The 91,011-nt window shown below is 32.7% G+C and carries 82 protein-coding genes and 2 tRNA genes (1 of these 84 only partly in view); 35 read left to right on the plus strand and 49 right to left on the minus strand.

Going from position 1 to position 91,011, the window contains the following annotated elements; genetic code table 11:
• From KHA90_RS03545 to KHA90_RS03570, 6 genes are all read right to left on the minus strand, one after another.
• A protein-coding gene (locus tag KHA90_RS03545) for a LytR/AlgR family response regulator transcription factor (RefSeq protein WP_213295444.1) crosses the window boundary here: on the minus strand, positions 1–509 show its 5' portion. 208 nt of this gene lie to the left of the window's left edge; the window shows 509 of its 717 coding nt (coding positions 1–509); its start codon is at positions 507–509; the stop codon falls past the left edge of the window.
• A 286-nt stretch (positions 510–795) separates the two neighbouring features.
• On the minus strand, positions 796–1,506 hold the full coding sequence (locus tag KHA90_RS03550) for a dioxygenase family protein (RefSeq protein WP_213295446.1): 711 nt from the start codon (positions 1,504–1,506) through the stop codon (positions 796–798).
• A gap of 17 nt (positions 1,507–1,523) precedes the next feature.
• Positions 1,524–2,630 (minus strand): sensor histidine kinase, encoded by a 1,107-nt coding sequence (locus KHA90_RS03555; protein ID WP_213295450.1) that lies wholly within the window; start codon positions 2,628–2,630, stop codon positions 1,524–1,526.
• Complete coding sequence (locus tag KHA90_RS03560) at positions 2,631–2,900, minus strand: DUF4907 domain-containing protein (RefSeq protein ID WP_244860238.1); 270 nt, start codon at positions 2,898–2,900, stop codon at positions 2,631–2,633.
• 55 nt (positions 2,901–2,955) lie between these two features.
• Positions 2,956–3,963 carry a Kelch repeat-containing protein gene (locus KHA90_RS03565; RefSeq protein WP_213295455.1) on the minus strand — a complete coding sequence of 336 codons (1,008 nt, stop codon included), beginning with the start codon at positions 3,961–3,963 and terminating at the stop codon, positions 2,956–2,958.
• 16 nt (positions 3,964–3,979) lie between these two features.
• Positions 3,980–4,819, minus strand: a complete 840-nt coding sequence (locus tag KHA90_RS03570; protein WP_213295457.1) for a DUF6268 family outer membrane beta-barrel protein — start codon at positions 4,817–4,819, stop codon at positions 3,980–3,982.
• Positions 4,820–5,049: 230 nt separating this feature from the next.
• On the opposite strand from KHA90_RS03570, the gene KHA90_RS03575 reads away from it, so the two are divergent.
• Together KHA90_RS03575 and KHA90_RS03580 are read left to right on the plus strand one after the other, a co-directional pair.
• Positions 5,050–6,378, plus strand: coding sequence for a DUF4270 family protein (locus tag KHA90_RS03575; RefSeq protein ID WP_244860239.1), 1,329 nt, complete (start codon positions 5,050–5,052; stop codon positions 6,376–6,378).
• Positions 6,379–7,614, plus strand: a complete 1,236-nt coding sequence (locus tag KHA90_RS03580; protein WP_213295459.1) for a PorV/PorQ family protein — start codon at positions 6,379–6,381, stop codon at positions 7,612–7,614.
• A 4-nt stretch (positions 7,615–7,618) separates the two neighbouring features.
• On the opposite strand, the gene murI is transcribed toward KHA90_RS03580, so the two are convergent.
• From murI to KHA90_RS03620, 8 genes are all read right to left on the minus strand, one after another.
• The gene (gene murI, locus KHA90_RS03585; protein ID WP_213295462.1) at positions 7,619–8,395 is read right to left on the minus strand and encodes a glutamate racemase; all 777 of its coding nucleotides are present in this window, start codon (positions 8,393–8,395) and stop codon (positions 7,619–7,621) included.
• A gap of 151 nt (positions 8,396–8,546) precedes the next feature.
• The gene (locus tag KHA90_RS03590; protein WP_198529562.1) at positions 8,547–9,050 is read right to left on the minus strand and encodes an OmpH family outer membrane protein; all 504 of its coding nucleotides are present in this window, start codon (positions 9,048–9,050) and stop codon (positions 8,547–8,549) included.
• A 15-nt stretch (positions 9,051–9,065) separates the two neighbouring features.
• Positions 9,066–10,082: an OmpH family outer membrane protein gene (locus KHA90_RS03595; RefSeq protein WP_213295465.1), complete on the minus strand. Its 1,017-nt coding sequence runs from the start codon at positions 10,080–10,082 to the stop codon at positions 9,066–9,068.
• 48 nt (positions 10,083–10,130) lie between these two features.
• The gene (locus tag KHA90_RS03600; protein WP_213295466.1) at positions 10,131–12,878 is read right to left on the minus strand and encodes a BamA/OMP85 family outer membrane protein; all 2,748 of its coding nucleotides are present in this window, start codon (positions 12,876–12,878) and stop codon (positions 10,131–10,133) included.
• A complete protein-coding gene (locus KHA90_RS03605) occupies positions 12,811–13,551 on the minus strand; it encodes an isoprenyl transferase (RefSeq protein ID WP_213295469.1) in 741 nt (246 codons plus the stop codon). Before KHA90_RS03605 ends, KHA90_RS03600 begins: the two co-directional genes overlap by 68 nt.
• 5 nt (positions 13,552–13,556) lie before the next feature.
• A complete protein-coding gene (gene porG / locus KHA90_RS03610) occupies positions 13,557–14,240 on the minus strand; it encodes a type IX secretion system protein PorG (RefSeq protein ID WP_213295474.1) in 684 nt (227 codons plus the stop codon).
• 173 nt (positions 14,241–14,413) lie between these two features.
• The gene (locus KHA90_RS03615) at positions 14,414–15,301 is read right to left on the minus strand and encodes an NAD kinase (RefSeq protein WP_213295476.1); all 888 of its coding nucleotides are present in this window, start codon (positions 15,299–15,301) and stop codon (positions 14,414–14,416) included.
• Between the two features lie 89 nt (positions 15,302–15,390).
• Positions 15,391–16,050 (minus strand): CBS domain-containing protein, encoded by a 660-nt coding sequence (locus tag KHA90_RS03620; RefSeq protein ID WP_213295478.1) that lies wholly within the window; start codon positions 16,048–16,050, stop codon positions 15,391–15,393.
• A gap of 116 nt (positions 16,051–16,166) precedes the next feature.
• Between KHA90_RS03620 and KHA90_RS03625 the strand changes: the two genes are divergently transcribed.
• Positions 16,167–16,880 (plus strand): pyridoxine 5'-phosphate synthase, encoded by a 714-nt coding sequence (locus tag KHA90_RS03625; RefSeq protein ID WP_213295483.1) that lies wholly within the window; start codon positions 16,167–16,169, stop codon positions 16,878–16,880.
• 74 nt (positions 16,881–16,954) lie between these two features.
• Positions 16,955–17,242: a DUF1016 N-terminal domain-containing protein gene (locus tag KHA90_RS03630; protein ID WP_317197375.1), complete on the plus strand. Its 288-nt coding sequence runs from the start codon at positions 16,955–16,957 to the stop codon at positions 17,240–17,242.
• 221 nt (positions 17,243–17,463) lie between these two features.
• On the opposite strand, the gene KHA90_RS03635 is transcribed toward KHA90_RS03630, so the two are convergent.
• A complete protein-coding gene (locus KHA90_RS03635) occupies positions 17,464–17,706 on the minus strand; it encodes a helix-turn-helix domain-containing protein (protein ID WP_213295485.1) in 243 nt (80 codons plus the stop codon).
• 91 nt (positions 17,707–17,797) lie between these two features.
• Here KHA90_RS03635 and KHA90_RS03640 point away from each other — a divergent pair, with 91 nt between their 5' ends.
• From KHA90_RS03640 to KHA90_RS03650, 3 genes are all read left to right on the plus strand, one after another.
• Positions 17,798–18,139 (plus strand): hypothetical protein, encoded by a 342-nt coding sequence (locus tag KHA90_RS03640; RefSeq protein ID WP_213295486.1) that lies wholly within the window; start codon positions 17,798–17,800, stop codon positions 18,137–18,139.
• A 142-nt stretch (positions 18,140–18,281) separates the two neighbouring features.
• Complete coding sequence (locus tag KHA90_RS03645) at positions 18,282–20,558, plus strand: TonB-dependent receptor plug domain-containing protein (protein WP_213295489.1); 2,277 nt, start codon at positions 18,282–18,284, stop codon at positions 20,556–20,558.
• A gap of 3 nt (positions 20,559–20,561) precedes the next feature.
• On the plus strand, positions 20,562–21,422 hold the full coding sequence (locus KHA90_RS03650; RefSeq protein WP_213295493.1) for a DUF4249 domain-containing protein: 861 nt from the start codon (positions 20,562–20,564) through the stop codon (positions 21,420–21,422).
• Positions 21,423–21,462: 40 nt separating this feature from the next.
• Here KHA90_RS03650 and KHA90_RS03655 read toward each other — a convergent pair whose 3' ends face one another.
• Entirely contained in the window at positions 21,463–22,755 is a 1,293-nt protein-coding gene (locus KHA90_RS03655; protein ID WP_213295495.1) for a hypothetical protein, read from the minus strand.
• 215 nt (positions 22,756–22,970) lie between these two features.
• Between KHA90_RS03655 and KHA90_RS03660 the strand changes: the two genes are divergently transcribed.
• From KHA90_RS03660 to KHA90_RS03685, 6 genes are all read left to right on the plus strand, one after another.
• Positions 22,971–23,735, plus strand: a complete 765-nt coding sequence (locus KHA90_RS03660; RefSeq protein WP_213295500.1) for an alpha/beta fold hydrolase — start codon at positions 22,971–22,973, stop codon at positions 23,733–23,735.
• 149 nt (positions 23,736–23,884) lie between these two features.
• A complete protein-coding gene (locus KHA90_RS03665) occupies positions 23,885–24,229 on the plus strand; it encodes a phage holin family protein (RefSeq protein ID WP_213295503.1) in 345 nt (114 codons plus the stop codon).
• 118 nt (positions 24,230–24,347) lie between these two features.
• A complete protein-coding gene (locus KHA90_RS03670) occupies positions 24,348–25,670 on the plus strand; it encodes a trigger factor (RefSeq protein ID WP_213295505.1) in 1,323 nt (440 codons plus the stop codon).
• Positions 25,671–25,986: 316 nt separating this feature from the next.
• A complete protein-coding gene (clpP, locus tag KHA90_RS03675; RefSeq protein ID WP_213295507.1) occupies positions 25,987–26,661 on the plus strand; it encodes an ATP-dependent Clp endopeptidase proteolytic subunit ClpP in 675 nt (224 codons plus the stop codon).
• 165 nt (positions 26,662–26,826) lie between these two features.
• Positions 26,827–28,059, plus strand: coding sequence for an ATP-dependent Clp protease ATP-binding subunit ClpX (gene clpX / locus KHA90_RS03680; RefSeq protein ID WP_213295508.1), 1,233 nt, complete (start codon positions 26,827–26,829; stop codon positions 28,057–28,059).
• Between the two features lie 127 nt (positions 28,060–28,186).
• Positions 28,187–28,849 (plus strand): murein L,D-transpeptidase catalytic domain-containing protein, encoded by a 663-nt coding sequence (locus KHA90_RS03685; protein WP_213295510.1) that lies wholly within the window; start codon positions 28,187–28,189, stop codon positions 28,847–28,849.
• A gap of 231 nt (positions 28,850–29,080) precedes the next feature.
• Here the strand turns inward: KHA90_RS03685 and KHA90_RS03690 are convergent, their stop codons facing one another.
• Positions 29,081–30,046, minus strand: coding sequence for a GlxA family transcriptional regulator (locus KHA90_RS03690; RefSeq protein WP_213295511.1), 966 nt, complete (start codon positions 30,044–30,046; stop codon positions 29,081–29,083).
• Positions 30,047–30,213: 167 nt separating this feature from the next.
• Here KHA90_RS03690 and KHA90_RS03695 point away from each other — a divergent pair, with 167 nt between their 5' ends.
• From KHA90_RS03695 to serB, 6 genes are all read left to right on the plus strand, one after another.
• Entirely contained in the window at positions 30,214–30,618 is a 405-nt protein-coding gene (locus tag KHA90_RS03695; RefSeq protein WP_213295512.1) for an SRPBCC domain-containing protein, read from the plus strand.
• A 47-nt stretch (positions 30,619–30,665) separates the two neighbouring features.
• On the plus strand, positions 30,666–31,070 hold the full coding sequence (locus KHA90_RS03700; protein ID WP_213295514.1) for an SRPBCC family protein: 405 nt from the start codon (positions 30,666–30,668) through the stop codon (positions 31,068–31,070).
• 157 nt (positions 31,071–31,227) lie between these two features.
• Positions 31,228–31,635: a VOC family protein gene (locus KHA90_RS03705; protein ID WP_213295526.1), complete on the plus strand. Its 408-nt coding sequence runs from the start codon at positions 31,228–31,230 to the stop codon at positions 31,633–31,635.
• Positions 31,636–31,637: 2 nt separating this feature from the next.
• Entirely contained in the window at positions 31,638–32,075 is a 438-nt protein-coding gene (locus KHA90_RS03710; RefSeq protein WP_213295530.1) for an SRPBCC domain-containing protein, read from the plus strand.
• A 137-nt stretch (positions 32,076–32,212) separates the two neighbouring features.
• Complete coding sequence (locus KHA90_RS03715) at positions 32,213–32,659, plus strand: VOC family protein (RefSeq protein WP_213295534.1); 447 nt, start codon at positions 32,213–32,215, stop codon at positions 32,657–32,659.
• Positions 32,660–32,850: 191 nt separating this feature from the next.
• Positions 32,851–34,080 carry a phosphoserine phosphatase SerB gene (gene serB / locus KHA90_RS03720; protein WP_213295536.1) on the plus strand — a complete coding sequence of 410 codons (1,230 nt, stop codon included), beginning with the start codon at positions 32,851–32,853 and terminating at the stop codon, positions 34,078–34,080.
• 266 nt (positions 34,081–34,346) lie between these two features.
• On the opposite strand, the gene KHA90_RS03725 is transcribed toward serB, so the two are convergent.
• Both KHA90_RS03725 and KHA90_RS03730 read right to left on the minus strand, forming a co-directional pair.
• A complete protein-coding gene (locus KHA90_RS03725) occupies positions 34,347–34,802 on the minus strand; it encodes a hypothetical protein (RefSeq protein WP_213295538.1) in 456 nt (151 codons plus the stop codon).
• Between the two features lie 10 nt (positions 34,803–34,812).
• The gene (locus tag KHA90_RS03730; protein WP_213295542.1) at positions 34,813–36,321 is read right to left on the minus strand and encodes a GH3 auxin-responsive promoter family protein; all 1,509 of its coding nucleotides are present in this window, start codon (positions 36,319–36,321) and stop codon (positions 34,813–34,815) included.
• Positions 36,322–36,547: 226 nt separating this feature from the next.
• On the opposite strand from KHA90_RS03730, the gene KHA90_RS03735 reads away from it, so the two are divergent.
• On the plus strand, positions 36,548–37,342 hold the full coding sequence (locus KHA90_RS03735) for a DUF2797 domain-containing protein (protein ID WP_213295544.1): 795 nt from the start codon (positions 36,548–36,550) through the stop codon (positions 37,340–37,342).
• 257 nt (positions 37,343–37,599) lie between these two features.
• On the plus strand, positions 37,600–38,679 hold the full coding sequence (locus tag KHA90_RS03740) for a glycosyltransferase family 9 protein (RefSeq protein WP_213295546.1): 1,080 nt from the start codon (positions 37,600–37,602) through the stop codon (positions 38,677–38,679).
• Positions 38,680–38,740: 61 nt separating this feature from the next.
• Here KHA90_RS03740 and KHA90_RS03745 read toward each other — a convergent pair whose 3' ends face one another.
• The 3 genes from KHA90_RS03745 to sppA form a co-directional block, all read right to left on the minus strand.
• Positions 38,741–41,368: an AsmA family protein gene (locus KHA90_RS03745; protein WP_213295547.1), complete on the minus strand. Its 2,628-nt coding sequence runs from the start codon at positions 41,366–41,368 to the stop codon at positions 38,741–38,743.
• 173 nt (positions 41,369–41,541) lie between these two features.
• Entirely contained in the window at positions 41,542–42,489 is a 948-nt protein-coding gene (locus KHA90_RS03750) for an alpha/beta hydrolase (protein WP_213295548.1), read from the minus strand.
• Between the two features lie 11 nt (positions 42,490–42,500).
• Positions 42,501–44,258, minus strand: coding sequence for a signal peptide peptidase SppA (sppA, locus tag KHA90_RS03755; RefSeq protein ID WP_213295549.1), 1,758 nt, complete (start codon positions 44,256–44,258; stop codon positions 42,501–42,503).
• 270 nt (positions 44,259–44,528) lie between these two features.
• Between sppA and folK the strand changes: the two genes are divergently transcribed.
• Complete coding sequence (folK, locus tag KHA90_RS03760) at positions 44,529–45,662, plus strand: 2-amino-4-hydroxy-6-hydroxymethyldihydropteridine diphosphokinase (RefSeq protein ID WP_213295550.1); 1,134 nt, start codon at positions 44,529–44,531, stop codon at positions 45,660–45,662.
• A 113-nt stretch (positions 45,663–45,775) separates the two neighbouring features.
• On the opposite strand, the gene KHA90_RS03765 is transcribed toward folK, so the two are convergent.
• The 3 genes from KHA90_RS03765 to KHA90_RS03775 all read right to left on the minus strand — a co-directional run bounded on the left by KHA90_RS03765 (position 45,776) and on the right by KHA90_RS03775 (position 49,128).
• A complete protein-coding gene (locus tag KHA90_RS03765) occupies positions 45,776–47,962 on the minus strand; it encodes a T9SS type B sorting domain-containing protein (protein WP_213295553.1) in 2,187 nt (728 codons plus the stop codon).
• A gap of 103 nt (positions 47,963–48,065) precedes the next feature.
• Complete coding sequence (locus KHA90_RS03770) at positions 48,066–48,611, minus strand: RNA methyltransferase (RefSeq protein ID WP_213295557.1); 546 nt, start codon at positions 48,609–48,611, stop codon at positions 48,066–48,068.
• A gap of 79 nt (positions 48,612–48,690) precedes the next feature.
• The gene (locus tag KHA90_RS03775; RefSeq protein WP_213295560.1) at positions 48,691–49,128 is read right to left on the minus strand and encodes a DUF1573 domain-containing protein; all 438 of its coding nucleotides are present in this window, start codon (positions 49,126–49,128) and stop codon (positions 48,691–48,693) included.
• A 158-nt stretch (positions 49,129–49,286) separates the two neighbouring features.
• Between KHA90_RS03775 and mutS the strand changes: the two genes are divergently transcribed.
• The 4 genes from mutS to KHA90_RS03795 all read left to right on the plus strand — a co-directional run bounded on the left by mutS (position 49,287) and on the right by KHA90_RS03795 (position 53,001).
• Positions 49,287–51,893, plus strand: a complete 2,607-nt coding sequence (mutS, locus tag KHA90_RS03780) for a DNA mismatch repair protein MutS (RefSeq protein WP_213295563.1) — start codon at positions 49,287–49,289, stop codon at positions 51,891–51,893.
• Positions 51,894–52,042: 149 nt separating this feature from the next.
• Positions 52,043–52,115 (plus strand) — tRNA-Gly (locus tag KHA90_RS03785).
• A 14-nt stretch (positions 52,116–52,129) separates the two neighbouring features.
• A tRNA-Leu gene (locus KHA90_RS03790) sits at positions 52,130–52,215 on the plus strand.
• A gap of 396 nt (positions 52,216–52,611) precedes the next feature.
• The gene (locus KHA90_RS03795; protein ID WP_213295566.1) at positions 52,612–53,001 is read left to right on the plus strand and encodes a DUF1508 domain-containing protein; all 390 of its coding nucleotides are present in this window, start codon (positions 52,612–52,614) and stop codon (positions 52,999–53,001) included.
• Positions 53,002–53,177: 176 nt separating this feature from the next.
• On the opposite strand, the gene KHA90_RS03800 is transcribed toward KHA90_RS03795, so the two are convergent.
• Both KHA90_RS03800 and KHA90_RS03805 read right to left on the minus strand, forming a co-directional pair.
• Positions 53,178–53,390 carry a PG1828 family lipoprotein gene (locus KHA90_RS03800; RefSeq protein WP_213295569.1) on the minus strand — a complete coding sequence of 71 codons (213 nt, stop codon included), beginning with the start codon at positions 53,388–53,390 and terminating at the stop codon, positions 53,178–53,180.
• A 348-nt stretch (positions 53,391–53,738) separates the two neighbouring features.
• Positions 53,739–54,968 carry a 3-deoxy-D-manno-octulosonic acid transferase gene (locus tag KHA90_RS03805; RefSeq protein ID WP_213295571.1) on the minus strand — a complete coding sequence of 410 codons (1,230 nt, stop codon included), beginning with the start codon at positions 54,966–54,968 and terminating at the stop codon, positions 53,739–53,741.
• Between the two features lie 136 nt (positions 54,969–55,104).
• Here KHA90_RS03805 and KHA90_RS03810 point away from each other — a divergent pair, with 136 nt between their 5' ends.
• From KHA90_RS03810 to KHA90_RS03825, 4 genes are all read left to right on the plus strand, one after another.
• Positions 55,105–56,238: a DegT/DnrJ/EryC1/StrS family aminotransferase gene (locus KHA90_RS03810; protein ID WP_213295575.1), complete on the plus strand. Its 1,134-nt coding sequence runs from the start codon at positions 55,105–55,107 to the stop codon at positions 56,236–56,238.
• 2 nt (positions 56,239–56,240) lie between these two features.
• Entirely contained in the window at positions 56,241–56,681 is a 441-nt protein-coding gene (locus tag KHA90_RS03815; protein ID WP_213295578.1) for a nuclear transport factor 2 family protein, read from the plus strand.
• A gap of 12 nt (positions 56,682–56,693) precedes the next feature.
• Positions 56,694–57,707, plus strand: a complete 1,014-nt coding sequence (galE, locus tag KHA90_RS03820) for a UDP-glucose 4-epimerase GalE (protein WP_213295581.1) — start codon at positions 56,694–56,696, stop codon at positions 57,705–57,707.
• 161 nt (positions 57,708–57,868) lie between these two features.
• Positions 57,869–58,063 carry a hypothetical protein gene (locus tag KHA90_RS03825; protein WP_213295583.1) on the plus strand — a complete coding sequence of 65 codons (195 nt, stop codon included), beginning with the start codon at positions 57,869–57,871 and terminating at the stop codon, positions 58,061–58,063.
• 84 nt (positions 58,064–58,147) lie between these two features.
• On the opposite strand, the gene fabD is transcribed toward KHA90_RS03825, so the two are convergent.
• Positions 58,148–59,023 carry an ACP S-malonyltransferase gene (fabD, locus tag KHA90_RS03830; RefSeq protein WP_213295585.1) on the minus strand — a complete coding sequence of 292 codons (876 nt, stop codon included), beginning with the start codon at positions 59,021–59,023 and terminating at the stop codon, positions 58,148–58,150.
• Between the two features lie 71 nt (positions 59,024–59,094).
• Positions 59,095–59,457 carry a DUF983 domain-containing protein gene (locus KHA90_RS03835; RefSeq protein ID WP_213295587.1) on the minus strand — a complete coding sequence of 121 codons (363 nt, stop codon included), beginning with the start codon at positions 59,455–59,457 and terminating at the stop codon, positions 59,095–59,097.
• A 170-nt stretch (positions 59,458–59,627) separates the two neighbouring features.
• Here KHA90_RS03835 and KHA90_RS03840 point away from each other — a divergent pair, with 170 nt between their 5' ends.
• The gene (locus KHA90_RS03840; protein ID WP_213295589.1) at positions 59,628–60,491 is read left to right on the plus strand and encodes a helix-turn-helix domain-containing protein; all 864 of its coding nucleotides are present in this window, start codon (positions 59,628–59,630) and stop codon (positions 60,489–60,491) included.
• Positions 60,492–60,667: 176 nt separating this feature from the next.
• On the opposite strand, the gene KHA90_RS03845 is transcribed toward KHA90_RS03840, so the two are convergent.
• The 3 genes from KHA90_RS03845 to KHA90_RS03855 all read right to left on the minus strand — a co-directional run bounded on the left by KHA90_RS03845 (position 60,668) and on the right by KHA90_RS03855 (position 64,248).
• The gene (locus tag KHA90_RS03845; RefSeq protein ID WP_213295591.1) at positions 60,668–61,201 is read right to left on the minus strand and encodes a YceI family protein; all 534 of its coding nucleotides are present in this window, start codon (positions 61,199–61,201) and stop codon (positions 60,668–60,670) included.
• Positions 61,202–61,591: 390 nt separating this feature from the next.
• Entirely contained in the window at positions 61,592–62,308 is a 717-nt protein-coding gene (locus KHA90_RS03850; RefSeq protein WP_213295594.1) for a pirin family protein, read from the minus strand.
• A gap of 458 nt (positions 62,309–62,766) precedes the next feature.
• Complete coding sequence (locus KHA90_RS03855; protein ID WP_213295596.1) at positions 62,767–64,248, minus strand: helix-turn-helix domain-containing protein; 1,482 nt, start codon at positions 64,246–64,248, stop codon at positions 62,767–62,769.
• Positions 64,249–64,411: 163 nt separating this feature from the next.
• On the opposite strand from KHA90_RS03855, the gene aceB reads away from it, so the two are divergent.
• Together aceB and aceA are read left to right on the plus strand one after the other, a co-directional pair.
• Entirely contained in the window at positions 64,412–66,013 is a 1,602-nt protein-coding gene (aceB, locus tag KHA90_RS03860; RefSeq protein WP_213295598.1) for a malate synthase A, read from the plus strand.
• Between the two features lie 330 nt (positions 66,014–66,343).
• Positions 66,344–67,624: an isocitrate lyase gene (aceA, locus tag KHA90_RS03865; protein ID WP_213295600.1), complete on the plus strand. Its 1,281-nt coding sequence runs from the start codon at positions 66,344–66,346 to the stop codon at positions 67,622–67,624.
• A 188-nt stretch (positions 67,625–67,812) separates the two neighbouring features.
• Here the strand turns inward: aceA and KHA90_RS03870 are convergent, their stop codons facing one another.
• The 8 genes from KHA90_RS03870 to KHA90_RS03905 all read right to left on the minus strand — a co-directional run bounded on the left by KHA90_RS03870 (position 67,813) and on the right by KHA90_RS03905 (position 76,614).
• Positions 67,813–68,388, minus strand: coding sequence for a Crp/Fnr family transcriptional regulator (locus KHA90_RS03870; RefSeq protein ID WP_213295602.1), 576 nt, complete (start codon positions 68,386–68,388; stop codon positions 67,813–67,815).
• A complete protein-coding gene (locus KHA90_RS03875) occupies positions 68,388–68,705 on the minus strand; it encodes a DUF6370 family protein (RefSeq protein WP_213295604.1) in 318 nt (105 codons plus the stop codon). Before KHA90_RS03875 ends, KHA90_RS03870 begins: the two co-directional genes overlap by 1 nt.
• A gap of 2 nt (positions 68,706–68,707) precedes the next feature.
• Positions 68,708–69,868: a formate-dependent phosphoribosylglycinamide formyltransferase gene (gene purT / locus KHA90_RS03880; RefSeq protein WP_213295607.1), complete on the minus strand. Its 1,161-nt coding sequence runs from the start codon at positions 69,866–69,868 to the stop codon at positions 68,708–68,710.
• A 487-nt stretch (positions 69,869–70,355) separates the two neighbouring features.
• Positions 70,356–72,230, minus strand: coding sequence for a peptidase U32 family protein (locus KHA90_RS03885; protein ID WP_213295610.1), 1,875 nt, complete (start codon positions 72,228–72,230; stop codon positions 70,356–70,358).
• Between the two features lie 240 nt (positions 72,231–72,470).
• Positions 72,471–72,929 (minus strand): ferritin-like domain-containing protein, encoded by a 459-nt coding sequence (locus tag KHA90_RS03890; RefSeq protein WP_213295612.1) that lies wholly within the window; start codon positions 72,927–72,929, stop codon positions 72,471–72,473.
• 169 nt (positions 72,930–73,098) lie between these two features.
• Positions 73,099–74,112, minus strand: a complete 1,014-nt coding sequence (locus KHA90_RS03895) for a hypothetical protein (RefSeq protein ID WP_213295613.1) — start codon at positions 74,110–74,112, stop codon at positions 73,099–73,101.
• A gap of 150 nt (positions 74,113–74,262) precedes the next feature.
• Positions 74,263–75,453 (minus strand): pyridoxal phosphate-dependent aminotransferase, encoded by a 1,191-nt coding sequence (locus tag KHA90_RS03900; protein ID WP_213295614.1) that lies wholly within the window; start codon positions 75,451–75,453, stop codon positions 74,263–74,265.
• Positions 75,454–75,519: 66 nt separating this feature from the next.
• The gene (locus tag KHA90_RS03905) at positions 75,520–76,614 is read right to left on the minus strand and encodes a fatty acid desaturase family protein (protein WP_213295615.1); all 1,095 of its coding nucleotides are present in this window, start codon (positions 76,612–76,614) and stop codon (positions 75,520–75,522) included.
• Between the two features lie 107 nt (positions 76,615–76,721).
• Between KHA90_RS03905 and rsmG the strand changes: the two genes are divergently transcribed.
• Complete coding sequence (gene rsmG, locus KHA90_RS03910) at positions 76,722–77,351, plus strand: 16S rRNA (guanine(527)-N(7))-methyltransferase RsmG (protein WP_213295617.1); 630 nt, start codon at positions 76,722–76,724, stop codon at positions 77,349–77,351.
• 69 nt (positions 77,352–77,420) lie between these two features.
• On the opposite strand, the gene KHA90_RS03915 is transcribed toward rsmG, so the two are convergent.
• The 8 genes from KHA90_RS03915 to map form a co-directional block, all read right to left on the minus strand.
• The gene (locus KHA90_RS03915; protein WP_213295618.1) at positions 77,421–78,152 is read right to left on the minus strand and encodes a hypothetical protein; all 732 of its coding nucleotides are present in this window, start codon (positions 78,150–78,152) and stop codon (positions 77,421–77,423) included.
• 412 nt (positions 78,153–78,564) lie between these two features.
• A complete protein-coding gene (gene pruA / locus KHA90_RS03920; protein WP_213295619.1) occupies positions 78,565–80,190 on the minus strand; it encodes an L-glutamate gamma-semialdehyde dehydrogenase in 1,626 nt (541 codons plus the stop codon).
• 156 nt (positions 80,191–80,346) lie between these two features.
• Positions 80,347–80,733, minus strand: coding sequence for a Co2+/Mg2+ efflux protein ApaG (gene apaG, locus KHA90_RS03925; protein WP_008467225.1), 387 nt, complete (start codon positions 80,731–80,733; stop codon positions 80,347–80,349).
• 79 nt (positions 80,734–80,812) lie between these two features.
• Positions 80,813–82,075: a type IX secretion system plug protein gene (locus KHA90_RS03930; protein ID WP_213295657.1), complete on the minus strand. Its 1,263-nt coding sequence runs from the start codon at positions 82,073–82,075 to the stop codon at positions 80,813–80,815.
• Between the two features lie 271 nt (positions 82,076–82,346).
• Complete coding sequence (locus KHA90_RS03935; protein ID WP_213295620.1) at positions 82,347–85,256, minus strand: DEAD/DEAH box helicase; 2,910 nt, start codon at positions 85,254–85,256, stop codon at positions 82,347–82,349.
• 280 nt (positions 85,257–85,536) lie between these two features.
• Positions 85,537–86,310, minus strand: a complete 774-nt coding sequence (locus tag KHA90_RS03940; protein WP_213295621.1) for a class I SAM-dependent methyltransferase — start codon at positions 86,308–86,310, stop codon at positions 85,537–85,539.
• Positions 86,311–86,350: 40 nt separating this feature from the next.
• Positions 86,351–86,755 carry a GxxExxY protein gene (locus KHA90_RS03945; protein WP_213295622.1) on the minus strand — a complete coding sequence of 135 codons (405 nt, stop codon included), beginning with the start codon at positions 86,753–86,755 and terminating at the stop codon, positions 86,351–86,353.
• A 67-nt stretch (positions 86,756–86,822) separates the two neighbouring features.
• Positions 86,823–87,641: a type I methionyl aminopeptidase gene (map, locus tag KHA90_RS03950; RefSeq protein WP_213295625.1), complete on the minus strand. Its 819-nt coding sequence runs from the start codon at positions 87,639–87,641 to the stop codon at positions 86,823–86,825.
• A gap of 297 nt (positions 87,642–87,938) precedes the next feature.
• Between map and KHA90_RS03955 the strand changes: the two genes are divergently transcribed.
• Complete coding sequence (locus tag KHA90_RS03955; protein WP_213295627.1) at positions 87,939–89,192, plus strand: DUF445 domain-containing protein; 1,254 nt, start codon at positions 87,939–87,941, stop codon at positions 89,190–89,192.
• 103 nt (positions 89,193–89,295) lie between these two features.
• Here the strand turns inward: KHA90_RS03955 and gpmI are convergent, their stop codons facing one another.
• The gene (gene gpmI / locus KHA90_RS03960) at positions 89,296–90,813 is read right to left on the minus strand and encodes a 2,3-bisphosphoglycerate-independent phosphoglycerate mutase (protein WP_213295660.1); all 1,518 of its coding nucleotides are present in this window, start codon (positions 90,811–90,813) and stop codon (positions 89,296–89,298) included.
• Positions 90,814–91,011 lie beyond the last annotated feature (198 nt).

The following is a 91,011-nucleotide window of genomic DNA, read 5'->3' on the forward strand; positions in this document are numbered from 1 at the left end:
GTAGTGTAAATTTTGACATAATCTTTTAAACCTTCAATAAAAAGAATATCTGCAAAATTCATTTTTACGTTTTCATATTCTGCTCTTACAAACATAAAATCCTGTTCTAATTCCGGTACTGTAGTGTTCTCAGAAATTGCCTGAACATTTGCAGCAGGATTTAAAATTTGCTGTGCTCTCACAACTGATTTTAAAAAACGATGAAACGGAATTGGTTTAACCAAATAATCTACCGCGCCAAGATTAAAACCTTCAACTGCATAATCAGAATAAGCTGTTGTAAAAATCACCAAAGGCTTTTTTTCGATTGTATTTAAAAAATCAATTCCTGAAAAATGCGGCATTTGAATGTCCAGAAAAATCAAATCTACATTGTTTTGATTGATAAATGAAACGGCATCAATAGCATTATTAAAAGTGCTGATGAGTTCAAGAGAATCAACCTTTCCAACAAAATCTTCTAATAATTCGACCGCTAAAGGTTCATCGTCTATAATTACGCATTTCATTTGTTGAAGTTTAAATTAGTAAATCTGTTTTGGCAGGCAAAAGTAGTTTTAAACCAGTGATTTAAGTTTTAAAATTATCATAAAATACGGGTTTAATTTTATGTATAATTAATTCTAACACATAGATACATAGATTTTGGGATTATAATAGGCGTTTCACTTATTTTAAATACACAAGGCTCACTATGTGGAATAAATGTATTTCTTTTTTGAGTTCTGTTTACTCTATTAAATCTATGTTTCTATGTGTTAATATTTTTCAACACACATACATTAATTTTTAAAATTATCCCTTCACGTTAATCGTTTTGCTTAAAGTGTAACCATCTGTAAGATTACCGGTTAAGGTTGCTAATTCATCTGATAAACTATCCGAGAACACGTTGTCTTTTGTATTTGAAGTATCGGCCTGACCGTGAGCAGCATAATTTGTACTGGAATAAACAGTACTTGTAACAGTTTCAGGAAGAGCAATTTGTGTTACCAGTAATGATGAACCGCTACTGCTTAAAACTTCAACATGAATATGTGGTGCTCTGCCCTGATACCAACCAGGGAAAATCGAAATAAACGAAACTTCGCCTTTTGAATTTGTCGTTTGTCTTCCTCTTAAAAAATGAACTGACGTATAATTAGTTTGTTGCATAGATGTTCCGCCGTATTCAGAGTAGTTTCCATCTTTATCGCAATGCCAGACGTCAACTAAAACATCAGCCAATGGGGAACAATTATTGTTTGTGTTTTCGATGACTAAATTAATAAGCAACGCAACTCCAACGCGGTCAGATTTTATGTTTTCTAAAACCAACTGACTCGGCGTTTTAATAGGAAACGGACCTTTGGTTTCAGCGGGAGAAACGGTACAGCTTCCGTCTCCCGAAGAATTTGTGCCGGAATCATCATTGTCACTTTTAGAACAGGATTCTAATAATTTAGAAGCTGTTGCTAGCGAAGCAATTCCTAAAATGCCATTTCGAATGAATTTTTTTCTATCCATAATCAGTTACTATTTAATTAAATTGCAGTTTGAATTTTATCTAATTCTAAGTTCAAATGCACACGATAATATTGATTGTCTTCTGTTATTGTAAGTTTGTGCGCGTTTGGATAAAGCAAATCCAGTCGGCTTTGAATGTTTACAAGTCCAATTCCTGAATTTTCAGGATCTTTTACATAGTTTTCAATTGTGTTTTCTATCCAGAAATCAAGACTGTTTTCCAGAATAAAAATCTTAATTTTTACATGCGCGGCACCTTTGTAATCGGTTCCATATTTAAAGCCATTTTCAACAAACGAAATCAAAAGTAAAGGTTCAATAAACTTGTTTCTGGTATCACCGTGAACATTGATAACAATATCCTCGATGTTATTCAGCCTTAGTTTTTGTAATTCAATATAATTTTGAATGTAATTGATTTCTTTTTCTAAAGCCACCGTTTTATTATCAGTTTCATACAGCATATAGCGCATCAATTCTGACAATGTTACGATGGCATCAGGGACCAAATCAGATTTTTTGTGTGCCAACGAATAAATACTGTTTAAGGAATTGAATAAAAAATGCGGATTAGTTTGTTTGCGCAAATAAATTAATTCAGTATTTGTTCTGTGCGTTTCGGCAATTAACTTGTTTTGTTGATTGTTGTAAAATTCAGTAAGTGTCCTGATAATGGCACTTATTGTAATAATTAAAATATAGAAAAACGAAGGTCCAATTTTAAAAAATAAAGGTTGTCTCGTTGCCATTATGGTCGGTCTTCTTCCTTTGTACATTAATTTAAAATCTTCAGGCGGTGGCATATTTCGAATTTTGAGATGTCTTACTTCTGAGAAATCAGGAATAAAATAATTGATCCTGATAATCATAAAAAGTAAAATCAACGAAAACACAAACACAAAATAAAGCCAGTATTTTTTTTCTAAAAGCAAAGCGGGAACCAAATAAAAATAGTTCAGATAAAACAAAATAATTCCTGTAGTCCATTGTACATAAAAATCATTGTTGATCCTAAACGGACTTTCATAAAACTGAATTAATGAAGTCAGGATAAAGAAAACCCATATGATGCAATGGAACAAAATTTTATTTGAACTGGTATTTCTGATGGTATCTATTTTCATTTATAATTTTATTTTTAATAAAATTAAATCATTTTTGGTTACCGTTGGCGATATGTTTTGATTCAGTTTTTTTACTACTAAATCAGCTACTTTTAGAGCATCGCCTTCTGTCGTAAAACTTTTAGTGTCGCCTATTACCGGAATAATAGACTGCCTGATAATGATTTTATTTTTTAAAATGATCGAATATCCATAACCTGACGTAGTTCTAAAGGATTCGGTTTTAAAAGTTTTTTCATTTTTGACACAGGCAGTAAATTGTAAAGCCAATAAAAGAAACACTAAATTTTTCCGGATTTTACTCCGGAAGAATAGTCTTTTTGTATTAATTGTCGTCGTCACTTTGTTCATCTAAAGGTTTAAATTCCCAGGCATCATCAAAGTAAGTTGAACCCACTCTTCCTAACATATAAAAACCGCGATTATTGATTGCAAATCCCACAGCATCTGTTCTGCTTGCACCTTCCATTGGTGTTCTTTCTGTCCATAAATCATTGGTAGGATTATATTCCCAAATTGTTTTTATGCTTTCTCCACCTACAATATAGCCTAATCCGTTCATAGTAAAAGCAGAAGCGTTTGAACGAACAATTGCATAATCATCGTTGTATGAATAATCATCATCAGTATCTTTGTCGATATCACGTTTTCTTGTCCATACATCTGTGGCAGGATCAAATTCCCAGAAATCTTCCTGATAAACGCCATTGTTGATTCCGGTTCCAAGATATACTTTATCAGCAATTACAAAAGCCGTAGCATTACGTCTTTTATTTCCGCTAAATCCGTTTACAAGCGTCCACGCATTTGTGACGTCGTCATATTGATAGAAATCTTTAAGATAATTTCCATCGTATCCAGTTCCGAAAAAAGCTTTTCCGCCAGCCTGAAAACCAACGGCAGCATAACGTCCGGTTCCGGCAAAATCAGTTTTTTGCGTCCAGCTATTGCTCGTAGGATCATATTGATAAAAGTCTTTTAATTTATTAGTTCCATCATATCCCAGACCAACATATCCTTTATCGTTAAGCGTAAAACTAGAAGCAGAACTGCGCCCAACTCCTGAAAAATCTGCTTTTTGTTCCCAATAATCTCCCGTAGAATTGTATGCCCATAAATCTTTTAAATATACATCGCCAGTATAACCGGTTGCTACATAAGCAAAATCACCAATAACAAAACTGGTTGCACTAGATCTTGCAGGACCGTCAAATGCAGATTTTTTAATCCAGTTTCCTACTAAATCATCATCGTCATCATCGTTGCTGCAGCCTATAAAAACGAGGCTTGAAAGTAATGCCGCGAATAATATTCCTTTTTTCAAATTATTCATAGTGTATTAAATTTATTTATTGTTTGTATTTGATGCCAATTCCTAAAACGTATCCATTGCCGGTATTAAAATCATATACTTTATGATTCTTATTATCAATCAGATCGTATTTTTTGTCAAAATCATATCCGGCTTTAAAATTTAAAAACCAGTTTTTATCCACGTTTCTTTCATATTCAAATGCCGAAGTCATTTGCGATAAGCTAACTTTTGAAGCATTATTTAAATTGTTTTGTGTGTCTAAATGATAAAAATTACCGTTAAAACTATTACTTAAGCTAAATTGATTTCGGCTATTATTAGCATATGAAATTTTAGAATCCGGAAATCCAATCAGTAAGGAACTTTCGTTGTTAACTTTATAGTTCAATGATAAAACGGGCATGAATTTAGGAGAACCAAAAACTGTTGTTCGGGCTACACCAATGTTAATATTCATATTTGAATTCAATTGCTGTTTAATTTCAAAACTTCCTAAAACCGAGAAATCATCACCGTTTAAATCACTTTGAAAATTTACTGTTGGAGTAATTGAAAAATTTAGATTTGTTGTGTTTGAGATTGCATGAGAAATTTCAAACTTGTTCTTAATCTGATTAAATCCATCTAAATTCTCGTAGGCATTAAAACTGCCTAAATCATAATTCACTTTCAAATTCGAATATTCTAATGTGTTTGTTATAAAGTTTTTATCGCTTATTTTTTTATTAAATGAAATGCCTATGTTGGTTTCAGTAAAATCAACTTTAGCTGTAGGTGCTGTTTTTACATTCATATTTACAGAAAAGTTATCCTGAGCTTTCATGCTGAAAATTGAAATCAGAAAAAATGAACAAATTATAAACCTTGTTTTCATTACTTATTTATTGGTTCAAAAGTAAGTGGCTAATGGTTTTAAAAAAAAGAAGATATATGTATGGCACTTTTTGATAGACTAAATCCCCTTTTTTCCGGCTGAATGAACTATTGACTGGTATTAATGTATTGTAGATGATTTTTTGCTTTTTATAGTACAAAAACGCGTGACTGTATATGTTATAGTGCAGTGCAGAAGAGTGCATTTTATATTTGTTCAAAAAATTGATTATGCACAAATTTATATTGATGTTATTTTTGGCAATAACCGCAATTTCATGCGGAACAGATGCAGATGCGGGCGAATTTGTTGTTGGATCTGATTATTTGGCTCTGGGCAATAAAGTCATTTTGATTGATACTGTAACAGTCGATATGTCTACCATAAATTTTGACTCACTTGTTACTTCTAATCAAAGCCGAATTTTAATTGGCAATTATGAAGATCCACTTTATGGAAAGGTGAAATCAAACAGTTATTTTGAATTAGCTTCAGACTCCTATACATTAAAAAATAGTGGATCTGATACTGAAACAACTAATTATGTTTTTGATTCTATTTCTATGATTTTAAAATATGACAAATACTATTATGGAGATACAACAAAAGTACAAACGTTTGATATTCATCGATTAACGCAAAGGGTTAAGCCAAATACCGATGATAATAGTTTTTATAATAATTCGGTTTTAAGTTATAGTGATGAAAGTCTCGGAACGATTTCATACAAACCAAGGCCACTTGAAAAAGATTCTGTTAATATTAAAATGAGTGATGCATTTGGTGCGGCACTTTTTCAGAAATTTAAGAAAAGAGAAATTACAGATTTTGACACCTTCAACGAATATTTAAAAGGACTTGTTCTTGTGCCATCTACTTCTAATTCAGCAAGTGTAATCGGTTTTCATGTAGCAACAAGTAAAGTCAGATTGTATTATTCAAAATATCAGGCAGATACTGAAGAAGTTCCTTTTATAATGGATTTTACAATTTTAGATGCAGCGAAACAATTCAATGGTATTTCTTCAGATAAAACTGGAACATTATTAGAGAATTTGCCTGTTTCAACCAGTAAATTATCCAGCACATTAACCAATAGGCAGGGATTTATTCAGTCTGGTACCGGAGTTGCCTGTAGGATTGATTTCCCCAATATCAAGCAGCTCAAATATATTGCTGCAAATGGCGCAATTGTAGATGCGCAAATGCTTCTAAAGCCAGTTAATAACACATATTCTGAACAATATCCTTTAGCCGATTCATTAAAAATTTATGTGGCTGATAACTTAAACAGGGTTAGTGGTTCATTAGTAAATTCCGCAGGAACTGCTGTTTATGGTATTTTGAATAAAAAGACGGATGAGTTTAACGAAAACATTGGTTACACAGTTCCAATTGGCGCTTTTTTACAAAAAGAAATGCTGAAAGAATCTGATTCCAGATCATCTCTTATTCTAACATTGCCAGCGATTTCTAAAGCAGTAAACAGAGTTGTTTTGGGAGATCAAAAACATGTGAATAATAAAATTCAAATTAAAATTTATTACATCTCCTACTAAATGAAACGTAAAATAATATACTTAAGTTGCTTCATTTTAATGTCGTTAACTTCATTTTCTCAAAGTATTTCAAGTTCTCCATATTCATTATACGGAGTAGGTAGTTTGTATGATGCTGATTTTGGGATATTGCCCGCAATTGGTTCATCAGGAATTGCTTTGCCATCAGATACCTTTATAAACAATCTGAATCCTGCATCATTAGGATATTTACCTCAAAACCATTTCATGTTTGATATTGGAGGAAAAGCAATTTCTACCACTTATCAAAGCAGTTCAAGAAGCGAGAGCCGTAATAATTTTCAATTTTCTCATCTTGCTTTTGCTTTTCCAATAACTAAAAATTCAGGATTTAGTGTGGCTTTACGGCCCTATTCAAGTTCAGCTTTTAAAATTTCTAATTTAAAATTACCAATAGACAATAGTCAGGATTATTACTATTTAACCGCTACAGGTTCGGGCGGATTGAATAATTTTGATTTTTCATATGGATATCGATTCGGGAAAAAATTATCTCTTGGAGTTTCAGCAGCTGTGTTGTTTGGAAATACTACTGATGATAGAAATTTCCTGATTATGAATTCAATTACAAGTATTCAGAAAAAAACAAATTACAGCGGTGTAAGAGCAACAATAGGGGCGCAATACAAAATTGATTCCACTTTTACAGTTGCAACGACTTTTAAATTGCCATCGCAAATTGGTGCTTCTAAAGTGCAGACTGTTCAAACGGTTACGGATGATGTTATTACAACTGTAGAATCGAATGTAGCATCAAAAACAGACGATTATTATATGCCTTTAGAAATAGGGATAGGAATTAGTAAGCGTTTTAAAAACAACCTGAATATGACGCTTGATTATGAAAAGAGTTTATGGAGTGACAGCGATCAATCTGAGTTATATGGAAATTTTGTAAACCAGGATCGTTTTGCAATGGGATTTACCTATAGCACTAAAAAGAATATTCGTAAATATTGGGACAGGATTCAATATGCCACAGGTGTAAACTTTGATACGGGCTATCTTGAAGTTGATGGAAAAAGAGTGAATAATGCAGCTATTTCCATAGGACTTACATTGCCTATAGAAAACACATATTCTGCTTTGCATATCTCGTATTCTTACGGACAAAGAGGTAGTATTTCAGACAATTTAATAAAAGAAAATTACCATAAAATTTCCCTTAATTTATCTTTAGACGGAATTTGGTTTATAAAACGAAAAATAGAGTAGGGATTTAAAAATCTTTTTCTATAACCGTATATTTATAATCTAAAATTGATTTTAAAACTTCAGGATTTGAATTTACGTAAAATATCGGATCTGTGTTTTGAATGTCTGTAAAACCAACTTTCTCGCGTAAAACATTTTGGGTTTGGCGGGCAACTGCTTCGCCTGAATCAATAATCTGAATGTGTTCCGGAAGTATCTTTTTAATCTGCGGAATTAAATAGGGGTAATGACTGCAGCCTAAAACCAGATAATCAATATTAGCATCGATCATAGGCTGTAAATACGATTCTAGTAATTGAGTCATTTCCGGTGAATTTAAATTCCCGTCTTCAATAAGCTGAACAAGTCCATGACCCACTTGTTCAATTATTGTAGTGTTTTGAAACATCTCAGCCGTTTTATTAAACAACTCACTATTTAGGGTTCCTTTTGTGGCTAAAATGCCTATTACTTGTGTTTTTGAATTATTAGCTGCAGGTTTTATTGCAGGCTCAATTCCTATAAACGGAATATCATAATCACCACGAAGTTCCAGAATTGCATTTGTCGTCGCAGTATTACACGCTACAACAATAAGTTTGCAATTCATTTCAAGTAAAAAGTCAACATTCTTTTTGCTCAGGGCAACAATCTCTTCTTTGGTTCTCTGACCATAAGGAGCATTTTTACTATCGGCTAAATAGATGGTTTTTTCGTTGGGAAGTAATTCGTGGATGGCGCTCCAGATGGAAGTTCCTCCAATACCGGAATCAAAAACGCCTATAGGATTGTTATTCGTCATGATACAAATTTAGTCTTTTTTGCAATAAATTGATATTTCAATTTACATGAAATAGGAGAATATTTTTTGTTTTTTAATTTTAAATAATGCAAAAAAAAACTGCTTAAAACTTTTAAAGTTTAAGCAGTTTTGATTTTAAGAAATTCGTTTATTAGAATCCTAAATCTTTTTTTACATCAGCAGTAATGTTTGGACCATCAGCTAATAAAAGAGTAGAACCATCTAATACATATTGGAAACCTTTAGCTTTTCCAACTTTTTGGATAGAAGCTCTTACTTTTTCCATTAATGGTTTAACGATGTCAGTTTCTTTTTGTTGCAATTCTTTTTGAGCGTTGTCTCTGTAGTCAACGATTCTTTTTTGCATGTCCTGAACCTCTTTAGAACGTTCTCCGTTTACAGCATCAGTTACAGTTGCAGCTTCACCTTCGTATTTTTTGATTTTTACTTGGTATTCGTCAACCATTTTTTTGTATTCTGCATCGTATGTCCCACTTAATTTTTGTAGTTGATTTTGTGCATCTAGCATTGCAGGCATTTTCGACATAATCTCGCTAACATCAACATGAGCTACCTTAGCTTGTGCGTTCATTGTGTTACTTGCTCCTAAAATAAGTATGGCAGCAATTAGTAAAGTTTTGATTTGTTTCATCATTTTTAAAAATATTAATTAATTATTGGTCGTATTTGATTTTTGTGGTTCGGCTTCTTTTGCTTTTTTAGCCGCTTCTCGTTCTTCTAAAATTTTCTTTCTTCTGTCTTCTAATTCTTTTTTACGCTGTTCGTAAAGTTTTTGTCTTTCTGCTGCTTTATCTACTGAAGGATCTGTCGTTGTTGCTTCAGTTCCGGTAGTTGCAGGTTTTGCTGTTCCATCAGTTGCTGTGGCTGGTTTTGCTGTTGCATCTGTTTTAGCTGGTTCAGAAACCGTGCCATTTTTTTTCGCTTCTCTTTCTGCTGCAATGGCCTTTCTTCTGTCGTCGTATTCTTTTTTCTTAGCTTCCTGCTCTAATCTTCTGTCTTCAATTAATTTCTCTCTCGCAGTTCTTTTTTCATCTAAAGCTTTTTGTCGGTCTTGCATTGCTGGATTCTCATCAATAGCATTTTCAACTTTTTCTTTTGCTTCCTGATCTTTTAATTGTTTTTTAGTCAGTTGTTCACGTTTATCAGTTCTGTTTAAAACACGAATAACCTGATCGCTGATGTCAAACTTTTTGTTGCTGAAAAGCATTGTCAGATCTGATGATTTATCAAATACAAAATCATAGCTTTTAGCTTCGGCAATATCCTGAACGGCTGTAAAAACCTGATCTTGAATTGGTTTTGCCAGTGCTGCTTTTTGATGAATTAAATTTCCTTCAGCTCCAAATTGTTTCTGCTGATAATCCAGCATTTCGTTTTCAAGAAATTTAATTTCAGTTTCTCTTTCATCAATAAGCTCTTTAGTAAGTAAAGCTCTTTCGGCTTTAAGACCTTCTTTAAGAATATTAATATCCAGTTTTTTGGCTTCTATATCTTGTTTCCACTTTTGGGCTTTTAACTCCAGCTGAGCTTTTGCTTCTTTATAATCAGAGACATTTTCCAAAATATATTCCATGTCAATGTAACCAATCCTTGTCGTTCTTGTTTGAGCCTGACTTGTATATGCTACAATAAAAGCTGAAAATATAAATAAAAATTGTTTTCTCATAACATTAGTCTATTTTGAAATTTTTACACAAATGTAATAAATTTTCTATTAAAACTGTTGTCCAATAATAAAGTGAATTTCTTTACCATGCGCTTTAGTTTCTCCCGGCTGAGGATCAAATCCATAACCCCAGTCAATACCTAATAATCCAAATGCTGGCATGAATACACGTAAACCAACACCTGCAGAACGGTTAAGGTCAAATGGATTGTAATCTTTAAAAGTTGGGTATGATGAACCAGCTTCTAAAAACGCCAATGCATAAATAGATGCAGACGATTTCAATGTAATTGGATAACGTAATTCAGCAGAGAATTTGTTGTAAATTGTCGCTCCAATTTGTTCACCACTTGCATTTACAGGAGTCAATGAGTTATTTTCATAACCTCTTAACTGGATTGTTTCTCTACCATCCATAGAGTAATTTGCCATACCATCTCCACCTAAATAGAAACGTTCAAACGGCACAACACCTCTTGATTGGTCATAAGCACCTAAGAAACCAAACTCTGTTAATGTTCTTAAAACTAATTTACCATATAGTTTAGTATACCAATCTCCTTTAAATTTGATTTTATAGTATTCTAACCAATTGTATTTCTTTTGATCGACTTTCCCCTGATCAGTATCTGCATTTGCATAATCAGATCCAACACTTACAACTCCTGGTTGTCCATTTATAGTTTCGGTTTTTACATAATCTCCAGGATTAAGTGGTTGTCCGTCTAAACCTGAAGTTGGTGCTCCTGTATATTGTGATTTGTATTCTTTTTGATTTTGTAAATCTCCGTAATTGATACCATTAAATAATGAGTAAGGAGGTGTCACTTTTGCCGAAATACTAAAGTCTGAACCATACGTTGGGAATATCGGGTTAACCCCTTTATTACTTCTTGAAAGTCCAATTGTATACGCTAAGTTTCTAGACGCTCCATTACCAAAAGTAAATAAACCCGTGTTGTAATTATTTAAATCATAATGTTGGTAACTCACAGATTGTGAAAGAACGAAATAATCATCCGGCACAGTAAGACGTTTTGCTAAACCAACTTGTAATGTAAGGATGTTAAAGCTTTTATCTTTATCTACAGTTCTTGTGGCATAATTGTTAAGGAATTGTTTGCTATAAGATATAGATGAACTAAATTGTACTGGTTTTTTTCCTCCAAACCATGGTTCTGAGAATGATAAACTATACGTCTGGAAATAAGTACTTCCTTGTAAACGAAGCGCTACTTTTTGACCATCTCCCATAGGTAATGGTTTGTAAGATTCCTTATTGAATAAGTTTTTAGCTGAGAAGTTATTGAACGATAATCCTAAAGTTCCAATAAAACCTCCACCACCGTAACCTCCTTGAAGTTCAACCTGGCTGGATCCTTTTTCTACAACATGATATTCAATATCAACAGTTCCTGCAGCGGCATCAACATTCTTGAATTTTGGATCAATTGCTTCAGGATCAAAGAATCCTAATTGTCCAATTTCACGAATAGTTCTTACCAATTGTTCTTTACTGTATTTTTCACCTGGCTTAGTTCTAAGCTCACGGTAAATAACGTGATCATTAGTTTTATCGTTTCCTACCACAGATATTTTATTGAAATAAGCAATAGGACCTTCTGTAACTCTAATTTCAAAATCAATAGTATCGTTAACGGTTTTTACCTCTACAGCATTGATATTAGAAAACAAATAACCATTGTTTTGGTATAAGTTTGTAATATCTTCAGCATCAGGTTTTGTTTTATCCGCAATACGTTTTTCAAGTAAAACACCATTATAGGTTTCTCCCTTTTTGATTCCTAAATAACGATTTAATAATTGATCTGAGTAAACGGTATTTCCAAGAAACTTAATATTACCAAAGTAATATTTGTTTCCTTCTTCCATTTTAATTTTAATGGCAAGCATATTTTTCTGTTTGTTATAACTAACAGAATCATAAATAATACGTGCATCACGATAACCTTTTTCCTTATACGCAGCAACAACTTTTTCTAAGTCGGTTTTGTATTTTTCAGGAATAAATTTTGAAGATTTAAGAACGCGAAAGAAATTCTTTTGCTTTGTATCTTTCATTGCAGATCTCAATTGATTACTGGTAAGTTGTTTGTTACCAACGAAATCAATACTGCTAATTTTTACTTTATCACCTTTATCTATCCTGACAAGCATATTCACCTGATTTCCGTTTATGGTATCAGGAGTGTTTGTAATGGTTACTTTAGTGTTGTAAAAACCTTCTTTTTTATATTTGTTTTCTATATAATTTTTGGTTGTAGTAATTAAGTTTTCATTTACAATTTTGTTTTTAGTTAAATTGTTATCCTTAATTAATCCTTCGACTTTACTTTTCTTAATACCAACAAATTTTACTTCATTTAATTTAGGAAGTTCAACAATGTTTAAGTCTAAATAGATACTATCATTGTCAATTTTATTTACATAGAAAGAGATTTCATCAAAAAGGCCAAGTTTGCCTAATTTTTTAATTGCACCACTAATTTCTTCACCTGGTACAGTTATTTCCTGTCCTTTTTGAAGACCGGAAAAGGTAACTACAGTTTGTTCATTGAAGCTTATTTTACCAACAACAGATACTTTAGCAAGAATATATTTTTTTCCCTGATCAAAAGGGACTCTTTCTTGTGCTTTTATTTGTGAAAAACTACCCAAAAGAAGTAGGGTAAGGACTATTTGTACTCTTTTTTGTAACACTAAAAAATTATTTAATTTGTTCACTGGTTTTTCCAAATCTACGTTCTCTTTTTTGATAACTAATAATAGCCTCATATAAATCTTGATCTTTAAAGTCTGGCCACAAGACATTAGTAAAATATAATTCTGCATAGGCAATCTGCCACAGCAAAAAATTACTTATTCTATGTTCTCCACTTGTTCGTATTAATAAATCTACGTCAGGTAAATTTTGCGTGTAAAGATGCTCATTTATAATTGAATCGTCAATAGCGTCTATTGAAATTATATTATTTTTAACTTTATCACTGATGATTCTCACAGCATTTACCAATTCTTCTCGTGATCCGTAACTTAAAGCGAGAGTTAGCGTAAGACGTGTATTGTTTTTTGTTTTATCAATTACATCCAAAAGTTCTTTTTGAGCAGATTTCGGTAATTTATCAAGATTTCCAATTGCATTAAGTTTGATATTGTTTTCCTGTAATGTACCAAGTTCTTTTTTTAATGAATTGATTAATATTTTCATTAAAGCTTCGACTTCTAATTTTGGGCGATTCCAGTTTTCTGTAGAAAAAGCGTATAGCGTTAAATACTCTATGCCAAGTTTAGCACAAGTTGTAATTGTTTTTTTGACAGATTTTGTTCCGTTTTCGTGACCAAACGCCCTTAAAAAACCTTGTTGTTTTGCCCAACGTCCATTTCCGTCCATAATAATGGCCAAATGTTTGGGTAAGTTGTTGTGATCTATAGAGTCTAGTAAATTCATTTTTATTAATATGCGCAATAGCAAGGTTTCTGTCCAAAGGTATACGTTAGAGTAATACCTGAAAACACATACCAGTCATTATTATTTAAATTTCCAAAATGCAAAGGCTCATACGCCTTATTGCTTGGGTTGCTTCCGTCAATATTATCCGTAAAAGTATAACGTGCCCCAACTTCTGCACCCAGAACCCAATGAGGAGCAATATTTGATTTAATTCCCAATGTAATAGGTATGGCAATTGAACCTGAACTTTTATCCTTTTTTGTTTGTCCTCCTGTTACGTATAATTGATCGTACATAAAGTAACTTAATCCTGAATATATATAAGGAGTAATTTTTGGATGATAATCATGAAGATTAAAGTCGAAAAAATTAAACTCTAAACCTGCCGAAAGCTCTTTTACAGTATTTTCAAAACTATAACCTCTTTGGCTTCTTCCTGTTTCTTCTGAGTTACGATCATTTCCTGCAATAGTTGATTGTGTGTAGGAGAAGCGATAAGAATGACGTGGGCTTTTATTCCATTTGTATAAAACACCAAAGGCCAGCTTTTCAGGGGCTATATAAGTTGTTTTTCCTACGTCACCTACAAAGTTACTTCCACCAAGGAAAACACCAATCTCATGGATTTGAGCATTCAGTGTAATAAAGGGGAATAAACATAACAATAAATTAAAAATTTTCTTCATTTAATTCAAAATTGCGTGCAAATATAATAATTATCGATACGAATCAACGTTCCTTTGATTAAATGTGCTTTTTTTTCAATTTACAATATGTATTTGAGACATTTAATGATGATTCACTACATGCAGAACGGCAAAAAGTACTATTATCGTATAGAGTGGAATCAGAAAAGAACTTAATTTCTCTTGTCTTCTCCCCAAAGCAATTTGTTTCTCAGTGTTTTTAAGAATGTTTCGCCAGGAATCTCAACCATTTTAATTTTAAAATCAGTTTTTTTAATCGTTAAAACAGATTCATTTTTTACCGAAGCAATTCTGGAATCTAACGAAACCAGATATTGATCTTCTCTTCCGGAAACACGAAGTTTAATTTCAGTATCATCGGGAATAACAAGCGGTCTTGCAGTTAAATTATGAGGTGCAATAGGTGTAATCACTAAACTTTTAACATCCGGAGTTAATAAAGGTCCGCCGCAACTTAACGAATATCCTGTGGAACCTGTTGGAGTAGAGATGATTAATCCATCTGCCCAATACGAGTTTAGATATTCATTATTTAAATGCGTTTCAACCGTAATCATCGAAGTTGTGTCTTTGCGGCTCACCGTAATCTCATTCATAGCGAAATTTAAACCTTCTTCAATAGCATCATTTTTAGGATCGCAGGTTACACTTAATAAGGTCCTTTCAGAAGTGGTGTAATTTTTGTCAATTACAAACTGTAAAAAGCTATCAATGTTTTCTTTTTGAACAGTAGCTAAAAAACCAAGTCTTCCGGCATTAATTCCTAAAATAGGAACACCTGAATTACGAACTAATGTCGCCGCTCTCAAAATTGTTCCGTCACCGCCAATACTAATCAACATTTCAAAGCTATTATCTAAAGAAGTACTTGCCGAAAAAGTTTTGTATCCTTTTTGTACAAGATCCTTTTCGTGAAGCATTTCCAAAAAGTTTTCTTCTATAACCATTTCGACATTATTAGTTTTGAAAAACAAAAAGATGTCCTTGATAATAGGTTCTGTACTGTTCTGATAATACTGTCCGTAAATGGCTACTTTCATCTGATGTTGAATCGTTTTTTTGTTTATTGTTAAACCGTTAATTTTCTTTGTCAAAACGATTAAACAATTAACCGATCCAACAAACAATATTATATATTAAGGTATTTGTCTAAATAATCTGAACGCTCTTTCAAGCTGTTGATATAAGCATCTTCCTGATGTTCTGATATAATTTCATAACCATATCTTCTATAGGTCTGAATAATTTCATTCATTGGTCCAACGCCAATTTTTACCGTGATCTGAACATTTTCAAGATCAGCTTCAGATACAAAACAACCCAGAATTTTACCGTTATTGCTTTCAACAATCTGCGTTACTTGTCCCATCGAATAATCTAAAAGTCCTTTTTGAACGATTATTATTCCGCCTTGTTCTTTTAAAAATGGAGTTTCCTGAAAAAATTTCATGATATCTTCCATTTCATAATATCCTATATAGGCATTATTTTCGTCAAGAACCGAAACAATATTCGTATGGTTTTTAGCAAAAATTTCCAGAACATCAAGCCACAACATTGATTTGCGGGCAAAAAAACGTTCCAGCGTATATTTGTAATCAATAACTTTTTTATCTGTATCAAAAGTTTCAACATCATCAGCAGCGATACTTCCAATGAAAATTCCGTTTTCCAAAACCGGAAAATGCGAAAAATTCAATTCAGCAAAAAAGTCCTGAGCCGATGCTATCGTTTCCTGACTATCTATCGCTCTTAAATCATTGTTGATATAGTTTATAATTTCTGTCATAAATCTGTTAAGGATATTTGATGCAAAATAATCAAAAAATAGCAAAAACTGCTACGTTTTACTTTGTATTTTTGTCGTAACAAATATAGTGTTACTAGAATTAATTATCTATTTATATGACAAAGTTAAGTGTAAATATCAATAAAATTGCAACCCTTCGAAATGCGCGTGGAGGAAATGTTCCTGATTTATTAAAAGTTGCTGCTGATATCCAGAAATTTGGAGGGCAGGGAATCACCATTCACCCACGTCCGGATGAGCGCCATATTCGTTATCAGGATGCGCGTGATTTAAAAGCAATCGTTTATACGGAATATAATATCGAAGGAAATCCGCAGCATAATTTTATCGATTTAGTTTTAGAATGCAAACCAACACAGGTAACATTAGTTCCCGATGCAATTGGTGCAATTACCTCGTCTGCGGGTTGGGACACTATAAAAAACCAATCTTATTTAACCGAAGTAATTCAGGAATTTCAGCGTAACGGAATCAGAACATCGATTTTTGTTGATCCGGTTCTTGAAATTATCGAAGGTGCAAAAAAAACAGGAACAGATCGTATCGAATTATATACCGAAGCTTTTGCACATCAATACGACCTTGGAAACAAAAACGGAATCGATCCTTATATCAAAGCATCAGAATTAGCTAATGAATTAGAGCTGGGAATTAATGCCGGTCACGATTTGAGTTTAGATAATATCGAGTTTTTCAAACAAAATATCCCGGGATTATTAGAGGTTTCTATTGGTCACGCTTTAATTTCAGAAGCACTTTATCTTGGATTAGATAATGTGGTTAATATGTATTTGAATAAATTGAAGTAGTTTTTATAATTTACATAATCTAATACGCCATAATGTTTATAGATTAATCTTCTTAATTTTTTGAGATTAGAGAAATTATTTTTCAATCCCGTCAACGTGTTTTCAGAGTGGCAAATTCTGCATTACTTGAAACTTATTGGCATATTGGAAAATTAATAATTGAAGATGAACAAAAGGGCAAAGAGCGTGCGGATTACGGAAAGTCTATTTTAAAGAATCTTGCAAATTATCTTACGCTGGAATTTGGAAAAGGTTTTGATGAGCGTAATCTAAATAATATGCGAGCTTTTTACACAGCATTTCCAATTTGGAACGCATTGCGTACCGAATTGGAAACGTTTTATAGATTATTTCTCGACTAAATTCTGAAGAAAAGAGTAACTATTACTTTTCTAGATATTTGTCATTTCGACCGGAGGGAGAAATCACATCCGGAGAGCAACGAATCTTAGTCACATCCTCAAAATAATTCAGCACTTTATCGCCGTTATGGGATTTCTACTTGTGTCGAAATGACTGGATTGCGTTATGATTGCGGAGTTTTATTGTTATAAGCACGGATTGTAAATCCATACTATTGGTTTTATATGTTTTCAGAAAACATTCTATGCACTAAAATACTTGATTCTATTTTCAATGAATCTGCTATTGAAAAAAGCAAACTAATAGTGATATTTTGTTTTCCTTTTTCAATTCGTTGAATAGTTCTTACATCAACCTTGCATGATCTTGATAATTGATCCTGTGTAATTTTTTCTTTTCTTCTGAGTTCCTTGATCAATAGACCTAATCGGATAATCTCTAATTTATACTTATCGTTTTCCACAAATCAAATCTATTAAATTGTACAAAAAAATCATACGACATATATGTCGTGTTAAAAAATAATAGTACATTTGCTGAAAAAACATACTCTTATGAAAATAAACGAAACTGAAACAATGGAGAATCTTAGAAAATTAACTGCGAAATATTTTAACACCTTAAAGCCTTCAACTGATAAAGCAGATACTTATAAAGCTCAAATTAAACTATCAAATTATGCTGAGCTTGGTTGTATTATTACCGAAACCCTTAAATTATGTATTGTTGCACTGGATCAGGAAGCACATAAAACTTCGGATACTATTAAAACGTCACCTATTAATGTTGCGCTTGTTTTAGAAATGGTTTTAGAAATGTTTCCTTCTGACGAATTTGAAATGTTGGATGAAATTAATCAAATGCTTACTGTAAATCCTCAAAGTCTTAATGAATAAATGAGTGGAAAAATATTTGTGGTATTTTAGGTAATAATCACTCTTTTCAGAACATGAATTTCATGAAAAAAAAGAAAATATTTACTTCAACAAAGAATTGATTTATAATTGTTTACTTTCGCACTTTTCTTATTAAAATCAAGTGTCAAAAACAATATTCCTCTTTTTTATATTCTGTTTTTCCAATGTATTTGCGCAATCAAAAGCCACAATAATTGGAAACATAAAATCATCTGAAAACGAAAACCTGATTGGAACAAGTGTTTCTTTACAGGTGAATAATCAGCATTATTATGCAGTAACAGATACACTTGGTAATTTTTCAGAAAATATAGCTTTAGGCAAAGTCAAAATTTCGGTTAATCAATTAGGGTTTCTTAATAAATCCATCAATTTTGATTTTGTAAAAGATACACTGATTTCAATTGTATTAGAAAAAGATATTTCTCAGTTAAAAGAAGTTGTCATAGAAAATGATAAAAAAAGTGGTATTACAACTTTATCAGGAGGGAAATTATCTTTTAACCTTAAAGAATTATCATCAGTTCCCACAGTTTTAGGAACCACAGATATTATAAAACTTTTGCAGTTAACGCCCGGAGTTCAAAATTCCGGAGATGCAAACGGCTATTTATATGTCAGAGGTGGAGATCCGGGACACAATGCAATATTATACGACGGAACTCCTATATATGGAATGTCCCATTTGCTGGGTATATTTCCTTTTTACAACACAGATCATATTAAAGAAGTTGAGTTTGATAAATCAAGTTCCAATTCTAAATATGGCGGACGTTTAAGTTCAACAACGCTTTTAATTCCAAATAAAAAAATACCTGCAGAATTCGGAATTCAGGGAAACATCGGGATATTGGCTTCACAACTTACTGTGGCGATTCCTGTAAGTCGAAAATCAGGATTTTATATTTCAGGCAGAAAAACTTATATCGATGAAATTGTTGCGCCATTATTGCGTTCCGGCTCAAAAAGTAATGATGTTCAGGATATGAAATATGGTTTCTCAGATGGGAATATGACTTTTATTTCCCAAATTTCTAAAAACAATTTACTTTCTGTGGATGCTTTTATAAGTGGAGATGAACTAAAAATAAAAGATAGTAATCTTGCATTGAGAACAAATTTAAAGTGGAGCAATTTTACAGTTGCACCAACTTTGACGACCACATTTTCGCCAAAAGCAAACATGTCAAATTCAGTTTATTTTAGTGAATATTCTAATGATTTAAATATGGAACAAGCCACGGTTGAGTTTGGCGTTTCATCCTATGTAAAAGATTTTGGGTTTAATAATGCTTTTCGATATGTTGTAAAAAATGTTCCTGTAGAATCCGGAATACAATATGTGCATCATAATTTACAGCCTCAAAAAGTGAATATTGAAAATTTAACAGATAATAACACCTCTCAAAACAATATAATAAATGCCGATGAAGCTGCTGTTTTTACAACCGTAAGGCCAAAATTAACAGACCATTTAAATGCAGAATTAGGACTTAGAATTAATTATTATACATCGGGTTCTAATAGTTCTTATTTACATTTTCAACCACGCGTTTTACTAAATTATGTTGCAAACGACAAATATTCTTTTTACGGATCTTATAACAAACAATATCAATATCTGAGTTTAATTACAACATCAAGCGTTGGTATTCCCACTGATTTCTGGATTGCAAGTTCAGACGGAATAAAACCGCAATCATCAGATGAGTTTTCTATTGGTTCAAATCAGAATATCTCAAAAAACATTTCGTCGTCGTTAGGAGGGTTTTATCGCTCTATGAAAGATTTACTTGAATATCCGTATGGAATTACTCAGTTTAACGAAACCACAACTTTAAAAAATGATTTAATATCAGGAAAGGGAAAAGCGTATGGATTTGAAATGATGTTGCGTAAAAATAACGGAAAATTCACGGGCTGGTTGAGTTATACGTTAAGTTGGTCAGATCGAAATTTTGATGAACTTAATAACGGAAATACTTATTTTGCAAAATATGATAGACGTCACAATCTTTCAGTAGTTGGAATGTATGACTTGAATTCAAAATGGAACTTTGGCGTAACGCAAATATTCAGTTCCGGAAATCGTTTTACAATGCCAACTTCATGGTATTTTATCAATAACAATCCAGTCAAAGAATATTCAGGATATAATAATGCGCAAATGCCCAATTATATAAGGACAGATCTTTCGGTCAATTACTTTTTTCTAAAAACAAACAAAAAAGAAAGTGCCTTGAATTTTTCAATTTACAATACTTTCAATATCGATAATCCAATTTATGTAGTTTTGAATATTCAGGTCAATGAAGATAAAAATAGTGTCATTGTAAAACAGGAAAAAAAGGTTTTATATCGAATATTGCCTTCGATAAGCTGGAGATTTAAATTTTAAAAAATGAAAAAATATATCTTATTTCTATTCACTTTAATTTTGCTAAGTTGTTCAAAGGATGATTTTAGTGAGCAAAGTCTTGAATCTAAAATTGTAGTCGAAGGATGGATTGAAGAAGGCGATTATGCTCAGGTTTTACTTTCAAGCAGTATTCCCGTAACGGATGTTATTGATTCTACAAATGTTTTAAATCATGTGATAAGATCCGCAAAAATTACAATTTCAGATGGTCAGACATCTGAAGTTTTAAGAGTTAAAAACGATAAAAACCGAGTGCCGCCATTTGTCTATTTTGGTTCTGCTTTAATGGGCGAAGCAGGAAAACAATATTCGCTTAAAATAGAATATTTAGACAGAGTTGTCGAAGCTGTAACAACAATCCCAAAATCTGTACAACTAAAAAGTGCCGAATATATAAAGAAGAGTGCTGCAGATACAACAGGTTATGTTTTTGTGTATTTTGACGATCCTGTAAACGAAAAAAACTATTACCAGATTGCTACAAGAATCGAAGGCAAGGAATCTATTTTTGTCCCTGCATTTTATGGAAATTTAGATGATAAAAATTTCACTAAATCATCCGTTTCAGTACAAGTAAACAGAGGGGTTTTGCTTTTTCCTAAAACCGTATTTACACCTTATTTTGTAGATGGAGATGTGATCTATGTAAAACTAAGAACCCAAAACAAAGAAACGCTTGATTTCTGGAACAGCTGGCAAAACGAAATTGTAAACAGCAGAAATCCTATTTATCCCGCAAATACAAGTCTTAAATCAAATATAAAAGGCGGAATTGGTATTTGGGCAGGATATGGACAAAGTACTTTAGTTGTAAAATATACACAAAAAATAGAGCCGATTTGAATGATTTCAAATCGGCTCTAAGTCTGTATTTAAAAAGCTATTATTTGTTGAATGCTTTGATGAAATCTTCAAATTTAGTTTCGAATTTATCAAAACCTTCAGAGAAATATACGCTCATTTCTGCTTCAGTTTTGTCGCTGAATTTCAAATAATATACTCCGTTATAATATTTAGTTTCATAGTCACCATCTTCTTTTTCAGTATGCTGAACTATATCTGCTATTTTAGTTCCATCTTTCTTAGAAACTAAAATTAATTTCATGTTTTTGTTGAAGTTAGCAACGGCACCTTCTGTTACTTTTAAGTTGTAATTGCTTATGTCAGTATAATATGTTGGAGAATTATAGTTAGTAGGGCGAACCAGGCTTTTTTCTAATGCAGCATCATCTGCTGCAGCTGCAGCTAAATCAACATCTGCAATAATAACAAAATTGTCCATCAATTGAATCAATCCATTCGCTTTACCTCTGTATTGAACAAGTGCATCGTTATCAATTAAAGCATCAATACTTGCAGAACTTCCTATGTTAAAACTGATTAAGTTTTTTGCATTATAAGTAAGACTCGCTTTTGAAGTATTTTCGGCAGCTTTTTTACCACTCATTTCCCAAGTATAACCATCATTTAAGATCATTTTGTAAGCGAACTCATCTGGTGATTGGTTTTTTGAAGAATATTTAGCAGTTTGAGTAAATGAAGCAGCTTGCACATTATCAATTGTTAAAGTAGCGTCTGATGAACTAGGAAGAAAAATGTTGTCATTTATTTCTTTAGTTCCGTTATATCCATCATAAAGTTCCACTTTTACAGTAGAAGAAACACTTTTTGCAGATAAAATAGCGTTGTTAGCTGTTTGTGATTTTTTAGCAGGAAAAACAAATTTTAATTCTGTAGTTGATTCAGTTTTAGTCCAGCTTTTTGCAGTATTATTCCACGTGTAAACACCGTAAACACCAGATACATTTAGAACATCTTCTACTTTGTTATCATTTTTTCCATTAAAAATGTCAATACCTTTAAGATCCAATAATATATTTAAATTTTCAATTGCTGCAATAGCGCTTGAACTTTTTGACTTATCTAACTGAACTAACATTTCATTAGCTTCAGCTTCAAGTTTAACTTTTTGATCTGCAGGAGTTAAAGCAGAATAAGGTTGTTTAACAAGTGCTGCAATTTGTTCAGCAAGAGTTAGATCTTTTACTGGCTCTTTCACTGGTTCTTTTGTAGGTTCTTCTGTTACCGGTTCTTTTTCGGGCTCAGTCTCATCGCTGGAACAAGAAATGGCAAATTGAGAAAGAACTACTGCGCATAAAAGTAATTTTTTAATCATAATGGTGTATTTAAAGAGTTTAATCAATTTTAGTTTTGATCTTTTTTCAAGCCGCAAGGTAGTATTTAGGTTTGTATTTTCTTTACGGGAAGCCGTAAAGATGTAAACTTTTTTCTAATAAATAAAACCAAATGAAAGTGTAAAGAATTTATACTATTATATATTGACAGATAAGTTTTTTACCTTTGTTTACTGTTTTTAAAACCAAAATATAAATGTTATACTCAAAAATAGAGGGAGAAGGAAAACCTTTCATCATCATGCACGGATTTTTAGGAATGTCTGATAACTGGAAAACTCTTGCAGGGCAATATGTAGAATCAGGATTTCAGGTTCATATATTAGACTTAAGAAATCACGGTCGAAGTTTTCATTCAGATGAATGGACTTATGAAGCCATGGTAAAGGATGTATTCGAATATTGTCAGGCAAATAATTTGACCAAAGTTGATGTTTTAGGACATTCAATGGGCGGTAAAGTAGCCATGCTTTTCGCAACTACACATCCGGAAATTGTAGATAAATTAATTGTAGCTGATATAGGTCCAAAATTTTACAAACAACATCATCAGGATATTTTGGCAGGATTAAATGCAATTGACTTTTCAGTAAAACCCAGCCGAAATGATGTTGAAGCTACTTTATCTGAATATGTTCCGGATTTTGGAACACGACAATTTTTATTAAAAAACTTATATTGGCAGGAACCCGGACAATTGGCTTTCAGATTTAATCTGGAAGTTTTCAATACTAATTTAGACGCCATAGGAAAAGCTTTGCCGGATGATTTGGTTTTCAATAATCCAACATTATTTATTCGTGGAGGAAATTCGGGATATATTCAGGATTCAGATTTTGATTCAATACGTCAGCATTTTCCGGATGTTAAATTCGAAACAATTCCAAATGCCGGACATTGGCTTCATGCCGAAAATCCCAAAATGTTTTTTGAATTAACAACTGAATTTCTAAAAGAATAATTTAGCCACTCCCGATAGCTATCGGGATAAAAAGATTTTCAAAGATTAAAAATTAGAAATTGAAAAAAAATCCTTCTAATCCTTTTAATCTCTAGCAAAAAATAATATAAAAATCATTACATTTATTTAAACTTTAAATTAGAAAAGACATGAATTTTTTACTCAGACTTCTTGTTACTGCAGCTTTGGTTGTGTTAATTGCTAACCTTTTGCCAGGTGTTCACGTTGCCAGTTTTGCTACTGCTGTAATCGTAGCAGTTGTTTTAGGATTGCTAAATCTTTTTATAAAACCTATATTAGTTATCCTGACATTACCTGTAACCTTTATTACTTTAGGTTTGTTTTTATTGGTAATTAATGCCATTATTATTTTGTTATGTACCAATATTGTTGGCGGTTTTGCAATTGATTCATTTTGGACAGCATTGTTCTTTAGTATCATATTGTCTCTGCTTCAATCTGTTACCTATAAAATACTTGGAGACGACAAATAGAATAAATATTGAAAACGTATTTTATACGACTTCAAATACAATAGACTAAAAACTTGGTTGGGTTGCAAAAATTTTATAATTTTGCAACCCAATTTTATTATGTAAATTAAAGAAGACGATGGATATCAAAAGAGTAGCAATAAACGCTGTGAATGAAACAATTGTAATGACAGTTGTTCACATGGATTATAAAGGTCAAGTAGCAAAAAGAATAAACGAAAAAATGCCTTTGGCTACTGTTAAAGGTTTTAGAAAAGGACAAGTACCTAAAGACCTTGTTGAAAAACAATACGGAAAAGCAATTAAGCAAGAAGAAGTTCAAAAAGTTGTTGATTTGGCTTTAGAGCGTTTTGTTCAATCTGAAAGATTAAATCTTTTAGGAACTCCTCTTGCAAAAGAAAACGAAAACTTTGACTGGGATGCTGAAGAACTAACTTTCGAATACGAAATTGGTTTAGTACCTAACTTCGAAATTGATTTAGAAGCTAAAAACGATATCGTAAAATATATTGTTACGGCTGATGATAAATTAATCGACGGACAAGTTGAGCGTATCCAAAAACAATTCGGAAAAGCAATTCCACAAGAAGTTGTGTCTGCTGATTCAGATTTGACAGGAACTTTCTCAAACGAAGAAAAAGGAATCGAAAATACAACTACAATTTCATTATCTACATTCAATAAAACTGCTGCTGATAAATTCATCGGTAAAAAAGTAGGTGATGTTGTTGCAGTAAGCACAAAAGGTTTATTCGAAGACGATCACCAATTAATGGACTACCTAAAAGTAGGTCATGATGATGTTCACGGTTTAGATATCGAAGTAAACTTTACTATCGAAGCAATCAACGGAGCTGAATTAGCTGAATTAAACCAGGATTTATTTGATAAACTTTTTGGTGAAGGAAAAGTAGCTTCATTAGAAGATTTAAAAGCTAAAATTAAAGAAGATGCTGAAGCACAATTCGCACAGCAAGCAGATCAAAAATTATTGTTAGACGTTCAGGATTTCTTGATCGAAAATACAAAATTTGATTTACCGGCTGAATTCCTTAAAAAATGGTTGCAAACTGTAGGAGAGAAAAAACTTTCTGCAGAAGAAGCCGAAGTTGAATACGCAAGATCTGAAAAAGGATTACGTTTTCAATTAATCGAAGGAAAAGCAATGGCGCAAAGTAATATCCAAATTACATTTGAAGATTTGAAAGCTTTTACAACAAAATCTATCAGACAACAAATGGCTCAATTTGGACAAACAAATCCAACTGACGAAGAAGTTCAAGGAATCGTGGCTAGAGTTTTATCTAACCAGGACGAAGTAAAAAGACTTTCTGAGCAAGTGGTTGCTGAAAAATTGTTAGAGGTGTTTAAAGAAAAAGCAAATCCTACAACTAAAGAAGTAACTTACGAAGAATTTATTGCTGCTTCTTACGGAGAATAATTTCTAAAAGTAATTATATTGGAGCGTCAGGAAGTTTTTTCCTGACGCTCTTTTGTTTTAATTTATTTTTTGATTACTTTTCAGGAGCTAATCCAGCTATCCGTTACAATTTTTTTCATGTCTGCCTTTTTTTGTAAGGTAAAAAAAGAGCTTCCGTTGGTCGCTTTTTTTTACCAACAAAAAATAGTTGCCATTTCAAAAAGCTTTTCACTACTATCTGGGCTAGAAATAAGACAAATTGACATCCTTTAGAAAGAGGTACAACCTTTGATGGAAGAATATACAAGATATTACGTAAAACTTAGACACATAAAATATGAACTACGGTAAAGAATTCAAAAAATTTGCTACAAAGCACCAGGGAGTAAACGCAATGTACTACGACAAAATCGTAGCAGCAATGAACCCAACAAATATGACTCCATATATTATTGAAGAACGTCAGCTGAATGTTTCTCAATTAGATGTGTTTTCAAGATTAATGATGGACAGAATTATCTTTTTAGGAACTGGTATCGACGATCAAATCGCAAACATCGTTCAGGCGCAGTTACTATTTTTAGAAAGTGCTGATGCATCAAAAGATATTCAAATTTATCTAAATTCTCCTGGAGGAAGCGTTTACGCAGGACTAGGAATTTATGACACAATGCAATACATCAAACCAGATGTAGCAACAATTTGTACAGGTATGGCAGCATCTATGGGAGCTGTATTATTATGTGCAGGAGCTGCGGGAAAACGTTCGGCTTTACCACATTCAAGAGTAATGATTCACCAGCCATCAGGAGGAGCACAAGGTGTTGCTACAGATATGGAAATCAACTTGCGTGAAATGTTGAAATTGAAAGATGAATTATATAACATTATTTCACAACATTCAGGGCAATCTTTTGAAAGAGTGCACAAAGACAGTGAACGTGATTACTGGATGAAAGCTGACGAAGCAAAAGAATACGGAATGATTGATGAAGTATTGAGAAGAAGTTAAAAAATAGTTTAAAGTTTCCAGGTTTCAGGTTTCAAGTTAACCTGAAACCTGAAACAATTTTTAAACTTGAAACAAAAATAAAGTTAATAGGTTACTAAGTTTTTGATGTTTTAGTGATAAATATCAGAAACTTAGTAACTTTGCGACTTATGTAACTAAAAAAGAATGGCTAAAGTAGTATTAGAATGTTCGTTTTGTGGAAGAAAAAAGCCAGAAACCAATTTATTGATTGCAGGTATCAATGCACATATCTGTGATAAATGTATTGAGCAGGCACACGGAATTGTATTAGAAGAATTAAAATCAAGCGGAAGTGCAAAACTTGTGGGTGATTTAATTTTAAAGAAACCAAAAGAAATCAGAGCTTTTTTAGATCAATATGTTATTGGTCAGGATCAGACTAAAAAAGTAATGTCAGTTGCGGTTTATAATCACTACAAACGTTTAATGCAACAGCAATTAGACGACGAAGTAGAGATCGAAAAAAGTAACATCATCATGGTGGGACAAACCGGAACAGGAAAAACATTGGTAGCAAAAACTATCGCAAAAATGTTAGACGTTCCTTTGGCTATTGTTGATGCAACCGTACTTACAGAAGCTGGTTATGTTGGTGAAGATGTCGAAAGTATTCTGACACGTCTATTACAAGCAGCTGATTATGATGTAACCAAAGCAGAAAGAGGAATTGTTTTTATTGATGAAATAGATAAAATTGCCCGTAAGAGCGATAATCCATCAATAACACGTGATGTATCTGGTGAAGGTGTACAACAAGCTTTATTGAAATTATTAGAAGGAACAGTTGTAAACGTACCACCAAAAGGAGGACGTAAACACCCCGACCAGAAATTTGTTGAGGTAAATACCCAAAATATCCTGTTTATTGCCGGTGGGGCTTTTGATGGAGTAGAACGTATTATTTCTAAACGTTTAAACCGTCAGGCAGTTGGATATTCAACATCTAAAAATGTTGATAATATTGATAAAGACAATTTATTGCAATATATTATTCCAAAAGACATTAAAGATTTTGGTTTAATTCCCGAAATTATTGGTCGTTTACCAGTTTTGACACATATGGATCCTCTTGACAGAGAAACTTTACGTGCAATTTTGACACAACCTAAAAATGCCTTAATCAAACAATATCAAAAATTATTTTTAATGGATGATGTTGAATTTAATATTACTGATGAAGCATTAGATTTTATTGTTGACAAAGCATTAGAATACAAATTAGGAGCTCGTGGATTACGTTCGTTATGCGAAGCAATCTTAACAGATGCTATGTACGAATTGCCAAGTTCTGATGATAAAGTTTTGACAATCGATGAAGATTATGCAAAACATACTTTGAATAAAAATTTATTGAAGCGCATGGAAATTGCCTCTTAAATCTTAAAATAAATTTGTCCAGTTTTTAAATTTGACAAACTTAATACAAACCTGTTCATTATTTGAACAGGTTTTTTTATACTTTTCCAATACTGTTTTCGTTTCTGTTTTTATGTAAATTGGCATTATGAAAAAAATATTCCTCGCTATAAATTTGATTCTGATAGTATCCTGTAATAAGAATAAGGAAGCTGATAAAAAGGCTTTTTCTTTTACTGAAAATACAATAGAACATATTACTGTAAACCCCCGAAACGAAATTAAAGAGCCTGATTATACTCTTTATTATAAAGAAGCACAACAATATTGTAAACGAAATAATCTGAATCAGAATAAATTTATTCTCATAGATTTAAGTATTCATTCCGGTTTAAAACGATTCTTTGTTTATGACTTTAAAGAAAGCAAAATCATAAAATCATATACAGTAAGTCACGGTTGTGGAGATAATGATTGGGGCGCAACAATGTCAAAAGAAGATGCACCAATAAGCAATGAATTTGATTCACATTGTTCCTCAATAGGTAAATTTGTTATTCTGGATCGCGGCGTAAGTCAATGGGGGATAAAAGTGAATTATATATTGCAGGGAAAAGATAAAACAAATTCACACGCCAGAAGCCGCGCTATAGTTTTACATTCCTGGGATGCTATTTCAAGTGCAGAAGTTTATCCCAAAGGAAGCCCCGAGGGATGGGGTTGTCCAGCCGTTTCTAATGAAAGCATGAAAGAAATAGACGAGATTTTAAAACAGAATAGCAAAGTTTTAATGTGGATTATAAAGCCATAATTTTATTTACGGCTTTTTTATTATCTTTATTTAAATAACTATTAAAGTTTGAGTTATGGATAAAACTATTGAAGATTACGATGGCAATGTACTTTTATGGCAGATTATAAACGTTATTGGACTTTTAATAATCCTATATTTATTATACCTGCTGATTAAATTTTTAAGAAAAAGAAACAGATCAAATAATTAAAAAAGAAATTATAATCCCGGTTTATGACCGGGATTATTTTACTGAACCCTAAATTTCTCCCGATATTCAAGAGGTTTCATTCCCACCATCTTAAAAAATACCTTTCTAAACGCCTTTGGATCATTGTAACCCGTTTTCTCGATAATTTCAGAAATCGAAAGCTGCGTTTGCTCCAGATATTTCTTAGAACTTTCAACTCTGATATTCTGCAAATATTCAATTGGCGGAATTCCCGTAACTTGTTTAAACCTTCTTGTCATGTTTCGCGCACTTGTGGGAATATCTTTTGTGATTTCTTCCAGTTTTTCAATAGAATGATACTGACTTTCTATTTTGTGCTGAAGCATCGCAACCAAAGTATCATTATGCAAATGATTTGGTCTGAAAGTACTGAAATAACTCTGTTTATATCGGTTTAAATCAATCGAGAAAATCTTTGCAATCTGAACAGCAATTTCATTTCCACAATATTTCTGAACCAATAAAATCAATAAATGAAACGTTGAGGTAGAACCGCCGCTCGTATATAAACTGCCGTCAGCCGTTAAAGTTTCTTCGGGTTTTAATTTTACCAAAGGAAAAGCCTTTGTAAACGCACTGCACGCATCAACATGAGTTGTAGCAAGTTTTTCATTTAATAATCCCGAAGCGGCAAACAAAAAAGCTCCCGTACAAAAACTTGCCAATTCAGCTCCGTCTTTATGTTGCTTTTTTAACCACGGAATAAAATTCATGTTCTTAGCAATCATTTCCACCATATTATCAGTTGTAAAAGCAGGAATCAAAATCAAATCTAAAGTTCCATTTGACTCTTCGATTGAATTCACTTCATATCCAAACAAACGTTCTTCACTGATTTGTTCAATCGATTGAAAAATCATAATTTCAAAAGGCTTTTTAGTTTCTTTAAAAAGATTATTAGCCGTTTCAAAAACTTCTAAAATCGCGGCTATACTTAATAACTTATAATCATGCGGAACAATTAAACCTACTTTCGTGCTCATAATTTCGTGGTCTTTATAAAGTTGCATTATACACAAAAGTAATTATTTTGTCTTAAATGACCCTAAAGTTGACTTTTAATGTATCATAAAGCTGAATGTAATATTTTAAATTTGCTTTAATAATTGTAATTTTATATAAATAGATATTCAATTCTAACAAAAAAACAATGATAACGGTACAAAACACGATTCATGCATCAATTGATAAAGTCTGGCAGTTTTGGACATTACCGAAGCATATTCAAAATTGGAATATTGCGATAGACACTTGGTATACAGCATCTGTAGAAAATGATTTGAAAGTTGGAGGAAAGTTCAAATACAAAATGTTAAAAAAAGATAAAAGCTTAAGTTTTGATTTTGAAGGTATATATACTAAAATCGAAAATTTATCTTTAATAGAATATAAACTTCTTGATAACAGAACAGGAAAAGTAAGTTTTGAAAAAAATGAAAATCAAGTAACAATTACCGAAGATTTTGAACCAGTAAAAGAAGATTCTGAAAGCATGCAACAAGAATGGTGTCAAACAGTTATTGATAATTTCAAAAAATATATCGAAGCTTTTTAAAAGCCAATTAAAATAGAAAAAACTAATTCAAATAAAACACAATTACAATGATAACAGTACAAAGCACGATTAATGCATCGATAGATAAAGTTTGGGAATTTTGGACATTACCGGAACATATTAAAAACTGGAGTTACGCCTCAGCAGAATGGCATTCACCTCATGCTGAAAATGATTTAAGAGTTGGAGGAAAATTTAAAACCACTATGGCAGCAAAAGACGCAAGTATAAGCTTTGATTTTGGAGGAGAATATACTTTGGTAGAAAAAAACAAAGCCATAGAATATGTTCTTGAAGATGGCAGAAAAGTTGAAATTACTTTTGAAGAAACACCAAACGGAGTGGAAATCACCGAAAGCTTTGACCCCGAAACTGAAAATTCAGATGAAATGCAGCAAGGCGGATGGAATGCCATCCTTGATAATTTTAAAAGTTATGTAGAAAGTAATTAGTTTTTTTTAAGGTGCAAAGCTACATAGAGACAAAGGGTTTAATTGCTAAAAATAGAAATTAAACTTAAAAAACTTTGCGACTTCGCGTCTTTGCGAGCAAAAAACTTAAATTATCTTACATCACTTATATGGTTTAAAAATATAAAAAGCAGCAATTATGACAAAACAAATTTGGCTGAATTTGCCGGTAAAAGAGGTGGCAAAATCAAAAGCTTTTTTTTCGAAAATAGGATTCTCTTTTAATAAAGAACACGATACACCAAGCTCAACGGCAATGATTGTAGGTGAAGGAAAATTTGTAGTGATGCTTTTTGAAGAAACATTATTTGCCGGTTTTACTAAAAACAAAATTACAGACACACAATCAAGTTCAGAAGTTTTGATTTCAATTGATGCCGAAAGTGTTTCAGAAGTTGATGAACTGGCACAGAAAGTACAAGATGCAGGCGGAACAATTTTTGCGCCTCCGGCAGAAGAACAGGGCTGGATGTATGGTTTTGGTTTTGCAGATTTAGACGGTCATCGATGGAACGTTTTATTTATGGATTTTAATAAACTATCATAATTATGGAAACTTTAGAATTTAAAATCAGAATCAAAGCTCACCCGGAAAAAGTCTGGTCGGTTTTATGGAATGACGAAACCTACAGAAAATGGGCAGGAGTTTTTTATGAGGGATCATATGCAATAAGTGATTGGAACGAAGGTGGAAAAATACACTTTTTGGGACCTGATGGAGGAGGAATGAATAGCATAATCGAGAAAAAAATCCAAAATGAATATATGGCTTTTAAGCATTTGGGAGAAGTTAAAGATTTTAAAGAAATACCTGTTAATGAAGAAACAGAAAAATGGAGCGGCGCTATGGAAACCTATCGATTAACTCCTGATGATGAATTTACAGATCTTGTAGTTGAAGTTGATGTAGTCGAAAAATTTATTGATTATTTCAAGGAGGCTTTCCCAAAAGGGCTGGAAATAGTAAAAGAACTTTCTGAGAATTAGAGAATAGAAGAAAGAGAATAGAAGAAAGAGAATAGAAGAAAGAGAATAGAAGAAAGAGAATAGAAGGAAGATAGTAGAGGAAAGGGAATAGGAGAAGAAAAGTAGAGATTGCTAAACAAACAAAAAACAAAAATATCATGGCAACATCAGTAAACCCGTATTTAATTTTTAACGGAAATTGCGAAGAAGCATTTCTGTTTTACAAATCAGTTTTTGGAGGAGAATTTCCGTATATCGGAAAATATAAAGACATGCCCGCCGACGAAAATGGAACTGGTCCTCAATTATCAACGCAGGATGGCAACCGAATCATGCACGTCTCGCTTCCTATTGGACATACCATTTTAATGGGAAGCGATAGTCATCCACAATTAGGAGATCCGGGTTTGTCAGATAATTTTTCAATCTCTATCAATACAGAAAGCCAGGACGAAGCAGACAAGATTTTTAACGGACTTTCGGCTGGAGGCAAAGTTGAAATGCCTATGAATAAAACATTTTGGGGCGCATATTTCGGAATGTTCAAAGACAAATTTGGTGTCAATTGGATGGTAAATTTTGATGAATCAGAACCTATGAAATAATTTCAGAAAATCCTTCACCACGAATTTGTGATAATTAAAAAGTTACGTTATTTTAATAGTAGAACATTATTGTTAAATTACTTCAAAAAGCACATTCATATGTGCTTTTTCTTTTCAAAAAAACAAACAATATCCTTTTTTATCAACAATAGATTGCCGATTTTTGTCGCTTCTTAAAATCAAGACATAAAATGGCAATAGAAGGTAAAGAGATTATTTTATTAAAAGTTTCAGGACACGATAAAATAGGAGTAACGGCAGGTTTAACAGCAGTATTAGCAACTTACGATGCTAATATTCTGGATATTGGTCAGGCTGATATTCACGACACACTTTCTCTGGGAATTTTGTTTGAGATCGAAGCCGGTTCAAGTTCAGGACCAGTTTTAAAAGATTTACTATTCAAAGCCTACGAACTTGAAATTAAAGTAAAATTCATTCCAATTTCTATTGAAGATTATGAAACTTGGGTAAAATCGCAATCAAAACAACGATATATTATTAATATTTTAGGCGAAAAACTCGCAGCTTCACAATTGGCAGCGGTTACTAAAATAATGTCAGATCAAAACCTAAATATTGATTCTATTATAAGATTAACAGGACGAACATCTATTGTTGAAATAGAAGAATATCCTCGTTCCTGCATACAATTATCCGTAACCGGCGAAATTGTAAACAAGATCATCATGACGGCAAGTTTCATGGAGATTTCAAGAACTTTAAATGTAGATATCTCATTTCAGGAAGATAATATTTACAGACGAAACCGCCGTTTGGTTTGTTTCGACATGGATTCGACTTTGATTCAAACCGAAGTAATAGACGAATTGGCAGAACTAAACGGAGTAGGTCCGCAAGTTCGCGCCATCACAGAATCTGCAATGAATGGTGAAATTGATTTCAACGAAAGTTTCAAACAACGTATGGCGTTGCTTGAAGGTTTGAGCGAAGATGTTTTGCAAAATGTAGCCATCAATTTACCAATCACAAAAGGCGCCCGCCGTTTAATGAAAGCCTTAAAATATTACGGATATAAAACCGCGATTTTATCCGGAGGATTCACTTATTTTGGAGAATATCTGCAAAAAGAATTGGGTATCGATTACGTTCATGCCAATCAACTAGAGATCAAAGACGGTAAATTAACCGGTAAATATTTAGGCGAAATCGTAGACGGGCAAAAGAAAGCCGAATACCTAAAAGCAATCGCCGAAAAAGAAGGAATCCACATCAACCAAACCATTGCAGTTGGTGACGGAGCAAACGATTTGCCAATGCTAAACTTAGCAGGTTTAGGAATCGCCTTCCACGCAAAACCAAAAGTAAAAGAAAGTGCTTCAACCTCAATTTCAAGTTTAGGACTTGACGGAGTTTTATATTTATTAGGATATCACGACAGGTATATTGATATGATGTAGTATCAACATAAAGAATGTCAGTCTGAGGAACGAAGAATCCCAGTAAGTAATGCGACAATCAAAATAATAGACCAACCTTAGTTTTTTAATAAAGCTAAGGTTTTTTTATGGGCATGTCCCGCCGAAAAAAGCGGGTCGGGCTATTCGTTACAATCTTTTGTGCCGAACCCTGGCACAAAAGGATTTCCTCTTCTATCCCTCATGCATTTAGTGGAATCATAGGTTTTAATGAACTGCTTGCTGCTTGAGTTGGATATGTATTATATTTAATTTGTAGAGTTCCTAAATATATTGTTTTTTGATTGTAAATGTATTTTTTTTACATATCCTGACCAACTAAAAATCAAAACGATTAGGCTGGTTAAAATAAGTGCTAAAGCTTTTGTGAAGGCTCCAGTTTCTAAAAATTCAACATTAAATCCATAAGTAACAGATATTAGATACAAAACATATCCAATAATTCCACAATAGATAATTGATATAAAAGGTAGTGTGTTTTGACCTAATAAATAAAATTTCAATTGGATTATTCCCAGCAAAAAAATAATCCATGCAATACAATAAATCATAAACTTCAGATATCCTTTAAAACGATAATCGTGAGGTCCTTTCATTACATAACTGGGATCGTAGTCAATTTTTATGAAAATTGTAAATAAGTAAATGGTGATCAATGAAATGATCGAAATTATTACGTAATTATAGTTTCTGATGATTTTCAATTTCAGTTTTTTACATTTCTTTCAACTGCTCCAAATAATCTCTCTGATTCGAAAGTCTAGGGATTTTATGCTGTCCGCCAAGTTTGTCTCTTTCCTTAAGCCAATCATAAAATAAGTTTTCACGAGCTACGTTAATTACCAATTGATTTAAAGTCATATTGTTATGACGTTTTGCTTCGTAATCAGAGTTTAAAGTTTGTAGTGTTTCATCCAGAACTTTCTGGAAAAGACCTACATCAGCAGGTTTTTTCTTGAATTCAATCATCCATTCATGAGCGCCTTTTTCTTTGTCCTGCATAAAAATAGGAGCAACGGTATAATCAATAACTTCGGTTTGAGTAAGCTGACACGCTTTCGCAATTGCCTGATCTGTATTTTCGACCATTAATTCCTCCCCAAAAACATTAATATGATGTTTAGTTCTGCCGGTAACGCGAATTCTATAGGGGTTTAAAGAAGTAAAACGAACCGTATCACCAATCAAATAACGCCATAAACCGGAGTTAGTCGTAATCACAATTGCGTAATTTTTATTCAGTTCAACATCGGCCAATCGAACCACTTTTTGGTTTGGAGTTCCAAAAGTATCCATTGAAATAAATTCGTAGAAAATACCATAATCCAGCATCAACAATAAATCGCTCGAATTGTTCAAATCCTGAATGGCGAAGAATCCTTCAGAAGCATTATATATTTCGTAGTATTTAAAATCCTTGCTAGGTAAAATTTTCTTGTATTGTTCCTTATAAGGAGAAAAACTCACACCACCATGAAAGTAAACTTCCAGATTAGGCCAGATTTCCAATAAACTTTCCTTACCGGTATTTTCTAAAACTTTATTCATTAAAACGAGCATCCATGAAGGAACTCCCGCAAAACTGGTCACATTTTCTGTTTTAGTTTCATTTATAATTGCAGCAATTTTAGCTTCCCATTCGCTCATTAATGAAGTTTTACTGCTTGGCGTGCTGCTAAATTCTGCCCAAATAGGCATATTCTCAATCAATATCGCCGATAAATCTCCAAAATAAGTATTGTTGTTTTCGTAAATCTGAGAACTTCCGCCTAAGCGAAGACTTTTCCCCAAAAATAATTCCGAATCCTCGTTATTATTCAAATACAAACAAAGTAAATCCTTACTTCCTTTATAGTGACAATCTTCAAGCGCTTCGTTACTAACCGGAATAAATTTACTTTTAGCATTTGTAGTTCCGCTGGATTTTGCAAACCATTTTATTGGAGTTTCCCAAAAAACACCTTGTTCACCCTGACGAGTGCGTTCGATCAAAGGCTGTAACTCCTCATAAGTCGCAATAGGAACCCTTTCAACAAAAGTAGCATATGATGTTATCGATTCAAAACCATATTGTTTACCTATAACCGTATTCTGTGACGCAGTCAATAAATTATGCAACAGCTCTTCCTGAACTTCATTTGGATATTTTAGAAAAAGTTCTATTTGATGTATCCTTTGTTTCAGGACCCAAGAGGCAAACGAATTGATTATTGATAACGGCATGGATTAATTTTAGATTTTAGATTTTTAGATTTCAGATTTTCAAAATCAAAGAAATTTAAAATTTGAATATCGATGGACAAATACTAACTTTGTCGTCGTATCAAAAATAGTGTTTTTTTGTAAAAAAAACCATTCTATTTTTACGAAAGATTCTAAATTCAATTGAATAAAGAATTATAATTACATCCGTCAAGGAATCTAAAATCTACAATCAGCAATCTAAAATATGACTTATCAAGGCGTACTTACAAAAATGCAAACTGAACTAGGAAATCCAATTCAATATTATTTGGTTTTCGAAGATAGTTTTCTAAACATGAATCAACTTTTGGATAAAGAGATTGAAATCAATTTTGCAGGTTATGAATGTTTGAATTGTCATAAAAAGAAAAAAATATTCCGTCAGGGATTCTGCTATGATTGCTTTTATTCCAGTCCGGCAGTTGGCGATTGGATTATGAGACCGGAATTAAGTACGGCACATTTAGGAATTGCAGATCGTGATTTAGAATATGAGCAAAAAGTGCAACTGCAGCCACACATTGTTTATTTGGCTCTTGCCAGTGAAGTAAAAGTGGGTGTAACACGTAAAACACAAGTTCCTACACGATGGATCGATCAGGGTGCTAATCAGGCAATTGCAATTGTTGAGGTTCCCAATCGATATTTAGCAGGAATTACAGAGATGGCTTTAAAAAGTCATTATACAGATAAGACAAATTGGCGAAAAATGCTCCAAAATACTTGCGGAGATTGTGATTTGATAGCTGAGAAAGTAAAAGTTGAAAGCTTAATTCCCGACGAAGCTAAAGAATATTTCTATTCGCAAAAAAATGACTTATATGAATTACATTATCCAGTTTTAAGTTATCCTGCAAAAGTGGCAAGTTTAAGCCTTGATAAAACCCCATCTTTTACCGGAAAATTAACAGGAATAAAAGGCCAGTATTTAATTTTTGAAAACGGAACAGTTTTTAATGTTAGAAGTTCAGAAGGATATGTTGTCACAATAAACGTCTAGATTTATAGGGTAATCGTCTATATATATTAGCTAACTGTCTAGTATTTGATTGATTATAAAATGATTTAAGTATTTTTAAATCCCTTTCAAAAGCAAAATGTGTGAATAATGATACATTTGATTACAATTTTGTAATGATTGCTTGTTGAAAGAATTTAATTTTAGAAAATAAAAGTGACTAGTTTTAAGCTAGTTAAATCTTTGATTTTTTTCAAAATTTAAATGAAGATTTAAAAATTCTTAAATTATTTAATACGATGGGTATTCTAAAAAAAATAAATGTTTTCAGGCGTGGATTGATGCGCAATCTTACTAAGAATATTGGGAAATCAGGATCACAGGAAGATATTATATTAGTCGATAAAACGGATATAAAAAGAATTTTGATCTGTAGACCAAATGGAAGATTAGGAAACTTATTATTGATTACACCTCTTGTTCAGGAAGTCACCGAAATATTTCCAAATTGTAAAGTAGATTTATTTGTTAAGGGAACGTTAGCTCCAATAATTTTTGAAAATTACGAAAACATAGATAAAGTAATTGACTTACCTAAAAAGCCTTTTAAAAATTTACTAAAATACCTTAATGTCTGGATTTCAATAAAAAGACAAAAATATGATATTGCGATCAATGTTGATCAAAATTCTTCCTCAGGACGTTTAGCAGTCCAGTTTTCAAATGCCAAATATAAATTTTTCGGAGATTCATATGAAGAATCTCAAATCTTGAAAAATGATTATGAGCATATCGCAAAATATCCCGTTTATAATTTTCGACACTATTTAACAAAATTAAGATTTCCAAAAAGCAATAAAATAATAGCACCTTTAGATCTTAAATTGTCTCCATCTGAAATTGCTGAAGGCAAGGAAATTTTAAATGACCTGTTCCACAATGATAAAAAAACAATTTGCATATTTACTTATGCAACTGGCGAAAAATGTTTGTCAGGAGAATGGTGGGAGAATTTTTATTCAAAACTTAAAGACGAATATGCTAACTATAATATTATTGAAATTTTGCCTGTAGAAAATGTTTCGCAAATTGCATTTAAAGCGCCTACATTTTATAGTAAAGATATTAGGGAAATAGCAGCGGTTATTGCAAATTCTAATTTATTTATTGGTGCTGATAGTGGAATAATGCATTTAGCAAGTTCAGCGCAAACACCAACATTAGGATTGTTTTCTGGGGCGAACATAAAAAAATACGAACCTTATGATAATTGCAGCTTCGGAATAGATGTTAATACATATACCAGAAAAGATTATTTGAATACTATAAATTCAATTTTGAATAATGGTAAATTAGATAATTATTCAAATGCAATATAATTGAAAATATAAATTACAAGTATAAAAAAGGCGATCTAATTTTAGATCGCCTTTTTTTGTTTTAGTTTTTCTTCTTGAATAGACCGTTTATTAAGTCACTCGCTTTTTTTGTAGCTTCCTGAGTTTTCTGTTCTTTCTCAGTTGCGGCTGCTTTTGTTGTATCTTTTGCCTTAGTGTTTTTATTGATTAAATCAGTAAGAGCCGAAGTACCTTTTTGAGTCAGCTTTTCTTTTTGCTGATTCACCAGTTGAGTCGTTAAACTTGTAACAGCAGATTTCATATCAGTTGATACTTTCGGATTAGAAAAGTTTCCTGTAATCAATGCATTAATCGGAATGTTTTGCAGTTTTGCAGCATCCGCAGGAGACATTTTTGCAATGAAAGCGTTTGCTTCACTACCTAAATATTTAGCAGGAACATCTAATTTTAAGTTATAATTCATGGTTTGGTCAAAACCATGAGTTCCGCCAACTGTAACTTTAATATCCTGATATTTAATATCAAAAGGTTTTACGTTTACTTTTCCGTTGTCAAAAGTCAAGGCTGCTTTAATATCGTTTAAATTCAACTTATTCATATCAAGAAATTTAATATTTGAAGTTAAAGAATTTAATACAGTTGAATTTTTAGCATTTATAGTTGTTGAAAGCAATTGACCGATTAAATCTCCTGAAATCGATTTTAAATCCGGAGTTAACTCGTTAGCATCCAGATTTCCGTTCAGTTTAACAGTTGAATTCAATTTTCCGTTGATGATTCCGGCAATAGGAGCAATCTTTTTCATCATGTCTAATTGCGTAAAAGTCTGTGCAATATCAACTTGGTTGAAACCTAAATTCATATCAAACGTAGGCACTTTTGTTTTTGTAGAAACCGTCCCTGTTAAACCAATAGTTCCCCCAAAAATTGATGTTTTGAAGTTTTCTAAAGTAGCTTTTTCATCCTTTACAATTAATTTTCCTGAAACATCTTTCAATTTTAAATTATCATATAAAACCGTAGTTGCTTTTGCATTTATTGTACAATTTAAAAAAGCAGGAATTTTCATTGCTTCAGCAGTTTTTGCTGGAGTTGATTTAGTTTCTCCTTCTTTTCCAGTTGCAGTTCCGGTTTTAGCAGGTTCACCAGTAGTCATAAAATCATCTACTGCTAATTGGTTTGAACTCATATTGAAGTTTCCTCTAAGCTCTTGTTTTTTAAACATAAAACCATAGAAATTCTCTAAAACCCCATTAATGCTTAAATCACTTTTCCCGGTTGTAGCATCAAATTTTTTCAAGTTAATTGTACTCGGATTGAACTCAACCAAAGCCTTACTAATGTTCATAGACTTGTTGTTTTCGTCAGTATATTTAAATCCTGACAAACTCATAGTTCCGGCATTTTTAATGTTTTGATATTGACTTTTTTCTACAGATGCCATATCAAATTGTGTCGTAACATCAGCTTTTAAAATACCTGCAAGAGGTTTATCAAGTTTAATAGGATATGCTTTTGAAAGATTCGCTAAATTGATTGTTCCTTTTAAAGCCGCATCGACAAAAGGATTTACGGTTACGTTTTTGATACTTGCTTTAGCGCTAAAAACGTCCTGATCAATTCTAAAAGTCAATTTGTCTAAATTAACGTAAGTATCATTTAAAATACCTGTTTCATTGATGATTTTTGTGTCAATCACAATATTCTGAACTGATTTTGGTAAGTTAGGATATTGAAAAGAAGCATTATTTGATGCAATTGCAATATTAAATTTAGGAACAGTTGTATCTGTCAATTGCCCTTTTGCAAAACCCACAATAGTAAAATCTCCTGTAGTTTTTACGCCATTTAAACTTGACGAATAAGCAGAAGGAATTAAACCTAAGAAATTGGTAAATGATGAAGTTGGTGTTTTAAACTTTAAATCATAGTTTTGACCTGCGTCAACCATCTGGATAAAACCATCAAATTCTAAAGGCAACTGGTTAATCAAAGCCTTATTTTCTTTAAAAGTATATTTGCTTTGTTCTAAATCAATTCCTAAAACAGCATCTAAAGTCAGTTTTACATTTTTCATGTAATTGATTTTATCCATGTCCAATGAAACATTAGCAGTAGATTTCGTAGTCAGATCTAATTTTGAATTCGTAAAATCTCCCGTTCCTTCGTGGTTTAAACTATCAATTACCATTTTAATTTTAGAGCCCTGATCAATATATCTAAAAGTAAAATTCTCGATTTTATAATTCTGAATTTTTAAGGAAAGAGGTTTGCTTTTATCGTCTTTCTTCGTTTCTTCTTTATCTTTTAAGGCAATATCAAAATTTCCAACACCATCTTTATTAAAAATAATATTGATTAAACCATTTGTAGAACTTATTCCCTGGATATTTAAAGGTTCATCTTTTCCTTTAAAAAGTTCCTTGATACTCATTTTTAAATTCAATTCTCCTAACGAAACCAAAGTATCGCCTTCAAAAGGTGCTTTGTTGATGATTACCAATTTTTCAATTCCAACAGTTGCGTTCGGGAAGTTTTTAAACAAACTTAAATCAGCATCGGCGAAACTTACTTTAGCATCAACACTTTCATTGATGGCATCAGCAATTTTAGCTTTTATTTGATCTTTAAAGAAATACGGAATAGCAAATAATGCGGCAACAATCACTACAAGAACAATGGCAGTGATTTTTAAAATTTTCTTTAACATATAAATAGATTTGAGGGTTTAAATTTATAATCGTCTCATGCAAAAATAGTTTTTTTTGATTGAGATCAAAGATAAAGTTTTCGTAAAATGTAGGAATATTTTTAAATTTGTTAAAAATAAAAATCCGCCTGAATATAGATTCAAACGGATTTGTACTGTTTTTATGATTTAAATTATTTTTTAATGAACGAAACAATCTTATTTGTCATGATTTCTGAAAGAGGCAAACTCTCATTAGTATAGCTTTCCATATTTGCCTGGTTATCACCTTCAATCGTTTTCATAATATGATTCATGTTCTCAACAATCAAAAGTTCTGCATTTTTATTGGCTTGCGATAAAAGTTCTGCATCTTTTACTGTTACCTGCAAATCTTTATTTCCTTGCAGAATTAAAATAGGGACAGTTAACTTTTTAATTTCGGTTTGAGGATTATATTTAAACCACGAAATTAAATAAGGCTGAATGCTTGCTCTAAAAAGGGAATTAAGCATTGGATCTACTTTTTTTACAGTATTTCCGCTTTTCAGACTGTCAATGATCGGGAACGTTAAATCTTCTAATTGCTTATTTGATTTTGATGCGATTTGTGCTTTTATCAATTTATCTGCAGATTCTCCAGTACCGGCAATCGATATAAATTTATTTGCTTTTGCTCCCGCAATCATACCTATTAATGAACCTTCGCTGTGGCCTATTATAATTACCTGAGAGAAGCGTTTGTCTTGTTTTAATAAATTAATCCAGCTTTTGGCATCTTCAGTATAATTTTCAAAAACCAGCGTTTGCTCAGAAACTGCTGATGCTTTACTTTCGCCAATCCCTCTTTTGTCATATCGTAACGAAGCAATTCCGTTTTTTGCCAGCGTTTCAGCCAGCATTTTCAGCGAATTGTTTTTCATCATCGGATTATTTCCGTTTCGATCTGTTGGTCCTGAACCCGAAATTATCAAGGCTACCGGATATTTTGTTTTTAAATCAGGCGTGGTCAGCGTTCCAAAAAGCTGATCTATATTAATTTTTAATATGATTGGAGACTCTTTAAACGTGATTCCGTTTTTGTCCTGAGCATTAGCAAAACTCAAAAATAAAATCGCAGCAACAGCAAATATTTTTTTCATCTTAATTAGAATTACTTAATGTTCAGCCCAAAAGGAAGCATTGCCTGAATTCCTTTTTGCTTTTGAAGTCTTTTTACCTGCTCAATCAGCATATAATTCTCCTCGCCAATTTCTTCTTTTATAAAAGCTTCTTTTGATTGTGCAAAAGGCAAATTAGAAAGTAAATCGTTGAATGTTTTTTCGTATTCAGGATAATTCTGAGTACTGTATGATTTTATTTTAGCAATTTTTGCAGCTTCGGCAATAGCGTCATTTAATCCTCCAATTTTATCAACAAGACCTATTTTCAAAGCTTCACTTCCTGACCATACTCTTCCTTGCGCAATTGCATCAACCTGAGCAAAAGTCATTTTTCTGCCTTCAGCAACATGGGTTACAAATGTGTTGTAAATATGTTCAACACCTTCTAAGGTAAAAGCTTTGAACTTTTCGTCAACTGGCACAAACGGACTATAATTAGCGGAGTTTTCGTGTGTTTTAACTTGTTCAGTATTGATTCCTAACTTATTGGCTAATGGACTAAAATTTGGTAAAATTCCAAAAACACCAATAGAACCTGTAATTGTGTTGCTTTCTGCAAAAATTTTGTTGGCATTACAAGCAATATAATACCCTCCGGAAGCAGCATAATTTCCCATGGAAACTACAACCGGTTTTACTTTTTTAGTGATTTCAATTTCTCTCCAGATCAAATCAGATGTCAAAGCGTTTCCACCCGGACTATCAATTCTAAGAACAATTGCTTTTACATCTTCGTCTTTGCGCGCCTCTTGTAGAGAACGTCGCATAGAACCTTCACCAATTACGGTAACATCTCCTTCGCCACTTTGTATTTCGCCTTGAGCATAAATAATAGCAATTTGATCTGTTGCTGAGTTAGTTAAAGCCGTTGTCACATTGTTTCGAGTGTAATCTAAAATCGAAATTTTATTATAATCATCATCACCCGTAACTTTTAATGCTTTTTTGATGGCATTATGATAGACATCTTCATAGGCCACAATATCGACTAAATGTTGTGCTTTTGCCATTTCCGGAGTTCTGGCTAATAAACCGTTTGCAATTTCATTTAATTTAGGAAGAGGAATATTTCTGCTTTTCGAAATATCACTAGAAACCGTCGTCCAGATTGAGTTTAAAAGAGCCGTAACTTGTTCTCTGTTAGCATCGCTCATTTTATTTTCTAAAAATGGTTCAACAGCACTTTTGTATTTTCCGTGACGAATCACTTCCATATGAATACCTGATTTATCCTGAAAATCTTTAAAGAACATCACTTCAGACGAAAGTCCTTTAAAATCTAAATCTCCTGCCGGATTGATGTAAACGGTATTGGCAACAGAATTTAAATAATATTCTTTTTGAGAATAAGTATTGGCATAAGCCCAGACAAATTTTCCTGATTTTTTGAAACTTTCAAGTGCATTTCTCAAATCTTTATATTGGGCTAATCCTAAAGAAGATTCATCGTTTAAAATTGAAATTCCTTTAATATTATCATCTTTTTTGGCCGCTTCGATTGCATTGATAACATCGGTTAAACCAACTTCTTTTTTATCTGAAAAAACAGTTACCCAAGGATCTTTATATTTTCCGGCATAATCGTTTTGAATTTGTTTTAAGTTTAATTCAATCACCGAATCGCCTTTGACAGAAACAGTATCATCTCCTCCAAAAATAGCTCCAATAAGAATTATTCCGAAAAAGAAGAACATAATAAATACAAAAATACCAACAACTGTGGCAATTACATTTCCTAAAAACTTCATAAGTATATTTTTTTTAATAAGTAGCGAATAAGGCTGGTTTGTTACAAATGTAATCTAAAAACAAATTATTTATCAGACACCATTTGATGAAAGACTTGTAGTTTTTACATTTTTAATTTCTAAATTAAAGATAGAGTATTTTTGTATTATGTTTCAAGTTTTTTAAGATAGTTATGGCAAATAAAAAATCAGATGCAGTTGGAAACTTCTCATTCTTGCCTTAAATAATATAGGTAATTTTAAAATAGTTTTAGTTAATTTGCAGTAATTATGAAGTCACAGCATCAAGTCGTTTTATCTATAGGAAGTAATCAGGGAAACAGGTTAGCAAACATCGAAAGTTGTATCGATTTAATACATCAGGAAGTAGGAACTGTTATCAGGGTTTCTAAACTATACGAAACTCCTGCATGGGGATTTGAAAGCGATGCATTTTATAATTGCGCTTTAGTTTTACACACCAATTCATCGGCACAAAAAATACTGAATCAGGTTTTAAAAGTTGAAAAACAATTAGGGCGAATCAGAACGGAGCAACAAGGTTACCAATCCAGAATTATCGATATTGATCTGATTGTTTTTGATGACCAGATTATTGACTCTGAGAAATTGCAAATTCCGCATCCTTTAATGCAAAACAGAAATTTTGTTTTGTTCCCAATGAAGGATTTAAAATTAGACTGGAAACATCCTGTTTTTCAAAAATCTATTTCAGAATTAATTACAAATTCTCCTGATGACGGGGTTTGTACAATAGTTCAGAATTTAAAAAATCCCTTGCGTGAAATTGCCCTTGAAAACTTTAATTATATTGCTTTTGAAGGAAATATTGGCGCGGGAAAAACCACTCTCGTGCAAAAAATTGCCGAAGATTTTAATGCTAAAACGGTTTTAGAACGTTTTGCTGATAATCCTTTTTTGCCGAAATTTTACAAAGATCAAAACCGATATGCTTTTCCGTTAGAAATGTCATTTCTGGCAGATCGTTATCAGCAATTATCGGATGACCTCGCGCAGTTTGATTTATTTAAAGATTTTATCGTAGCCGATTATCATATTTTTAAATCATTGATTTTTGCTAAAATTACCTTAGCAGAAGATGAATATCGTTTGTATCGCAACTTATTTGATATTATTTATAAAGAAATGCCAAAACCTGATCTGTACGTTTATTTGTATCAGAATTCAGAGCGTTTACTTCAAAATATCAAGAAACGCGGAAGAACTTACGAGCAAAAAATTGAAGCAGAATATCTTGATAAAATCAATAATGGTTATTTAGATTATATCAAATCCCAAACAGATCTCAATGTTTTGATTATAGATGTTTCTGATCGTGATTTTGTAAAAAAACACGAAGATTATCTTTTTATCTTAAATGAAATTCAGAAGAAAATTGGTTAATTAGAAAATTAGAAAATGTGTTAATTAGATAATTGTGAGCTTAAATATTCGCAGTAATAATTTTCTAATTAAAATTATCTCATTCTCTAATTGACACATTCTCTAATTAAAATTTATCTTTTTAAAGAAAAATGTCCTCTTAAAACAGGTTTGGTATTGTCAACTTTTAAAGCGTACCAATAATCAGAAGCAGGAAGCGGGGTTTTATCAAAAGTTCCGTCCCAACTCATTTTTGAAGAATTTAACTGAGCAATCAGTTTTCCGTAGCGATCAAAAATAGTAACTTCAGCTTGCGGATAATTTTCCATTCCAGTTACTTCCCATAAATCATTATACGAATCATTGTTTGGAGTGAAAAATGAAGGAAAAACAAGCACAACAAAGTTTATTGTGGTTTGTCCGCAACCGTTTTTTTCTCTCGCATACGCCGTTTGTAATCCGCCGGGAACATTATAAAATAAATTAGAATCCTGAAAATTTAATCCATCAATAGAATATTCAAAATAATCCATTTCTTTTTTAAGATGAATTACTGCCGTAGTTCCGTTCACATCAATTCGGTCAATTTGCGGAATTTGATGTTCATTCACTATAATTGTTTTTCGGCTGGTACAATTTTCAGGAGCAGGACTTGTGATATCTACAGTATAAGTTCCGCCGTTAGTGGCATCAATAGTTGGAGATGTTGCACCGGTATTCCACAAATAAGTCATTCCGGAAATCCCTGCATCGAGAGTGATTTTTTGAAATTGGCATAAAGCCAAAGTCTCATTGGTAACAATAGGCGGAGTATAAATTACAACATTTACAGGCGTTCGATTTGAATTAATACAAATACTATTTGAAGCCTCAGCATAATAAGTAGTATTAGAGGAAATTGTTGGCGTCGTAAAACTATTTCCCATATAAACACTGGTTCCGCCAGTAGAAGTTGTGAACCAATTAATGACACCAATATTTGAATTGGCTTCAACAACAACGCTTCCTGATCCGCAATTATAAACCGTTGATAAATTTGCAACAGGTTGATTAGGCGTTGCATTTACAGTGGCAATAACAGGTTTTCGGTTTGATTCACAACCTGCGTCAATATAATAAGTTGTCGTTGCGTCTAAAATTGGAGTTGTGTAGGCGTTTCCTGTTGTCAATAAAGTTCCTCCAATTGCTGAATCATACCAGTTAATTGTTGCTCCGGCCGTTGCCGTTGCAGTTAATGTAAAACTTCCTGAATCACAAACCGAATTTAGATTTATATCAGGCGTTGCAACCGGAATAGTAATTTTTGTACTTGCGGCAATTTCTAAAGGTAATTCGCCTGGCATTCCTCCATATTCTACGACATAACCTTTTGGTTGAAAACTGCCACTTGGGTCTCCAGTATTTGATAAATCATTCCATGATCCTCTTGTTCCAGTTCCCGGTTGTGTGATATGAGCATATTTTTCATTTCCTCCCTGATTATTAGGTTCTCCGCTATTCCAGAAGGCAAAATTTGGAGTTGAGCCATTTGCAGTTCCGTTCCAGAAAATAGTTCCGGCTTCCGGTCCTGTAACCCATTTCCAAATACCTTCACTTTCGGCATCACTTCCGCCAATCCAGCCCGTTCCTGATGCTTGTTCTCCAACTAATTTAGCTTCATCTGTAGATGAAATTGTAGCCAGATACCCTTTTAATCCGTAATAAGTTCTGGCTTCAGCAGCTGTTTTTGCATCAGTCCACGTAATTCCAATACTAGGAACATATAAGTAATAATGTTGTGTAGATGGCAAATAATTTGCCTGACCAATTGTGATCGAAAAAGTTTTAGTTCCTGAAGCAGTAGCTGATGAATTAGTAAACACAACATCTTTAATAGCGGCTTCAAGATCAGAATATAAAACATCAGTACCAGTTGGGCTTGATAGTGTTAATTTTCCCGAATTGGCATCCCAACTTGAAATAATCGACGGGTGACTTGCGGTATTTGAAAGTGCTAATTTGTCGAAACCATTAGAATAACCGGAAGAAATTTGAATATAAGCCGCTTGAGTTCCGGGTTCCAGAGGATCGTGAGTTATGGAAAAAGCTGTAACAATAGCAATGGCATTTTGAGGGCAATACAATTGATCGCCAGTCGCTTTTAATACAGGCGGAGTAGTAGCAAAACTAACTCTGCCAGTATTTTTATTTGATGTAAGAGTATCGTTTATTGTGGTAGTTACAGTTTTATTTGAAGTCTTAATTTTCTCATTTGCATAAGATTGAATGAAACTTAAAACAAAAAAGAAAATGGTTGTTTTTACGAAATTGGTTCTTTTCATTTTATAAAAGTATCAATTTTATAAGAACAAAAAAATATATTTCAATTTCTAACATTTAAAGTCGGAATCTGCTGTAAAATAACATTTTATAAAAGTAGATTCTTTATTCAGTTTTAGCTGGCCAATTAAGTTTCTGAAACAAATCCCAAACTACAATTCCTGCACTTACAGCAATATTTAAGGAATGTTTAGTTCCTAATTGCGGAATCTCAATACAACCATCGCAAATTGCAACTGCTTCCTGAGCTACGCCATAAACTTCATTACCAAAAACAAGTGCATATTTTTGATTTTTCTCAACTTTAAAATCCTGAAGAAAAACAGCACTTTCCACCTGTTCAATAGCTAATGTTAGTACATTATCGTTTTTTAGATTTTCGATAACTTCCAATACGTTTTCGTGATGTTCCCAGGCAACAGTTTCGGTAGCACCAAGAGCGGTTTTATGAATTTCTTTATTTGGTGGAGTAGCTGTAATACCGCACAATATTATTTTTTCAATTAAAAAAGCATCTGCGGTTCTAAACACAGACCCAATATTGTGCAAACTGCGAATATCATCTAACACTAAAATTAAAGGAGTTTTATCTGATTTTTTAAAATCTTCAATTGATTTTCTGTCCAGTTCGCTATTTTCTAATTTTCTCATCTTGTATTGAATTCAGGTCATAAAAAAAGCTTCCAAATATAAGGAAGCTTTTTCGATTTATTTTATTTTGTTATTCAGATTAGCTTTTAACCGGATCCGGTAAAACTGTACCTTTAATAGTAAGTACTTTTGTAGGTTGTCCTTCAGCGTTAGAAGTAACAGTTACGGTTTTTGTAAAAGCACCAACTCTGTCAGTAGCATATTTTACACCAATAATACCTTTAGCACCCGGAGCGATTGGCTCTTTTGGAGTTGTTGGTACAGTACAACCACAAGATCCTTGTGTATTTGTAATGATTAATGGTTTAGTTCCGTTGTTTACAAAAACGAATTCACGTTTTCCATCAGCATTGTGAGCGATAGTCCCGTAATCAATAGTTTCTGTTTCAAAAGCCATTCCAGCTCCTTCAACCTTAGCAACTTTAGCAGCTTTAGCAGTTGCTTTTTTAGTGCTTTGAGCGTTAGAGGCAGTAATTCCAACTACAGCTAACATAGCGAATAAAATTATTTTTTTCATCTTTAAGAATCTTTGTTTTAATTATGAACAAATCTATATAAAATTCTTATATCTTAATATAAAAAAATCTTAAAATATTTTAATTTTTGAAGCACTGCAATATTCCTTCAAAATATTATAAATTCGCTGTCTTAATTTTCCATTTAAAATACAATAATTTGGCAGCTAAAGAGAAAGTGGTGAAAGAAACACCGTTAATGAAACAGTACAACGAAATCAAGAGAAAATATCCTGATGCATGTCTGCTTTTTAGAGTGGGTGATTTTTATGAAACCTTTGGAGAAGACGCTGTCCGGGCATCAAAGATCCTTGGGATAACATTAACCAAAAGAGGAGCAGGATCTGAAACTGAAACAGCATTAGCAGGTTTTCCACATCATTCTATTAATACGTATTTGCCCAAATTGGTAAAAGCCGGACTTCGCGTCGCGATTTGCGATCAGCTTGAAGATCCAAAAATGACCAAAACTATTGTGAAACGTGGCGTTACTGAATTAGTAACTCCCGGAGTTTCCTTAAATGATGAAGTTTTACAATCAAAAACAAATAACTTTTTAGCATCAGTTTATTTTGCTAATAAAAATATCGGAGTTTCTTTTTTAGATGTTTCCACAGGCGAGTTTTTAACCGCTCAGGGAAATGCGGAATACATCGACAAATTATTGCAGAATTTTAATCCGAGTGAAATTCTGGTTCCAAAGAATAATAAGGGAGATTTCAAAGCTGCTTTTGGAGAAGATTTTCATACTTTTTATCTCGAAGACTGGATCTACAAAGAAGATTATGCTTTAGAAACTTTGACCAAACATTTTCAGACAGTTTCCTTAAAAGGTTTTGGTATAGAAGAATTGAAGGAAGGAATTATTGCCTCCGGAGCTATTTTATATTATTTGTCCGAAACACAGCACAATCGTGTCCAGCATATTACAGCGATTCAGCGTATTGCCGAAGATGCATATGTCTGGATGGATCGTTTTACAATTAGAAACTTAGAATTATACCATAGTTATAATCCAAATGCAGTAACACTTTTAGATGTTATCGACAGAACGCTTTCGCCAATGGGAGGGCGTTTATTGAAACGCTGGCTTGCCTTGCCGTTAAAAGACAGTCATAAAATAAAAGGACGTCATGATGTAGTTTCATATTTGAAATCAAATTCTGAAGTATTATATAATATTCAATATCAAATCAAGCAAATTTCAGATTTAGAACGTTTGATATCTAAAATCGCTGCCGGAAAAGTTTCGCCAAGAGAAATTGTTTATTTAAAAGAATCACTTGACGCTATTATTCCAATAAAAACTCTGGCGCTTGCAAGTCCGCAAGAAGCCGTGAAAGTTATAGGAGATAGTTTGCATGCTTGTGATTTATTAAGAGAGAAAATTAAAACAACCTTAAATCAGGATGCGCCGGTTGCAATTTCAAAAGGAAATGCAATTGCAAGAGGAATAAGTGAAGAACTGGATGATTTAAGAGATATTTCGACATCCGGAAAAGAATATCTGGAAGGAATAGAAAAAAGAGAATCAGAGCGAACAGGAATTTCGTCTTTGAAAATATCCTTTAATAATGTTTTTGGATATTATATCGAAGTTCGAAATACGCATAAAGACAAAGTGCCAACAGAATGGATTCGTAAACAAACCTTAGTAAATGCAGAACGTTATATTACCGAAGAATTAAAAGAATACGAAACAAAAATTTTAGGTGCCGAAGAAAAAATCCATAAAATCGAATCGGAGCTTTTTGAGCAATTAGTGGCCTGGATTTCGACCTATATCAAACCGGTTCAGATGAACGCAAATTTGGTAGCTCAATTAGATTGTCTGTGTTCGTTTACGCAATTGGCTGTAGAGAATCAATATGTATGTCCTGAAATTGATGAAACTTTTGAGCTTGAAATCAAAAACGGAAGACATCCTGTAATCGAAAAACAATTACCGGTAGGAACACCTTATATTGCCAATGATGTTTTTCTTGACAGAGAAACCCAGCAACTTATCATGATAACCGGTCCCAATATGTCAGGTAAGTCGGCTATATTAAGACAAACTGCTTTAATTGTATTATTGGCTCAAATGGGAAGTTTTGTTCCGGCTGACAGTGTGAGAATGGGAATTGTCGATAAAATCTTTACCAGAGTAGGAGCATCGGATAATATTTCCATGGGAGAGTCTACTTTTATGGTTGAGATGAATGAAACGGCTTCTATCTTGAATAATATTTCAGATCGTAGTCTGGTTTTATTAGATGAAATTGGGAGAGGAACAAGTACCTATGACGGAATCTCGATTGCCTGGGCTATTGCCGAATTTTTACACGAACATCCATCACAACCTAAAACCTTATTTGCTACGCATTATCATGAATTAAACGAAATGACCGAATCATTGCCGAGAATTCAGAATTATAATGTTGCAGTAAAAGAATTAAAAGACACCGTTCTTTTTATCCGTAAACTGGTAAAAGGAGGAAGTGCACATAGTTTTGGAATTCATGTTGCGAAAATGGCGGGAATGCCTCAAATCGTAATTTTGAAGGCGCAGAAGTTATTAAAGAAATTAGAGAAGAATCATTCCAGTGATGCGCTAAACGGAGTGAAATCAGCGGCAGACGAAATGCAAATGAGCTTTTTTAATTTAGATGATCCTTTGTTAGAAGAAATAAAAGAAGAGATCATGAGTCTTGACATCAATGCAATAACACCGGTCGAAGCATTGATGAAGCTTAATGAGATTAAAAGAATGCTGGTTAAAAAATAATTTCATATTTAAAGTTTAGGTTATCAGAAAGTTATAAAATAAGTTGATTTTTTTTTCAAAAAACGCTTGTGTAATTGAATAAATGTCCTAAATTTGCACTCGCAATACAGAGCAAGTCAAGTATTGTAGTTCTTACAAGAATTTGAAACGCGAAAATAGCTCAGTTGGTAGAGCGCGACCTTGCCAAGGTCGAGGTCGCGGGTTCGAGCCCCGTTTTTCGCTCAATGCCATATAATGCTCGGATGGTGAAATTGGTAGACACGCTGGACTTAAAATCCAGTGAACAGCAATGTTCGTGCGGGTTCAAGTCCCGCTCTGAGTACTAAAGCCTCTTCTTTTGAAGAGGCTTTTTTTATGCTGTAAACTCATAGTAATTTGAAATAAATTTACGAAGTAAATTTATTTCAAGAATCTAAGAATCTAAGAATCTAAGAATCTAAGAATCTAAGAATCTAAGAATCTAAGAATCTAAGAATCTAAGAATCTAAGAATCTAAGAATCTAAGAATCTAAGAATCTAAGAATCTAAGAATCTAAGAATCTAAGAATCTAAGAATCTAAGAATCTAAGAATCTAAGAATCTAAGAATCTAAGAATCTAAGAATCTAAGAATCTAAGAATCTAAGAATCTAAGAATCTAAGAATCTAAGAATCTAAGAATCTAAGAATCTAAGAAAGTCTAAAATCAACAATCTAAAATCTAAAATCTAAAATAATAAATGGGTGCTTTCGTAATAAGTAAAAGATTTAATGACGAATATAAATTCGTATTTACTTCCAGGAAAGGTAAAGTGATATTTACAAGTTTGAGTTATGAACTGAAATTTGAATGCGAAGAGGATATTGAGAAATTTAAATTGATTATTGACCAGGCGAGGTTTTTAAAATTTAAAGGCTCTGGAGGAAAGTATTTCTTTAAATTGATGTTGGGTGAACTTCACTTTGCAACAAGTCGTAAATACACTACAGAATTGCTTCTGCAAAAAGGAATAAAGGAAATTGTAACCTATGCTTCAAGATCTGAAATTTTAGACTTCTCGTCCAGCGAATCGATTTTTGAGGATGAAGAGGAAGAGGTGGAAGAAGTTGGAGAAGAAGTTGAAGAATAAAAAAAAACGAAATTCCAATTATTTAAAAATTCCAAATTCCAATAACGTCTTGTTTGGAATTTGGAATTTTTTGTTATTGAGGATTATTTTTATAAATGTTAAAATTTGTAAAAATATAAGCACAAAAAAAAACCATCTCAAAGATGGTTTTAAAATTTTTAGAAACTAGGTTCTAATTATTTTTTTACTTCTTCTACTTTAGCAGCAGCAGAATCAACTTTAGCAGCAGCAGAATCAACAGTTGCAGCAGCAGAATCAACTACAGCAGCAGCAGAATCAACAGTTACAGCAGTAGAATCTACAGACTCAGTAGCTGCAGCATCAGCTTTTTTACAAGAAACAACAGTTAAAACAGCAACAACAGCTAAACTTAAAAATACTTTTTTCATCTTACTTTATTATAAAAGGTTAATTATTAATTCGTGGCAAAGATATAAATTTTTTAATATGTAAAATATTTTTTTATTTTTTTTTTAAAATATTTTCATTTGCTCACGATTATCTTAGTTATCAAATAATATGCCACAATGCTAAAATTATGTTATATTATTGTATTTTTTGATTAAATTATTTTTAGTTGAATATTCAATAAGAGAATTGGCTATTTTATTCCCTTCCTTGCGGTTTGTTTTGTTTTTGATTGAATATTCACTAAGTCGATATGGGTAAAAATAGCTCATTTAAGCTGTTTTTTATGTAATAATGACTCAAATGTAACCATTGTTTAAATAAATCGCTTACAAAACTACATTCATAATGGTGTTTGTTGCTCCTGTATTATCCTGAATATAGGCTTTGCAAATCTTACTTTTTTCTGTTAAGAAATTTTCATCGGCAAGTAAATGATCCAGGTTTTCTTTTAATTCGTTAAAATTAGAGATTACAATACATCCTTCAAGCGATACAAGTTGGATTGCTTCTGCAAAATTCGAGTAATTTGGTCCAATAATAATCGGAATCCCAAATGTTGCAGGTTCAAGAATGTTATGAATTCCCGGATTCCCAAAACCTCCTCCAACATATGCCATTGTTCCGTAACTATAGATTTTAGTCAGTAATCCAACCGTATCTATTATAAAGACATTGTAATTTGATAAATCCAGATTACTTTTTTCTGAAAATAAAACCGTCGATTTTGTAATTTGAGATTTTAAATTAGAGATCTGATCTGGTTTAATGTTATGCGGTGCAATAATGAATTTTACATCTTCCGGTGCCTGATTGATATATTCGGCAATTAAAGCTTCATCTTTTGGCCACGAACTTCCTATTATAATAGTAGGTTTGTTGTTTTTAAAGTTTTCAATAAAATCAAGTGAATTGTCTCTTTCTAAAATTGCATTTACGCGATCAAAACGAGTATCGCCGGAAACAACAACATTATGAAATCCTATGGCTTCGATTTTTTCTTTAGAACTTTCATTCTGAACAAAAAAATAAGTGAACGCTTTTAATGCTTTTCGGTAAAAACCACCATACCATTTAAAAAACATCTGATTGTCCCTGAAAATTCCCGAAATTAAATAAGTTGGAGTTCTGCTTGTTTCCAGTTCTTTTAAATAGTTAAGCCAGAATTCATATTTTATAAAAAAGGCTAATTCGGGATGAACGAGTTTTAGGAATTTCTTTGCATTGCTTTTTGTGTCTAATGGCAGGTAAACAGTAACATCTGCAACCGTATTATTTTTGCGTACTTCATAGCCGGAAGGCGAGAAAAAAGTAACGATGATTTTATGTTCAGGGTATTTTTCCTTGATTTTTTCGATTACCGGCAAACCTTGTTCGTATTCGCCAAGAGATGCCGAATGAAACCAAATCGTTTTATCTCCAGGTTTTATTTTATCTTCTAATATTGTGAAAACGTTTTTTCGACCGTCTATAAAGAGTTTAATTTTCGGACTAAAAAGCGCTACAATTTTCAGAAAAAACCCCGCAATAGAAATAACTAAATTATATAGAAAAAGCATCTGTTTATTTTTGTGGCTAAATTACGGTTCTTTCGATTATTTTCATTGGTTTGAAGGTATTAAATAACTATTTTTGTTCCTCCTTTTAGAGATTCTGTTTTAAAAACAGCTCTTTAATTTTAAAAATATATTGAAAATGAAAAAAATTCAAATGGTTGACTTAAAGAGTCAATACGAAAAAATAAAAACTACGGTTGATGCTTCTATTCAAGAAGTTTTAGATACAAATACTTATATAAATGGACCTTTAGTTCATCAGTTTCAAAAAAATCTTGAAGATTATTTGGGTGCAAAACATGTAATTCCTTGTGCAAACGGAACAGATGCTTTGCAAATTGCAATGATGGCTTTAGATTTAAAACCTGGCGATGAGGTAATTACTGCTGATTTTACTTTTGCGGCTACAGTTGAGGTTATTGCTTTATTGCAATTAACACCGGTTTTAGTTGATGTTGATATTACAAACATGAATATTGATATCGAAGCAATTAAAAAAGCAATTACACCAAAAACCAAAGCAATTGTTCCCGTACATTTATTTGGTCGCGCAGCAAATATGGATGCAATTATGGAAATTGCTGCTGAGCATAATTTATATGTAATCGAAGATAATGCACAAGCAATTGGAGCTGATTATATTTCGAAATCAGGAACAAAAAGCAAAGTAGGAGTGATTGGTCAAGTTGCTGCAACGTCATTTTTTCCCTCTAAAAACTTAGGTTGTTATGGAGATGGCGGAGCAATTTTTACTAACGATGATAAACTAGCGCACATCATTCGCGGAATCGTAAACCACGGAATGTACGAGCGTTACCATCACGATGTTGTGGGTGTAAATTCACGTTTAGATAGTATTCAGGCTGGAGTTTTAAATGCAAAATTGCCACTTTTAGATGAATATAATGCAGCGCGTCGTTTAGCGGCTTCAAAATACAATGCAGCTTTTGCCGGAAATGCACATATTATAACTCCGGAATTTGATGCAAACGGAAATGATCACGTTTTTCATCAATATGTTTTGAGAATTATAGATGCGGATAGAAATGGATTATTGCAGCATTTGCAGGATAAGCAAATTCCATGTGCAATTTATTATCCAATTCCTTTACATTCTCAAAAAGCGTATCTAGATCCTCGCTATAAAGAAGAACAATTTCCGGTTACGAATCAATTGGTTCAGGAAGTTATTGCTTTGCCAATGCACACAGAATTAGATGATGAGCAAATTAAATTTATAACCGATTCGGTTTTAGAATTTTTAAATAAATAAGTATGAAAAGGATTTGTCTTTTAGTTTTAATAGTTTTTGTTCAGTTCTCGGTTTTTTCTCAAAAATCAGGTTCAAAAGATAAAGCGGCGATCAGTAATCAGGTCGAAAGTTTGCGTAAAGCAATGATTGATGCTGATGGAGTAAAATTAAAAGCACTGACTTCTGATAAATTGAGTTACGTTCATTCGAATGGTAATTTTCAAAATCAAGCCGAATTTATAGACGGAATAGTGAGTGGGAAATCTGATTTTGTTACTATAGAATTTCAAAATCAAACAATAACGATTCAAAATGGCGTTGCTATTGTGAGTCATGTTTTATCGGCCCATACAAAAGATGACGGAATTGATAAAGATATTAAAATAGGAATAATGCTGGTTTGGCAAAAGCAAAAGAATAATTGGATTTTGATTGCCAGACAAGCTTATAAATTAACTACATAAATTAACCAAAAAATGAAAGTATTAGTAACAGGAGGATTAGGATTTATTGGTTCTCACACCGTAGTCGAATTGCAAAATGAAGGCTTTGAAGTAGTGATAATTGATAATCTTTCAAATGCTACCGAAGATGTTCTAAAAGGAATTGCAGCAATTACAGGAAAAACGCCTTTATTCGAAAAATTAGATTTAAGAGAAAAAGCGGCGGTTCATGATTTCTTTAAAAAACATAATGATGTTACTGGTGTAATTCATTTTGCTGCTTCAAAAGCAGTTGGCGAAAGTGTAGAACAGCCTTTATTATACTACGAAAATAACATTAACAGTTTAATATATCTGCTACAGGAATTACAGCAAAAACCTGAGGCAAGTTTTATTTTCAGTTCATCTTGTACAGTTTACGGTCAAGCCGAAAAAATGCCAATTACAGAAGATGCTCCAGTTCAAACAGCAATGTCTCCTTACGGAAACACAAAACAAATAGGAGAGGAAATTATTACGGATACAGCTAAAGTAACCAATATACGCGCAATTTTATTGCGTTATTTTAATCCGGTTGGAGCGCATTCAAGCAATGAAATTGGCGAATTGCCATTAGGTGTTCCTCAAAATTTAGTACCTTTTATTACACAAACCGGAATGGGATTGCGTAAAGAATTATCGGTTTTTGGAGATGATTATCCAACTCCGGACGGAACTGCAGTTCGTGATTATATTCACGTTGTAGATTTAGCGAAAGCGCACGTAATTGCATTAAAGCGTTTATTCGATAAAAAGAATTTACAAAAAGTAGAAACTTTTAATTTAGGAACCGGAACTGGAAGCTCAGTTCTTGAAGTAATAAATAGTTTCGAAAAAGTGAGCGACAAAAAATTACCGTACAAAATAATGCCGCGTCGTGAAGGTGATATCACCGAAGCTTATGCGAATACAGATAAAGCAAACAATGTTTTAGGCTGGAAAGCACAATTAAGTTTAGACGAAGCAATGGCAAGTGCCTGGAAATGGGAACAGAAAGTTCGCTCTTAAATAGTTTTCAGTTTTCGGTCACAGTTTTCCGGTAGAGACGCAGAGCAGTGTGTCTAACTGTAGAATGTCAAAAAATCCCAAATAATCTAAATTGATTATTTGGGATTTTTATTTTAGAAAGATTTTATTTTGTAAATTTATAAGATTAAATTGTAGGAATTATGGATAAGAAAAAAGAAGATCTTAAAAATGATAAAGTTGAAGAACCTGCTGTTGAATATGAAATTCAAAAACCTAAATTTAAAGGGATAGATCGCGAGACTTTTGATTTTGATGCTGAGTTTGCTAAAGGATTAACTCCAGAGGAATTTAAAGTTGAAATGTCCAAAAGAATAAAAGCATATCCTTGGAAATAAAAATCCTCATAAACATTTAATTTATGAGGATTTTTGTATTTAATATGTCAGTAACTGAAAACTGAGACTGCGACTGAAAACTAATTAAGCATTCGCCGTAACCGCTTCTTTATCAATTTTATTAATCAAACCTGCTAATACTTTTCCCGGACCAACTTCTGTAAATAAAGTAGCTCCGTCAGCGATCATTTGTTGAACAGATTGAGTCCATTTTACAGGAGCAGTCAATTGAATAATTAAGTTCTTTTTGATTTCGTTTGCATCAGAAACAGCGCTTGCTGTTACATTTTGATAAACCGGGCAAATAGGAGTTGAGAAAGTAGTTGCTTCAATTGCAGCAGCCAATTCTTCTCTTGCAGGTTCCATCATTGGAGAGTGAAATGCTCCTCCAACAGGTAAAATTAAAGCACGTTTTGCTCCGGCAGCTTTCATAGCCTCACAAGCTTTTTCAACAGCAGTAGTTTCTCCTGAAATTACCAATTGTCCCGGACAGTTATAATTTGCAGCAACCACAATTCCGTCAATAGAAGCGCAAACTTCTTCAACAACATTGTCAGCTAAACCTAAAACAGCAGCCATTGTTGATGGAGTAATTTCGCAGGCTTTTTGCATCGCAAGAGCACGTTGAGAAACTAATTTAAGACCATCTTCAAAAGATAAAGTCCCGTTGGCAACCAATGCTGAAAATTCTCCTAAAGAATGTCCTGCAACCATCTCTGGTTTAAAATCTTCCCCTAAAGTTTTTGCTAAAATAACGGAGTGTAAAAAAACAGCCGGTTGAGTAACTTTAGTTTCTTTTAGTTCTTCGGCAGTACCTTCGAACATAATATCTGTAATTCTAAAACCTAAAATTTCATTAGCTTTTTCGAATAATTCTTTGGCTAAAGCCGATGATTCATATAAGTCTTTGCCCATTCCTGTAAATTGTGCGCCCTGACCCGGAAATACGTATGCTTTCATTTCTCTAATTTAAAGTTGAATTTTTCTGAATTGAAAATTAGTTTCAATTGAAAGGCAAAAATAGTATTTTTTTAGCTCGTATAATCTTTAAACATATAAATCCATGCTAATCTTGAAAATCGAAGATTGAAAGAAGTTAATAAAATAATTACAACGGCAATTATTGGAATGATTCTTAAATCGAAGTTTTTTTCGAAGAAAAATTGGGCAACACAATAAGTAGCAATACCTTGGGCAACAGTTAATCCGTAGTTTACATACATGGCACCAAAGAAATAACCAGGTTCTTTCTGAAATTTGTAATTACAATGACTGCAGTATTCATTCATTTTTGGTAAACTAAAACTCAGAAAAATATTTTTGTCTTTAAATACTTTTCCTGTATGACAAACAGGACATTCGTTTTTAAAGATATGAGTTAATGTACTTGACATGATCTAGTTATTTTTTGTTTATACAAAGGTAATTCACAGACTTATAAAAGTCTTTTTTATATCTTCGCTAATTATAGCACAATAAAGACATTTTGCGTAAAATTCCAATAAAAAAATCTGAAATTCCAAATTTCAAATCCAAAAATCTACAATCTAAAATTTAATAGCATATGAAAAAATATCCAATTTATAGTGTTCAGAATTTTAGTTGCAATGATATTCATCGTGATTTTTACGTCAATACTTTTACGGAACATTTAAAGAATCACAGTTTTGTTGAAGAACCACATCGTCATGATTCGTATTTAATGGTTTTTTTTACAAAAGGTTCAGGACAGCATGAAGTTGATTTTGATCAATTCGAAATTAAAAGAGGAAGTTTATTTGTTTTGCAGCCCGGACAAATGCATCATTGGAGTTTGTCTGAAGATATTGAAGGTTTTGTGATTATTTTTTCTCAGGAACTTTATAATTTGTATTTCGGACAAAAAAACATCAACGAATATAATTTCTATCATTCCATTCACAATCGACCGGAAATGGTTTTTGAAGAAATAGAAATTCCAAAAATCCTGCCTTATTTTGATTTGCTAATTCAGGAAAACAATCAGGAAAATAAATATCAACTGGATAAAATGTTGAATTTATTAGATTGTATTCATATCGAAATTGCTCGTAAATACAATGAAACTTATTCGCATCAAACGCATTCTTATAATATCAAAATCAATAGATTCGAAATGCTTTTGGAAAAGTATTTCAGACAGGAAAAATTGCCTTCATTTTATGCCGAAAAATTAAACATCACTTTAAAACATTTAAACAGAATCTGCAATGAAATCCTCCAAAAAACCGCAACCGAAGTTATTATGGATCGCGTAATTCTGGAAATAAAGCGAATGTTAATCGATAAACAATTGGCTGTAAACGAAATTGCCTATAAAGTAGGCTACGAAGATTACTCGTATTTCTCCCGACTTTTCAAAAAACAAACTGGATTTTCTCCAACAGAGTTTCGAAATACTGTTAGATAGTTTTGCCACGAATTACACGAATTATCACGAATTATTTTTGACTCTTTTTGTGCGCAAAAAATTAGTGGAAATTTGTGAAATTCGTGGCAAACTTTTTTATTCATAAAATAAAAGCCTGCACTTTCTAAAAAGTACAGGCTTTTAATCAACCAAATTAAATTCTATTATTGTCTGAATTAAGCTTGTTTTACAAATTGTAATTCAATGTTCAAACGAACTTCTTCTCCAACTAAAACTCCCCCAGTTTCAAGAGCAGAGTTCCAGTTTAAACCCCAATCTTTACGATTAATTTTTCCTTCAATGCTTAAACCTACTTTAGTATTTCCCCAAGGATCAGTCATAATTCCGCTAAATTCTACAGGAAACTTTACTGATTTTGAAATTCCTTTGATAGTTAAATCTCCAGTTAATTCATAATCTCCAGCATCGATTTTTTTAAATGATGATCCTTTGAAAGTTAATTTCGGATTGTTCTCAACATCAAAGAAATCAGCACTTCTTAAGTGACCATCTCTGTCTGCATTTGCAGTATCGATAGAAGCGATATCACCTGAAAATTCAATTTCAGCATTTTCGAAGTTTTCGCCTTCTGTAGTAATTGTAGCATCGTAAGTTCCAAATTTACCTGAAACATTTGTAAACATCATGTGTTTAACTTTAAAACCAATTTCTGAATGTGTTGGGTCAATTGACCATTTTGTAGTTGCCATAATTTTTATTTTTTAAATAATTAATTTCATTTTGATAGGACAAAGTTACGTCCGGAGTATTTGAAACACACTTAACCTAGATTAAGAAATGAAAAGTGATAATTTTATAGGTTTATTTTTTTGTTACTGATTTCAGGATGAAAAAATGTTTTAGTTTCTCGCAGATTTTGCAGATTAAGCAGATTTCTATCAATTTTTGTCTTACGAATTTTAAAAAAAATAAGCCGATATACGCAGATTATTTGTAAAAATGAATTCTAATAAATATCTGCTTAATCTGCAAAATCTGCGAGAAACCTTTTTTTATTCTGCAAAAGAAAAACGATAAAAACCTGATAAAAACAGATTCATTATCGTTTCCTGAAAAAAAGTATTAATTGTTTCTTATAATTAATAGTTCATCGGAATATCCATCAATAAAAATTCAGCATCTGTATTTGCTTTTATATTTAAAGTATCAGTTCCTGAAATTCCAACCGCATCACGAGTGTTTAATTCCTGACCGTTTATCGTTACGTTTCCTTTTAAAATGAAAGCGTAAACTCCATTACCTTCTTTTTTGATTTTATATTCAGTGCTAACTCCAGAATCAAAATTCCCCATATTGAACCAGGCGTCCTGATGAATCCAAACTCCTTCATCGTCAGCATTTGGAGATAAGATTTGTGCTAATTTATTGTGTCTGTCAGCAACATTTAAAGTAATTTGTTGATAACGAGGATCTACATTTCTCTTGTTTGGAAACAACCAGATTTGCAGTAATTTAGTTTGTTGATCTGCATTTGGGTTAAACTCACTGTGTTGAACTCCAGTTCCTGCACTCATTACCTGAATATCACCATTTTTGATAATTTCAGTATTTCCCATACTGTCTTTGTGTGCTAAATCTCCTTCCAGCGGAATCGTAATGATTTCCATATTATCGTGAGGATGTGTTCCAAAACCCATTCCGCCCGCAATTGTGTCATCGTTCAAAACACGAAGCGCTCCAAACTGAATTCTTTCAGGGTTGTACCAACTTGCAAAACTAAAACTATGGTAAGCGTTAAGCCATCCGTGATTTGCGTTTCCTCTTGTTTCTGCTTTGTGTAATACTATATTTTCCATGATGATATGTGTTTTGTTATTTTTATAGTACAAAGATACCATCAAGGTCAACGAAACGTACTTAATGTAGATTAAGAAAAAAGTTACTGAGTTTCTGAGGGGCTAAGATTCTAAGGTGTAGAGGTTTTTATTGTAGAGGCGCACAGCAGTGCGTCTCAGGTCTAGTTTATCATCTCGAATGATACCGACCGATCGTGAGTTGACGAAGCAATCCCCGCAGTAATTCGACAGCGACCAAACCCGATAGGTTTTAAAAACCTGTCGGGTTTACTTTGCCGATGTTTGTCTTTTTAGAAGAAGAGATCTCCGTAATAAACTCCCAGGTAAATATCTCCAATCTTTGTCGAGTCTCTTGTGTGATCTCTCCTTCGTCGAGATGACAAGATTGCGGTTAAGTGATTGTGTTCAAAGTTTTCTGAAATCTAAGAAGTCTAATGTCTAAAGATCTAACAATCTAATTAACTATATTGACTTATAAATTGCTGAACAACCGCATCAGTGTTCTCGTGGCGTTTTTTATTTTCCAGAGCAATAGGAGGCGCGGCTCTTTCGAGGCAATTTTTCACATCACAGGTTTCGCACGTAACGCCAACAATTCTTTTAACCAAAGGTTTTCCTTCGATGAATTTGAATTTCTTTTTCATTGCCGGAGTAATCAAAATTCCAACGGAAATACTTCTTATATTATTCTCAACAAAAGGATCTTTGGTTGCCGATGAAAAGACCAGATATTCATTTCCACTGTGAACATAACTTGAAATCTGTGCATCAAAAAAGTGTGGTTTGTTTTGTTTAATGGCTTCATCTATCGTTTTAACAGAAACCCATCTTCTGCAATAATGTTCGTTCGTTTCGTTTGCATGAGGTTCCTGTTGATTGGTGATATGTAATTCCTTTTTAATTTGATATACATCAGAACCAATTGGATGTGATAATCTTAGAAAAAATAAGTTTTTTAAGTTAAAATCTTTCGGTAATAAATTCGTCAATCTCTGATAAAATGATTCCGGTGAAACTTCGAAACTTTCGATTAAAGCAACAAATTCTTCCGGTTTTGGATTTTCATTATTTAAGAAACTATTTATTTTATCAACGACTAATTTTCTTGGCAATAATAAAGCTCCGGCAAAATACGAAGCGTAAAAATTATGCAAAACCTGATCAAAATTTTCGAATTTAATCCAACTGAAAGTCAATAATCTATCGGATATTTTCAGGTAGTTGTAGGCGATTTCTTTTGCTAGAATAAATGCTTTCTGCGGATTGTCTAATTCTGTTGAAAGTAATAATGTTTTACTTTTCGGGACATAAATAGAGCGTAAATCTCCCAGCGCTTCCTGTTCTGAAAAAGCAATTTCTTTTATTTTATATTCATATTCTTCTTTCAGAATTGCTTCTAATTCTTCAATACTAATTTTAGAATCTAAATTAATCTGAAAGGATTTAGAAAAATTAATAACCTGATTTTCTAAATCTTCAAAATAATTACTGCTGGCTTCCTGATAAGATCGTAATGCTGCCAGAAAGAAACTTTCACGGCTTAAATTATAATGTTGGGCAATTTCGATAATGGTACTAATAAAGGCATTGACTTTGGCTGGAGCATTCGCAATAATATCAATTAAATCAGCTTCCTGGATCCCAAAAAGCTCTAGCGGAATCTCTTTTAAAATGCCTGATTTCAGAATTTCGCCAATTGGAGCAAGATTATTATCTAGTTTCAAAGATACCATTTGGTCGTATGGAACATCTAAATGCTCGCATAAAAGTAAAATTTTATCTGTTTTCGGATATTTTTTTCCCTTTTCAATCTCGTTTAAATACGATTTTGAAAGATTTGTCAATTTGGCTAAGCCAAAAAGTGAAAGATTTCTTTGAGTGCGAACTTGCTTGAGTTTTAGCCCAAATATCAGCTTTATATAGTCTTTTTCGATATCCATAAATCAAATATAGTTATTTAAAAAATAATCGCCAAAATATTATTTTTAATATTTAGCGAACGTTCGCTTGTTTTGTAAAAAACTTTTTTCTAATATTGTGGTGTAGAAATTATTATAAATCAAACCACTAACAATAATTTCTGAATAATATAAATTAACAGCTATGAAAAACCAATTAGAAATTACCGAAACGGCAATGGAATTTTTAGCCGAAAAGAATCTTTCTTATCCAAAGATCTGGACAAAAGAAGCGATTGTTTTTATAACCGAATTGCATAAAAAATTCGAATCGCAACGAAAACTGTTATTGTTACAACGCGAACAAAAACAAACAGCTTTTGATCAGGGTGTCATGCCAGCCTTTACGGCCGAAACTAAAAGTGTCAGAGAAAGTAATTGGACCGCTGGAGAAATTCCCAAAGATTTACTGGATAGAAGAGTGGAGATTACCGGACCAGTTGAGCGCAAAATGATTATCAATGCTTTGAATTCCGGTGCTAAAACTTTTATGGCAGATTTTGAGGATAGTACTTCTCCAACATGGCAAAATTTGATGGATGGGCAAATGAATTTGATTGATGCGGTGAACAAAACGATTTCACATACAGATTTAGCGAAACACAAATCATATCAATTAAATGAAAAAACTGCGACGCTAATTGTACGTCCGCGTGGTTTGCATTTGCCTGAAAAACATCTTTTAATTGAAGGGAAAGAAGTTTCAGGTTCTTTGATAGATTTTGGATTGTATGTTTTTCATAACCATAAAAGGCTTTTAGAAAACAATTCAGGACCTTATTTCTACATTCCAAAATTAGAACATTATCTCGAAGCGCGCTGGTGGAATACTGTAATTGATTTTACAGAGGATTATTTGAAATTAAAAAGAGGAACTATAAAAGTGACGATTTTAATTGAAACCATAACGGCAAGTTTTCAATTAGACGAAATTATATATGAATTGAAAGAACATATCGTAGGATTGAATTGCGGACGTTGGGATTATATTTTTTCTTACATCAAGAAATTTAGAAAAAATCCGAAGTTTATTGTTCCGGATCGTGATCAGGTAAATATGACTTCGCCTTTTATGGATGCATATTCTAATTTGGTAATTCAAAGATGTCATAAACGCGGGATTCATGCAATTGGCGGAATGGCAGCTCAAATTCCGATTAAAAATAATGAAGAAGCGAATGCTGCTGCTTTTGCAAAAGTTAAAACGGATAAAGAACGCGAAGTTCGAAACGGTCACGACGGAACCTGGGTAGCACATCCGGATTTGGTTTCGATAGCAAAAGAAATTTTTGATAAAGGAATGCCAACTCCCAATCAAATTCATATTAAAAGAGAACATCGTAAAATCACAGAATCTGATTTGATTGAACCGCCAATTGGAATAATAACAGAAAATGGTGTTCGCAAAAATATCAATGTTGGAGTTTTGTATTTGGCTTCATGGCTGAATGGGCGGGGTGCTGCGGCGTTGCATAATTTAATGGAAGATGCTGCAACGGCCGAAATTTCGAGATCACAATTATGGCAATGGCTTCAGAATAAAGTGACTTTAGATAATGGCAAAAAATTAGATCTGGCGTATTATCACGAATTAGCGTTAGACGAATTCCAGAAAATTAAAAACGAATTAGGCGAAGAAATTCACGAAAAAAGGCAATTTCCTTTAGCTGAAAAAGTCTTGGAAAGATTGGTTGTAAATCCCGATTTCGTTGACTTTTTAACTATTCCATGCTATAAATATTTATAAAGAATTAAAAACTGCGGTATCTGCTAAATCTGCGGGCGAATAATTTTTTCACGCAGATTTAGCAGATCAGTCAGATAAAATGAGAATAAAAAAAATCTGCAAATGATTTTAAACACATAGAAACATAGATTAAAATGTGAATAAAAAGAGTTTAAAAAAAATCTAGATTTTCACACATAGCTATGTTTGTTTAGAAAAATAAAATGCCTTTAACCGCAAAGAAAAGCTATGTTCCTATGTGTTTAAAAAAAATAAGTCCAGTTAAAACTGAATACTGATAAACTGCGACTGAAAACTATTACTTACTAACCACTTTAACTCAAACTATTTATGAAAACAACAGAAGACAGAATTCAGGAATTGATTAACGATTGGATTACGAACCCAAGATGGAAAGGTGTTGAACGTCCTTATACGGCTACAGAAGTAGTTACGCTTCAGGGATCGTATCAAATTGAGCATTCTATTGCCAAAATGGGAGCACAAAAATTATGGAAAAAGTTAAAAAATCAGGATTATGTTGCCGGTTTGGGCGCATTGACAGGAAATCAGGCGATTCAGGAAGTTGATGCTGGTCTTGAAGCGATTTATTTGAGTGGCTGGCAAGTTGCTGCCGATGCAAATTTGGCGGGTGAAATGTACCCTGACCAATCGCTTTATCCTGTTAATAGTGTGCCAATGGTTGTAAAAAAAATAAATAATGCTTTGTTGCGTGCTGATCAGATTCAGACGGTAAATAAAGTTGAAGATAAAAAAGATTATTTAGTTCCGATTGTGGCTGATGCCGAAGCTGGTTTTGGAGGAAACTTAAATGCTTTCGAACTAATGAAATCAATGATTGAAGCAGGCGCGTCTGGAGTTCATTTTGAAGATCAATTAAGTTCTGCTAAAAAGTGCGGGCATTTGGGCGGGAAAGTTTTGGTTCCCACTCAGGAAGCGATCAATAAACTGATCGCTGCTCGTTTAGCGGCTGATGTTATGGGAGTTTCAACTTTGATTGTAGCAAGAACAGATGCTGATGCGGCTAATTTATTAACTAGCGATGCTGATCCCAGAGATGCAAAATTCATTACAGGTGAAAAAACAAATGAAGGTTTCTTTTATGTAAATAACGGAATCGATCAGGGAATTGCACGAGGTTTGAGTTATGCGCCTTATGCTGATTTGATTTGGATGGAAACCAGTAATCCGGATTTGGTTTATGCTAAAAAGTTTGCCGATGCTATGAAAAAAGAATTTCCGGATAAGATGTTGGCATACAATTGTTCACCATCTTTTAACTGGGCTGCAAAATTATCAGTTGCCGAAATGGAAACGTTCAGAGAAGATCTGGCTGCAATGGGATATAAATTCCAGTTCATTACTTTGGCGGGATTCCATGCTTTGAATACGAGTATGTTCGAATTATCTAAAGCATACAAAGAACGCGGAATGGCTGGATATTCTGAATTGCAGGAAAGAGAATTCGCTTTACAGAAAAACGGATTCAGAGCGGTAAAACATCAGGCTTTTGTTGGAACTTCTTATTTTGATGCGGTACAAAATACCGTAACTATAGGGAAATCAACAACAACTGCCATGAAACATTCTACAGAGGTTGAGCAATTTTAATTTAAAGAAACACGGCTCGATTTTGAGCCGTTTTTTTTGCCACGGATTTCACAGATTAAAGGATTAAAAAAGTATAACCACAAATTACACAAATTTTCACAAATTTTAATTGAACTTAATTTGCGTTAATTTGTGTAATTTGTGGTAAAAAAAATCACTTTAATCTGTGAAATCTGTGGCTATAAAAATTATTTTTTCAAAAGACGAGCTTTCATTTTGCTGAAAAATTCTGGTGTTACGCCAATAAAGGAAGCAATTTGTTTTTGAGGAACTTTATGAACCAAAGAACCATATTTAGTACAAAATTTCTCGAAACGTTCTTCGGCAGGTAAACTTAAATTATCCATTAAACGCTGTTGATTGGCAACTAAAGAATTTTCGATAAGAATCCTGAAAAATCGTTCCAGTTTTGGGATTTCAAGATATAGTTGTTCCTGATTTTCTTTAGAAAGAGAAAGTACTTCTGCATCTTCAAGAACTTCTATAAAAAGTTGTCCAGGTTTTTGCGAAAAGAAACTATACATATCGCTTATCCACCAACCTGCACATGAAAATGATAAAACATGTTCGACAATATTGTCGTTGATATTAAAACTTCTTAAAATTCCGGAATTAACGAAATACGACTGTTTACATACTTCGCCAGAACTTAATAAGATAGTTTTTGCTCTATAAAAAGTAGTTTCTGTTTTTGATAAAAACAACACTTGTTCTTCAGGTGTTAACGAAACGTGTTTGGCAATATTTTCAAGAATTAACTCCATTATTTTTCTTTAATCAAGGTGAATGAAGTGGCTTTGAAACGTCCGTTTTCTACTTTTCCTGTAACAGAAGCTTTGCGGATTTTATTGCAAAAACCATCTTCGGCATGTGCGTCGCCGTGTTCGTCAATAGTTGTTCCGTCAACAAAATAGGGTTTTCCGTCAATGCGAACGGCTAAATCACAACTTTTACCTTTCATTCCGAATTGACATTCGCCACAAGCAGTTTCTACTATTTGAGGTTTATCGGCTGTTTTTTTATCCTGGGCTTGTGTTGTGATTCCGATAAACAGGAACATTATAAAGAGTACTTTTTTCATTTTTAAGAGTTTACAGTTATTAATTTTGAAGTTGCTTTGGCGCGTTCTATAATTTCTTCGATTGGAGTTGCCAGTGAATCATGGCTTAAAACAACTCCCATTCGGCGATAAGGTCTTGAAGTTGGTTTCCCAAAGATTCTGAAATCGGTTTTGGGTAAAGCAGCTACGTTCTCGATTCCGGTAAAGGTTGGATTATTTGAATCTTCTGACGCTAAAATTACGGCACTTGCTCCGGCTTTTTCTAGAGTGATTTCGAAAATTGGAAGGCTTAAAATCGCGCGTAAATGCAATTCAAATTCATTAAAATTCTGAGTTCCTGCCAAAGTTACCATTCCGGTATCATGCGGACGTGGTGAAAGTTCAGAGAAATAAACGCCATTATTCGTTAGGAAAAATTCAACGCCAAAAAGTCCTGCGCCACCAAGTGCTTCGGTGATTTTTTCAGCCATATCCTGAGCTTCGTACAAATCAGCTTCTGATACTTTTGCGGGTTGCCAGCTTTCCTGATAATCGCCACGTTCTTGTCGGTGTCCAATTGGTGCGCAAAAAAGCGTTGGATTGTTATTTTGAGTAATGGTTAAAAGTGTAATCTCAGAATGGAAATCTACAAAAGCCTCAACAATAACTTCGATAACATCACCACGTGAACCTGCAACGGCGTATTCCCATGCTTTTTTGATATCACTTTCGGTTTTAATTGTCGATTGTCCTTTTCCGGAAGACGACATTAAAGGTTTTACTACACATGGAATTCCAACTTCCTGAACGGCTTTTTGCAATTCTTCTGCTGAAGTTGCGTATTGATATTGGGCTGTTTTTAATCCGAGTTCTTTTGACGCTAAATCACGAATGGCTTTACGGTTCATGGTAAAGTTTGCTGCTTTCGCCGAAGGAACAACGGTAATCCCTTGCTTTTCGTAATCGTAAAAACGTTCAGTACGAATGGCTTCTATTTCTGGAACTATAAAATCTGGTTTGTGTTTGGCTACAATGCGATCTAATGCTTCGCCATCTAGCATATTAATGACTTCAAAATCGTGTGCAACTTGCATTGCGGGAGCATTTTCGTAACTGTCAACAGCAATTATGGTTTGTCCGATTCGTTGTGCAGCTATGACAAATTCTTTGCCTAATTCGCCTGAACCGAGGAGAAGTATTTTCATTTTGGAGTTTTGTAATGTTGGAGTAGTAAAAGTAGGGAAAAATGTTTTTAACCGCAAAGTTCGCTAAGAACATAAAGTTGTTGTTGTAAATTTAATAAAAGGAAGAAAAGGTTCTCACGCAGATTTCGCAGATTCGGGAGATTTATTTTAAATGGAAATTTAATTTTAGAGAAAGTAACCATATAGTTTGTCATTTCGACGCAGGAGAAATCTTCGCGAGAAGCTCGACAAAGATTAGCGATTTTTTTTGTCGATTTACGAGTGTGATTTCTCCATTCGGTCGAAATGACAAGATTGTGAGGTAATTGCACTTAGTAAACAAATGTTCTCGTTTTACAGGTTGCGTGAGGGATAGAAGTGGAAAGCCCACAGCCTGACGAAGGAAGTGCGAGGACTTGCAACGTCCCGATAATTATCGGGAAGCTCGACCCGGAGGGACACGCCCAAAATAAAAAAACCGACACTTATAAGTATCGGTTAAATAATATTAATGAAAATGATCTTCCTCAATTTCAAATTCGGCATCTTTTTCCCAGATTTCCATTTCGCAAGGTTTGCAGTTGAATTTTAGTTTGTATTCGAGTTCGCCTTGTTTTAATACTAATGGTTCTTTTACTTTAACACCAACTATGTCTTTCTGGTGTATCGGACATTTTTTTAATTCGTATTTGATGCAATATTTGGTTGTCATTACACGAGATTTTCCTGGATCCCATTGTAATTCGAATGCTTTTTCGATTTCGGTTACGCCATGACGTTCGTAGAATTTGCGTGCCGTTTTGTTCGAAACGTTGTAAATGAAATCTAATTTGGTTTCAGGATACGGGTGCGACGTTTTAACTATTTGGTGTTCTTCGCGTTTGTAGTTTGCAAGGCGAATTTCAGTTAATTGATCGTAAACGGTTCTTCGCATTTCGTTGATTTTTGAAATAGGAAGGAACCAGTTTTGAGAAAACATGATATTGATTTCATCGGCAGTGTAAGGAGTGAAACCTGTTTTTGCCAATTGGGTTTTGATATTTTCTTCTATTGATTCGCCAGTTTTAGTCTGCTCTTTTGAATGTTCTAAATTTACAATGCTTACGTTTCCGTCTTCATCGGTTGCGATTAGTTCGAAACCTGTTTCAGTTTCGGTAAGTAATAAAGTCGTGCTAAGTTTTCGAACTGCACTATCTTCTCTTTCAACAATTTTGATGAAAGCAGCATCGTTATTACGGTAAATAAAAGTTCCGTCTTTTACTTCTTTTAGAACGTTTGGATAAATTTTACCGTTTTCGGCTTTGTTTACGTAGATTCCGTCAGCTTCGTTATTTTCGTTGATGAAACAAAGTCCATCGCCGTTGTTTAGTAATTCGCCGTTTTCGATTTCATAAGCGTTTCCAACAGTTCTAATTAATTTACCAATATATTGTCCTTTTGATTTTGGGCTTTCCCACGAGCCAATGGAACTGTGTCTTTCGTTTACGAAATAATCAGTATAACCGCGATTGAAAGTTCTGTTTAAAGAAGAATCGAAAGTATAGGTGCATTTTCCAGAAGAAGCTTTTGTGTATTTATCGCTTCCTGTTCCTTCTAAATAGCTGTCTAATTTTTGTCGAAGATAGGATACGTTATTTTTAACGTAAACGACATCTTTTAATCTTCCTTCAATTTTAAATGAAACAATTCCAGCTTCAATAAGATTTGGAATTTGCTCTGAAATATCTAAATCTTTTATCGAAAGTAAGTGACTGTTTTTGATTAAAGTTTCTCCGTTTCCGTCGATTAGATTATAAGGTAAACGGCAGTTTTGAGCACAAGAACCACGGTTGGCGCTGCGTTCTCCGTTGGCTACACTCATATAACAGTTTCCGCTAAAGGAAACGCATAAAGCTCCGGTTACAAAAAATTCTAATTCAACATCGGCTTCGTCGTAAATCGTTTTAATTTGATGCAAGTTTAATTCGCGGGCTAAAACCACTCGTTTGATTCCGGCATCTTTTAGGAATTTAATTTTATATGCGTCACGATTATTGGCTTGCGTGCTGGCATGAAGTACGATAGGAGGAAGCTCCATTTCCATAATTGCCATATCCTGAATAATCAGGGCATCGACACCAATATCGTATAATTCATAAATCATTTGACGACACGTCTCAAGTTCGTTGTCGTACAAAATGGTATTCATAACGACAAATACCTGAGCGTTAAATAAGTGTGCATACTTTACTAATGCGGCTACATCTTCAATCGAATTATTAGCATTAGAACGTGCGCCAAATTGTGGAGCACCAATATATACAGCATCGGCACCACTATTTATGGCCGCCATTCCTCCAATTAAATCTTTAGCAGGAGCTAATATTTCTATCTTCTTCTTCATTTCTAAAACTTTAAGCTTCTGTGGTATTCACGGAAAAAGTTTGCAAAGTTCATACATTTTATTTGAGTTTGCTAATGCTGAAGTGACTTTTTTTTGAAATAGTTAACTTATATGGAATGATGATATTTAAGGTTTGTTGATTTTTATTGTCAAATCAATTAGTCTCTTTTATGCTAAAAACAAAAAAACTACTTGATTGATACCAAGTAGTTTTTCCTTCTCAAAAAATAGTGCCAATTATTATGACAATTTTTTCGCTTTGATTTTAGTCAAAGTATTTTCAATACTGTTTAATTGTTTTGAAACAATACTGATTTGACTTCCATCAAGATGATTATCATCTAAAGCCGATTTATATTTTTCAACAGCAGCTTCTTCTCCGGTAATACAAGCATTGATAATAGCTTCAGTATCACCACTTGTAAAGGATGATTTAATATCAATCCATGCACGGTGTAATGCTCCTAATGGACCTCCACCTGCAGTGTCAGTTGATTTTCCCAGTTTATTGATTTCGTCTTGTATTTCTACAATGAATAATGCACGTTCACGGGCATAATCTAAAAAGTCAGTTTTGATTGCCTGGCTGTCTACATGTTCTGCGGCATTTGTATATCCTAGTTTCCCATCTTCAAGAATAGAAATTAATCCTTCTAATGTGCTAACTGCTTTTTCTGTGGTTTCATCTGTATGTATCATAATAAATAATCTTTTAATTAATGTATAATACAAAGGTGGGATTTTATAGAGGGTTTTGTTTTACAGAATTTTACTGGTGATTTATAATATTGTGGAATGGGAATTTTGAAAGACTCATTTTTGTTTTTTATAAAGTACAAAAGATTTTAATCTATGAGAAAAGAGTTATTTATATTTTCACTTTAATATCTTTTGAAATATCATATATTTTCGAATAGAATAAGATATTATTTTCAAATGCAAAATCATGTTCGATTACATTATAAAATCCATTTTCTTTCATTTTTTGTAATTTCTCTACTGGCAAAAGTTTTTTCAAGTCTTCTTTAGTGATTTTTCTTTTTAATTTAAAAATGTTGTAAAGGTCTTTGTAGATAAGATAAGACATGTTTGAGCCCAATTTTATTTCATTTTTATTATTGATGTCTAGCGCCCAATAATTAAAATTTTCAGCTTTTTTATTGAATTCATTGCTTTCGTTTAAAACATCAAAGACAAAAATCTTGTTATAAATTTCTACTATTTTTATTTCCTTTTTATTTATAGAAAACGTCGTAATTAAATTTGATTTATTTAGTTTTTGAATAGCATAGTCTGTTAAGATTTTTACATTATATGTTGCAAATCCTGTTGCTTTTTTTGAAGAAGTATTAATGTTATCCTGAAATTTGATTGTATGATAGGTGAAATCTTTGTCTAAAAGCGTACCACCATTCTCGCTTGTAGTATGCATACTGTCAATATGTATTTTCTTTTTGTTTTCATTAATTGCATCAAGAGATTTTAATTTTATTTTGACAAAATCGAGATCATTATTTTTTTGAAAGAAGCTCGGGAAATTTGATTCAAGTACAAGTTGTTGTTTATTAAATTGAGTGATTAAGCTTAATTTTGAATTTTTTGAAAGCGAATCAATACAGGAAATTAATTTTTCATTGGAAAGATTGCTTTTGAAGAAAACTTCTTTTTCATCAAATTTTTTAAGACTTACTTTTTCTGAAATGGTATTGTAGTTTTCAAACATACCATAAATCGCATCATATATAGCCGAAGAATTTTCGCTATTAATTTTTTCACTTTCCCCTTTGTAAAAAACGGAAAGCATTATGTTTGGATTTTTTTGAGCGTTAATTTCTTTAGAAAATAATATAAATGTTAGAATCAGAAGTAATTTTTTTTTCATTTTGTCGTTGGTTTATTAACTGAAGTTGCAAACATATCATTTTACATTAACTTCTGAATTATAAAAAAGGTTATTAATTTAAAAGTTGCAGAGAGCATAAAAAAAGCCTCAGGAATTTCCTGAGGCTTTTTTGTATAATATGAATCCTAATTACACACTCAAAGCTTCTTTGATTCTTTTTAAAGCTTCTCTTAATATATCGTCGCTTGTTGCATAAGAAAAACGAATACAATTTGGGTTTCCAAAAGCGTCTCCGGTTACCGTGGCTACGTTTGCTTCGCCTAAAAGATACATTGAAAGATCGTTTGCATCTTTAATTTCTGTTCCTCTTAATGTTTTTCCGAAGAAAGAAGAAACGTCCGGGAAAACGTAAAATGCTCCTTCAGGAACGTTGATTTTTACACCTGGAATTTCTTTTAATAATCCAACTACTAAATCTCTGCGAGTGTGGAAAGCCTGAACCATATGGTTTAATACGCTTGGATCAGCTTCTACAGCGGTAATCGTAGCGCGCTGTGCTACAGAATTTGCTCCGGATGTTACTTGTCCCTGAATTTTTGTACACGCTTTTGCGATAAATTCCGGAGCTCCGATGTAACCAATTCTGTATCCTGTCATCGCAAATGCTTTTGCAACTCCGTTAACAGTGATGGTTCTTTCTAACATTCCCGGGATTGAACCGATGCTGCAAAAAGTTCCTGAGAAATTGATGTGCTCATAAATTTCGTCAGCAACTACATATATGTTTGGGTATTTTTCTAAAACTTTTGCAAGAGCTGTTAACTCTTCTCTGCTATAAACAGATCCAGATGGATTACAAGGAGAACTGAACCACATCATTTTTGTTTTTGGTGTGATGGCAGCTTCTAATTGTTCTGGTGTAATTTTAAAATCAGTATCTACAGATGTTGGAACTTCAACTGGAACTCCTCCTGAAAGTTTTACAATTTCGAAGTAAGAAACCCAGTATGGTGCAGGTAAAATAACCTCATCACCATCATTTAACATTACTTGCGCAATATTATATAAAGATTGTTTTGCTCCTGTAGAAACTACAATTTGAGTTGGTTTATAATCTAAATTATTATCTCTTTTGAATTTTTTGCAAATTGCTTCTCTCAATTCTAAATAACCTTCAACCGGAGAATAAGTGCTGTAATTTTCGTCGACTGCTTTTTTAACCGCTTCTTTAATGAAGTCAGGAGTGTTAAAATCCGGTTCACCTAAACTTAAACTGATAATGTCTTTTCCTTGTGCTTTTAACTCACGTGCTAAAGCAGCCATTGCTAAGGTTTGTGATGTTGCTAAGTTGTTGATTCTGTCTGAAAGAATATTATTCATTATAAAATTTTTGAATGTCCTTAATTTCAACTTTATTAAGGAAGGTTAATTATTAATAGGTTTTTTTTATGCTAATTCTGGTTTCATTCCAAGATCTTTCAAATGCTTGTAATGTGCAATTACAGCTCCTCTCATGGTTCTGAATTCATGATAAGGCAAGTTGCATTCGATTGCGGTTTGTTTTACGATTTCAGCAATTTTTCCGTAGTGAATATGACTGATATGAGGAAAAATATGGTGCTCGATCTGGTGATTTAATCCTCCGGTAAACCAGTTGATTATTTTGTTTTTTGGAGCAAAATTCGCTGTTGTATATAGTTGGTGAATTGCCCATGTGTTTTCCATTTCTCCTTCTTCATTAGGAACCGGGTTTGAAGTTTCTTCCACTACGTGTGCTAATTGAAAAACAATACTTAAAATTAATCCGGCTACATAATGCATTACAAAAAATCCAACAACAACTTTCCACCATGTTACGCCAAGAACCATTGGTAAAACCATCCAGATTAAAACGTAGATTATTTTTGTAATTACTAATACAGTCCATAATTTAGCAGGACTTTGAGGTGTTCCATAAGATAATTTTCTTTTCAGATAGTTTTTCATTTGCTTAAAATCGGTTGTTAAAGCCCAATTGAAAGTCAATAGCCCGTATAAGAAAAATGAATAATAGTGTTGAAATTTATGAAAACGCTGCCACTCGGCATTTTGAGTGAAACGAATAATTCTTCCAGCGTCAAGATCTTCATCATGTCCGTGAATATTGGTATACGTGTGGTGAAGCACATTGTGTTGTACTTGCCAGTTGTGTACGTTTCCGGCAAGAACATAAATGCTTCCGCCCATAATTTTGTTGATCCATGATTTAGAAGAGTACGATCCATGATTTCCGTCATGCATTACGTTCATTCCAATTCCGGCCATTCCAACTCCCATAAGAATGTTTAATAACAATTGTGCCCAAAATGGCATATTAAGAGTTAGTATTAAAAAATATGGTGTCAGGAAAACAGCAAAAAGAATAACGGCTTTTAAGTGCAGCTTCCAGTTTCCTGTTTTCTGAATGTTATTCTCCTTGAAGTAATTGTTTACTCGTGAGTTAAGAGTTCTGAAGAACTTCAAATTGTCTTGCTTGGCAAAAGTAGGCGCAGTGTTATTCATAATTGATTTAAATAGTTTTCAAAGATAATTATTATAAATTTTCAATTTGCAAAATTGAGTTAAATATTTCAACTGTAAAGTAGTACTTTTGTTAAAAAATTAGAGCAATGGATGAGATATTGAAATATTTTCCGGATTTGACCGAAATTCAAATCGAACAATTTCAAAAATTAGACTTTTTATACCACGACTGGAATGAAAAAATCAATGTTATTTCAAGAAAAGATATTGATGCATTATATACAAAACACGTTTTACATTCGTTAGGAATTGCAAAAATCATGAAATTTGAGCCAGGAACAACTGTTCTTGATGTTGGAACTGGTGGAGGGTTTCCCGGAATACCTTTAGCGATTCTTTTTCCGGAAACACGTTTTTATTTGATTGACATAATTGCAAAAAAGATAAAAGTAGTTCAGGGTGTTGTTGATGCATTAGAATTAAAGAATGTAAAAGCGGAACAATTGCGTGCCGAAAATGTAAAAGGCGATTTTGATTTTATCGTTAGTCGTGCCGTAACCAATATGCCAGATTTTGTTTCCTGGATTAAAGGTAAGATCAAAAAGCAGCACAAACACACTTTGAAAAACGGAATTTTATACCTAAAAGGTGGCGATTTGACCGAGGAATTAAAAGATTTTCCAAAAGCGACTTTATATGATTTGTCTACAATTTTTGACGATGAATTTTTTGAAACTAAAAAAGTGGTGCATTTACCTTTGAAGTTTACGGTTTAGTTTATTTTAAAATATTAAAAGACCCGAGATAGTTGTGAATTATGTCGGGTTTTTTGTATATCAAATAATTTATGATGCCTTTTTTGAAAAACACAAAAATTGATTTGCTTCAATATCTAAATTATTTATCAAATCATGTATTGCTTTTTCTGATGCTTTTTCAGAGTTTTGAAATTCAGGATCAAAGAAAAAATTTCTACAAATTAAAGCTTCATTTGACGAATCGTAAAAAGCTTCATCACTTTGGTCTATATTAGACTGAATGTATTTACAAGGATATTGCATTCTTAATTCTACAATTGTTTCGTTAAACCATTTATCAAAAATTTTTCTTTTTGGTGTAATATGTCTCGCTAATACTACCAGACCTATAAGTTCACTTTGAAGCAAATAAGATCCTTTTCTGTACATAACATCGATCATTCTTACATTCATAAGTCCTATCCATAATGGTCCATTTATAGGGCCCGTGGCAGACAGGTCAAAATCAGAATCAAAAACTAATGGTTTTGTGTTTTCTACATTATCAATTGAGCACCATAATGCTTCAATTCTTTTTTCAATATCATTATTTGTTTTTGTATATCCCTTAAAACGCCAGTATATCCATTCAAGTAAAGCTGCCGTTAGCCCTATTGAGCCTTTGTGGTTGATTTGTAATAATGCTTTTTCAAGTTCTTCATTTCCTTCTAACGGGTCTAAAAATTGATTAATTTTTCTTTTAGTCCATTTAAAATTAATGGGGTGACCAATACTTTTTGATTCTACAATTATTGGTGGAGTCTTTTGTAAATTTTTCATTGTTTTTCTTTTTTTATTCTTTACTGTTTTTTTGAATTTAATAGATTTCACTTTTTTTGCGAACAATAAAATCGTGTGGTAAATTTAAGTTGACAATTATTTTTAGTTTATTACAATAAGTTTTTTAAGTATTAAAATAAGACTATTTATCACGGTATGATAGTGAAAATCAATAGAATAGGAAAAGTATTACAAATATATTGTTTTTAGAAATAAAAAATTATTAATAGTGGATAAATCTTAAAAATTTAATATGATCTAAGAATTTATTAATGAGCATTTTAATTTGTTTAGAAAAAATCTGATAATCGCGTATAGTTACAAAGTTATAGTAAAGCAAAAGCCGAATCTTAATGAAAAGATTCGGCTTTTTTATAAATTTAAAGTATGGACTCTAAAGTCTAAAATCAGATTAACCTAAGAAAGGGTATCTGTAATCTTCCGGAGTTACAAAAGTTTCTTTGATAGTTCTAGGAGAAGCCCAACGTAATAAATTCAATGCAGAACCTGCTTTGTCGTTAGTTCCTGAAGCTCTTGCACCACCAAAAGGCTGCATTCCTACAACCGCTCCTGTTGGTTTATCGTTGATGTAAAAGTTACCCGCAGCATTTTGCAATTTCGTAGTAGCTACTTCAATAGCGTAACGATCCTGGCTAAATACAGCTCCGGTCAAAGCATATTCAGATGTAGTATCAACCAATTCTAAAGTCTCTTCCCATTTTGCATCTTCATATACATATATAGTAATAACAGGTCCGAATAATTCGGTTTCCATTGTAGTATATTTTGGGTTTGTAGTTACAATAACTGTTGGTTCAATAAAATAACCTACAGATTTATCATAATTTCCACCAATGATGATTTCAGCATCAGCATCTTTTTTAGCCTGATCGATAAAACCAGCTAATTTATCGAAGGAACCTTCGTGAATAACAGCAGTAATAAAGTTTCCGAAATCTTCCGGAGAACCCATTTTCATCGATTTTGCATCAGCAATTAATTGTTCTTTTACAGCTGGCCATAAACTTTGCGGAATATAAGCTCTTGAAGCTGCAGAACATTTTTGCCCTTGAAATTCAAATGCACCACGAGTAATTCCTGTAGAAACCTGTTTTGCATTAGCGCTTGGGTGAGCGATGATAAAATCTTTACCACCAGTTTCACCAACAATTCTTGGGTATGTTTTATAGTTGTGGATATTTGCTCCAATTTTAGACCAGATGTCTTTAAATACGTGAGTTGATCCTGTAAAGTGAATTCCGGCAAAATCACGACTTGCTAAAACCGTATCAGTAATCATCAAAGCATCTCCAAAAACAACATTGATAACTCCATCAGGAACACCAGCTTCTTTGAATACATCGATGATAATTTTTGCAGAAAAAACCTGGCTGTCACTTGGTTTCCAGATAACAACGTTACCCATCATGGCAGCACTTGCAGGAAGGTTTGCAGCAATAGCAGTAAAGTTAAAAGGAGTAATAGCGTAAACAAAACCTTCAAGAGGTCTGTATTCTAAACGATTCCAGGTAGTAGAATCAGATTTTGGCTGATCTCCGTAAATCTGAGTCATAAATTCTACGTTGTAACGTAAAAAGTCGATCAATTCGCAAGAGGCATCAATTTCTGCCTGGTGAATATTTTTAGATTGACCAATCATTGTAGCCGCATTAATACGAGCTCTGTATGGACCTGCAATAAGTTCAGCAGCTTTTAAGAAAATAGCAGCACGTTGTTCCCATGCCATATTTGCCCATGCTTTTCTTGATTCAAGTGCATTAGCAATTGCTTTTTCGATATGTTGTTTTTCAGCTAAGTGATAAGTTCCTACAATATGTTTGTGATCGTGAGGAGCTGATATTGTTCTTGTATTTCCAGTTCTGATTTCTTCGCTTCCAATATATAACGGAACGTCAATTTGAGAATTCCACATTTTGGCATAAGCCGCCTGAACAGCTGCTTTTTCTGGTGAGTTAGGTGCGTAACCTTTTACTGGCTCGTTTACCGCTTTTGGTACATGAAAGAATCCTTTTAGCATTTTATTTAAAAATTAGATAATTAGACAATTTAAGGGTTAGATAATTTAATTTGTTACGAATAATCTAACGGTGCACAAAAGTACAAAGGATAAATTAATAATTTGACAATTTTGTGATTTAGATAACGATAAAAAAGACAGTTTTTAAACGCGCTTTTAATTTAAGGCAAAAGGAGCGCACATTCTAAAAGTAGGAACAATTACTTTGAATGTTTTAGTAGTAGTAAAGTTGATCATATTAAAGTGACCTTTCATCGCGCCATAAGGAGATGATAATAAGCAACCAGAACTGTAAGTGTGATTTTCTCCAGGTTTTAAAACTGGTTTTTTTCCTATTACGCCTTCTCCGTCAACAACTTCTAAATCATTTAAAGAATCAAATATTTCCCAGTGACGAGATGTTAACTGAACTGAATCTTTGCTGTGATTTTCGATTGTAACTACATAACTAAAAGCAAAGTGAATCTTATAGTTCTTGAAGTAAGTACCTTCAAAACTAGTCAAAACAGAAATTTTTATGCCTCTTGTGATCTGAGAAACCATACTAAAGTAGTATATATGTGTGCGTTATAGTGGCAAATCTACAAAAAAAAATCTTTCGAACTAAAACCTTAACAATGTTTTAATTTACGATGTTTATTGAGTTCGCATTTCCTTTTCCTATAACTCTTTGATAACGATCCGTACTTTCTTTATAATAAACTAAGATGGTGTATTCATTTTCAGTTTGATAAAAGTTTCCATCAATAGCATTTTCATAATCGATTATACCTTTTTTATCAGCAATTGTATATTGAAAATTAGTAAAACCCTGCTTAATCATCACCGCTTTTTCATAGACACCTTTGTCTGTATTATAATCCATTTTGTATTCTGGCGACAAACTGTAATTATTGAACATTCCGGTAATGTAGATATCCTTTGTTGATGATCTGAAAGTAGGAGCAGAAAGGCTAAAATAAACCCAGGCGTAATCTGCTTCGATTTCGTTATTGGAAGCATTTATATTTTTAACAACAAAATTTCCGTTTACATCTTGATATACAGAGTATATCTGATTTGCTCTTGCCGGATTTGTGTATAAATAAGCGTTGTAAATATCATTGTTTGCGCCAACTCTTCCCACGTTGTTACTTGCAGCGCGAATGTCTTTATTTTCGAAATATAAAAATTCATTTCCACCCCAAAATTGCGTTTCCTTATCATATTTATAAACCAATTGATTTCCAATTGTATATTGCGGAGGAACATTTTTAATAGCAGTATTTAAATTGCCATTTTGCATCAATAAGATTTTTACATTTTGTAACGGAGTCTGAAAGGCGATATCATTTGATAAAACTGCAAAATCCAGATTTTGTTTGTAATTAATATTCGTCACATCACGGCTACGTTTTACCTGAGCTGTAACTGTAGAGTGATTTTCATATAAAATAAATTTTCTTGAAAAAACAACATCTTTATCTTCATTCAGGATTCTAAGCATATAATTTCCCGAAATTCTTAATTGCGTAGTAAATTGATTCGGGAACGAAAGTCTATAATGAGAAAAAACCTGAAGCGTATTAAATGAATTTACATAATCAGTAATTCGTTGATTGTCAAAACCGCTAATATAATCTGTTTTCGGAATATCAGTTGGTTTCCAGTTATAATCACAATGAATGATTTCAAAATAATAATTGGCTTCATTACCAAATAAATCATCAAATTGAAACATAAAAGTATCGCCTAATTCAAATATAGGAACAACATTACCACCGTTTTGAACAAACGAAACTGTTTTGATATTATATGGAGGATCAATCTCGGTTTGTACTTCCTGGGCTGTCGCCGAAACAAAAATAAAAAGCAGCAGAAGATTTTGAAACAAAAATTTTGGCATCTTAGTAAGTTGTATAAACTCGTTGGTCATAATTTGTTTTTAACACATAGAAACATAGTTCTTGTAATTTCAAAAAAGGCGTTTCACTTATTTAAAATGCACAAAGTTGGCTATGTGAAGGAAATAATATTTCTTTTTAAAATTCTTAATATACACAGGAAATCTATATTTCTATGTATTAAAATTACATTCACCGTGTTTTGTAAGATTGTAAATATAACAATTTCTATAACGAAAAATAAGACAATTTATTGGTTTTAAAAACAATTTATCAAGAACCCAAAATGAATTCCAGATTAACCGCGATTTCTTCGTTAATATAGCTTTCCTCTAAAAGTGAATCCGATAATAGCTTTTTGTTTTCCTGAAGTTTTATTATTTTTTCTTCAATCGTGTTTTTGGAAATAAACCTGATAACATTTACTTTATTTAATTGCCCAATTCGATGCGCTCTTCCAACTCCTTGTTTTTCGGCAAAAGGATTCCACCACGGATCAAGGAATAACACATACGAAGCTTTGGTAATATTCAAACCTACGCCACCCGCTTTAAGCGAAATAAAAAATAACAAAGGATTTTCTTTTCCCTGAAATAGATTTACTTGCTGTTCTCTTTTCCTGACAGGAGTTTCACCCGTAATTTCACAAAAATCAATTTTATTTTCCTTGCACCAAGCCGTATAAAAACTCAAATTAGTAACAAATGAACTAAAAATGATGGTTTTTTGTTTTCCTTTTACTAAGTTTTCCAGATAATTAGTTACCGCAATATATTTCCCAGAATCAATTTCAGAATTCTGATCAATCATTTTCGGATGATTACTTAGTTGTCTTAGTTTCATCAAGGTATTGATGATACTAATTTTGTCTGGACTTGATCCATCTGTTTTTAGTAAAAAATTCCGAGCCTTTGATTTTTCTTTTTCATATAGTTTTTCCTGTTCAGGATCCATATCACAATAATAAATCTGTTCTGTCAATTCCGGTAAATCCTTTAAAACCTGTTCTTTAGTTCGTCGCAAAATATAAGGTTGAATGAGGTTTTTCAGTTCAGATAAACTGCCTTCATCTTGTTTTTTCTCAATCGGAATTTTAAAATTTTCTGCAAAAAAAGAATAGGTTCCTAAAATATCAGGATTTATAAATTGCATTTGTGACCATAAATCGTCTAGTGAGTTCTCGATAGGCGTACCACTTAAAGCGATTTTATGATTTGTATTTATTTTGTTTATCGCTTTGAAAATCTTAGAATCTTTATTTTTAATATATTGACTTTCGTCCAAAATTAAATAGCGGAAATTATATTTTTCTAAAATTGAAATATCACGATGAAGAATACTATAACTGGTAAAAATCAAATCAGATGATTCTAATCTGTGTGCTAATAATTTCCTGTCATTTCCCACATATTGCATTTTTGAAAAATGCGGCGTAAATTTTTGGGCTTCGTTATACCAGTTAAAAACCAATGACGAAGGCAAAACAATCAGGGTTTTTAAAGGCTCTTTTTCAATAGTAGTTTCGTTTTGAAACAAATCAGAATTCGTAGTTTTAGTTGTAAAACCTAATTGTTCCTGTACGGCAACCAAAACGGCTAAAGTTTGTAAGGTCTTCCCTAGTCCCATATCATCAGCCAGACAAGCGCCCAGATTTGAGTTAAAATGACCCAAAAGCCATTTCACGCCATCAATTTGATAAGGTCTTAAAGTTGCTTTCAATAAATTCGAAGATGTATATTCAGCTTCATAAATTGGGTTTGCATCTTCTTTAATTTCCGGAATCGCATCTAAAGCAGCAAAATTACTTTTACGTAAAAGGAGGTTTCCATTTTCTGTTCTGGCTAATTTTGCCAGCGAACCATATTTGCTTAGCCATTCTAACGGAATCAGAAAATAATTTCCGTCAGGCAATAAAAAGAGTCTTTCTTTGCTTTTTATATTTGGAATAATTTCGCTGAAATTGATTGTGTAAGTCCCAATCGAAATAATTATTTTAATGTCAAACCAATCTTCTTTTGTTTCTCCTTTTGAAGTTAAAATTGTATGTTTTTCAGTAATGATTTCTTTGCTTTCAAGTTTCAGGTTTTGAATTGCAAATCCTAAACTTTCCAGTTCTTCTTTGCGATCAATAATGAATTGAATATTGGCATAAGGATCATGAATTTCAGTATCTGAATTCAATCCGAATAATTCGTTTTTGATTTTTATTAAACCAATTTCAAGTAATTTGTCCGTATATAGATTTTCATTAGAACTTCGTTTAAACTGAATTATTTTTGGCTCATTGATAACAGTAAAATCAACAAACGAATGTGTTTTTTTAGTTTTACTGGCATCAAATAAATAACCGCTATAATCAAAATGAAGGTTGAGGTAATAACAGTTTTTAAAGAAATCATAAACAGGCTGAATTGTACATGCGATAATTTTGTCCCGAAGTTTAATTTCGAAACCAGTCGCGTCAATGTCTATTTTTTTGGCTATTTCAGGAATAAAGTTTTTAAAATAATTATCTACTAATCTTGAAGGTATTTCGATTGATTTTTTCTTTAAAAAAGGCGAAAGCTTTTTAGCATTAAGATCTTTTAGCTGTCCTAATTTTTTATCGATAATTAACCAGCCCGGTTCATCCAAAAGAATATCGACACTTTTATTCATTGGTAAAAATGAAGTTTCGTTTTCTTTTAAAGATAGCGTATAGGTAATTCCGTCTTCATGTTTGTCAAATTGAATTTGAGGTTCAAAATCTAACGGATTTGTGTTGACTCTCCAACGATAAAAATCCTTTTCAGCACTCATATTAGCAGATAACGGAAATTGTTCTTTTACAATTAGGTTGTAAAAGGATTCTAAGTTAAATTTTAAATGTTGACGAATTGCAAAATCAATTTTGGAGTCTTTTTGTAAATCAGCGATTGTTTTTGCCGATTTGATTTTTGAACTGAATTTTTTGAAAATAAATTCAGGTTTTAAAGATTCACAAACTGTCAATATTTTTTTTGTATTAGAATCAAAATGTTCAAAAACAAGACCTAAGCTTTCAAGCACATCTTTAGTTGCTTTTTTGTTTAAGTATTTAATTTCATCGGTATTCTCAACAATATAAGCGGTTGGGATATAATGGTTCAGATTTTTTTCTAAACTGATGTCAAAACAAAACTGAAATGAATTCGAAATATTCAAGATAGGGTTTTTTGGTTTGGTTGTAATTTAGGAAGTTGTCTAACTAAAAAGTAACGCGGATAAAACGGATTGCTAAAGCAAAACGCGGATAAAAACAGATTTTCTAGTTTAACTATTAAAGGTAAATCAAGAATTTATATATAATATTGAAACCTAACAGGTTTTTTAAAACCTGTTAGGTTTATTATTTCTTATTGTAAATTGCAAATTCAGCATCGATCTGAATTTAGTAAATGTTTTTTAAATGAACTTATATCACTTATATGGTTCAGAAGTCTGTTTAGTTTTCCGGTTTAAAGCAAAGAGGAATAATTTCTCCTTTTGCAAGGCAATATTTTTCTACCAGTTCAGTTGTGATTTTATTAGTATAATCTTCTTCGATTACGATAAAACCTATGCTTCTTAATTTATCAAAATAATCACGGCCATAAATACGAACGTGATCGTATTGTCCAAATATTTTGGCGCGTTCTTTTTGATCTGTAATAGTATCATCGGCAAAAGTCACAGCTCTTGATAAATCCTGTGGAATTTGAAGAATCGCCATTCCGCCCGGTTTTAATACACGAAATAATTCCTGCATTGCTTTTGTATCGTCCGGAATATGTTCTAAAACGTGATTACACAAAATAACATCATATTCGTTATCTGTAAAAGGCAAATTGCAAATATCTGCTTTTACATCTGCCAAGGGCGAAAATAAATCTGTTGTGGTATAATCAAGGTTTTTTTGCTTGCGGAACATTTTATAAAAAGCCTGTTCGGGAGCAAAATGAAGTACTTTTTTAGGTGCTGTAAAAAAATCAGTCTGATCGTTTAAATACAACCAAAGCAAACGGTGTCTTTCTAGCGAAAGCGTACTTGGCGAAAGCACATTATTACGCTGTTTTCCATATCCATACGGCAAAAACGATCTAAAACTTCTTCCGTCAATCGGATCAGTATATTTATTTCCTTTTAATGAAAATGCCAAAATCGGACGAGCCACATAGCTCAAACGAATTAATAATGGACGAGGGATGGTATTAAGTACGAGTTTAAATAATTTTTTCATGGGGTTATTTCGCAGAGTTACACGAAGGAGACGCAGAGTTTCACAGAGTGTTTATAAATCTTTTTATGTTGTTTTTTAAAATTTTTGAGTCAAAATTAATAAGAAGACCTAATGGATAATTACCAAGTTTTAAATAAGTTAATATTTGTGCAAAATGAACTTCTGTAAAAGCTTCAACAGTTTTTAATTCAATAACAATTTTGTTTTCAATTAATAAATCAATTCTGTATCCGTGATCTAATTTTATATCCTTATATATTATTGGTAAAACTTTTTGCTTTTCAACAACTAAACCTGAATTTACAATTTCATAGTATAAACACTCTTGGTAAGCAGATTCTAATAAACCAGGTCCAAGTTGCTTATGAACTTCAATTGCGAGCCCAATTATTTTATAAGTTATAGCATCTAGTTGATTGCGAGATTCGTTGTTTTCTTCAAACATTTAAGAAAGGCTTATTAATAAATTTTGTGAATCTTGGCGTATATCTTTGTGAATCTCCGTGCTATAACTATAAAACTAACGGCACTTTTCTGAATTCATCTTCTTCTGTACTTTCGATTCCTAACGCTTTGTAAACATAATAGAAAGTCGATAAAATTTCTGGTTTTCCGTCTATTAACGCAACGTCATGTTCGAAATGTGCACTTGCTTTATTATCAGCAGTTGTAATAGTCCAGCCATCTTTATGTTGTTTGATATTTTTAGTTCCCAAATTAATCATTGGTTCAATTGCAACGACCATTCCTTCAATAAAAAGTTTTCCGCGACCACGTTTTCCGTAGTTTGGCATTTCAGGTTCTTCGTGCATTTTTTGCCCTAAGCCGTGACCAACTAATTCACGAACAACACCATAACCGTGAGCTTCAGTATATTTCTGAATCGCATTTCCAACATCTTCAACGCGATTTCCTGCTTTAAATTCTCTGATTCCTACGTAAAGAGATTCTTTAGTAACCTGCAAAAGTTTTTTAACTTCCGGAGCAACTTCTCCAATTTCAAAACTATACGCGTGATCACCGTGATATCCATTTTTAAATGCACCACAATCTACAGATATAACATCACCACTTTTCAAAGGCGTATTATTTGGTATTCCGTGTACAACTTGTGAATTCGGACTCATACAAAGTGAATTCGGAAAATCATACAATCCTAAAAAGCTTGGAACAGCACCGTGATCACGGATAAATTCCTCAGCTAATTTGTCTAAATATAATGTGGTAACTCCTTCTTTAATTTCAGAAGCAATCATTCCTAATGTTTTAGATACGATCAAAGCACTTTCGCGCATTAATTCGATTTCTTCACGTGATTTTACAATAATCATAATTTCGGATTTTCAGTTCGCAAAAGTACGATTTTAATATTATTTTTTATTTAAAATTTTCGCCACGAATTTCACGAATAAACACGAATGTATATCAACGCAAAAAATAATTTTTCACGAATTAAATTGATTTTAAAATTCGGACTTAAATTAATTAGTGAAAATTAGTGAAATTCGTGGCAAACTTTTTTGATTTTGCTCTTCATATAAACGATAACAATTAATAAAATCATGCCTTTTTCAGATGAATATTTGACAGAAAAACCGTAAATTAGTAAGAGTAAAAAATGTGTAATTATGGAAACGTCTATAGATCAGGAAAATATATACAAGAAAAAAGCTTTGAATAAAATGAAAGGGAATGCTTTGGCACTTTTGGGTGTTGCCGTCCTTCTTTTTATAATTGCTATTTATTTTAAAATTCCAATGTTGCAGGCTTTTAGTGAAGCTGCAATGGTGGGTGGAATTGCAGATTGGTTTGCGGTAGTCGCATTGTTTCGTCATCCGTTAGGAATTCCAATTTGGCATACAGCGATTATTCCGACGAAAAAAAATGAAATTGGAGAAAATCTGGGAAGTTTTGTATCAGAAGAATTTCTAAATCGCGAGAAATTAGAAATCAAACTTGAAGAATTCAATTTTGCTACAAAAGCTTCAGATTGGCTATCGCAGGAAGAAAACGCAGATAAAATCGCCAATCTGGTTGCAGTGAATATTATTCCGGGGATTTTAAAAACCATAAAAGATGAAGATATAAAAAGATTTATTCAGGTTCAGTTCAAAGAAAAACTCGAAGCGATAAATTTTGGGGATTGGGTTGCATTGGCTTTGGAACCTTTACAAAAAGGACAAGTAAAAGATCAATTGATTACAAATGTTCTCGAAGTTATGGCTACTGAATTGAGTAATAATAAAGATCTGATTCGGAAAAAAGTAAAACAATCAACGCCATTTTTAAGTTTTGGCTTAGCCGATAAAAGCATTTCCGAAGGTATTTTTAACGGATTGTATGACTTTTTAAATGAAGCTAAAAATCCGGAAAGTGAAATTAGACTTAAAATAGACGAATATATTAATGACTTTCTTATTAAGGTAAGAAATTCTGAAGAGATGAGAATCAAAATCAATAATATGATTTTGAGTTTTACCAGTAAAAAAGAAGTTCAGGATTATATTAACGGAATCTGGGATGAAATAAAGTTGTCAATTACAAGAGATTTAGACAAAGGCGATCAATCTTCTATTAAAAATAGTATTTCGGGATTAATTCAAACTTTCGGAAAAGGAATTCAGGAAGATGATGTTATGATTAACAAAATCAATAATTTTATTAAAAACGATTTGCTTTCGATTCTTCTAAACAATAAAAAAGTGATTGGAGATTTAATTTCTTCAACCGTAAAAAGCTGGGATGGTAAAGAAGTTTCAGAAAAATTAGAACTTGAAATAGGAAAGGATCTTCAATACATTCGAATCAACGGAACTTTAGTTGGCGGGCTTATCGGGATTATAATTTATTGCATAGAATGGACGTATCACTATTTTGTGTAAAAAAAGTAAACCATATAAGTGATATAAGTTATTATAAGCTTTACGCAGCTTTATTTAAATGAACTTATATTACTTATATGGTTTAAAAACTTTTAAAGTATCTCTACAATAACGAATGACAAGTCATTGCGTTTGGCTGCTGAACTCCCATTAGTTCTAAAATAGTAGGAGCAATATCACCAAGAACACCATCGTGAATACTTTTTAATTGTTTGTCAACTAAAATAATAGGCACTGGGTTTGTTGTGTGTGCAGTATTTGGACTTCCGTCAGGATTAATCATTGTTTCGCAATTTCCGTGATCGGCAATTACAATTGTAGTATAATCATTGGCAAGAGCCGCTTCGATAACTTGTTTAACACATTTATCAACAGCTTCACAGGCAAGAATTGCTGCGCTCATAATTCCGGTGTGACCGACCATATCTCCATTTGCAAAATTCAGACAAACAAAATCAACTTCGCCTTTATTTAATTCAGGAACAAGAGCAGCTGTAAGTTCAAACGCGCTCATTTCCGGTTGTAAATCATAAGTAGCAACTTTAGGAGAATTTCTTAAAATACGGGATTCACCTTCAAATGGAGTTTCTCTACCACCGGAAAAGAAAAACGTAACGTGCGGATATTTCTCTGTTTCGGCAATACGAATTTGTTTTTTGCCTGCTTTTTCTAAAACCTCACCAAGAGTTTCGGTAATATTATCTTTATTGTAAACTACTTTTACGTTTTGATATGTATCATCGTAGTTGGTAAGTGTAACATAATACAAGTTCAACTTGTGCATATTTTGCTCGTGAAAATCATGTTGAGAAAGCGCTTCTGTAAGTTCACGACCTCTGTCAGTTCTAAAGTTGAAGAATATAACTACATCGCCTTCAATGATTGTTGCTAATGGTTTTTCGTCTTTGTCAACCATTACAATTGGCTCAATAAATTCATCAGTTACATGATGTTCGTAACTTTCAAGAACACTTGCAACTGCATTTTTAGATGGAGTTCCTATTGCATTAACTACTAAATCATAGGCTAGTTTTACACGTTCCCAACGTTTGTCACGATCCATTGCATAATAACGACCAATGATCGAAGCAATTTTTACCGGAGTATCTTTGATATAATCTTCTAAATCGTGAATGTATTTTGCTCCGGATTTTGGATCAACATCACGACCATCAGTAAAAGCATGAATAAAAACATTTTCTAAACCATATTCCTGCGAAGCATCAATTAATCCGCGTAAGTGTGAAGTATGAGAGTGAACTCCACCATCAGAAACTAATCCTACAAAGTGGACTTTTTTATTGTTTTCTTTAGCATATGTAAAGGCATCAACCAGAACCTGCTCTTTTGCAAGAGTTTTGTGTGATACTGCTAAATTTATTTTGGCTAAATCCTGATATACAATTCTTCCCGCTCCAAGATTCATGTGACCAACTTCACTGTTTCCCATTTGCCCTTCCGGTAAACCTACATTTAATCCGTCGGTTCTAAGTTGTGCGCTAGGGTAATTTTGGTAAAGACTGTTTATAAAAGGAACATTTGCATTGTCTATTGCAGATACTTTAGGGTCAGGAGATTTTCCCCAACCGTCTAAAATCATAAGGATTACTTTTTTGTTCATCATTTTTTGTTTTCTACAAAGATAAGCGATTTATGAAATTTGCACGAAAGCATTGTTACAAATTATGGTTAACCCGTTGGGTGTAATTATTTCAAGTAAAAAATACGGACTAGATATTGTTCAAGATACTGAAATTCAGTATCTTGATGTCGCCAAACAAAACAATATCTATGTCAAATATAATAAAAAATTATCTAA

The sequence above is a fragment of the Flavobacterium psychroterrae genome (assembly GCF_018380615.1).
Lineage (GTDB): Bacteria > Bacteroidota > Bacteroidia > Flavobacteriales > Flavobacteriaceae > Flavobacterium > Flavobacterium psychroterrae.

Coding starts and splice junctions, on each gene's coding strand:
- KHA90_RS03795 (WP_213295566.1), top strand. CDS start 52,612: ATGGGTGCTTTCGTAATAAGTAAAAGATTTAATGACGAATATAAATTC.
- serB (WP_213295536.1), top strand. CDS start 32,851: ATGGCAATAGAAGGTAAAGAGATTATTTTATTAAAAGTTTCAGGACAC.
- folK (WP_213295550.1), top strand. CDS start 44,529: ATGAAGTCACAGCATCAAGTCGTTTTATCTATAGGAAGTAATCAGGGA.
- KHA90_RS03945 (WP_213295622.1), bottom strand. CDS start 86,755: ATGTTTGAAGAAAACAACGAATCTCGCAATCAACTAGATGCTATAACT.
- KHA90_RS03840 (WP_213295589.1), top strand. CDS start 59,628: ATGAAAAAATATCCAATTTATAGTGTTCAGAATTTTAGTTGCAATGAT.
- KHA90_RS03850 (WP_213295594.1), bottom strand. CDS start 62,308: ATGGAAAATATAGTATTACACAAAGCAGAAACAAGAGGAAACGCAAAT.
- KHA90_RS03605 (WP_213295469.1), bottom strand. CDS start 13,551: ATGAATTTACTAGACTCTATAGATCACAACAACTTACCCAAACATTTG.
- KHA90_RS03685 (WP_213295510.1), top strand. CDS start 28,187: ATGAAAAAAATATTCCTCGCTATAAATTTGATTCTGATAGTATCCTGT.
- map (WP_213295625.1), bottom strand. CDS start 87,641: ATGATTATTGTAAAATCACGTGAAGAAATCGAATTAATGCGCGAAAGT.
- KHA90_RS03875 (WP_213295604.1), bottom strand. CDS start 68,705: ATGAAAAAAGTACTCTTTATAATGTTCCTGTTTATCGGAATCACAACA.
- KHA90_RS03690 (WP_213295511.1), bottom strand. CDS start 30,046: ATGAGCACGAAAGTAGGTTTAATTGTTCCGCATGATTATAAGTTATTA.
- aceB (WP_213295598.1), top strand. CDS start 64,412: ATGAAAAACCAATTAGAAATTACCGAAACGGCAATGGAATTTTTAGCC.
- KHA90_RS03580 (WP_213295459.1), top strand. CDS start 6,379: ATGAAACGTAAAATAATATACTTAAGTTGCTTCATTTTAATGTCGTTA.
- KHA90_RS03625 (WP_213295483.1), top strand. CDS start 16,167: ATGACAAAGTTAAGTGTAAATATCAATAAAATTGCAACCCTTCGAAAT.
- KHA90_RS03700 (WP_213295514.1), top strand. CDS start 30,666: ATGATAACAGTACAAAGCACGATTAATGCATCGATAGATAAAGTTTGG.
- KHA90_RS03900 (WP_213295614.1), bottom strand. CDS start 75,453: ATGAATAATATTCTTTCAGACAGAATCAACAACTTAGCAACATCACAA.
- KHA90_RS03955 (WP_213295627.1), top strand. CDS start 87,939: ATGGAAACGTCTATAGATCAGGAAAATATATACAAGAAAAAAGCTTTG.
- KHA90_RS03870 (WP_213295602.1), bottom strand. CDS start 68,388: ATGGAGTTAATTCTTGAAAATATTGCCAAACACGTTTCGTTAACACCT.
- apaG (WP_008467225.1), bottom strand. CDS start 80,733: ATGGTTTCTCAGATCACAAGAGGCATAAAAATTTCTGTTTTGACTAGT.
- rsmG (WP_213295617.1), top strand. CDS start 76,722: ATGGATGAGATATTGAAATATTTTCCGGATTTGACCGAAATTCAAATC.
- KHA90_RS03775 (WP_213295560.1), bottom strand. CDS start 49,128: ATGAAAAAAATAATTTTATTCGCTATGTTAGCTGTAGTTGGAATTACT.
- KHA90_RS03640 (WP_213295486.1), top strand. CDS start 17,798: ATGAAAATAAACGAAACTGAAACAATGGAGAATCTTAGAAAATTAACT.
- KHA90_RS03825 (WP_213295583.1), top strand. CDS start 57,869: ATGGATAAGAAAAAAGAAGATCTTAAAAATGATAAAGTTGAAGAACCT.
- galE (WP_213295581.1), top strand. CDS start 56,694: ATGAAAGTATTAGTAACAGGAGGATTAGGATTTATTGGTTCTCACACC.
- aceA (WP_213295600.1), top strand. CDS start 66,344: ATGAAAACAACAGAAGACAGAATTCAGGAATTGATTAACGATTGGATT.
- KHA90_RS03805 (WP_213295571.1), bottom strand. CDS start 54,968: ATGCTTTTTCTATATAATTTAGTTATTTCTATTGCGGGGTTTTTTCTG.
- KHA90_RS03940 (WP_213295621.1), bottom strand. CDS start 86,310: ATGAAAAAATTATTTAAACTCGTACTTAATACCATCCCTCGTCCATTA.
- clpP (WP_213295507.1), top strand. CDS start 25,987: ATGAACTACGGTAAAGAATTCAAAAAATTTGCTACAAAGCACCAGGGA.
- KHA90_RS03915 (WP_213295618.1), bottom strand. CDS start 78,152: ATGAAAAATTTACAAAAGACTCCACCAATAATTGTAGAATCAAAAAGT.
- KHA90_RS03615 (WP_213295476.1), bottom strand. CDS start 15,301: ATGAAAGTAGCCATTTACGGACAGTATTATCAGAACAGTACAGAACCT.
- KHA90_RS03590 (WP_198529562.1), bottom strand. CDS start 9,050: ATGATGAAACAAATCAAAACTTTACTAATTGCTGCCATACTTATTTTA.
- KHA90_RS03855 (WP_213295596.1), bottom strand. CDS start 64,248: ATGGATATCGAAAAAGACTATATAAAGCTGATATTTGGGCTAAAACTC.
- clpX (WP_213295508.1), top strand. CDS start 26,827: ATGGCTAAAGTAGTATTAGAATGTTCGTTTTGTGGAAGAAAAAAGCCA.
- KHA90_RS03600 (WP_213295466.1), bottom strand. CDS start 12,878: ATGAGGCTATTATTAGTTATCAAAAAAGAGAACGTAGATTTGGAAAAA.
- KHA90_RS03740 (WP_213295546.1), top strand. CDS start 37,600: ATGGGTATTCTAAAAAAAATAAATGTTTTCAGGCGTGGATTGATGCGC.
- KHA90_RS03660 (WP_213295500.1), top strand. CDS start 22,971: ATGTTATACTCAAAAATAGAGGGAGAAGGAAAACCTTTCATCATCATG.
- KHA90_RS03595 (WP_213295465.1), bottom strand. CDS start 10,082: ATGAGAAAACAATTTTTATTTATATTTTCAGCTTTTATTGTAGCATAT.
- KHA90_RS03575 (WP_244860239.1), top strand. CDS start 5,050: ATGCACAAATTTATATTGATGTTATTTTTGGCAATAACCGCAATTTCA.
- KHA90_RS03765 (WP_213295553.1), bottom strand. CDS start 47,962: ATGAAAAGAACCAATTTCGTAAAAACAACCATTTTCTTTTTTGTTTTA.
- porG (WP_213295474.1), bottom strand. CDS start 14,240: ATGAAGAAAATTTTTAATTTATTGTTATGTTTATTCCCCTTTATTACA.
- KHA90_RS03620 (WP_213295478.1), bottom strand. CDS start 16,050: ATGACAGAAATTATAAACTATATCAACAATGATTTAAGAGCGATAGAT.
- KHA90_RS03815 (WP_213295578.1), top strand. CDS start 56,241: ATGAAAAGGATTTGTCTTTTAGTTTTAATAGTTTTTGTTCAGTTCTCG.
- KHA90_RS03650 (WP_213295493.1), top strand. CDS start 20,562: ATGAAAAAATATATCTTATTTCTATTCACTTTAATTTTGCTAAGTTGT.
- KHA90_RS03730 (WP_213295542.1), bottom strand. CDS start 36,321: ATGCCGTTATCAATAATCAATTCGTTTGCCTCTTGGGTCCTGAAACAA.
- KHA90_RS03905 (WP_213295615.1), bottom strand. CDS start 76,614: ATGAATAACACTGCGCCTACTTTTGCCAAGCAAGACAATTTGAAGTTC.
- KHA90_RS03835 (WP_213295587.1), bottom strand. CDS start 59,457: ATGTCAAGTACATTAACTCATATCTTTAAAAACGAATGTCCTGTTTGT.
- pruA (WP_213295619.1), bottom strand. CDS start 80,190: ATGCTAAAAGGATTCTTTCATGTACCAAAAGCGGTAAACGAGCCAGTA.
- KHA90_RS03555 (WP_213295450.1), bottom strand. CDS start 2,630: ATGAAAATAGATACCATCAGAAATACCAGTTCAAATAAAATTTTGTTC.
- KHA90_RS03705 (WP_213295526.1), top strand. CDS start 31,228: ATGACAAAACAAATTTGGCTGAATTTGCCGGTAAAAGAGGTGGCAAAA.
- KHA90_RS03655 (WP_213295495.1), bottom strand. CDS start 22,755: ATGATTAAAAAATTACTTTTATGCGCAGTAGTTCTTTCTCAATTTGCC.
- KHA90_RS03890 (WP_213295612.1), bottom strand. CDS start 72,929: ATGATACATACAGATGAAACCACAGAAAAAGCAGTTAGCACATTAGAA.
- KHA90_RS03565 (WP_213295455.1), bottom strand. CDS start 3,963: ATGAATAATTTGAAAAAAGGAATATTATTCGCGGCATTACTTTCAAGC.
- KHA90_RS03930 (WP_213295657.1), bottom strand. CDS start 82,075: ATGCCAAAATTTTTGTTTCAAAATCTTCTGCTGCTTTTTATTTTTGTT.
- murI (WP_213295462.1), bottom strand. CDS start 8,395: ATGACGAATAACAATCCTATAGGCGTTTTTGATTCCGGTATTGGAGGA.
- KHA90_RS03770 (WP_213295557.1), bottom strand. CDS start 48,611: ATGAGAAAATTAGAAAATAGCGAACTGGACAGAAAATCAATTGAAGAT.
- fabD (WP_213295585.1), bottom strand. CDS start 59,023: ATGAAAGCATACGTATTTCCGGGTCAGGGCGCACAATTTACAGGAATG.
- KHA90_RS03745 (WP_213295547.1), bottom strand. CDS start 41,368: ATGTTAAAGAAAATTTTAAAAATCACTGCCATTGTTCTTGTAGTGATT.
- KHA90_RS03810 (WP_213295575.1), top strand. CDS start 55,105: ATGAAAAAAATTCAAATGGTTGACTTAAAGAGTCAATACGAAAAAATA.
- KHA90_RS03665 (WP_213295503.1), top strand. CDS start 23,885: ATGAATTTTTTACTCAGACTTCTTGTTACTGCAGCTTTGGTTGTGTTA.
- KHA90_RS03750 (WP_213295548.1), bottom strand. CDS start 42,489: ATGAAAAAAATATTTGCTGTTGCTGCGATTTTATTTTTGAGTTTTGCT.
- KHA90_RS03735 (WP_213295544.1), top strand. CDS start 36,548: ATGACTTATCAAGGCGTACTTACAAAAATGCAAACTGAACTAGGAAAT.
- KHA90_RS03670 (WP_213295505.1), top strand. CDS start 24,348: ATGGATATCAAAAGAGTAGCAATAAACGCTGTGAATGAAACAATTGTA.
- KHA90_RS03695 (WP_213295512.1), top strand. CDS start 30,214: ATGATAACGGTACAAAACACGATTCATGCATCAATTGATAAAGTCTGG.
- KHA90_RS03895 (WP_213295613.1), bottom strand. CDS start 74,112: ATGAAAAAAAAATTACTTCTGATTCTAACATTTATATTATTTTCTAAA.
- purT (WP_213295607.1), bottom strand. CDS start 69,868: ATGAAAATACTTCTCCTCGGTTCAGGCGAATTAGGCAAAGAATTTGTC.
- KHA90_RS03715 (WP_213295534.1), top strand. CDS start 32,213: ATGGCAACATCAGTAAACCCGTATTTAATTTTTAACGGAAATTGCGAA.
- KHA90_RS03885 (WP_213295610.1), bottom strand. CDS start 72,230: ATGAAGAAGAAGATAGAAATATTAGCTCCTGCTAAAGATTTAATTGGA.
- gpmI (WP_213295660.1), bottom strand. CDS start 90,813: ATGAACAAAAAAGTAATCCTTATGATTTTAGACGGTTGGGGAAAATCT.
- KHA90_RS03550 (WP_213295446.1), bottom strand. CDS start 1,506: ATGGATAGAAAAAAATTCATTCGAAATGGCATTTTAGGAATTGCTTCG.
- KHA90_RS03570 (WP_213295457.1), bottom strand. CDS start 4,819: ATGAAAACAAGGTTTATAATTTGTTCATTTTTTCTGATTTCAATTTTC.
- KHA90_RS03800 (WP_213295569.1), bottom strand. CDS start 53,390: ATGAAAAAAGTATTTTTAAGTTTAGCTGTTGTTGCTGTTTTAACTGTT.
- KHA90_RS03845 (WP_213295591.1), bottom strand. CDS start 61,201: ATGGCAACTACAAAATGGTCAATTGACCCAACACATTCAGAAATTGGT.
- sppA (WP_213295549.1), bottom strand. CDS start 44,258: ATGAAGTTTTTAGGAAATGTAATTGCCACAGTTGTTGGTATTTTTGTA.
- KHA90_RS03710 (WP_213295530.1), top strand. CDS start 31,638: ATGGAAACTTTAGAATTTAAAATCAGAATCAAAGCTCACCCGGAAAAA.